This is a genomic window from Psychrobacillus mangrovi, from assembly GCF_037104765.1.
Taxonomy (GTDB): Bacteria; Bacillota; Bacilli; order Bacillales_A; family Planococcaceae; genus Psychrobacillus; species Psychrobacillus mangrovi.
This window is the reverse complement of record NZ_JBAWSY010000002.1, coordinates 422,310-537,652: the sequence shown is the minus strand read 5'-3', so window position 1 is coordinate 537,652 and position 115,343 is coordinate 422,310. Positions and strand designations below refer to the sequence as shown.

The 115,343-nt window shown below is 35.8% G+C and carries 109 protein-coding genes, 2 pseudogenes, 1 riboswitch and 1 other annotated feature (1 of these 113 only partly in view); of the genes and pseudogenes, 70 read left to right on the top strand and 41 right to left on the bottom strand.

Translation table 11 applies throughout. From position 1 onward, the window contains the following. Window positions 1-14 precede the first annotated feature (14 nt). The 6 genes from WAX74_RS05650 to WAX74_RS05625 all read left to right on the top strand — a co-directional run bounded on the left by WAX74_RS05650 (window position 15) and on the right by WAX74_RS05625 (window position 5,174). Complete coding sequence (locus tag WAX74_RS05650) at window positions 15-1,172, top strand: ABC transporter substrate-binding protein (RefSeq protein ID WP_336496684.1); 1,158 nt, start codon at window positions 15-17, stop codon at window positions 1,170-1,172. Window positions 1,173-1,300: 128 nt separating this feature from the next. After that, window positions 1,301-2,185, top strand: a complete 885-nt coding sequence (locus WAX74_RS05645; RefSeq protein ID WP_336496683.1) for a branched-chain amino acid ABC transporter permease — start codon at window positions 1,301-1,303, stop codon at window positions 2,183-2,185. 9 nt (window positions 2,186-2,194) lie between these two features. Next, window positions 2,195-3,175 (top strand): branched-chain amino acid ABC transporter permease, encoded by a 981-nt coding sequence (locus WAX74_RS05640; protein ID WP_336496682.1) that lies wholly within the window; start codon window positions 2,195-2,197, stop codon window positions 3,173-3,175. Further along, window positions 3,147-3,920: an ABC transporter ATP-binding protein gene (locus WAX74_RS05635; protein ID WP_336496681.1), complete on the top strand. Its 774-nt coding sequence runs from the start codon at window positions 3,147-3,149 to the stop codon at window positions 3,918-3,920. Before WAX74_RS05640 ends, WAX74_RS05635 begins: the two co-directional genes overlap by 29 nt. Further along, complete coding sequence (locus WAX74_RS05630) at window positions 3,913-4,623, top strand: ABC transporter ATP-binding protein (protein ID WP_336496680.1); 711 nt, start codon at window positions 3,913-3,915, stop codon at window positions 4,621-4,623. The genes WAX74_RS05635 and WAX74_RS05630 overlap by 8 nt, the downstream gene beginning before the upstream one ends. Before the next feature lie 368 nt (window positions 4,624-4,991). Beyond that, on the top strand, window positions 4,992-5,174 hold the full coding sequence (locus WAX74_RS05625; RefSeq protein WP_336496679.1) for a hypothetical protein: 183 nt from the start codon (window positions 4,992-4,994) through the stop codon (window positions 5,172-5,174). Window positions 5,175-5,212: 38 nt separating this feature from the next. On the opposite strand, the gene WAX74_RS05620 is transcribed toward WAX74_RS05625, so the two are convergent. Beyond that, a complete protein-coding gene (locus WAX74_RS05620) occupies window positions 5,213-6,475 on the bottom strand; it encodes an Nramp family divalent metal transporter (RefSeq protein WP_336496678.1) in 1,263 nt (420 codons plus the stop codon). A 285-nt stretch (window positions 6,476-6,760) separates the two neighbouring features. Between WAX74_RS05620 and WAX74_RS05615 the strand changes: the two genes are divergently transcribed. From WAX74_RS05615 to WAX74_RS05605, 3 genes are all read left to right on the top strand, one after another. Then, on the top strand, window positions 6,761-7,633 hold the full coding sequence (locus WAX74_RS05615) for a patatin-like phospholipase family protein (protein ID WP_336496744.1): 873 nt from the start codon (window positions 6,761-6,763) through the stop codon (window positions 7,631-7,633). An 81-nt stretch (window positions 7,634-7,714) separates the two neighbouring features. After that, window positions 7,715-8,128, top strand: a complete 414-nt coding sequence (locus WAX74_RS05610) for a pyridoxamine 5'-phosphate oxidase family protein (RefSeq protein ID WP_336496677.1) — start codon at window positions 7,715-7,717, stop codon at window positions 8,126-8,128. 292 nt (window positions 8,129-8,420) lie between these two features. Next, complete coding sequence (locus WAX74_RS05605) at window positions 8,421-9,029, top strand: protein kinase family protein (RefSeq protein WP_336496676.1); 609 nt, start codon at window positions 8,421-8,423, stop codon at window positions 9,027-9,029. Between the two features lie 24 nt (window positions 9,030-9,053). Here the strand turns inward: WAX74_RS05605 and WAX74_RS05600 are convergent, their stop codons facing one another. After that, a complete protein-coding gene (locus tag WAX74_RS05600) occupies window positions 9,054-9,857 on the bottom strand; it encodes an EcsC family protein (protein WP_336496675.1) in 804 nt (267 codons plus the stop codon). A gap of 99 nt (window positions 9,858-9,956) precedes the next feature. Here WAX74_RS05600 and WAX74_RS05595 point away from each other — a divergent pair, with 99 nt between their 5' ends. The 4 genes from WAX74_RS05595 to ptsP all read left to right on the top strand — a co-directional run bounded on the left by WAX74_RS05595 (window position 9,957) and on the right by ptsP (window position 15,585). After that, a complete protein-coding gene (locus WAX74_RS05595) occupies window positions 9,957-11,462 on the top strand; it encodes a spore germination protein (RefSeq protein ID WP_336496674.1) in 1,506 nt (501 codons plus the stop codon). A 25-nt stretch (window positions 11,463-11,487) separates the two neighbouring features. Further along, window positions 11,488-12,567 (top strand): GerAB/ArcD/ProY family transporter, encoded by a 1,080-nt coding sequence (locus WAX74_RS05590; protein ID WP_336496673.1) that lies wholly within the window; start codon window positions 11,488-11,490, stop codon window positions 12,565-12,567. Next, the gene (locus WAX74_RS05585; protein ID WP_336496672.1) at window positions 12,564-13,664 is read left to right on the top strand and encodes a Ger(x)C family spore germination protein; all 1,101 of its coding nucleotides are present in this window, start codon (window positions 12,564-12,566) and stop codon (window positions 13,662-13,664) included. Before WAX74_RS05590 ends, WAX74_RS05585 begins: the two co-directional genes overlap by 4 nt. Before the next feature lie 196 nt (window positions 13,665-13,860). After that, on the top strand, window positions 13,861-15,585 hold the full coding sequence (gene ptsP, locus WAX74_RS05580) for a phosphoenolpyruvate--protein phosphotransferase (protein WP_336496671.1): 1,725 nt from the start codon (window positions 13,861-13,863) through the stop codon (window positions 15,583-15,585). Between the two features lie 25 nt (window positions 15,586-15,610). Here ptsP and WAX74_RS05575 read toward each other — a convergent pair whose 3' ends face one another. The 8 genes from WAX74_RS05575 to WAX74_RS05540 all read right to left on the bottom strand — a co-directional run bounded on the left by WAX74_RS05575 (window position 15,611) and on the right by WAX74_RS05540 (window position 24,005). Then, window positions 15,611-15,775 (bottom strand): YfhD family protein, encoded by a 165-nt coding sequence (locus WAX74_RS05575; RefSeq protein ID WP_336496670.1) that lies wholly within the window; start codon window positions 15,773-15,775, stop codon window positions 15,611-15,613. Between the two features lie 373 nt (window positions 15,776-16,148). Then, window positions 16,149-17,441, bottom strand: coding sequence for a HAMP domain-containing sensor histidine kinase (locus WAX74_RS05570; RefSeq protein WP_336496669.1), 1,293 nt, complete (start codon window positions 17,439-17,441; stop codon window positions 16,149-16,151). Between the two features lie 45 nt (window positions 17,442-17,486). Further along, on the bottom strand, window positions 17,487-18,704 hold the full coding sequence (locus WAX74_RS05565) for a HAMP domain-containing sensor histidine kinase (protein ID WP_336496668.1): 1,218 nt from the start codon (window positions 18,702-18,704) through the stop codon (window positions 17,487-17,489). Window positions 18,705-18,897: 193 nt separating this feature from the next. Next, a complete protein-coding gene (locus WAX74_RS05560) occupies window positions 18,898-19,326 on the bottom strand; it encodes a hypothetical protein (protein WP_336496667.1) in 429 nt (142 codons plus the stop codon). A 209-nt stretch (window positions 19,327-19,535) separates the two neighbouring features. Continuing rightward, a complete protein-coding gene (locus WAX74_RS05555) occupies window positions 19,536-20,906 on the bottom strand; it encodes a DL-endopeptidase inhibitor IseA family protein (RefSeq protein WP_336496666.1) in 1,371 nt (456 codons plus the stop codon). A 725-nt stretch (window positions 20,907-21,631) separates the two neighbouring features. Then, the gene (locus WAX74_RS05550; protein ID WP_336496665.1) at window positions 21,632-22,729 is read right to left on the bottom strand and encodes a hypothetical protein; all 1,098 of its coding nucleotides are present in this window, start codon (window positions 22,727-22,729) and stop codon (window positions 21,632-21,634) included. Between the two features lie 121 nt (window positions 22,730-22,850). Beyond that, the gene (locus WAX74_RS05545) at window positions 22,851-23,153 is read right to left on the bottom strand and encodes a nucleotide pyrophosphohydrolase (RefSeq protein WP_336496664.1); all 303 of its coding nucleotides are present in this window, start codon (window positions 23,151-23,153) and stop codon (window positions 22,851-22,853) included. A 9-nt stretch (window positions 23,154-23,162) separates the two neighbouring features. After that, window positions 23,163-24,005: a class I SAM-dependent methyltransferase gene (locus WAX74_RS05540; RefSeq protein WP_336496663.1), complete on the bottom strand. Its 843-nt coding sequence runs from the start codon at window positions 24,003-24,005 to the stop codon at window positions 23,163-23,165. A gap of 242 nt (window positions 24,006-24,247) precedes the next feature. On the opposite strand from WAX74_RS05540, the gene WAX74_RS05535 reads away from it, so the two are divergent. Beyond that, window positions 24,248-25,243 (top strand): YecA family protein, encoded by a 996-nt coding sequence (locus WAX74_RS05535; protein WP_336496662.1) that lies wholly within the window; start codon window positions 24,248-24,250, stop codon window positions 25,241-25,243. 57 nt (window positions 25,244-25,300) lie between these two features. Here WAX74_RS05535 and WAX74_RS05530 read toward each other — a convergent pair whose 3' ends face one another. Further along, a complete protein-coding gene (locus WAX74_RS05530; protein WP_336496743.1) occupies window positions 25,301-29,011 on the bottom strand; it encodes a S8 family serine peptidase in 3,711 nt (1,236 codons plus the stop codon). A 249-nt stretch (window positions 29,012-29,260) separates the two neighbouring features. Further along, window positions 29,261-29,446, bottom strand: coding sequence for a hypothetical protein (locus WAX74_RS05525; RefSeq protein WP_336496661.1), 186 nt, complete (start codon window positions 29,444-29,446; stop codon window positions 29,261-29,263). Between the two features lie 145 nt (window positions 29,447-29,591). Here WAX74_RS05525 and WAX74_RS05520 point away from each other — a divergent pair, with 145 nt between their 5' ends. From WAX74_RS05520 to WAX74_RS05435, 18 genes are all read left to right on the top strand, one after another. Further along, the gene (locus WAX74_RS05520) at window positions 29,592-29,813 is read left to right on the top strand and encodes a hypothetical protein (RefSeq protein ID WP_336496660.1); all 222 of its coding nucleotides are present in this window, start codon (window positions 29,592-29,594) and stop codon (window positions 29,811-29,813) included. 73 nt (window positions 29,814-29,886) lie between these two features. Then, on the top strand, window positions 29,887-30,321 hold the full coding sequence (locus tag WAX74_RS05515; protein ID WP_336496659.1) for a YusW family protein: 435 nt from the start codon (window positions 29,887-29,889) through the stop codon (window positions 30,319-30,321). Window positions 30,322-30,782: 461 nt separating this feature from the next. Then, on the top strand, window positions 30,783-31,130 hold the full coding sequence (locus tag WAX74_RS05510; RefSeq protein WP_336496658.1) for a PadR family transcriptional regulator: 348 nt from the start codon (window positions 30,783-30,785) through the stop codon (window positions 31,128-31,130). Beyond that, window positions 31,117-32,112, top strand: a complete 996-nt coding sequence (locus WAX74_RS05505) for an HAAS signaling domain-containing protein (protein WP_336496657.1) — start codon at window positions 31,117-31,119, stop codon at window positions 32,110-32,112. The genes WAX74_RS05510 and WAX74_RS05505 overlap by 14 nt, the downstream gene beginning before the upstream one ends. A gap of 448 nt (window positions 32,113-32,560) precedes the next feature. Further along, window positions 32,561-33,394 carry a general stress protein gene (locus WAX74_RS05500; protein ID WP_336496656.1) on the top strand — a complete coding sequence of 278 codons (834 nt, stop codon included), beginning with the start codon at window positions 32,561-32,563 and terminating at the stop codon, window positions 33,392-33,394. Window positions 33,395-33,495: 101 nt separating this feature from the next. Continuing rightward, on the top strand, window positions 33,496-34,407 hold the full coding sequence (locus WAX74_RS05495) for an exonuclease domain-containing protein (RefSeq protein WP_336496655.1): 912 nt from the start codon (window positions 33,496-33,498) through the stop codon (window positions 34,405-34,407). A 185-nt stretch (window positions 34,408-34,592) separates the two neighbouring features. Then, window positions 34,593-35,498: a LysR family transcriptional regulator gene (locus WAX74_RS05490; RefSeq protein ID WP_336496654.1), complete on the top strand. Its 906-nt coding sequence runs from the start codon at window positions 34,593-34,595 to the stop codon at window positions 35,496-35,498. Window positions 35,499-35,635: 137 nt separating this feature from the next. After that, entirely contained in the window at window positions 35,636-36,964 is a 1,329-nt protein-coding gene (locus tag WAX74_RS05485) for an LLM class flavin-dependent oxidoreductase (protein WP_336496653.1), read from the top strand. Between the two features lie 68 nt (window positions 36,965-37,032). Beyond that, window positions 37,033-37,785, top strand: a complete 753-nt coding sequence (locus WAX74_RS05480; protein ID WP_336496652.1) for an amino acid ABC transporter ATP-binding protein — start codon at window positions 37,033-37,035, stop codon at window positions 37,783-37,785. A gap of 28 nt (window positions 37,786-37,813) precedes the next feature. Continuing rightward, on the top strand, window positions 37,814-38,821 hold the full coding sequence (locus tag WAX74_RS05475) for an LLM class flavin-dependent oxidoreductase (RefSeq protein ID WP_336496651.1): 1,008 nt from the start codon (window positions 37,814-37,816) through the stop codon (window positions 38,819-38,821). Window positions 38,822-38,838: 17 nt separating this feature from the next. After that, window positions 38,839-39,102: a glutaredoxin family protein gene (locus tag WAX74_RS05470; RefSeq protein ID WP_336496650.1), complete on the top strand. Its 264-nt coding sequence runs from the start codon at window positions 38,839-38,841 to the stop codon at window positions 39,100-39,102. Between the two features lie 62 nt (window positions 39,103-39,164). Further along, window positions 39,165-39,980 carry a transporter substrate-binding domain-containing protein gene (locus WAX74_RS05465; protein WP_336496649.1) on the top strand — a complete coding sequence of 272 codons (816 nt, stop codon included), beginning with the start codon at window positions 39,165-39,167 and terminating at the stop codon, window positions 39,978-39,980. Between the two features lie 33 nt (window positions 39,981-40,013). Beyond that, window positions 40,014-40,718: an amino acid ABC transporter permease gene (locus WAX74_RS05460; protein WP_336496648.1), complete on the top strand. Its 705-nt coding sequence runs from the start codon at window positions 40,014-40,016 to the stop codon at window positions 40,716-40,718. 21 nt (window positions 40,719-40,739) lie between these two features. Then, on the top strand, window positions 40,740-41,450 hold the full coding sequence (locus WAX74_RS05455) for an amino acid ABC transporter permease (RefSeq protein ID WP_336496647.1): 711 nt from the start codon (window positions 40,740-40,742) through the stop codon (window positions 41,448-41,450). A 23-nt stretch (window positions 41,451-41,473) separates the two neighbouring features. Further along, window positions 41,474-41,995 (top strand): GNAT family N-acetyltransferase, encoded by a 522-nt coding sequence (locus WAX74_RS05450; protein ID WP_336496646.1) that lies wholly within the window; start codon window positions 41,474-41,476, stop codon window positions 41,993-41,995. Window positions 41,996-41,997: 2 nt separating this feature from the next. Continuing rightward, complete coding sequence (locus WAX74_RS05445; protein ID WP_336496645.1) at window positions 41,998-43,053, top strand: LLM class flavin-dependent oxidoreductase; 1,056 nt, start codon at window positions 41,998-42,000, stop codon at window positions 43,051-43,053. Window positions 43,054-43,159: 106 nt separating this feature from the next. Continuing rightward, complete coding sequence (locus WAX74_RS05440; RefSeq protein ID WP_336496644.1) at window positions 43,160-43,759, top strand: nitroreductase family protein; 600 nt, start codon at window positions 43,160-43,162, stop codon at window positions 43,757-43,759. 57 nt (window positions 43,760-43,816) lie between these two features. Then, window positions 43,817-44,305: a flavin reductase family protein gene (locus tag WAX74_RS05435; RefSeq protein WP_413788929.1), complete on the top strand. Its 489-nt coding sequence runs from the start codon at window positions 43,817-43,819 to the stop codon at window positions 44,303-44,305. A 110-nt stretch (window positions 44,306-44,415) separates the two neighbouring features. On the opposite strand, the gene WAX74_RS05430 is transcribed toward WAX74_RS05435, so the two are convergent. Continuing rightward, complete coding sequence (locus tag WAX74_RS05430; RefSeq protein ID WP_336496643.1) at window positions 44,416-46,179, bottom strand: collagen-like protein; 1,764 nt, start codon at window positions 46,177-46,179, stop codon at window positions 44,416-44,418. 93 nt (window positions 46,180-46,272) lie between these two features. Next, entirely contained in the window at window positions 46,273-47,937 is a 1,665-nt protein-coding gene (argS, locus tag WAX74_RS05425; protein ID WP_336496642.1) for an arginine--tRNA ligase, read from the bottom strand. A 42-nt stretch (window positions 47,938-47,979) separates the two neighbouring features. Then, window positions 47,980-48,199, bottom strand: a binding site (T-box leader). A 130-nt stretch (window positions 48,200-48,329) separates the two neighbouring features. Here argS and WAX74_RS05420 point away from each other — a divergent pair. The 5 genes and pseudogenes from WAX74_RS05420 (at window position 48,330) to WAX74_RS05405 (ending at window position 52,739) form a co-directional block, all read left to right on the top strand. Continuing rightward, window positions 48,330-49,175, top strand: a complete 846-nt coding sequence (locus WAX74_RS05420) for an MBL fold metallo-hydrolase (RefSeq protein ID WP_413788928.1) — start codon at window positions 48,330-48,332, stop codon at window positions 49,173-49,175. Between the two features lie 110 nt (window positions 49,176-49,285). Then, window positions 49,286-50,128: a DUF1028 domain-containing protein gene (locus WAX74_RS05415; RefSeq protein WP_336496741.1), complete on the top strand. Its 843-nt coding sequence runs from the start codon at window positions 49,286-49,288 to the stop codon at window positions 50,126-50,128. 35 nt (window positions 50,129-50,163) lie between these two features. Further along, window positions 50,164-50,268, top strand: a pseudogene (locus WAX74_RS20980) (GNAT family N-acetyltransferase); the annotation flags it as partial. Between the two features lie 93 nt (window positions 50,269-50,361). Beyond that, complete coding sequence (locus WAX74_RS05410; protein ID WP_336496640.1) at window positions 50,362-50,712, top strand: VOC family protein; 351 nt, start codon at window positions 50,362-50,364, stop codon at window positions 50,710-50,712. Window positions 50,713-51,236: 524 nt separating this feature from the next. Next, window positions 51,237-52,739 carry a malate:quinone oxidoreductase gene (locus WAX74_RS05405; protein WP_336496639.1) on the top strand — a complete coding sequence of 501 codons (1,503 nt, stop codon included), beginning with the start codon at window positions 51,237-51,239 and terminating at the stop codon, window positions 52,737-52,739. Between the two features lie 220 nt (window positions 52,740-52,959). Here the strand turns inward: WAX74_RS05405 and WAX74_RS05400 are convergent, their stop codons facing one another. The 3 genes from WAX74_RS05400 to WAX74_RS05390 all read right to left on the bottom strand — a co-directional run bounded on the left by WAX74_RS05400 (window position 52,960) and on the right by WAX74_RS05390 (window position 58,724). Next, window positions 52,960-53,277, bottom strand: a complete 318-nt coding sequence (locus WAX74_RS05400) for a hypothetical protein (RefSeq protein WP_336496638.1) — start codon at window positions 53,275-53,277, stop codon at window positions 52,960-52,962. Window positions 53,278-53,698: 421 nt separating this feature from the next. Beyond that, the gene (locus WAX74_RS05395; protein WP_336496637.1) at window positions 53,699-57,427 is read right to left on the bottom strand and encodes a DUF6359 domain-containing protein; all 3,729 of its coding nucleotides are present in this window, start codon (window positions 57,425-57,427) and stop codon (window positions 53,699-53,701) included. 856 nt (window positions 57,428-58,283) lie between these two features. Continuing rightward, window positions 58,284-58,724: a hypothetical protein gene (locus WAX74_RS05390; protein WP_336496636.1), complete on the bottom strand. Its 441-nt coding sequence runs from the start codon at window positions 58,722-58,724 to the stop codon at window positions 58,284-58,286. Window positions 58,725-59,000: 276 nt separating this feature from the next. On the opposite strand from WAX74_RS05390, the gene WAX74_RS05385 reads away from it, so the two are divergent. The 11 genes from WAX74_RS05385 to WAX74_RS05335 all read left to right on the top strand — a co-directional run bounded on the left by WAX74_RS05385 (window position 59,001) and on the right by WAX74_RS05335 (window position 69,618). Beyond that, window positions 59,001-59,198, top strand: coding sequence for a metallophosphoesterase (locus tag WAX74_RS05385; RefSeq protein WP_336496635.1), 198 nt, complete (start codon window positions 59,001-59,003; stop codon window positions 59,196-59,198). A gap of 243 nt (window positions 59,199-59,441) precedes the next feature. Next, entirely contained in the window at window positions 59,442-60,452 is a 1,011-nt protein-coding gene (locus WAX74_RS05380) for an asparaginase (protein WP_336496633.1), read from the top strand. A 40-nt stretch (window positions 60,453-60,492) separates the two neighbouring features. Then, window positions 60,493-62,085, top strand: a complete 1,593-nt coding sequence (locus WAX74_RS05375) for a glutathione ABC transporter substrate-binding protein (RefSeq protein ID WP_336496632.1) — start codon at window positions 60,493-60,495, stop codon at window positions 62,083-62,085. Between the two features lie 67 nt (window positions 62,086-62,152). Then, on the top strand, window positions 62,153-63,073 hold the full coding sequence (gene gsiC, locus WAX74_RS05370) for a glutathione ABC transporter permease GsiC (protein ID WP_336496631.1): 921 nt from the start codon (window positions 62,153-62,155) through the stop codon (window positions 63,071-63,073). A gap of 11 nt (window positions 63,074-63,084) precedes the next feature. Next, window positions 63,085-63,990 (top strand): ABC transporter permease subunit, encoded by a 906-nt coding sequence (locus WAX74_RS05365; protein ID WP_336496630.1) that lies wholly within the window; start codon window positions 63,085-63,087, stop codon window positions 63,988-63,990. A gap of 23 nt (window positions 63,991-64,013) precedes the next feature. Continuing rightward, window positions 64,014-65,027 carry an ABC transporter ATP-binding protein gene (locus tag WAX74_RS05360; RefSeq protein ID WP_336496629.1) on the top strand — a complete coding sequence of 338 codons (1,014 nt, stop codon included), beginning with the start codon at window positions 64,014-64,016 and terminating at the stop codon, window positions 65,025-65,027. Then, entirely contained in the window at window positions 64,993-65,982 is a 990-nt protein-coding gene (locus tag WAX74_RS05355; RefSeq protein WP_336496628.1) for an ABC transporter ATP-binding protein, read from the top strand. Before WAX74_RS05360 ends, WAX74_RS05355 begins: the two co-directional genes overlap by 35 nt. Continuing rightward, window positions 65,975-67,009, top strand: a complete 1,035-nt coding sequence (locus tag WAX74_RS05350; RefSeq protein WP_336496627.1) for a winged-helix domain-containing protein — start codon at window positions 65,975-65,977, stop codon at window positions 67,007-67,009. Before WAX74_RS05355 ends, WAX74_RS05350 begins: the two co-directional genes overlap by 8 nt. A gap of 30 nt (window positions 67,010-67,039) precedes the next feature. Then, complete coding sequence (locus WAX74_RS05345) at window positions 67,040-67,858, top strand: M55 family metallopeptidase (RefSeq protein ID WP_336496626.1); 819 nt, start codon at window positions 67,040-67,042, stop codon at window positions 67,856-67,858. Between the two features lie 42 nt (window positions 67,859-67,900). Further along, on the top strand, window positions 67,901-68,962 hold the full coding sequence (locus tag WAX74_RS05340) for a P1 family peptidase (protein WP_336496625.1): 1,062 nt from the start codon (window positions 67,901-67,903) through the stop codon (window positions 68,960-68,962). Window positions 68,963-69,213: 251 nt separating this feature from the next. After that, a complete protein-coding gene (locus WAX74_RS05335) occupies window positions 69,214-69,618 on the top strand; it encodes a GNAT family N-acetyltransferase (RefSeq protein ID WP_336496624.1) in 405 nt (134 codons plus the stop codon). Between the two features lie 1,010 nt (window positions 69,619-70,628). Here WAX74_RS05335 and WAX74_RS05330 read toward each other — a convergent pair. Both WAX74_RS05330 and WAX74_RS05325 read right to left on the bottom strand, forming a co-directional pair. Beyond that, window positions 70,629-72,791: a type IA DNA topoisomerase gene (locus WAX74_RS05330; RefSeq protein ID WP_336496623.1), complete on the bottom strand. Its 2,163-nt coding sequence runs from the start codon at window positions 72,789-72,791 to the stop codon at window positions 70,629-70,631. Window positions 72,792-72,904: 113 nt separating this feature from the next. Further along, entirely contained in the window at window positions 72,905-73,225 is a 321-nt protein-coding gene (locus WAX74_RS05325; protein ID WP_336496622.1) for a YflT domain-containing protein, read from the bottom strand. Between the two features lie 149 nt (window positions 73,226-73,374). Between WAX74_RS05325 and WAX74_RS05320 the strand changes: the two genes are divergently transcribed. Continuing rightward, window positions 73,375-73,872, top strand: a complete 498-nt coding sequence (locus tag WAX74_RS05320; protein WP_336496621.1) for a flavin reductase family protein — start codon at window positions 73,375-73,377, stop codon at window positions 73,870-73,872. Window positions 73,873-74,062: 190 nt separating this feature from the next. On the opposite strand, the gene WAX74_RS05315 is transcribed toward WAX74_RS05320, so the two are convergent. From WAX74_RS05315 to WAX74_RS05290, 6 genes are all read right to left on the bottom strand, one after another. After that, the gene (locus WAX74_RS05315; RefSeq protein ID WP_336496620.1) at window positions 74,063-75,100 is read right to left on the bottom strand and encodes a PTS transporter subunit IIC; all 1,038 of its coding nucleotides are present in this window, start codon (window positions 75,098-75,100) and stop codon (window positions 74,063-74,065) included. Between the two features lie 208 nt (window positions 75,101-75,308). After that, window positions 75,309-75,959: a hypothetical protein gene (locus WAX74_RS05310; RefSeq protein WP_336496619.1), complete on the bottom strand. Its 651-nt coding sequence runs from the start codon at window positions 75,957-75,959 to the stop codon at window positions 75,309-75,311. Window positions 75,960-76,051: 92 nt separating this feature from the next. Beyond that, window positions 76,052-76,672 (bottom strand): metallophosphoesterase family protein, encoded by a 621-nt coding sequence (locus WAX74_RS05305; RefSeq protein ID WP_336496618.1) that lies wholly within the window; start codon window positions 76,670-76,672, stop codon window positions 76,052-76,054. Next, window positions 76,623-76,787, bottom strand: a complete 165-nt coding sequence (locus WAX74_RS05300) for a metallophosphoesterase family protein (RefSeq protein WP_336496617.1) — start codon at window positions 76,785-76,787, stop codon at window positions 76,623-76,625. Before WAX74_RS05300 ends, WAX74_RS05305 begins: the two co-directional genes overlap by 50 nt. 223 nt (window positions 76,788-77,010) lie before the next feature. Next, window positions 77,011-77,757 (bottom strand): SDR family NAD(P)-dependent oxidoreductase, encoded by a 747-nt coding sequence (locus WAX74_RS05295; RefSeq protein ID WP_336496616.1) that lies wholly within the window; start codon window positions 77,755-77,757, stop codon window positions 77,011-77,013. A gap of 120 nt (window positions 77,758-77,877) precedes the next feature. Then, complete coding sequence (locus tag WAX74_RS05290) at window positions 77,878-78,570, bottom strand: TVP38/TMEM64 family protein (RefSeq protein WP_336496615.1); 693 nt, start codon at window positions 78,568-78,570, stop codon at window positions 77,878-77,880. 127 nt (window positions 78,571-78,697) lie between these two features. On the opposite strand from WAX74_RS05290, the gene WAX74_RS05285 reads away from it, so the two are divergent. Together WAX74_RS05285 and WAX74_RS05280 are read left to right on the top strand one after the other, a co-directional pair. Beyond that, on the top strand, window positions 78,698-79,375 hold the full coding sequence (locus WAX74_RS05285; RefSeq protein WP_336496614.1) for a YdeI/OmpD-associated family protein: 678 nt from the start codon (window positions 78,698-78,700) through the stop codon (window positions 79,373-79,375). Further along, window positions 79,375-80,106 (top strand): class I SAM-dependent DNA methyltransferase, encoded by a 732-nt coding sequence (locus WAX74_RS05280; protein ID WP_336496613.1) that lies wholly within the window; start codon window positions 79,375-79,377, stop codon window positions 80,104-80,106. Before WAX74_RS05285 ends, WAX74_RS05280 begins: the two co-directional genes overlap by 1 nt. Before the next feature lie 42 nt (window positions 80,107-80,148). On the opposite strand, the gene WAX74_RS05275 is transcribed toward WAX74_RS05280, so the two are convergent. Further along, window positions 80,149-80,634 (bottom strand): hypothetical protein, encoded by a 486-nt coding sequence (locus WAX74_RS05275; RefSeq protein WP_336496612.1) that lies wholly within the window; start codon window positions 80,632-80,634, stop codon window positions 80,149-80,151. A 130-nt stretch (window positions 80,635-80,764) separates the two neighbouring features. Here WAX74_RS05275 and WAX74_RS05270 point away from each other — a divergent pair, with 130 nt between their 5' ends. Beyond that, complete coding sequence (locus WAX74_RS05270) at window positions 80,765-82,018, top strand: erythromycin esterase family protein (RefSeq protein ID WP_336496611.1); 1,254 nt, start codon at window positions 80,765-80,767, stop codon at window positions 82,016-82,018. 38 nt (window positions 82,019-82,056) lie between these two features. Here WAX74_RS05270 and WAX74_RS05265 read toward each other — a convergent pair whose 3' ends face one another. Both WAX74_RS05265 and WAX74_RS05260 read right to left on the bottom strand, forming a co-directional pair. Continuing rightward, on the bottom strand, window positions 82,057-82,722 hold the full coding sequence (locus WAX74_RS05265; RefSeq protein WP_336496610.1) for a DUF1129 family protein: 666 nt from the start codon (window positions 82,720-82,722) through the stop codon (window positions 82,057-82,059). Beyond that, window positions 82,709-83,053, bottom strand: coding sequence for a PadR family transcriptional regulator (locus tag WAX74_RS05260; RefSeq protein ID WP_336496609.1), 345 nt, complete (start codon window positions 83,051-83,053; stop codon window positions 82,709-82,711). Before WAX74_RS05260 ends, WAX74_RS05265 begins: the two co-directional genes overlap by 14 nt. Window positions 83,054-83,367: 314 nt before the next feature. On the opposite strand from WAX74_RS05260, the gene dacB reads away from it, so the two are divergent. The 3 genes from dacB (at window position 83,368) to WAX74_RS05245 (ending at window position 87,769) form a co-directional block, all read left to right on the top strand. After that, entirely contained in the window at window positions 83,368-84,855 is a 1,488-nt protein-coding gene (gene dacB, locus WAX74_RS05255) for a D-alanyl-D-alanine carboxypeptidase/D-alanyl-D-alanine endopeptidase (RefSeq protein ID WP_336496608.1), read from the top strand. 140 nt (window positions 84,856-84,995) lie between these two features. Continuing rightward, window positions 84,996-85,571, top strand: a complete 576-nt coding sequence (locus tag WAX74_RS05250) for a TetR/AcrR family transcriptional regulator (RefSeq protein WP_336496607.1) — start codon at window positions 84,996-84,998, stop codon at window positions 85,569-85,571. 101 nt (window positions 85,572-85,672) lie between these two features. Further along, the gene (locus tag WAX74_RS05245) at window positions 85,673-87,769 is read left to right on the top strand and encodes an MMPL family transporter (RefSeq protein ID WP_336496606.1); all 2,097 of its coding nucleotides are present in this window, start codon (window positions 85,673-85,675) and stop codon (window positions 87,767-87,769) included. Between the two features lie 135 nt (window positions 87,770-87,904). On the opposite strand, the gene WAX74_RS05240 is transcribed toward WAX74_RS05245, so the two are convergent. The 5 genes from WAX74_RS05240 to WAX74_RS05220 form a co-directional block, all read right to left on the bottom strand. Further along, entirely contained in the window at window positions 87,905-88,474 is a 570-nt protein-coding gene (locus WAX74_RS05240; protein ID WP_053590660.1) for a manganese catalase family protein, read from the bottom strand. Between the two features lie 15 nt (window positions 88,475-88,489). Further along, window positions 88,490-88,756 carry a spore coat protein CotJB gene (locus WAX74_RS05235; protein WP_336496605.1) on the bottom strand — a complete coding sequence of 89 codons (267 nt, stop codon included), beginning with the start codon at window positions 88,754-88,756 and terminating at the stop codon, window positions 88,490-88,492. After that, window positions 88,753-88,959 (bottom strand): spore coat associated protein CotJA, encoded by a 207-nt coding sequence (locus WAX74_RS05230; RefSeq protein WP_336496740.1) that lies wholly within the window; start codon window positions 88,957-88,959, stop codon window positions 88,753-88,755. Before WAX74_RS05230 ends, WAX74_RS05235 begins: the two co-directional genes overlap by 4 nt. 92 nt (window positions 88,960-89,051) lie before the next feature. Next, complete coding sequence (locus WAX74_RS05225; RefSeq protein ID WP_336496604.1) at window positions 89,052-89,936, bottom strand: DMT family transporter; 885 nt, start codon at window positions 89,934-89,936, stop codon at window positions 89,052-89,054. 29 nt (window positions 89,937-89,965) lie between these two features. After that, window positions 89,966-90,871, bottom strand: coding sequence for an AEC family transporter (locus WAX74_RS05220; RefSeq protein WP_336496603.1), 906 nt, complete (start codon window positions 90,869-90,871; stop codon window positions 89,966-89,968). Window positions 90,872-90,987: 116 nt separating this feature from the next. Between WAX74_RS05220 and WAX74_RS05215 the strand changes: the two genes are divergently transcribed. The 8 genes from WAX74_RS05215 to WAX74_RS05180 all read left to right on the top strand — a co-directional run bounded on the left by WAX74_RS05215 (window position 90,988) and on the right by WAX74_RS05180 (window position 98,237). Further along, a complete protein-coding gene (locus tag WAX74_RS05215; protein WP_336496739.1) occupies window positions 90,988-91,749 on the top strand; it encodes a DUF2935 domain-containing protein in 762 nt (253 codons plus the stop codon). A 327-nt stretch (window positions 91,750-92,076) separates the two neighbouring features. Then, window positions 92,077-92,643, top strand: coding sequence for an NADPH-dependent FMN reductase (locus WAX74_RS05210; RefSeq protein ID WP_336496602.1), 567 nt, complete (start codon window positions 92,077-92,079; stop codon window positions 92,641-92,643). 313 nt (window positions 92,644-92,956) lie between these two features. After that, window positions 92,957-93,727: an SDR family NAD(P)-dependent oxidoreductase gene (locus tag WAX74_RS05205; RefSeq protein WP_336496601.1), complete on the top strand. Its 771-nt coding sequence runs from the start codon at window positions 92,957-92,959 to the stop codon at window positions 93,725-93,727. Window positions 93,728-93,774: 47 nt separating this feature from the next. Continuing rightward, entirely contained in the window at window positions 93,775-94,926 is a 1,152-nt protein-coding gene (locus WAX74_RS05200) for a thiolase family protein (protein WP_336496600.1), read from the top strand. A 12-nt stretch (window positions 94,927-94,938) separates the two neighbouring features. After that, window positions 94,939-96,087: an acyl-CoA dehydrogenase family protein gene (locus WAX74_RS05195; RefSeq protein WP_336496599.1), complete on the top strand. Its 1,149-nt coding sequence runs from the start codon at window positions 94,939-94,941 to the stop codon at window positions 96,085-96,087. A gap of 138 nt (window positions 96,088-96,225) precedes the next feature. Further along, window positions 96,226-96,657: a MarR family winged helix-turn-helix transcriptional regulator gene (locus WAX74_RS05190; protein WP_336496598.1), complete on the top strand. Its 432-nt coding sequence runs from the start codon at window positions 96,226-96,228 to the stop codon at window positions 96,655-96,657. Window positions 96,658-96,678: 21 nt separating this feature from the next. Further along, window positions 96,679-97,617 (top strand): ring-cleaving dioxygenase, encoded by a 939-nt coding sequence (locus WAX74_RS05185; RefSeq protein ID WP_336496597.1) that lies wholly within the window; start codon window positions 96,679-96,681, stop codon window positions 97,615-97,617. Window positions 97,618-97,628: 11 nt separating this feature from the next. Beyond that, a complete protein-coding gene (locus WAX74_RS05180; RefSeq protein WP_336496596.1) occupies window positions 97,629-98,237 on the top strand; it encodes a flavin reductase family protein in 609 nt (202 codons plus the stop codon). Window positions 98,238-98,328: 91 nt separating this feature from the next. Here the strand turns inward: WAX74_RS05180 and WAX74_RS05175 are convergent, their stop codons facing one another. Continuing rightward, entirely contained in the window at window positions 98,329-98,634 is a 306-nt protein-coding gene (locus tag WAX74_RS05175; RefSeq protein ID WP_336496595.1) for a hypothetical protein, read from the bottom strand. A 188-nt stretch (window positions 98,635-98,822) separates the two neighbouring features. On the opposite strand from WAX74_RS05175, the gene WAX74_RS05170 reads away from it, so the two are divergent. From WAX74_RS05170 to WAX74_RS05160, 3 genes are read left to right on the top strand one after another with little or no spacing between them, the layout of a single operon-like run. After that, the gene (locus WAX74_RS05170; protein WP_336496594.1) at window positions 98,823-99,860 is read left to right on the top strand and encodes a hypothetical protein; all 1,038 of its coding nucleotides are present in this window, start codon (window positions 98,823-98,825) and stop codon (window positions 99,858-99,860) included. A gap of 34 nt (window positions 99,861-99,894) precedes the next feature. Next, window positions 99,895-101,772 carry a hypothetical protein gene (locus tag WAX74_RS05165; RefSeq protein ID WP_336496593.1) on the top strand — a complete coding sequence of 626 codons (1,878 nt, stop codon included), beginning with the start codon at window positions 99,895-99,897 and terminating at the stop codon, window positions 101,770-101,772. A 16-nt stretch (window positions 101,773-101,788) separates the two neighbouring features. Next, window positions 101,789-102,394: a class D sortase gene (locus WAX74_RS05160; RefSeq protein WP_336496592.1), complete on the top strand. Its 606-nt coding sequence runs from the start codon at window positions 101,789-101,791 to the stop codon at window positions 102,392-102,394. Window positions 102,395-102,495: 101 nt separating this feature from the next. Here WAX74_RS05160 and WAX74_RS05155 read toward each other — a convergent pair whose 3' ends face one another. From WAX74_RS05155 to WAX74_RS05145, 3 genes are read right to left on the bottom strand one after another with little or no spacing between them, the layout of a single operon-like run. Then, window positions 102,496-103,602, bottom strand: a complete 1,107-nt coding sequence (locus WAX74_RS05155) for a 5-methyltetrahydropteroyltriglutamate--homocysteine S-methyltransferase (protein ID WP_336496591.1) — start codon at window positions 103,600-103,602, stop codon at window positions 102,496-102,498. A gap of 1 nt (window position 103,603) precedes the next feature. Further along, window positions 103,604-104,791 (bottom strand): cystathionine beta-lyase, encoded by a 1,188-nt coding sequence (gene metC / locus WAX74_RS05150; RefSeq protein ID WP_336496590.1) that lies wholly within the window; start codon window positions 104,789-104,791, stop codon window positions 103,604-103,606. After that, window positions 104,788-105,909 (bottom strand): methionine biosynthesis PLP-dependent protein, encoded by a 1,122-nt coding sequence (locus tag WAX74_RS05145; protein WP_336496738.1) that lies wholly within the window; start codon window positions 105,907-105,909, stop codon window positions 104,788-104,790. The genes metC and WAX74_RS05145 overlap by 4 nt, the downstream gene beginning before the upstream one ends. 82 nt (window positions 105,910-105,991) lie before the next feature. Then, a riboswitch (SAM riboswitch) is annotated at window positions 105,992-106,098 on the bottom strand. Between the two features lie 403 nt (window positions 106,099-106,501). Here WAX74_RS05145 and WAX74_RS05140 point away from each other — a divergent pair. Further along, window positions 106,502-106,639 (top strand): annotated as a pseudogene (locus WAX74_RS05140) (IS3 family transposase); the annotation flags it as partial. A 97-nt stretch (window positions 106,640-106,736) separates the two neighbouring features. Here the strand turns inward: WAX74_RS05140 and WAX74_RS05135 are convergent. The 3 genes from WAX74_RS05135 to WAX74_RS05125 form a co-directional block, all read right to left on the bottom strand. Further along, on the bottom strand, window positions 106,737-108,452 hold the full coding sequence (locus WAX74_RS05135) for a GMC family oxidoreductase (protein WP_336496589.1): 1,716 nt from the start codon (window positions 108,450-108,452) through the stop codon (window positions 106,737-106,739). A gap of 46 nt (window positions 108,453-108,498) precedes the next feature. Continuing rightward, a complete protein-coding gene (locus WAX74_RS05130) occupies window positions 108,499-109,260 on the bottom strand; it encodes a gluconate 2-dehydrogenase subunit 3 family protein (protein WP_336496588.1) in 762 nt (253 codons plus the stop codon). Between the two features lie 74 nt (window positions 109,261-109,334). Then, the gene (locus WAX74_RS05125; RefSeq protein WP_336496587.1) at window positions 109,335-109,592 is read right to left on the bottom strand and encodes a hypothetical protein; all 258 of its coding nucleotides are present in this window, start codon (window positions 109,590-109,592) and stop codon (window positions 109,335-109,337) included. Between the two features lie 401 nt (window positions 109,593-109,993). Between WAX74_RS05125 and tatA the strand changes: the two genes are divergently transcribed. Beyond that, window positions 109,994-110,197, top strand: a complete 204-nt coding sequence (gene tatA / locus WAX74_RS05120) for a twin-arginine translocase TatA/TatE family subunit (protein ID WP_336496586.1) — start codon at window positions 109,994-109,996, stop codon at window positions 110,195-110,197. Between the two features lie 422 nt (window positions 110,198-110,619). Here the strand turns inward: tatA and WAX74_RS05115 are convergent, their stop codons facing one another. Further along, window positions 110,620-112,362 carry an ABC transporter ATP-binding protein gene (locus WAX74_RS05115; RefSeq protein WP_336496585.1) on the bottom strand — a complete coding sequence of 581 codons (1,743 nt, stop codon included), beginning with the start codon at window positions 112,360-112,362 and terminating at the stop codon, window positions 110,620-110,622. A 121-nt stretch (window positions 112,363-112,483) separates the two neighbouring features. Between WAX74_RS05115 and WAX74_RS05110 the strand changes: the two genes are divergently transcribed. Continuing rightward, window positions 112,484-113,929 carry an ABC transporter permease gene (locus tag WAX74_RS05110; protein WP_336496584.1) on the top strand — a complete coding sequence of 482 codons (1,446 nt, stop codon included), beginning with the start codon at window positions 112,484-112,486 and terminating at the stop codon, window positions 113,927-113,929. An 18-nt stretch (window positions 113,930-113,947) separates the two neighbouring features. Then, window positions 113,948-115,343, top strand: the 5' portion of a protein-coding gene (locus WAX74_RS05105; protein ID WP_336496583.1) for an ABC transporter permease. The gene runs 95 nt beyond the window's last position; only the first 1,396 of its 1,491 coding nucleotides appear in the window; its start codon is at window positions 113,948-113,950; its stop codon lies off the right edge, out of view.

Sequence of the window (115,343 nt, the reverse complement as noted above, 5' to 3'; positions counted from 1 at the left end):
TCGGGGGAAAAGAAATGAGAGCGATTACTAAAACTACTTATCTACTATTTTCTGTATTTTTGTTGTTTTTATTAGCAGCATGTAGTGGTGAAGACACCGATGCTACAAGTGGTGAATCAGGAAGTGATACAGGAACTTTATCAGCAAAAATTGGGGTTATCTCGTATTTATCTGGACCTGGAGCTGCTTATGGTGAAGCTATAACGAATGGTTTAAATTTAGCTTTAGATGAAATTAATGAAAAAGGCGATGTGAAAATCGAACTTGTAGTGGAAGACTCTGCAGGAAAGCAAGATCAAGCATTAACAGTTGGTCAAAAGCTAATGAGTTCTGATGACATTGTAGCTATTATTGGACCAACTTTAAGTACAGAAATGAATGTCGTAGGTCCTGAGGCAGACATCAATGGAATTCCAATTATAGGTACTTCTACTACCGCTGCTGGTATTCCTCAAATCGGAGATTATGTTTTTAGAAACTCAATTCCAGAATCTCTAGCAATACCAGCTGCTTTGGAAAAAGCGGTAGATAAGTATGGAGTGAAAAAGGTTGCTATTCTTTATGGAAATGATGATCTATTTACTCAATCTGGATTCGACACAATGAAAAAAGTTGCAGAAGAGATGAAACTTGAGATAGTCACTATCGAAACTTTCCAAAAAGGTCAGTCTGACTATAATGCACAACTGACAAAGATTAAAGATCTTAACCCAGATTTAATTTTAGCTTCTGCTTTATATAATGAAGGCGCAGTAATCATGGATCAGGCAAGAAAAATGGGAATCGATGTGCCTTTTGTAGGTGGAAACGGATTTAATTCACCAGAGGTTATCAATATTGCAGGTAAAGCTTCAGAAGGTTTGATTGTTGCTACTCCATGGTTTGGTGATAAGCCAGATCAAAAGGTTCAGGACTTTGTTAAAAAATATGAAGAAAAATACAGTAAAAAGCCAGATCAATTTGCAGCACAAGCTTATGATGTATTGTACATCTTAGAAGAGGCATTAAAAAATGCTGGAGAATCAGATAGAGATGCGCTAAGAGATGCACTAGCTGAGATAAAAGATTTAGATGGTATCTTAGGTAGATTCTCATTCGATAAAGATGGAGATGTTCTCATGGAGCCTACAGTATTAATTATAAAAGACGGTAAGTTCCAACTATTTGAGTAACATTAAAAGAGTGGCAAAAGTAATTTTCTTTTGCCACTTATCTAATGGAAAGTTAATCTCTTAAAATAAATCGAGAGTTTTGATTTTCCTAAGTAGTGATAAAATTTCATATCAAAGGGTGAGATACATTGCTATTAGAGCAACTTATTAATGGAATTACATTAGGAAGCATTTATGCCATCGTTGCCCTTGGGTTTACTCTTGTTTTTGGTGTACTTGGAATTATTAATATGGCACATGGTGAAATTTTTATGGTCGGGGCTTTTGTTGGAGTAATGGTTACGAGTGTACTAGGTTTACCCCTGTGGGTTGCATTTATTGCAGCTATTGGAGTTACAGCTATTCTAGGGTACTTACTTGAAAGAGTTGCTTTAAGACCACTACGGGGAAAACAAGGTGTTTCCCATCTTGCTCCTTTAATAAGTACGATAGGAATATCTATTTTTCTAGAAAATCTTTCCCATCATATTTTTGGTGCAGGAAATAAGCCTTTCCGTAATAGTTTTGCAGAAATTCAATTCCAACTTGGTTCAATTACTATTTACCTCGTTCAAATAGTTATATTTATTATATCTATTGCTTTAATGGTTGCACTTTCATATTGGTTGTCAAAAACTAAGGCAGGTAAAGCGTTACGTGCTACAGCTGAAAATATTGAAACAGCAAGTATTTTGGGAGTAAACACAAAAAGAACGATTACAACTACAGTTATTATTGCTTCAGCAATGGGAGGAATCGCAGGAATTTTAGTTGGGATGGCATTTAACTCTGTAAACCCACAAATGGGATTGTCTATGGGTTTGAAAGGGTTAGCTATTATCATTTTAGGCGGTATGGGGAATGTAAAAGGGGCCATGGCAGGTGGATTAATCCTTGGTATAGCCGAGACAATAATGGTTGCTTACGGGGATTCAGGATATCGAGACGCAGTTGCTTTTATCATTATCATATTCATCCTTTTATTAAGACCTCAGGGGATCTTCGGTAAAAAGACAGCAGAGGCAGGAAGGTGATGTGACTCTATGATAGGCGAAATATTAAATCCATATTATTTACAAGTTGCTTCCTTTGTGATGATCAATATTATTTTAGGGATAAGCATATACATAACTCTTTCCTCTGGTCAGTTATCTTTAGGAAATGCTGGCTTTATGGGGATTGGGGCGTATACTTCTGCATTACTGACTATTCATTTGGGTGCACCAATTATAGTGGGAATTATAGCGGGTGCACTGGTTGCCGGTATTCTTGGTATATTGATTGGAATTCCTGCACTTAGATTATCAGGAGTTTATTTGGCTATTGCGACACTTGGTTTTGGTGAAGTTATTCGCGTTATCTTTGTTAACTGGGAATCTGTTACTAAAGGTTCAATAGGATTAGCTGGAGTTCCCCATCTAGGTAGGGAGTTATTTAATGCGATTTCTGGCATGGGATTTGATCCGGATATGCTTGGGTTAAAAAATAATCAAGTTATTTATCTACTTGTACTTCTCTTGTTACTCGTTATTAATATTTTTCTAATTTGGTTCTTCATTAGACAAAATAAGTCTCGGGTGGGGCGTGCGTTTGCAGCTATAAAAATGGACGAAAAGGCAGCAGAGTCAATGGGAATTAACATTACGTATTATAAAGTGCTGTCTTTTACACAAGGAGCCATTTTAGCAGGTTTTGCAGGAGCTATATATGCTCATGTAATGGGATATGTTAGTCCTGCAGATTTTGCTTACCACCGTGCAATTGAAATACTAATTTTCTCTGTGTTTGGCGGTAGTGAAGTAATCTGGGGGGCAATCTTTGGAGCTACTTTCATGACGATTTTACCTGAAGCTTTACGCTTTATGAGTGAATATCGTTATATGATTTATGGTACTATACTTGTCTTGATGATGGCATTCCGTCCTCAAGGAATAATAGATTTTTCAGTACTTCAATGGTTTAAAAAAGGCAGAAAGTCAAAAAGGGGGACCGACAATGGTACTGGAATTGAAAAAAATCAGTAAAAACTTTGGCGGAATCTCCGCTCTTACCGATGTCTCTTTTACGATAAACGAAGGAGAGATTTTTGGCCTAATAGGTCCTAATGGGGCTGGGAAAACAACCATGTTTAACGTTATTACAAATATGTTTCCTTTGACATCAGGAGAAATAAGCTTTTTGGGAGAAAATATATCCGGGATAAAGCCTCATAAAATTACGGACAAAGGAATTTGCCGAACCTATCAGAATATACGTTTATTCTCCCAGATGACAGTATTGGAAAATGTATTAGTTGGCGGCCATTCTAGAAGTAAATCAGGTGTTTTTAGCAGTGTTTTTCGTACGAAATTTCAACGAAAAGAAGAGAGCGTAATGCTAGAAAATGCAAAAGAACTATTAGAACTGGTTGGACTATCGGGATTTGAAGATGTAGTAGCGGAAAATTTGGCATACGGCCAACAGAGAAGATTGGAAATAGCTAGAGCCTTATCTAGTAGTCCAAAGCTATTATTATTAGATGAGCCTGCAGCGGGAATGAACGAAACAGAAACGGATGACCTGTTTACATTAATAAAAAAAGTACAAAAAAGAGGGATTACAGTTTTATTAATAGAGCATGATATGCCTTTTGTCATGAAACTTTGTGACAGAATCACTGTTTTGAATTTTGGTAAGAAACTTGCAGAAGGTACACCGGATGAAATTCAAAATAATCAAGAAGTTATTGAAGCATACCTCGGAACTGAGGAGGATGATCAAATTGCTTAAAGTGACGGGAATAGATACTTTTTATGGAAAGATTCAAGCACTTAAAGGGGTAAGCCTAGAAGTGAAACAAGGACAGGTAGTTACCATTCTTGGTGCCAATGGAGCGGGTAAAACAACTACGATGAAATCTATTTCAGGTTTATTAAAACCTAAAAAGGGGTCTCTAGAGTTTTTAGGAGAAGATATCACTGGGCTAAGGCCAGACCAACTACTTAGAAAAGGGATTGCTCTTGTTCCAGAAGGTAGAGCTATCTTGTCGAGTATGACTGTTATGGAAAACTTAGAAATGGGAGCCTACCATCGAAATGACAAAGATATTAAAAATGATATTGAAGAGGTAATGGCCCAATTCCCGATTTTAAAGGAACGAAGAGAACAGCTTGGTGGAACTCTTTCAGGAGGACAGCAACAGATGCTTGCTATTGCGAGGGCATTACTTTCAAAGCCTAAGCTATTATTGTTAGATGAACCTTCAATGGGATTGGCACCCTTAATAGTTGCCGATATTTTTAAAATGATACGAGAGATAAAAGAAAATGGAACAACAGTCCTATTGGTGGAGCAAAATGCAAGACAGGCTTTAAAAGTTGCTGACTATGGATATGTAATGGAAACAGGGAAAGTAATTATTAATGGAGAGGCAAAAGATCTTTTAGAAGATTCTAGAATTGTTGAAGCCTATCTTGGAAAAAAATCAAGTTAGTTAAAAGTTGGAAAACTCCTGTGTGAATAGGAGTTTTTATTTTTGGGGATTTTTACATTAAAGTTGTCTATTTAAATGACCAATAGATGGATTAATGTGAGTGATTGCTTGTTTGTAAGGTAGCATTCAGACAAATGCAGATCTGATATGACAAGTAATTATTGCGATTGTAGAATTATTGAAGAAAGATGTCAAATTGTTTATTGTAAGAGGAAGCTGTATTTTTTCAAAAGTAGTACAAAATGGCTCAGCAAATTGCCTTGCGTATATGGTGCGATTAAAAAAAGTAATTCAAATTATTGATGTAAAGTTAACTAGAATAAAAGCAATTCATTTGCACAAATTATACTTCATGGAGGTGAAAATTCATGTCAGGCAATAATAATAAAAATAAAATTAAGAAAAGTAATACATTAGACCGTGAAGAATACGGATATGGGTATGATCTTAGTCCGGATGATTTAGATGTGAGAGGCCTAAATGACGAGGCTGAGACAATTGCAGACAACGAAAATAAAGTAAAACCTACGAATAATAATCGACATAAATAAAATGAAAACCCGTTTATAAACAATAAACGGGTTTTCATTCACATAAATCTAGAGAAAATCTTAACTAACTCTTGTATTCCAAGATAACCAAACATTATTAAACAACCAGTTAATACAGCGTTTGGTACCCATTTGTTTCTAGACTCTATTGCTATTGTTTTTGAATTTAGTAGGAGCAGTAAAGAAAGTGCTAAAAATGGCATGAATATAGCGCCAAGTGCTCCATAAAGGATGATCAACTCAACTGGCTTGCCAAAGTAGAATAAAATCATTGGTGGGAAAGTAAGCCAGAATAGATAAAAGCGATATGCTGGGTCTTTCACAGATACTTCTTGTTTATTCTTACGGATTGTTTTGATGAAATCTGCAAATAGATAAGGAACGCCATTCCATACCCCAAGCAGAGACGAATATGCAGCGGACCAGAAAGCTACTAAGAACATCCATCTCATAGGTGTACCAAACTCTGCTCCTAGCATTTCAGAAAGTTTTATTAATCCTTCGTCATCTCGAATACTTACACCCGTTCCAGCTAAAAATTGTGCACCAATAATAAGACCCGCAAGAGTAAATAATCCAGTTAGTAGATAGGCGATTTTTGCATCTGTACGCATTGCAGCGATCCACTGTTTACCGTTCCAACCTTTTTCACGTAACCAATATCCATAAGAAGCCATCGTGATGGTTCCACCTACACCACCAATCAATCCAAGCATTAGAATGAAAGAACCTTGTGGAACACGTGGAACGAAGCCAAATGCAAAGTCACCGAAGCTTGGTAAAAATAAAGCTGCTGTACCAATAATCGTGATAAACATAACAGCGATTAATGCAGTCATAACTTTTTCAAAAAGAAGATATTTTCCTACCCAAATTAAAATAAATCCTACAATTGCATGAATGATAGACCAGGCCCAAACTGGCATAATAGGGAACATTGCGTGCATAGCCATGCCTGAAGTGGATGCTGCAGCAGCACCATAGACAAATCCCCAAATGATAGAGTAGACACCGAAATATCCTGTCGCCCACTTACCTAGTTGTTGCCAGCCATCTAACATTGTCTGACCTGTTGCTAAATACCATCTTCCTACGCCTTCATTTAGAAAGTATTTTAAGACAGATCCAACAATAATAGCCCATACAAATGTCATACCAAATTGAGTGCCAAGTACAAGAGAAGTGACTAAATCTGCTGTTCCGGCTCCTGTAGCGGCAACTACAATTCCGGGTCCGATATTTTTTAATTTTTCACCAAAAGTTCTTGGTGGAATAAGTTGTTGATTAATCTCCAAAGTCATATGTTTTCCCCCTTTATTCATGTAACCCCTTACATTTCCCCTAATGACAGATGACTGTGCATAAAGTAATAGATTAATAATTTGTACGCATAATGTACAAAAGTACGCTTTTCGGCAATGAATTTATTATAACCTAAGCTAATTAATAATATCAATAAAAATATTTAAATTAGTTAGATTTATCTAAAAACAAAATAGTGATGCAGAAGTTTCAACAATTAAGTTCTATTACTCCTATTTTTCTCTTACAGTGTAACAACACCAAGAAAAAAGGGGGATAATAATATCTTAATAGATGGGGTGTTTTCTGGAGGTGGATTAAAGGGTTTTGCGTTAGTCGGTGCTTATCAAATATTAGAAGAGAAAGGCTACCGATTCAAACGTGTTGCTGGCACAAGTGCAGGAGCAATTCTTGCTGCCTTTATTGCTGCAGGCTTCTCAAGTAAGGAAATAGAACAATTATTGGATGAGTTGGATACAGCTACTCTGCTTGATCCTCGGAAGACACTTCTTCCTATTCCATTTATGAAATGGCTAAATTTGTATTGGCGGATGGGCTTGTATCAAGGAAAGGCTTTGGAAAACTGGTTTCTCGAAAAACTAGCAATAAAAGGTGTTTATACATTTTCGGATTTACCACTTGGATCACTGAAATTAGTTGCCTCTGACTTGACGAATGGAAGAATGATTGTTATTCCTGATGATCTAGGAAGGTATGGAATATCTGCAGATAGTTTTCCTATTGCACGTGGCTTACGAATGAGCTGTGGCATTCCATTCTTCTTTGAGCCGGTCAAATTAAAGACAGGAACTGGAGATACAATTGTAGTGGATGGTGGAGTGCTAAGTAATTTTCCTATGTGGATTTTTGATAATGGTAATAAGGAACGACCAGTTCTTGGTTTAAAGTTAAGTGGAAGCTCTGAAGAAGCTCCTGGACATACAATAAACAATGGTCTTCAGTTGTTCGAAGCGTTATTTTCAACAATGAAAAATGCACATGATGAAAGATACATTTCAAGAAAAATTGAAAAGAACATTATCTTTATTCCCGTGGAGGATTATAGTGCTACCCAATTTGATATGACGGAAGAAATGAAAAAGGATTTATTGGAAAAGGGACGTCAACGGGCTATTCAATTTCTGAAAATATGGTAACATTTCATTCTAAAATCAATGTTTAATTAAGAGTATTAAAGGAATAATAAAAAGGAGATGAGTGGAAGGAGACGATTTATTATGGCAAAAGAATTAGCACTTAAAATCTTAAACGATAGCAAAATTGGTACAATGGCAACTATACAGCAAAATAAACCACACTCACGCTTTATGACTTTTTTTAACGATGAATTTATCCTCTACACAGCGACTAGTAAGAAGACACACAAAGTGGAAGATGTTCAAAAAAATCCGAACACGCATATTCTAATCGGGTACGAAGGTAAGGGACTAGGAGATTCTTTTTTAGAAATTGAAGGTACTGTAGAGGAATCAGATGAAGAAAATTTAAAAGAAAAAGTGTGGAATGATGACTTAAAAGGTTGGTTTACTGGTCCTGAGGATCCAGATCTGACTATATTAAAAATTACCCCTACACAAATTAGGGTAATGAACACAAAAGGAGAAGAGCCACTGGTAGTTGATTTGAATTGATTGACTCTCCATTTTGAAACGCATATACTAAGCCTACAAAATAATAAAATATCTTCCGTTAAGGGGAGTAGCTATACAGCAAAGTCGTCAATACAGGAATATGTTCCTCGGCTTTGTTGGCAACGAAAGTTGTTTGCGAGACCTTACCAATTATTTGGTTAAGGTTTATGTAAGAGACGACATAACCAAATATTGGTTATGTCGTCTTTTTTTACGGAATTAGATACTACTTTTCCAGGTAGGGCCAGATATAGGCGCTATGCCTTTCTTAAAATTTATTGGAGGTCACAGTTTGAATAATTATCATGCATATGCAAATTCAGTCATTATAAATGACCAAAATCAACTCATTTCCTTTGATAGTTCCCTAATGCTTGTAGGGGGAGGAAGAAGTGCATTTGTTTTTAGAATAAAATCAACACAAAGAGTAATTAAAGTGTATTTTCCGAATTTGAAATATATTGCACAAGAAGAGGCAGAAATTTATCAGATGCTTCAAGGAATTGACTATTATCCTACTCTATATGATTCAGGGGTTAATTATATAGTAATTGATTTCATTGAGGGTAAAACATTATTTGAAAATGTTACCCTTGGTAATGAAATAACTGCTCCCCAAGTGAAAGAAATTGATCTAGCATTATCGTTAGCTTCAAACAAAGGATTAAATCCCTCTGATATTCACTTACGCAACATTATTATTACACCAAACGGGGACATTAAGATTATTGACGTTGCTCGTTATAGACAATCAAAAGAATGTATGCGATGGAACCACATTAAAAAATTCCATAGACAGTTTTATAGAAAATGTTATTTTCCAAAGAAAGTATCTGCTAGAGTACTAGATGGTATTGGCAATTTATATAAAAAAGGACTTATACCATTTTATAGAGATTAAATGGCATAAGTCTTTAACTAGTTCTTATAAGTGATCGTTATTGTTTAGCTTCTCGCAGATTCTTCTTTTACGGTAAAGCATAATCCCCGCTTCTGCAATATCATTCACAGCCGAACGGTTGATAAAGGCACCAAAGACCAGACCAGCTATTGGAATCATTTGAAATAACTTTTTCCATCCGAATTGATCTCTATAAGCAAAAACTACCTCACGCCAACCTTGCATCTCTGAAACAACCTCTCTTTTGACTGTCTCATCCTGATGATCAAACTTTGATAATTGAGAAATAATAGTTTGCTTACCAACAATATCAGCCGACACAAATTGTAAGCATTTTATGATAAATAATCGTTCTTTTTTGTCATTTGGATTGTAACCATAGCTAATGGCTATGTCTTGTAAGGTTTTTAACTGTAAACCTAAAAGGAGCGGTATATCCAGTGTAAGTGTAAAGATACCACCAATGCCGGTTCCTGCACCCTGAAAGGTTGCAATGTTTTTTCTGTTTTTCCTAAGACTAGCTACTGATTTGTCCATTTTAGAAACAGGCAGTTTTTGCACATCTTCTAAAGTTTCCACGCCTGAATCAGGATAATAAGATGGGATTTTGGATAAGGAGCTTAAATAACTTCCACCTGTTTGAACGTATTGACCAAGCTCGTCCAATAGTATTCCAATTTTGTTTTGAATAAATTTAGGTGTCCATTTATCAATCATTTTAAAGGGGAGACGCCCAAGTTTTTCCCAGAACCATAAATCACTTTGATCCTTTTCCCAAGACTCTACCTTTAATAGTTCTTCTGTTAACCATTCTTTCGAATCCTTCACTTAACCACTCGCCTCTTTATTTTCTTAATTACATGAACGAAATTCATATTAAAAAGTTCTCACTTCACTTGTAGATACAATGGAATACTATTATTTAAAATGGATAAACTAGTCAGTAAGCTTGTAGAAGGATGTGTGGTACTAATGAAAAATCGTAAGTTGGTACGTACCACAATAGGTCGGCCATCTCAAAAAAGAGAACAAAATAAAATGAAAGACCAACCGGAACAACCAATTGAAATTATTAAGAAACATACCAGTCAAATTAATGATGTTATATATAAAAAAGTACTCACTGATGATGGGTTGGTTACAGTTATTTATAGCAACTCACTGGTAGAGAAAATGACTTTACAAATAATGGTTCTAATGCCGCTCGCCAATCATTTAAATCAAATTCATCAAGTATCTGAAATAATGGATTTATCTAAGTTAGAGGAGATTTACTTTAAACTCATTTCAGGTTATACACTTTTGTATTTTCATCAAACGAATTTATTAGTGGGATTAGATACTTATAGCGCTCCTTCTCGAACGATTACAAATACAGAAACAGAGTCAACAGTTATTGGGCCCCAAGATTCGTTTACGGAATCATTGGAAACAAATATTTCATTAGTAAAAAGGCGTATTCGTAATCCAATGTTAAAAAATGAAAATCGAATAATTGGATCTGAAACAAATACAAATATTTCTATTTTGTATATTGATGATATCGTAAATAAAGAAAATCTAGAAACGGTAAGAAGCAGAATTGATAAAATAAATTATCCTGCTTTCAACGATATTTCTATATTAAAACAGCTTATGGAGGATAATCCCTACTCACCTTTTCCGCAGTTCTATTTGACGGTTAGGCCAGATAGCATATCACATTATCTGATTGATGGAAGAATTGCGATACTCATGGATAGTAGTCAATCGGCAATCATTTGTCCTACATCCTTTTTAGAAATGTTTGTGTCCATTGAAGATTACTATAATCGTTGGACAACGGCATCTTTACTTCGCTTCCTTCGATTTTTTGGTTTTTTCTTAACTATTATGATAACTCCCATGTACGTCTCGACATTAACATTCCATCCGGAAATTCTTCCCTATGAGCTATTATTGAATCTGCAGGAGTCCAGGGCAAAGGTCCCTTTTCCTCCACTTTTTGAAGTGTTGTTTATCGAACTAATTATTGAAGTATTAAGGGAAGCCGGATCCCGAATGCCTGCAAAAGTAGGACAAACGATTGGTATCGTAGGAGGTATTGTAATTGGTACAGCAGCAGTTGAGGCTGGTCTCATTAGTAATATTCTAATTGTCCTTGTTGCAACCTCCGCATTACTATCATTTCTTCCTCCTATTTTTTTAATGAGTAATACAAGTAGATTTGTTCGTTATATCTTTATTTTATCCGCAGGGATGTTTGGGCTAATGGGACAAATGCTTGCGTTTGCTTGGTTAATTGCTCATTTACTTAGGTTAAATTCCTTGGGGACACCTTTTATGTCACCGATTATTCCAAGAAAAGCAGGGGACTTAAAGGACGGTATTTTTAGGTTTCCAATAACTTTCCTTAGAAATAAAACAGGAATATCAAGGTCACAGAAAAAGTAAATTCAGTTTGGAGAGGTAGGTTAGGTTGAGTACAAACAAACGAAAGCTTTTAAACAGTTATCATGTAGTTTTTTTGGCGCAAAGTTCTATGTTTGGTACTGGAATCCTTACACTTCCTCAACGATTAAGCTCTTTAGGTTATAGTGAAGCATTTTTTCCATTATTGCTTGGTATAATCGCTAGTCTAACATTATGGCCAATGATTTGGATTATGTCTAAATATCCAAACGAAAATTTGTTTCGTATAAACGAGCTTTTGTTAGGTAAATGGATAGGAAAAAGTATGAATATGCTTTTTATTTTTCAATTTACTTTGTTTCTAGCTGCAATAATTAGTAACTATATGCAGCTTATTCAAACTACTGCCTTGCCGGAACAAAGTACTACTATCCCCGTGCTTTTGCTAATATTACTTCTAATTTACATTGTTAATGGTGGTATAAAATCTGTTGCACGATTTTGTATGATGGCATTTTTTTTAACCATACCTTTACTATATTTTTTGCGTTGGGCAATTGAAAAAGGGGATGTCAGTCACATTTTCCCGCTATTTAATTACAATTTAAAAGAAATGGTTGAAGCTATAAGAAAAGGATATTTATCTATTCTTGGTTATGAATTAATCCTGTTTTATTATCCTTATATTTTGAATCAAAAAAAGGCATTTAAACATGCATTACTAGGAGTTTGGATAAGTATAATTCTCTGTCTCATTACAACATTTGTAAGTGTAATGTATTACTCAGAATGGCAATTAAAGAATGTCGAATTCACTGTGTTGCAATTGTTTAAAGCAGGTGAGCTTACTTTTATAGAAAGAATAGATATTATTGGAATGACGATGTGGGTATTTTTAGTTTTATCGACAATGGCAGCATATCTTTGGAGTGCAAAGAAAGGATTGGATTCTATTCGATCTAAAAAAAATAAACTTCATATATATATAATTGCAGCTGTTGTTTTTTTGATAATTATATTGCCTTATTCTCATGAAATTAGAGAGAAATTATTTGAGGTGAGCTACTATGCAGGTTATCTGCTGATAGTTTGGCCTATATTTTTGAGTATTGTACATTTACTTAGAAAAAAGAAGGTGCAACAATGAAAGTAAAATTCATTCCAATAGTATTTACTTTTTGTTTAACAATGTTAGCCGGTTGTACAGCTAAAGAATTAAAAATACCTCTTGAAGATATTGGTATGGTCGGGGTTATGGCATTTGACTATTTAGATGAAGAACAATCACAGATAACGGTAGCTATCCCGCAATATGATCCACAAGCGAAGGAGCATACACAAATTTTCAGCGTTTCCTCTGATTTAATTTCAAAAGGAATCGTGGAAATAGAAACACTTTCAGATAAAAAGATAGTGCTAAATCAATTACGGGTTGTTCTTGTTAATGAGCAGTTCGCTCTTCACGGGGATGTTCAAAATGCAATTAAACAGCTATATAGAAACGCTGAAGTTGGCAATAAAGTACTGATTGCAGTAGTTAAAGAAAGCGCAGGAGATATGTTAAAAGGAGAGTATCCAGATAAGCCAAGCGTTATTTTTTATTTAAACGATTTATTACAACCTAGTATTAATACAGCATTTAATCCGAATACAAATATTCATGATTTTATGTATACACAAACCAATCCTGTTTTTGACTCTATTGTTCCATTTCTAGAAACAAAAGACGGGAAAATAGAGATAGACGGTATTGCATTATTTAAAGGAGAAGTGATGCACAAAAGATTATCTACAAATGAGGGGCTTATCATACAAGCGTTACAAGGAAGAAAAAAACTTGCTCCACTAAATATTGAACTTAAAAAAGAAAAACTATTGATCGATTTGATCGATAGTAAAGTAAAAATTAAAAGTAATAAAAATCTAGAAGAACCTAAATTAAACATTGAACTAAAAATGTCAGGTACACTGATTGAATTTAGAGGTGAGCGGGAAAATAATTTAAAAAGCGTGGATGAAATCGCGGAACTAGAAAAAGATGTAAATGAAAAAGTTAAACAAGACATTAGTAAGTTTTTGGAAGAACTAAAAAAAATAGAAGTTGATCCAATTGGATTAACTGAAAACTTTCGAATGCACTACAAAGGAAATTGGGATAAAGCATTAACAAATGAAACCATTAGTAAGTTAGAGTGGGATATTCAAGTCGATACATCTATTCTAAGTACCGGAATATTAAGATGAATTGTAAGCGAAGTACTAAACATCAATAAGAGCCGAAGACCGGGTAAAGCACTCGGTCTTTACTTAATTTAATCTACTTTACATTTTTGAAGAATAAGAAATCTCTTGCTTTACTATGATGGTGGTAGAAATTCATAGGAGGAAGGGGACTATCTATGTTTAGACAATTCAATATATTAATTCCTAGTGCTACTTAATGACGCACTATTTAAAAGGAATAGCCGCATCTAGTGGAATAGCAATTGGTAAGGCTTTTCTGCTAGTAGAACCTGATCTTACTGTCATTAAAAAATCCATTACTAGTAGTGAGGAAGAGATTACTCGTTTTCACACCGCTAAACATGAAGCTAATAGAGAGTTGCAAAAAATCAGAGATCACGCTGCAGATGATTTAGGGGATGAACATGCAGCAATATTTGATGCTCATCTGCTTGTTTTAAGTGATCCAGAGCTATTAGGGACAATTGAGAGTAAAGTAAAAGTAGATAATGTAAATGTAGAACTTGCATTGCAAGAAACTGCGAATTCATTAATCGAGATGTTTGAACAACTGGATAACGAATATATGCGAGAGCGTGCTGCAGATGTTCGAGATGTAACAAAACGACTATTAGTAAAGCTTTTAAAGTTAGAAATCCCTAACATAGCGTTGATTGATGAAGAGGTGATAATAGTTGCAAAAGATTTAGCCCCATCTGACACCGCACAATTAAATAAGGAATATGCTAAGGGATTCATAACTGACATGGGGGGACATACATCTCATTCTGCTATAATGGCACGCTCTTTGGAGATTCCCTCAGTTGTAGGTACATCAATTGCAACTTCTACTATAAAAAATGGGGACTTAATAATTGTTGATGGAAATAATGGGGAAGTTTATATAAATCCATCTAAAGAAAAGATGGATTTATATATAGAGAAACGAAACCAGATAGATATTCAAAAGAAAACATTAACATTACTTAAAAATAAACCAACTATCACGTTAGATGGTAAACAAGTTGAAGTTGTTGCTAATATTGGTTCACCTCGGGACGTTGAGAGCGTTATTGCACATGGAGGGGAAGGGGTTGGCCTTTATAGAACTGAATTTCTCTATATGGAAAGAGATACACTTCCTTCAGAGGAAGAACAATTTCAAGCATATAAACAAGTTCTAGAAAAGATGGAAGATAAGCCGGTCGTCGTTAGAACATTGGATATTGGTGGTGACAAAAAGCTTCCTTATTTAAACTTACCAAAGGAATTAAATCCTTTTCTAGGTTTCCGAGCTATTCGATTCTGTTTAGAGAATCAAGAACTATTTAGAGTTCAACTACGTGCATTATTACGGGCAAGTAATTTCGGAAATCTTAAAATTATGTTCCCGATGATTGCCACTCTAGAGGAATTTCGAGAAGCAAAGAAACTTGTACTAGAAGTAAAAGATTCACTTAAGGAAAAAGGATTTGCGGTAGCGGATCATATCGAAATTGGAATAATGGTAGAAATTCCTTCTACAGCCATTTTGGCTGATCAATTTGCACAAGAAGTTGATTTTTTTAGTATAGGAACGAATGATTTAATCCAATATACAATGGCAGCTGATAGAATGAACGAACGTGTGTCTTATTTGTACCAACCATATCATCCTGCAATCTTACGTTTGGTCAAAATGGTCACTGACGCTGCACATGCAAAAGGAAAGTGGGTAGGGATGTGTGGAGAAATGGCGGGAGATACCATTGCTATCCCATTATTGCTAGGGCTGGGGTTAGATGAGTTTTCAATGAGCGCATCATCCATGTTAAAAGCCAGAAATCAAATCAATCAGTTGAAAGAAATTGACATGAAGGAACTTGTTGATAAAGCCTTATTTATGCATACCTCTGAACAAGTGATGCAATATGTAATAGATAAGATAAATCCCACTAGCTGAAACTCTAGTGGGATTGTTTTTAGAATTATTTCTTCTTATTACTTATTTTATTTGTTCCTTTTTCTCCGAGTTCAGCAAATTCACTAGAAAATTCTTCTTGTATTTCATTTGGCTTTATTTTTTGATTTTTAGGTGTTTGAGGAAGCGAATCTTTATTTTTACTTTTCCCTTGTTTATTGTCTCTTCCCAAGTAAAATTCTCCTTTCTCCTTCTACGTTCTTTATTAATATGGCTTATTAAACTTAATTTAATCATAGGATTTGTTAAACGATACATTATCCATAAGTACAGGTTCATTGCTATACCTATAGACTTGCGCGCTGACCGCACGAATCTACTAGTAAAAGTTCGTTCAAAGTTTCAAACATGATTCTATACTCCAGGCTGTGATGAAATGAACGACTCATCCTGCGGTGGCTCATGCGTAGCATGCGGCAAGCGCAAGTCCGATTGGTTGGCATCATACTAGATGAACAGATTATATCTTTGAAAAACAACATCGAAGGTTAACAATGCTTAATCATAAAAAAAACACTGAGATATTAAGCTCAGTGAGTGTGATTTCAACTTAAAACATATTTATTCTCATTTTCTAGAATTTCTATTTGTTCTAAATGGTCAGGTATGGAAGGGAATGTAAACTTAAATGTAGTACCTGAATTTAATTCACTATCGACGTGAACCGTTCCGTTCATAGACCTAATAATGCTATAGACAACCATCAGACCGAGGCCTGTCCCTTTTTTTCCTTTTGTGGAGTAATAGGGCTCTCCTAAACGATTCAATTGTTCGGGTGTCATCCCTATGCCCGTATCTTTAATTAGTATACTAACCATGGATGAGGTGGTTTCTGTTTCGATGGTCAATGTTCCACCTTTAGGCATAGCTTCCATTCCATTTTTTATAATATTAATTAAGCATTGATGAAACTTTTGCTTATCACCAATTATCGCTAAATCATTTGAGAAGTGCGTTATAATTTCTATTGATTTTTTCTTTGCAGTTAGTTGCAGTGATTGAATAGCTTGCTTTATTTCATCATGAACATAGATAGTTTCTGTTAGAAAGTCTTCCGTTTTAGAAAAAGTTAGATAATCTTGAATAACCCTTTCTGCAGACTTTAGTTCTTTCTTTATAATAGAGAGGTACTGAGAACGACTTTCCATAGAAATATTTTCACTCTGCAAAAGTTGAACAAACCCAGTCGCTGCTGTCAATGGATTACGAATTTCATGAGAAATAGAAGCGCCCATTTGTTCGACTGCTTCCAGTCTTTTTGTATTAAGGAGATGCTTCCGCAAAAGAATAGATTTAGTTATTTCTTCAATAAAATATGCAATCATTCCAACCCCTAAAGGTTGTATAAATAGGACAGCGAAATATAAATCGTATTTAGGGTATGGTAGATGAATAAATTCCAAGACAGTTTGTATTAAACTGAAGAGAAAAGTTAGTCCCATTGAAAACAATATACGCTGATTAGGCGATAGCTTTATAAATAAGGGATATAGTCTCCAAAGTGTGATAGAGATTACACCATAAAGTGTAAATGTCACCCAAAAGGAACTGTTAATTCCATAAAACGCTTTAATGCAAATAGTTAGCACCCCTAAAAAAGGTCCTAATCCCATATAGAGGCCGCTGATCATTATAGGAATATTTTTTAAATCAAACAGAAAGCCATCATGTATTGGATAGCTAAATACAATACAGAGGAAGAAGCTAACAACAAAATATAAAATAGCAACATTTTGAATAAATTTTAAATTATTTGATCGTTCAGCCCATAATACACAAAAAAACATTAATACGATCAATAAAGATAAATTGAAAAAAAAATGTTCAGTTAGATCCAAGGAAATACCTCCCTTCAAGAACGTTTTAGGTAGAGAATTCTATAGTTAATGTTTTATTGATTTAAAGGAAAATCTAAAAACTGAATCATTTCCATTTTGACTCCTAATATCTATTGTTCCTTTCATATCACGTATAATATTGAAGGCTGCAGCCATTCCTCTATTCAAAATAGGTTGTTGTTTTCCATTTAACATTACGTTGTTAGTTATGGAAATTAAAATACTAGTTTTGGTATCAGTGGTTTCTATTAATAACGTACCACCGTGTGGCATACAGTCAATATAATTTTTTATAATATGGATAAACGATTGTTGAAATTTTGAACGATCGCCTTCAATAAATTGAGAAGAAGAGAAATTAGTAATTATTTTCACAGAATGAAGATTTGCTAAAGGCTTAAGCAACTTTATAATATGAGTAAGTTCCGTATCGATATGCAGTTTTTCATATGATTCAATTATAGGTTTAGAAAAGGTTAGGTAATCTTGTATTATTCTTTCTGCTGAATCCAATTCTTCTTTTAATATAGAAAGATATTCAACTCTCTTATCATCCTTTAGAGAGTTATTGGAAAGTAGTTCTACAAAACCAATAGCAGTTGTTAAAGGATTTCGTATTTCATGAGAGATTGCGGCTCCCATTTGTTCAACTGCTTCTAATTTCTCTGCTTTTATTATTTGTTGTTGCAATTGAATATTTTTTTCTGTCGCTTCAATAATATATGCAATCATAGCAACGCCGAGTGGTGGGACAATAACATAGGCAAATATCAAATCCCATGTATGACCATGACCAGAATCTGCATCATTAAAAACTAAAATTAATATACCTACACTAATTAATAAAGTTATACCCATCATTAATAGAATCCGATATTTAGAAGATAGCTTCAAAAACCATGGGGAAATAAACCATAAGATAGGGCTAAGAATGGCATAAACTACCAGTCCCAAATAGTACCCAAAATCTATTCCGTATAAACCACGGCCGACTATGATTACTATAAAAAGTATGTGACTCATTCTCAAATAAAGAGATCCTATTAAAAAAGGAACAATCCTCAAATCTAAAACAGCTTCATCGCCTAATTCATAGGAAAAAAGGAAACAGAGCATTAAAGAAACTATACAATAAAGTAAACCAGTTCTTTTGAAGACAAAAATACTTTTACTACTCATTGTACGAATTACGGTAAAACTAATGAAAAGCAAAAGGACTAATAAAGAAAGATTAAACAGAAAATGCATGGTTATATTTTCCAATGTTATACCTCTTCTAATCTACTTTTATAAATTAATAGTAACTAGTACGAAAGAAATATACAATGGTTTTAATAAAAATATTTTGAACATTCTTTTAATATAATAATTTTTAGAAAAATGTTTCATCTCAATGAAAAAAGCACTTAAATCTCTAACCGGTTGGTAGATGATTTAGGTGCTTTTTACCTTTTTTTTATTTATTGAAAAATGAAATTAATTGTTTAGTGGAAGGGGCTTGAATTTTATACGCCAACGTTCGATCTTCACTATTTACAATTTTAGGGTTAATAGATTCAATCACATTGAACTTCCAAAAAGAAGGCTTGCTTTTGGTGCTTTTTTCAGTTTCCTCAGTCATCATTTTTCTTTGAAAAGAATGAAGTTTTGCCATAAGGAACTTATCTTTAATACGAATGAGCAAGTATCCTTCATCTTTTTCAGGATTATATTTTTTCATTAGCGAGTCACCTAGTTCAAATGAGTTTGATTTGTTTTGAACAGAGGGCGAAATGACAAAAAAATGATCTTTTTGAAATATGGAAGTATTGGATACTTGACGAAAACCTAAATCATTTATTAGAAAATCCAGATTTACTTGTGAAGCGGCACTAGCGACTGACATAAACATACCTCCTATACGTAATAAAACATCACATATTTTAAGTATACCCTAATTCTTCTAAAACCTCTTCAAAATTAGGAATATTTTCTTAACTCATGTTTGTAGAAGTTATAAAAGCCATCGCCAATTCGTTAAAAACAAAAGGAAATATCGTTAACCTAAGCTTTTAAAACTTTATCAGTTTCTATGTTAGAACCTAGTTTTACTAACTAATACATGTTTACAATCCCGATCTTATCAATTTTGTATTCCATATAACCAGATGGTTGAACAGTAAACAACATTTTATTTATTCCATTCGTTAAAGGTCCTTTGTAATTATGTTCAACTTCCACGTTTATCGTAACTAGAAATTCTACTTGTGAATTATTTCTTTCTGTTTCAGTCAGCTTAATGAACTCTACTTTTTTAATACCTTTTTTAAATTCCGTTACATTAAAAGTAGAATGAGGCAGGAACTGATTTTGTGAAACCTTTGAGTCAATGAGCAAGTAATTAAATAGGATAGAAATAGGATTTACATTTCCTGGGATATCTAATTCCCAATAAGGATTTTTGCTAACTCGCCAACCAACATTCTCTACATATTGATATTCTACTATATATATTTGTTTTTCATTCGTATTTTCGATTGGAACAATCACTCTATAAAACGTGGTATTTTTATCTTTTTTAATGAATTCCGCAGTTGCTTTATTCCATTGGGCTAAAGAACCACCATCTGCTTCAACTTGTGCGAGTTTTCCTTTGTACTCAACGATTCCGAAATCTTTTATAAACTGCTCGGCAGTAGCTTGTGTCATTGACTGCATTAAGTAGCTCATTAATTCAGCTTTTGTATCAATTTTGCCTGAAAGGTAACGATAGGTAGATCCGTTATGAAGAAATGTTTTGTATTCTCCTGGAGTATATTCTCCGCCAGCCTGCACATAGAGAGTAGCCTGGGCAAATTTAGCTGCTTGCTCAACTGCTACTTTGTCCGTAATAGCTGTACTTTTTTCTTGAATTGGTTCTTTGCTAATTTTCCATCCAATTTTGTTGTTCACAAATTGATATTCAATGAGATAGTTTTGTTTTTCATTTGTATTCCAGACAGGTACAGTTAGACGGTACTGAAGATTGTTTTTATCTTTTTTCACAAACTGAGCAGTTGCCTTTTCCCATTGTAATAAGGAACCACCATCTGCTTCCACTTGCGCTAATTTTCCTTTATATTCAATGATTCCTCTGTTTTTTATAAACTGCTCTGTTTCTGCTGGTACTAAAACCTTTTCTAAGTAAGCTTTTAGCTCTTTTTTAGTATCGATAGAACTGGATAAATAACGATAGGTTTTTTTGTCATAAGTAAAGGTTTTATATTCTTCATTTTTATAATCCCCGCCTTGTTGAATATAACTAGCTATCCTGTTAAATTCATTTGCTAATTCAATTACTTTTTTTGTTGACAGTTCATTTTGTTTTGCTTTTTGTTCAACTTTTGTTTGTTCTTTTGCTAGGACGTTAGAGTTTTGTGAAAATGGCACACTTAATAATCCGATGATTAAGCCTGTGATTAGTAGCTTTTTTGCACTTCTGTTCATTTCATAACCCCCAAGAAATGTTTTATTTACTAACATCTGATTAGACGTCACAGAGTATCAAGCTGTTACATCTAAAAAATGCTCCATCTTATTTATAGTAGAAGTCGATTGTATTTATTCATAAAACCTTCTTAAACTTCATTGTTCATGTGTAGATCGTATGGCAAAAGCCCCCTTATCTAGCAACAATACAAAAATAATTCCTCCATATGAGAGAATAGAAAGTTCTAAGGTATGAACTACCAACAGTCATAAATACAATTACTTCTCAGGTTAAAATAGAAGTGTTTGAAGGAATGTATTCAGGATGGGCCCACGTAAGGAGGACAGGGAGGGATGAAGGAGCGACTCATTCTGGGCAGGCTAATGCGTAGCGTGCGGCAAGGCGCGAATGCGTGTGTATACTATTGAGAAGAAATCTACGTAGATTCAATTATTGTTATAATCCTGAAAAGAGGAAGTAAGTTTACAGCTTTCATTGAATAGTATCCATTTCATAGGATGTGCGCCTTACAGGCTGCAAGAGCGCGAAGAATGAGATCCCCGTAAAGGATGTGGGAGCGACAAAGGAGCGACTCATCCTGCGGAGGCTCATGCGAAGCGTGCGGCAAGCTCACATCCGATTCTATTCTAAGTAGTGAAACACACATCAGTAATAACAGAGGCATTCATAAAAAAACTGCAGCACTCGTATTTCAACAAGTATCGCTGCAGTAGTTAATATATTATTCTACTTCTTCAAAATCAGATTCATCAAATGAATCGAGGTATTTCCAGTTACCAGCTTCATCTTTTTCTAAAATGTAATAAGCAGTATATTCAAATGAATCATTTTCATCCATAATTACTTTTTGATCATGAATAACGAATGCAGTACCTTCTAGAATATATTGAACTTCCAAACCTAATGTCTCGTATTTTATGTCATAGTCTTGGAAGGTAGATCCAATTAATTCACTTAGAGTTTCATAGCCAGGGTATTCTTCACTATATAAACTAAGTGTTGCTTCAAGGTTTTCTTCATTTGCGTATTCATCGGATTTTTTGAAGAACTCAATAATCTCGCTCTCTTGCGCTAGAAAGCTGGAATCATTTCTTATCACTTCATAATAAGTTTCATAAAGTTCGTTTATGATAGCTTCTTCTTCAATTGCATCGAGTAAGTCAAAGAACCCAATAACTTGTGTTTCAACTGTTTGTTGATCAGCATTTTCAGCAATCATTCTATCTAATGCATCCAAATGCATTTTTGTAGTAATAACATATTTAGATGACTGAAGTGCCTTTTCGCCTGGAGTTTTGTATTTAACTAATATTGCATCTCTTGTTGACTTTCCATAAACACGGTAAAGTAAAATCGCTTGTTTGCGTATCTCACTAGATAATTCATGGTAGCTTTTTTCAGTTGCATCAGCTGTTGGGTTTGCTGCAAATAGGGTGTTAAATTTATTTGTTTTATCCACTATTTTCTTACCAGAAGTAATTGCATCAATATATCCCATTGCACGGGTATAGTGAATGCCAACGTTACTTTCTAAACGCTTCTTTAAATCCTCTTTCTTTTGACCACTTAATTGATCTAGTTCCTTCTTAGCGTTTAAATAAGCATTTTTTGTGTCGTTAAAGATTTTCATATCAGGATTTTTAATTTCTTTCGTTAGCTCATAAGAAATTTGCCATTTTAAAGCTCCAGCATGTTGTTCTGCAATTTTCACTAATGATTCAGCTTTTGACAGTGAAGCGGCTTCGGCAGAAGTGAGTGGAGCAACAAAATATGCAACCACTAATAAGGCAGTTAATAAAATAGATAATAATTTCTTCATAGGTATTCTCCTAAATTTATTAGTCTTACAAAATTTTGGTCAAGTAAGCCATATATAGGATATTTCATTGTAAATGTTTATTCTAGTGAATAACGATGGTAACAGAACCATATAAAGTAAATTACAAGTTTGTTGGGATAGGATATTTTACTGCATTTTTCTTTAATTTTTGTTGGACTGCTTCTTTAAGGTCAATGTCTAACACATTCGCCAGTTGTAAGAGGTAAATAAAAACGTCTGCTGCCTCTTCAACTATTGCTTGTTTGTCTTTTTGAATAGCTTCTTCAGAGGAAATCCATTGAAAATGCTCTAATAATTCACTTGCTTCTAAGGAAACAGAGATTGCTAGGCTACGGGCATCATGATTTCCACCCCAACCCCGATCCTCATTAAATTTTAGTATCTCTTCGGTAAGTTCTTTCATTTTACTTCCTCACTTTGCTATAAAGGTATATGTAAACAATGAATTTACATCGTCTTGATTGCTTACAGCTTCTAATAAATTCACTTCGGATTGAATCAGAGACTTTAACTTTGCAGGTAAATCAACAGATTGTATTTCTTTTTTATAATCAGATAAGACAAATTCCATTTCCCATTTGCCATCTTGAAGTTGTGAAGAGTCAATAATTGCATCTCCTATTACTTCCCAGCCAGCTCTTTCTGCGATGTCTTGCATATCTTTTGGCGTGAACAGTGTACGAATATTTGATAAGCTACTCTCTTTAAAACATTCATATTGAGCTTGAATCAACACCGATAGGAAGTGGGGGAGCTGTTCATTTTTCTGAATTCTTGTGTCCCATTCTGCGAAGCATAATGTTTTTCCCCATTTTTTAATTTTCTTCAAAATATTAAACAGCTCTTCTGGTGATTTCAAATACCAGGAGCAGTGAGAAAAAACTATATAATCAAAATAACCTTCCGGAAAATTCACGTCGTTTGATAAGACATCTGTTTCAAAGTCTACCTTAATTCGATTGCCTATAGAAGATTTCATTATAAAATTAATAGAATCGCCTAAAGTAACTGGACTTCCGTAATGAGGGGAGGCGATATCTATTGCGTGTACAAGACCCTCATCCCCTACGAGATATGCTATTACTGAGGTTGTATCCCCCTGACCACAGCCAATTTCAAGTACTTTGCTACCGCTTTTAATATTCCAAAACTGTGCAAGCTTAAGCCGATGTTCTGTCTGTATTCTTTGAATAGTAGAATCAAATTCGTTAGCAGGCATGCACTTTAAGATGTCTTCTATTATTTGAGTATCCATTTTTCATCCCCTTTTAGAAATATATTATACCTATAAGTAGATTTTGGAAAATGGTTTGTAAAAAAGAAGTATGTTTGCTCTGTCTCCTGAATAAGTAAGGGGAGTAAGTCCGCCTGATGCATATTTCAAATAGTTAATATATTTTTATTGTGTGATATATGCACCAAGTCGTTCGTTCCTTATGTTTTTATTAGTATTATGATAGACTGAAACGATGTAAATTAGTAAAAGGACGTGTTTTAATGGTAGGACGAAATGAACCCTGTCCATGTGGTAGTGGAAAGAAGTATAAAAAATGTTGTGAATCCAAAGAGACGACTACAATAGAAGAAGTTCAATCAGAAGAATTGGAACGCATATTACAGACGTTTTATGAGGAATACCCTGAAAGAAAAGACTTACCTGAATACTTAGAGCTTGTAAAAACATGGAGTGATCCTTTAAAAAAATATTTGGAACGTGAAATGATCGAAGCGATTGTACTAGATGAATTCTTTTTCCAACACAGACCAGACATTTGGAGAGACTATTTAGAAAAGCAGCAGAAGAAAGTTGTGCGACCTTCGACCTTAGAAGTCTTAAAGATGTGGGACGGACCTCGAGTGTATATAGGTGAAGTAGAAGAAGTGGAAGAAAGTTATTTAACTGTAAAAAACATTTTTACCAAAGAAATCATCCAACTGAGACGTGAAAGTGAAAAACCTGTACCAGTCGGAATGCATGTATATTGTTTTGTATTACCCGATGGAACGACGGAAAACCACTTTTTAGCTATTTCCAGCTTAATCTTCTTCCCAACAGATCATAAGAGTGTGTTTGAATCATTAGTGAAACAATACGAGGAGCAACAAGAGCTATCACCACAAGATTTTCTAAAAGAAAATGGCCAAACGATTTGGCGTTTACTTGGTGAAAATGGTTACGAGGGTGGGGAATATACGCATTTTGAAGCAGGGGTACTACAGGTCGCTATCGATTTCTTAAAGGAAAATAATCGGGCGTATGAAGACTTATTAGAAATTGTGGAAGATTATTTATTTGAACAGCAACCGAATGCTCGTAAAGAAGTAGCTATTGCGGCAGGTGCTATCCGATTTGGGCAAGAAAATGGACTTTTTGAACCTTTAAATTTGACGGTGAAAGAAATCGCTGAGAATTTTCAAGTATCGACTTCATCTTTAAATAAGTACTATCATGAGTTAAACGGTTATTATGAATCTATGAAAGTATCGAAATAAGTGATGAATAAATGAAAAAGGGTTGTCCAAATTGTTATTGGACAACCCTTTTCTTATTTAATTTTTATCTTTTCCTTTTGGTGGTTTTGTTTCTTTTACTTCTTGCTTCGTAACAGTAATATTTTGTACTGATTCGTTACCGGCTAAGTCCACCACTTTTAGTTGAAAATTATTCTTACCTGGTTCTAATGGAAGTTCTACATCTACCGTATGATTGTAGCCTTTCATAGCATATGGTTCAGAAAGTGGATTATAGAATACTTCACTTCCATTCAAGTACAGACGAACCTCATCAAAGTTATCACCAACTTGAACTTGTATTGTTGGATTAGGATCTTCTGCTTTAACATTATTAGGTAATGATTTTTTCGCTGCTTGTACAGTTGGTTTTTGTGTGTCTACAATAATTTTTCTAGAAATAGCCATTTTATTATCAAATGCATCAATTGCTTCTACATTTACATCGTGTACACCACTTTTGAATGTTAATGTGTGTGAGAAAGCTTTACCATCAAATGATTTTGCAGCTACTCCATTTACTTTTAGAGATTTAATAGCAGAATCATCTTCTACTGTACCTTCTACAACTATCGTAGAAGTATTATATGTTCCCAGCGTCTCTGGTGATTGAATATAAATTACAGGAGCTTTTGTTTCTGTTGCATTTGCGATTGAAGCCTCTTTCGTAGTCACATTACCTGCGATATCCCAAACTTTAACTGACAATTTATCCCCAGGCTTAGCTTGTTCCACTACATAAGAATCAAGAGTTGCTGCTTCTGTTACTTCCTGATCATTTACATAAACTTCTACTCGATCAATACCAACGCCGATATCGCTTGCATTAGCAATCGCTAACGTTTTTGTAGCTGGATCGAATGTTACATCAACAGAAGGAGCTTTTGTATCAACGATGATTGGGTATTCAATCGATTGCCATTGTGCACCTTCGAAATCAATAAGCCCTCTAAGTTGAATTTTGTATTGTCCATCAGCAGCTTTTTTACCGTTGATTAAACCATCCCATCCATAGACTGGATTAAATGTGTATGGTGCTCTAGTAGCTGAGTCAATATAATGCTTCGTCAAGTATTTTTCCGTACGGATCGTACGAAGCTTCTTTCCATTTGCATCTAGAATATTGACTTCAAAGTTTTTAGCATTACGTAGTAATGAATAAACAGGAATAGCTTTATCTAAAGTTCCATCTCCATTTGGTGAAAATGCAAATTTAGTAGGGTCAAAATCATTGCTTAGGGACGAACCATTAATAAAGTTGCCTTGTTCATCAGCTAGAGCTTGGTAACCCCAGTAAGTTAAATCTTCCCATGCAAACTGATCGAAGACTGGTGCATCATCCCATGAACCATTAAACCCAAAGAAAGGTACTGTTAATGGTACATTTCCTGAAGTTTCTTCGTTAGGGTCAACTAGCTTAACAAATCCATCGATGAAATAACCATTTGTGAAATACTCACGTAACCATTCAGAGCCGGAAGCGTCTACAGCTACATTAATTGTTGACTCCCCGTTAGCTGGAATCGTCACAGTTGCAGGTACAGAAATTGTTGCATCTGTTTCGTCCAACACATATGATCCATAAGCAGCATTATTTGGAATTGTAACGAAATTAGCGCCAGCATTTACTGGGCGGTCCACTTGCAACTGAACATTCACATCATATGTTTTTTGTTCATTACTAAAGTTTTTAGCCTTTAATGAAAAGTTAAATTGGCCACCATTTATTTCTTTTAAAGCAACTTTTGCTTCACCAGTTGAAGCATTTGTTACCATTACATCCGTTTCCAGTGCATTAGCAAGCTGCATAATCCCAGCACCTTGACGACGTGGAGATACATATTCACCTGCTTTAAGTTCTACTGGTTTTGCAGTGTTCATCATTAAGTTTTTAGCAAATTGAACACGAGCAGCTCCAGTAAGACCGAATTCTTCATTAACTCTTTCTAGCACTAGTGCAGTTCCGCCCGCTACGTGTGGAGCAGCCATGGATGTACCACTCATTAATCCATATTCATTGTCATTCAATGTAGAGAAAATATTTCCACCAGGTGCAGTAATTTCTGGTTTGAAATCTAAGTTTGGAGTTGGACCCCATGATGTAAAGGAACTCATTTTACCTTTTTCAGGATTTGGCGTATTAATATATTTTCCATCAAACGCAACCGTTACTTTTTTTCCAGCATCTAAACCGGCTTTCATAGCAAGACCATCTGCTTGAAGTGTAGACATATATGGAATTTTGATAGAAGGATCTGATGCCATATTAATCGTACCTGCCGCATTATTGTAAACAATTACACCTGAGGCACCTGCTGCTTGAGCATTTAAACCTTTTTCAACAAATGAGATACTGCCACGAGAGACTAAAGCAAATTTCCCTTTTAAATCTTTACCTGTAAAGTCTTGAGGTGTTCCTAATCCAGCAAATACAACTTCATAGGAATCTTGTGGAAGTTCGCTAGGATCTTGATCGTTAGCTAATAAAAATAAGGAACGACCAGATTCAGTACCATCGAAAGAATATTTAAAGCTTGATGCTGTAATAGAATCATTCTCAAAGGAAGCAACTCCAAAAGAATCTTCAGAAACAGAAGGGGAGCCAGTTAATCCATAGTCTTGGTTATCTGCGTAAGGATACCAAGTACCTGAGCCAAACATATCTGAGTTACCAGCAGAAATCGCTACTAACAAACCATTTTCTTGTGCACGAGTCACAGCCTGTTGCTCTGGACTGCTATTATCTACATAGCCAGCTGTAGAACCAAGAGACATATTTAATACGTCCGCTCCTAGCTTGATCGCATCATCCATTGCTTTTACGTATATATCCCCATAAGTAGAAGGGAACAATGGGTCATTTCCGAATACCTTTAAAGCAAGCAATTGTGCTTCGGGAGCCACACCCTTAATTCCACCGTTTTCTTCGTCACCATTTGCTCCTACAGTACCTGAAACGTGCATGCCATGCATAGAAGCATCTGGGCCAATATCACGAATCTCTGTGTTCCCATCCATATAGTTATAGCCAAAAGGAACTTTTGATGTGAAATATTGTCCTGGTTCAATAGAACCTTCTGTTAATAGTGTACTAACCTCCGAGGATGTAATATCTCCTGAGGAATTGTCGGATAAAATCATATCGCGGTGACTTGGATCAATCCCAGTATCGATAACTCCCACAACCATACCTTCACCCTTGAAAGAGTATTTTTCCCATGCTAATTGGGCTTGTACTAATTCTTTTGAATGAATCATTTGTGGTTCAATACTAGGTCGCTCGTATTCTGTTGTTTCATAGACAGCTTTGACGCCTTCCAATAAACCGATGGCAGCGACATCTCTTGCTTCTACTTCAGCAGAGAATCCATTAAACACTGCTGTAAATTCTTCTTTAAATTGTATATTGGTAGAAATCTTTTTTACTTTTTCTTTAACATTCTTTTGATTAGTTTCAATCGCTGATTCTACTGATTTCCTTTGGGATTTTGGTAGGTCCTTGTAAAGCACCCCTTTGTTCGTTGCAGTTTCAATCGCAGGCGCTTGTTCCAATTCGACAATAACTCGAACCTTTTCTTTTGGATTTTCAGGAGCTAATAGATGTTGTGGTACTTTCGGTGTTGATTTTTGTACTTGAATAGAAGTGAGCTGTTTTTCTAGCTGTTTTGCTGCTACTGGAGCGGGTGCACCAAATGACGCGGTGCTAAGTGCCAATGTAGTAGCTAGAGCAATAATTGTCCCTTTTCTCATTTTCCCCAATGTTGTATCCTCCCCAAATGTGGTTCATTAAATAGACTAAGTTCCTACTTAGAAACTCGTTCTATTACTATGACAATAGAAATTTAACATATATTCAGAAGATTTAAAATCCTACTTAGGGCTGACAAAAAATAGAATTAGAGGGAAAATAGACATATAATAATGATGAATTAGGAGCTAAAATACAATTTTTCTGCATAAAAAGACACTGATACCTTTTCAGATACCAGTGCTTTTAAATTACTGACCTAATATACTATTAAACAATCCCTTTTTGGAAGCTGTATTAGAGTTACTTGTACCTCTAATTGGGGTGTTGGTAAAACTATTAAATTGTTTCGTCAGTTTATCGCGCGATTCTTTATTCCTCATTAAAAATGCTGCTCCCAAACCAAGTGCCGTCAATGCCATCGTATTCTTTTTCATATTAATTGCTCCTTTCATAATTATTTTGTTAATAAATACGTTCCCCAAATTTAAATTAGTAAACTTTAATTCATGTTCCATAATGTTTAGTAGAGGTAAAAAAGGTTATACAATTAATAACAAATTTATAAAGGGAGCGAGATATATGACGAAAAAATCATCTGAGGATCGTGAGCGCAAAGAGGGTCGTAGATTGGATAACCCGGATTTAGTAGACACAGATAAAGAAAGTATTTTCGATAGAGATGAAGATATGCAAAATGTTGATCCAATACCTGTAGAAGAGTTAAATGAAAAGGTAAAAGATGAAAAAGATCATCGTGCAACAAAATCTACCTCTTCTAGTGAAAAGCGTTATCCTGATTAAACGTTTATCCTTTTATCCTTCTGGATAACCTAAATTGAGAACGTAATTTAGGAATAGGGGAGGAGATTTAATCATGAAGAAAAAGTATGTACTCTTTGGAAGTTCGATACTATCGATGGCACTGTTACTAGGAGCTTGTGGGGAGAACGAAGAAATGGAAAATGCACCAGATGCAGATACTGCCCAGAGTGAATTTGGATTCCAAGCTTTTGATTTAGATATTGATACTGCCGAACACAAAGATGCCATTGATGCCTCGTTTGATATTGATGTTTCGGAAACGGAAGCTGAATATGAAAATAAATTGGAATCAAAAAAATTGGCTGGCGATGAGGCATACGAGGCGTTGAAACCAATATTTAAAGACCTTGCGTTGACAAAAGATATGAATAAAGAAGAGACTATTGAAAAAGTATCAAAAGCATTTGGAGTAGAGGACTATACAGAATTTGAATTAGAAATCGAATTTTCAGATGGAGACACACAAGAATTTTCAGATAGTAAATAAGAATAAAGAATGCCAATTCATAATTTACTTGAATTGGTCAGACTGTAGACAAGCTCGAATTTATTCTTAAATAGGGTAGGTTTTCCGAAGCTTACTGCTCGCTTTCCGCGGGCGAGCGCCGAGCCTCCTCGTCGTTACTCTCCTGGGGGGTCTCGTCTGTCTCGCTTTCCCGCAGGAGTCGAGCGGACGCTTCTCCAAACCAATAAAATGCTTTCTAATTATTATTTCTAATACTCAGGAAGAATAATCTTGAGGGAATAGAAAATGATCACAAAAAATCAACATAATGAACAAGACCAATTAGATAACGCCTTTTGTCACAAATCTGGCCAATTCATAATTAACTTTATGAATTGGTTTTTTTATTGTAAAAAAAGCATTGTTGCGTGTATCACAATAGTGTACGATGCATAGTATAAGTATATAGTGTACAACACACAGTATAAGAGGTGGAAATAAGGATGAGCAATTTACTGAATTCTTTCATTACAGAATTAAGAAGAGGAACACTGACTTTAGCTGTACTAAGTCAACTACGTGTTCCTCAGTATGGATACTCACTTGTCCAAATATTGGAGAAGTCAAACATTGTGATAGATCAAAGTACTCTATATCCATTACTTCGTCGCTTGGAAAAACAAGATTTAGTAGTCAGTAGCTGGGACACTACTGAAAGTAGACCTCGTAAGTATTACGTATTGAGTGAATATGGTAAGGAAATTTTAGAACAGTTAATGAAAGAATGGGAAAAAACATCAAGGGAGCTTTATATATTATTGAAGGGAGAAGAAGGGGATGCACCTAATTGATATTTATATTCAGGAAGTAACGCGCAGACTTCCTGAAAAGAACCAGGATATTGCACTTGAGCTACGTTCGACAATTGAGGATATGTTACCTGAAAACTATACAGAGCTAGATGTAAAGGAAATCTTAACAAAGCTAGGTAATCCAGTTACTCTTGCTAGTGGTTATTTAGATAGACCTATGCATTTGATAGGTCCGATATATTTTGATGCATATGTAACTTTATTGAAAATGATTTTGCCGATTATGACTGTTATTGTTCTTGTAATAGTGAGTATTGAAAATATTTTATCCTTTAAGGGGAATGAAGCGATAATTGATATACTTCTCGATATTATGGGAGAGGGAATTTGGGGAGTTATTAATGCGGCAATTCAAACTTTCTTTTGGATAACATTAGTATTTGCGGTATTAGAGAGAACTGATATATCAAAAGAGAGCGTATCGCTAAACACAGGGTTTAAGAAATGGACCCCAGATGACTTAAAAGAAATTCCTGTCATTTCAAAGAAAAGGAAAATTTCCAATGTAGAGATATTTGGAAGTATCGTTATGATCGCAATTTTTACGGTTGTTTATTTCAATGCGGTTCATTTAGTTGGGGTGTATGAAAATGTTCAGGGTGAGCTGCAATTTGTAACGCCTTTCTTTAATCAAGAGGTCTTGCAATCTTATTGGTTCATTGTAGTTTTGGCAATTGTAGTAGAAATGTTTTTAGTATTTTACAAGTTTATGGGTGGTCAATGGACTAAAAAGGTAGCAATCCTAAATTTAATAAGGAATATAGTATCTACCATTGTTTGTATTATTATCTTCACGAACTCGCATTTGATAAATGAAAATTTCATCACCTATTTTGAGGAATTGTTTAATATTACAATGGATATCAAAGGACCTTTCATGGTAGGAATTATTCTGTTGTTTGTCGTCTTTGCAGTAATTGATGTTATCCAAGGATTTCGAAAAGCTTATACTAAGGGCTAAGGAGAAAGAGGGTCTATTCAAAAAAATAGTAGGCAATTTCTTAATTGAGTAGAAGGAAAGCGACCGAAATTGCATCTTCGGGAGCTTAAAAATGTATAGGACAGTATCTTTTTCTCCATTACCCACAAAAATATTAATCAGTTTCCAAAAGTTGCAGGAGGGCGTCGGAAAGACGAACTCCACAAGATTACCGAAAAAAGAAGGGATGGTCGTGACGGTAGTCACGACCATCCCTTCAAAAATAATCCACGGTAACGATGTAGCCAAAGTCTGTCCTAAGCGCTTCGGAAACGATTGAAAACAGATTCTGCTTTTTACTCAATTAATTGATGCAATAAGCATTTTTTCTTATTTCATATATTACAGGTCGATTAAATTTTCTATAAAAAGGTTTTTTTCAATGATGAGGGGGTAGAGGATACTTAAGACAACAAAAGGAGGAAACACAATGAACATTGAATCAAATCGACGAATTGAAATAGCTCGTTCAGAAGAAGAGATGTATGAAAAGTTGGAACTCCTACAAGAACAAGGATACGCAGAAAGTGACATTCATGTAATTTCAAGAGAAAGTACACACCTTAGCACACTAAATCGTCATTCAGAGGTCTCTACTCATGAAGCGGGCACATTTGTGGATAAATTTAAATCATGGTTCACTGGTGAAGATGCCGTGACAGAAGGACTACGCAAATTGGATTTAAATGAACATGAAACAGATCGCTATGCAAAAGAAGTGGCGGGTGGAAGCATCGTGCTCTATACGGACGTCTTAACGCATGCGGATGATGTAAATTTCGAAAATAGACAAGATGATACTGAATATACAGATACAGTTGGAACAAGTGTTGTTCAATCTCGCTTTACAGAAACAGAAGAACCGATTAGTGATTATTCGAAAGAACAAGGCTTCACAGCATCTACCAATAAATTTGTAAATGAAACAGATGGACGTTTTGATGAACCTCAAGATCGATTTGTTCGAGGAGAATCATTTGCAACCGATCCTTATTTAACAAAAGATGAAGATCATATTGGACATTCGATGCAAGAGGATAGAATCGTACGTGATAAACGGCCCGACTTTAATGGAAGTCTGACAAATGCAGAAAAAAATTATGGAAACCAATCGCCAGGTGCGGATCCAAATTTAGGTCCTGCTGCGTTTGGAGATGAATTAGTAGAGGAAGAAGAAAATCGTCACACGCCAGAACAATACGAGGAAAAATTGGAGAGAGAAAGACGACTCGATGAAATGCCTCCAATGAATCGATTATATTAAAATAAAAAGAGTGCCCCTTGCCACAATTGCAAGGGGTTTTAAGTGTGTAGTAGATTATGAGATAATACTAAGTAAGTAAAGCGTTAAAAAGGAGGGAAAGCATGGACTTCGTAGCAATTGATTTTGAAACAGCAAATAGTTTTCGTACAAGCGTTTGTTCTATTGGAATTGTGCAAGTGAAAAATGGAGAAATTAAAGAAGAAATACATACTCTTATTAATCCATTAAGTGAGTTTAATTATTACAATACAAAAATACATGGAATTACAGAAGATATGGTCATTAGTGCACCAACATTTGAAGAATATTGGCCGAGTTTTAAAGAATTCGTAGATAATCAAATGATTATAGCGCACAATGCTAGTTTTGACATTAGTGTTTTGCGTGCTTCTTTAAATAACTTTCATGAATCATATCCTAACTTCCAATATGGTTGTTCCTACCAAATCGCCAAAAAAGTTTGGCCGAATTTATATAATCATAAATTATCTACAGTTTCGAATTATTTAGGTATTAGCCTAAGGCATCATGATGCCTTAGAAGATGCACGAGCAGCGGCACTAATAACGCTTGAGGCTCTTCAGAAAACACAGACAAACTCTATTCAAGATCTTTCAAAGTTACATAAATTAAAAATAGGTACCCCTATGCCTACGAATAAACCAGTATCTCGTCCAAAAAAACATAATGGGGATACCTTGATTCAATCCCTTGTAACTGAAATCAGTCCTAGTAGAAAGCACCCACTTTATGGAGCAAATGTTGTATTTACAGGTAGAATGATTTCGATGACAAGAGTTCAAGCCGCTCAACTAGCAGTTAACTGTGGCGCCAACTGCAAGGGTAGTGTAGATAACAATACAAATGTTTTGGTCGTTGGAGACAACGATTTAGTAAAGTATGTGCAAGGTGTTAAAAGCACGAAAATGAAAAAGGCTGAAGAGATGATCCGTCAAGGTCTGCCAATAGAAATTGTTGGAGAACAAGATTTTTTAAGATTAGTAAAAGTATAATTTCTTAATGGTCCAGTCAGGTGTAATTATGACTGGGCTATTATTTTTTTTAAAATAATACTTTACCAGTAGGAATACTTATAATAGTATATATAGAAAGATTTATTAAACAATTTCTTAAAAGCTTCTGTTCGCTTGAATGTGTTCAGAGGTTTTTTGCATAAAGCGGAAAAGAGGGATAGTGGATGAATATTGACAATTTGGAAGCATTTATGTATGTAGTGCAATTAAAAAGTATTCATAAAGCTGCGAACGCATTGTTTTTGTCCCAACCAACTGTAACAGCAAGGATTAAAACGTTAGAAAGAGAGTTAAATACAGAATTATTTTCACGTCAAGGTAGAGGAATAACGCTCACAGAACAAGGAAGAGCATTCATTCCTTATGCGGAACAAATTATCCAAACGTATAAAGAAGGTAAAAAGCTAATGAAGGACAGTAATGAGCAGGAGGAAATTGCGATTGGTGCTAACGTAATTACCTCGCAGTACTTTATACCTTTTGCTTTGCCAATGTGGAAAAAAGAAAACCTTGATGTTCGATTCAAATTCGTTTCCGGAACAAATGATATGTTATTAGAAAAACTTCTACAGGGACAAATAGACTTAGCTTTTATTAGAGATTTATCGCATGATAATTTGCAAAGACGTGAGGTACTAGATAATACGGTAAAACTTGTCGTTTACCCGGGACATCCCTTGCTACAGGAAAACGAAATAACAGCGAAACGATTGGCTGAAGAACCAATGGTGTTTTTTGAATGTGGGGCTTTTGATTGGAATCGTGTACATAAGCTGTTTGAGGTAGAAAAAGTTGAGCCTAACATTGAATTTCAAGTAGATCATTTAGAAGTAGCTAAGTCCATTATAAAAAGTCAATGTGCAATAGGATTCCTACCATATTTGTGTATTAAAAATGAGTTGTTCGATGGGGAGTTAATGGAAGTAGATGTTTCGCATTTAATTCAAATTAAACAACATATCTTTCTTGCATATACCAAGCAAGAAGCATTAAATCAAATTTGGAGTGTTATTGAGTCTTCTTTAACAACATTTAAACAGATTGATAAAAATTTTCTATCTATACAATAAATTTTTCTATCAAGGGAAGTATTGCTTTTAGGTAATTAAAGGTGTTAGGATAAGACTCATTACAAATGACAGATTATTCATATTAGTTAACTAGGTATAATTTTTTGAAAAATAATCTTGGAATGGGAGGAATAAAAATGACGAATGGTCGAAAGATCAAGTTTGGTGCAATTATTCATGGAGTTGGCGGAAACATTTCTGGTTGGAGACATCCCGAAGTTCAAACAAATGCCAGCGTTTCTTTTGATTTTTATAAACAACAAGCACAAAAGGCGGAGGAAGGTAAGTTTGACTTAGTATTTATTGCGGATGGATTATTTATAAATGAAAAATCAATTCCTCATTTTTTAAATCGTTTTGAACCTTTGACCATACTATCTGCCTTGGCAGCCGTAACCTCTCATATCGGTCTTGTTGGTACTGTTTCTACTTCATACAGTGAGCCATTTACAATCGCTCGCCAATTTGCTTCCCTTGATCAAATTAGCGGTGGTCGTGCTGGATGGAATTTGGTTACTACTCCCTTAGAAAGCACTGCTCTAAACTACAATAAAACAATTGAACAGCATCCCGATCATGCAACTCGATACAAAATTGCGGAAGAGTATTTAGATGTAACAAGAGGTCTTTGGGACTCTTGGGAAGATGATGCGTTCATAGGTGATAAAGAAAATGATATATTCTTTGATCCATCTAAATTACATCAATTAAACCACAAAGGTGAATATTTTTCTGTACAAGGTCCTTTAAATGTAGGTCGCTCTAAACAGGGGCAACCGGTTGTATTCCAAGCAGGATCTTCAGGGCCAGGAAAAACAATAGCAGCTAAAGGGGCAGATGCCATATTTACGGCTCATAACTCACTTGAATCGGCGCAAGACTTTTACCAAGATGTCAAAAACCAAGCTGCAGGTTTTGGACGTAATCCCAACCAATTGAATATTTTTCCGGGTATTTCGCCGATTATTGGTGATACAGAAGAAGAAGCAGAAAGAAAATATGAAGAAGTAGCTAATTTAGTATCGATTGATAAAGCTTTGGCATATTTAGGTCGATACTTTGAACACCATGATTTCTCCCAATATTCAGTTGACGAGTTATTTCCGGACTTAGGTGATTTGGGTAAGAATAGCTTCCAAAGTCATACAGACCGTATTAAACGGGAGGCAAAAGAACAAAACCTAACACTTCGCCAAGTTGCCTTAAGAGAAGCTACACCTCGATCAGAGTTTATCGGTACACCAGAAAAGATTGCAGATTTGGTACAGAAATGGTTTGAAGAACGCGGCGCAGATGGTTTTATTGTAGCAGTGCAAGCTCCACATACATTAGAAGATTTTGTTGATAAAGTTGTCCCGATTTTACAGAAACGTGGTCTATACCGCGAGGAATATGAAGCAGATACTCTTAGAGGTAATTTAGGACTTCCTTTTTTAGAAAGTCGTTATTCCAAACAAATGGTTTAATTTTTTAATGATAAAACCTAGTAAAACAATTTGTTTTCTTTTTATATTGCCAACGAGAGAGGGATAAGATGATTAAGATAGCAAACCTTCATAAAAAGTTTGGAAGAAATGAAGTATTAAAAGGAATAAACATACAGATTGATAAAGGCGATATTATCTCTATATTAGGACCAAGTGGTTCTGGAAAGACAACATTATTACGTTGTTTAAATTTCTTAGAACGTCCAGATGAGGGGATTATTTTGATTGATGATGTGAGTATTGATTCGAAAAAAGTGCATAAAAAGGATATTTATAATTTAAGAAAAAAATCAGCGATGGTGTTTCAAAACTATAATCTCTTTCAACATAAAACTGTATTACAAAATGTGATGGAAGGTTTAGTTATTGTACAAAAGAAGAGTATAAAAGAGGCACGTGTGACAGCAATGGAAACGTTAAGAAAAGTAGGTTTAGAGCAAAAGGCAGATGCGTATCCTCTGCAATTATCAGGAGGTCAGCAACAGCGTGTAGGTATCGCTCGAGCATTAGCGTTAAATCCAGAAGTTATATTATTTGATGAACCAACTTCTGCGCTAGACCCAGAGCTTGTTGGAGAAGTATTAGATGTTATTCGAAAAATTTCTCGCGAAGGTATTACGATGATTATCGTTACACATGAAATGAACTTTGCTAGAGAAGTTTCTAAAAGAGTAATCTTTATGGATGGTGGGGTAGTTGTAGAGGAAGGGAATCCACGTGATATATTTTCTTCTCCTAAAGAAGAAAGAACGAAAAGATTCTTGAAAAGAATGACTCCAGAATTAGAATATTCTATTTAGAAAGAGTGAGATAGAAGGAGGAAAGTTAATGAGCTACAAATTAGGAATTTTAGATCAAAGCCCAGTTGTAGAAGGAGCATCAAATTATGATACTTTACAAAAATCAGTAAACTTAGCACAAAAAGCCGAAGAATGGGGATACGAGCGATTTTGGGTTTCCGAACATCATAACTCCGATTTAGTAGCTGGGTCATCTCCAGAAGTGTTAGTTTCTTATTTATTAGCGAAAACAAAAACTATTCGTATCGGATCAGGTGGGGTCATGTTACAACATTATAGTCCCTATAAAGTTGCAGAAAACTTTCATGTCCTATCCACACTAGAACCAGGTAGAGTAGATTTAGGAGTTGGGAAAGCTCCTGGAGGATTACCACTTTCCACAAAAGCGTTACAATACGGAACAGTAAATACAGGAAGTGATTTTGAGGAACGATTAATATTGCTACAGCAGCTAATTAATAATAATTTACCAGATACACATGATTTAGCTGGAGTCATGGCTACTCCAATTCCATCTGAAAAACCAGAAACGTATTTATTAGGTGCTAGTCCAAATAGTGCAAAGCTGGCAGCAAATCTTGAGATATCTTTTGCATTTGCTAGGTTTATTAATAGTGATAACGAAGTGCTAAAGGAATCGGCAAAAATATATCGAGAACTTTTTCCAAATGGAACATTCATTGTTTCTGTGGGAGTGATTGCTGCTCCAACAGAAGAAGAAGCAAAAGAACTTGCAGGCAGTCAAAAGATTGTAAAAGTGCATTTAGCAAGTGGACGTACATTAACATTACAGACTATAGAACAAGCAGAAAAGTTTGGAAAAGAGTCTGGCGAAGAGTATGAAGTAAAGGAATATGATGCAGATATCATTAAAGGGACACCGGAGCAAGTGAAGGGAATTCTAGATGAGTTACATGGATTATATGGAGTAGATGAATTTATTTTGCATACCCCTATTCCAAATTCAGAACAACGTATTCGTTCATTTATATTATTAAGTCCAAACTATATTAATAAAGTAGCAGTTCATTCATAAAATTGGAGGAATATAAGATGGCAAATGAAGTATCGGTTGTTGTATGGTCAAAAGAAGGTTGCAGTTATTGCAACGAAGTAAAGGAATATTTAATGGAGCAAAATATTGCGTATAAAACAGTAGATGTAAAGGATCATGATGAATTTCGAGACATTTTAGATACTAAATACGGCGTTCGTCATGTGCCGGTAGTTGAAATTGGTGAAGGTGGAGTATACAAGGGTGTAACAGAGGTTGGGTTAGAACATTTAAAAGCCGCATTACAAGGTGTGCCTGTATAAAAAATTTTAGTTTTAATTCCAACTAAAACACTAAGTTTACTTGAGTGAAGAGGAGAGAATATATGAAAAAAATATTAATACTTGTATTAGTCTTAGTTGTTGCCTTATTAGGAGCTTGTTCTTCTAATGAAGCACAGTCTAAATCAGAAGAAGGAAGTTCGGATAAAAGTGGAGTAAAGAAAATTATCGTTGGTACTGGTACCCAGTTTCCAAATGTTTGTTTTATAGACGAAAATGGTAAGTTGACTGGTTATGACGTTGAGCTAGTACGTGCAATTGATGAAAAGTTAGAGGATTATGAATTTGAATTTAAAACAATGGATTTTGCTAACTTATTATTAAGCTTAGAAACAAATAAAATAGATTTTATCGCTCACCAGATGGAAGTAAATGAAGAGCGTGAAGAGAAATTTTTATTTAACAAAGAGCCCTATAATATTTTCCCGTTAAAAGTAGCGATTCATAAAGATAATAATGAAATCAACTCAATTGATGATTTAGCTGGTAAAAATATTGCTACTACTGCTACAAGTAACTCTGCTGTATTCATCGAAAAATATAACAAAGAGAATAATCTTGGAGCAGAGATTGTTTATAGTAATAGTACTAATGATATTAACAATCAAATCCGTACTGGTCGTGTGGATGCAACAATATCAACACCATTTGCAGTAGATTTAATGAATGAATTAGCAGATGCACAACAAAAAGTTGTAGGAGACGCACTACTAAATTCAAAAGTCTATTTCTTACTTCAAAAAGATAATACAACTCTTTCAGATCAAATCGATGAGGCATTAGTTGAATTAAAAGAAGAAGGAGTAGTTAGTGAATTAAGTAAAAAATGGCTTGGAGCGGACTATTCAGTAGGATTCTAATTTATTTTTTGTAAAAAAGGAGGAAGCGTAATTATGGGAAAAGTATTTGATCCTTCTTTAATCATTGAATTTATTCCGACGTTATTAAAATATCTTGGTGTAACGATTGAAATTTTAGTTGCATCAATTCTATTTGGAACAATCATCGGTATAGTAGCAGCTATACCGAGATTATTTCATATTCCAGTCTTAAAACAGTTAGTTACACTCTATATTTCCTTTATAAGAGGAACTCCTATTATTATTCAGTTGTTCTTAGTGTATTACGGTCTACCTGCAGCTCTAACCCTGATTAATATAGATATTTCTAGAATGGATGCCCTTTTCTTTGTTATTATTACCTACTCTCTGAGTAATGGCGCTATATTCGCAGAAATTTTCCGTGGAGCAATCACTTCAGTAGAATTTGGTCAAACGGAGGCAGCCTATACTATCGGAATGACTCCTTATCAGAACTTTACTAGAATTATATTTCCGCAAGCCATTCGAGTTGCGTTTCCGAACATTGCTAATACAGTAATAGGATCATTAAAAGACACATCATTAGCTTTTACGATTGGAATAATGGATATGATGGGTAGAGGGGAAACATTAATTTCAGCTACTGCACATGCTTTAGAGGTATACATTGCTTTATCAATCATTTATTACATAATCGTATTAATACTAGAAAAAGGTTTTAAAGTGTTTGAAAAATATACAAATCGTTACCAAGGAACAGATGCTTCTGTTGCTTGATAATGAAAGGAGCATGCAAACATGGTGATTGATTTTCCGTTTATTTGGGTGGCGTTTAAAGAGATTGCAAAAGCTATCCCATTAACGTTAATGTTGGCTATTGTTCCAATAGTATTTGGATTCTTTATAGGATTAGCAGTTGCATTGATACGAGAGTACAAAGTGAAGGGTTTATATTCCGTAGCAAACGGATATGTATCATTTTTTCGAGGAACTCCTGCAATAATGCATATTATGTTGATATATTATGGTGTTCCTTTAGTGTTAGATGGAATAGTTAATTCTTTAAACTTGTCCTTTCAAACAAATTCCATTCCAATTGTCCTTTACGTTTTACTGGCTTTATCACTAACAGCAGGAGCATATTTATCAGAGATTATTCGTTCTGGTATATCAAGTGTAGCAAAAGGACAAATGGAAGCGGCGTATTCAATTGGAATGAACACTTTTCAAGCAATGGGAAGAATATTATTTCCACAAGCCTTAGTTAAATCGATTCCAAATTTCACGAATATTTCTATCGGTTTTTTACACTTGACCTCTATTGCTTTTCTTGTTTCGCAAAAAGAATTAACAGGAACTGCAAATATCGTAGCATCTTCGAAATTAAAATTTTTAGAGGCATTTATAGCAGCAGGGTTAATTTATTGGGGCTTATCTATTATCTTTGAAGGAATCTCATATGTAATTGAAAGAAAAGCAAAGCAGTATAGTAAAGGCGGAGTAGCATAGTTTCAGCTGGGAGGATTTAAGGAATGGAAAGTGTTATTACCATTGATACATTGAAAGAACATGAAAAAGATATAGTGCGTCAATTGCTAGTAGAAAGTTATTCGCAATTTAAAAGTTCATATATGAATGTACAAGATTGGTTGGATTATGCTAAGGATTTGAAAGAATCTGTGGATAATCCTGCTGTTGATAAAATATTAGTAGCCAGGGACGGAGAAACGCTTCTGGGAACGTTACAGTTATTTACGAATTCAAATGCTGCGTATGGTAGACCGGAGCTAGAAATTCATTCACCAATTATTCGCATGCTTGCGGTTAGCCCAAACGCAAGAGGGAAAGGCATTGCTCAAGCCTTATTGAAGGAAAGCATCCATTATGCTCGTGAAAAAAATTCAAAACATGTTTATTTACACACGAGTGACAAAATGACGAGTGCTATTCGCTTATATGAATGGCTTGGATTTAAACGTGATACGTCAAAGGAGTTTAAGAAATTAAATTTTATAGTAAAGTGCTATCGTTACGATTTACTGGGGGACAATTAGAGATGCAGTTCATAATAGGGAATCTACTTAGCAATTTGCGAAATGTAAAGACTGGTGAAAGCATACGTTCAGAAGAAGCTTTTGAAAACTTGATTCAGCAAGCTGTTTTTGCAGAAAATCTTGGCTTTGATGGGTACGGAATAGGAGAACGACATGGTGCCCCTTTTCTTTCCTCCTCTCCTACTGTCCTCCTCGGTGCTATAGCAGCAAAAACCACGAAGATTCGTTTATTGACAACGATAACTGTACTTAGTGTATTAGACCCTGTTCGAGTGGCGGAAGATTACGCAACGATTGATCATTTATCAAAGGGACGACTAAATATTATTATTGGCAAAGGAAATGATCCACGTCACTTTCCATTGTTCGGAGTAAAAAATGAGGATCAGTATGAATCTCTAGAGGAACGATACTTGTTACTAAAAAGGTTATGGAGCGAAGAAAATGTCAATTGGGAAGGTAAATACCGTTCTCCATTAGAAAATATCACGACACAGCCACGTCCTTACCAATCCTCTATTCCGATTTGGCATGGAAGTGCATCTAGCAAAGTTTCTACAGAGCTAGCTGCAAAAAATGGAGATCCTATTTTCTCATCGAATACCTTTCACGACCAAGCCAAGTACAAAGAGTTGATTGATCATTACCGTGAACGATTAAAGTTTTATGGGCACGATTCATCAAAAGCTATTGTTGGTGCAGGTGCTATGGGATTGTATATCGGGGATACAAATGAAGAAGCAATTAAACGTTTTCGTCCTTATTATGATGCACAAATGAATTCTGATGCTTCTAAGCATAATGATGCTCCTTTTAAAGATTTAGAAGATCATATTGCCCGTGGTTCTGCATTAATAGGAAGCCCAGACAAAATAATAGAAAAACTTTTAGACTACCATAATGCTTTTGGTCACCAAGTACAAATGATTAGTGTGGAAGGGTTGGAGGTTGCCGAGCAACAAGAACAATTGGAACGATTTGCAAAGGAAATCATTCCAGTATTAAAACGGGAAATCCCCGCAACTGTTTGGAAAGAGGAACAACCATCTTTAGTTTAGAACTTTATTTCCAAATTTTATGATCGAGTACATGTGAAATGCTTTCACTTATAGTGTAACTATTGAATGATGGAGTGTTTTCATGATGGAAAGGAGAATAATAATTATGACAAAAAGCTTTTATTCTGCAGTACAAAGTAGACGTTCTATTTATGGAATTAGTAGTGAAGTGGTAATATCCGATGAAAGAATAAATGAGGTTATTAATTTAGCGGTTAAGCATACACCTACTGCTTTTAATTCGCAAACTGGACGAATTGTTGTTTTGTTAGGGGAACAAAACAAAAAATATTGGAAGATAACTTTTGAAACGCTGAAAAAAGGTCTTCCAGAAGAGAAAATAGCCTCAACAGAAGAAAGAATAGAAGGATTTGCAAGAGGTTATGGTACTGTTTTATTTTTTGAGGATTATTCGATTGTAGAATCGTTTCAATATAAGTTTGCTAGTTTAGAAGATCATTTTCCTCTCTGGTCCCATCAGGCTTCTGGTATCTTACAATATCTAGTTTGGACATCTCTAGAGCAAGAAGGCTTTGGAGCTAGTCTACAACATTTTGCACCGGAAATTGATGAAAAGTTAAGAATAGCTTGGGGAATTCAAAAGGAGTGGCAGCTTATTGCACAGTTGCCATTTGGTAAACCCGTTTCCCCACCAAAAGAAAAAATTATTGAGCCGGTAGAAGACAGAGTGGTAATAGTGAAATAAAAAATAAAAAGAATGGAAGTGGATCGTATGACAAATGTAGCGGAAGAAAATTCTTCTTTGATAGACCAATCACTAGAATTTAAGAAAGCACTAGGTAATTATCCTACAGGTGTAACTGTTGTAACCACTTTTGATCATGAAAATAAACCTATTGGATTAACTGTTAATTCGTTTGCATCTGTGTCTTTGGAGCCGTTGCTTATTTTGTGGTCAATTGATAAAAAATCGAGTTCATACGATACCTTTTTGAAAGTAGATAAATTTGCAGTTAATATTTTGGCAGAAGACCAAGCTGATATTTGTAAATTATTTGCATCTAAAGTAGAAGATCGATTTAGTCAATGCGACTGGGGAAAATCAGAGATAGGGTTACCTATTTTGAAGGGGGCACTCGCTCAAATTGAATGTAAAACTTTTCAGCAAATAGATGCAGGAGATCATATTATATTCATTGGCGAAGTAGTTCAGATTAAGAATACTGAGAAAAATCCTTTGTTATATCATAAAAGAATATTTGGACCTATACCTGAAGACTTTTATAAATAATTTGATGATGGAGAGTTGCTCGTTAAAGAGTAGCTCTTTTCTTTCTTCTTAATCAAAATGAAAAGAAGCTGAACCCTTGTTCTTTTTCATTAGGGTCAGCTTTAACAGAGTTACGTAGATATTTTTTTAATGATAATAGCCGCATTTATACCGATTTGTGAACCACCAGCATCGAATCGTAGGTCAAAATGACTTGGTAGGGAGGTATGATTACGAAGAGTCAAATCAGTATTATCTTTTAAACGAAGAATTTGAATACCAACGTTTTGGTTATTTCCATTTTCAGCACCAAAGGATGTGCCTTTTATTTCTTTACCATTTGCAAATAGAGTGACCTGATTTGGCTGTCTACCTGTTAAGTGATAGAAAATTTCGTAAACACCACCATTTTTAATGTGAATAATTGCTTCTCCTTCTGTATGGGTAATTCCCGCTGTCATAATACCATTAGTATTAAAGGAGATATCTTCTTCTTGATAAGTCCTTTGCTTATCCGTATTAAAAATATAAGCATATTCTGCAATCCCAGCAGCTGGTCCAGGTGGTCCAGCCACTCCTGCGGGACCTTGAGCTCCAGTTGGCCCAGTTGGCCCCGCTTTCCCGGGAGGACCTTTCTCCCCAGGATCACCCTGCGGACCTTTTTCACCTTTAGGCCCAGGGATACCAGGAGGACCTGACAATCCAGGAGGCCCTTGATACCCACGAAGACCCTGTGGACCGCTTTCACCTTTAGGTCCAGGAATACCCGGAGGCCCGGGCATCCCAGGAAGACCTTGTTCTCCAGGAATACCTTTCGCGCCAGTTTCACCTTTAGACCCACGAATACCAGGAGATCCTTGTTCCCCAGGATCACCCTGCGGACCTTTTTCACCTTTAGGCCCAGGGATACCAGGAGGACCTGCCACTCCACGAGGTCCTTGTTCCCCAGGTACACCCTGCAGACCATTTTCGCCTTTAGGCCCCGGAATACCACGAGGTCCTCGTTCCCCAGGAACACCCTGCAGACCATTTTCACCTTTAGGTCCAGGAATACCAGGAGGACCTGCCACTCCACGAGGTCCTTGTTCACCCGAAACACCTCGAGGACCAGTTTCGCCTTTAGGCCCAGGAACACCTTGCAGGCCATTTTCACCTTTAGGCCCCGGAATACCAGGAGGCCCAGCCAATCCAGGAGGTCCTTGATATCCACGTAGACCCTGGGGACCATTTTCACCTTTAGGCCCCGGAATACCCTGAGGCCCAGCCACCCCAGGAGGGCCTTGTTCCCCAGGAATACCTTGCGAACCATTTTCACCTTTAGGTCCAGGTATACCCTGAGGACCAGGTACCCCGGGAGAACCTTGTTCCCCAGGAACACCTCGAGGGCCAGTTTCGCCTTTAGGCCCAGGAACACCTTGCGGACCAGCTTCGCCTATAGGCCCGCAAACACCTTGTGGACCAGTTTCGCCTTTTGACCCTGGAATACCTTGAGGCCCAGGAACCCCAGTAGGTCCTTGTTTACCAGGATCACCCTGAGGGCCAGTTTCGCCTTTTGGTCCTGGAATACCTTGAGGCCCAGGTACCCCAGGTGCACCTTGCGAACCATTTTTACCTTTAGGTCCAGGAATACCAGGAGGTCCTTGTTCCCCAGGAATACCTTGCGGACCAGTTTCACCTATTGGACCAGGAAACCCTTCATAACCCATTAATCCTCGAGGTCCTCTTTCCCCTCGTGGACCAGGTGGACCTGGAACTCCAGGGGGGCCTTGCTCACCAGAAGGTCCCTCCAAACCTCTTGGCCCTCGCCTACCCCTAGAGCTATGAATTTTTCCGCATTTGCTGCATGGTTTTCTTTTCTCCACTAGTTCACTTCCTCTCTTTAATAGCGTATTCATATAGGAAGAGGGGGGTTGGACTTTAGTCAGTGGTGTTTCTGTTTTTGTAAACAATAAAGCTAGGTTTGAGAAAGTTGAAAAATATAACCTCTTTTACATTTCAATAGGCGCTTTCATTCCTAGCAATCTTAAGGATTCTCCTAACAAGGTTATAACTGATTGAACAATTGCTAAGCGATATGGTAATTGAGGAGGATCTTTTATTATTGGCACGTTTCCATAAAATGAATTGAAAACTTGGGACAAATCTAATGCATATTTTGCTACTAATGATGGGTCATACTCAATTGCTGCCCGTTGAATAATGTCTGGAAATTTCTCAAGTGATTTGATAACTTCCCATTCATAATCATTTACTTCAGTGACTTGGAAAATATCATTATTCTGAACTTTTCTTAAAACAGAGCAGGCACGTGCGTACGTATACTGGATATAGGGACCTGTTTCTCCCTCAGTTTGAAGCATTTTCTTTATATCAAATTCGATGTCATGCTTTCGGTGTTGTTTTAGATCACTAAAGATGATTGCTCCTACACCTACTTCTTTTGCTACTTCTTTTTTATTCACTAACAAAGGATTTTTTTCTTCAATCGTTTCCTCCGCTAATTGAATAGCTTCATTTAATACTTCTTCTAATAATATAATTTTTCCTTTACGAGTCGACAACTTTTTTCCGTCTTTCAAGATTAATCCAAAAGGAATATGTTGAATTGCTTCAGACCACTCATATCCCATTTTATTTAATACCGCCTTTAACTGTGCGAAGTGTAAGCTTTGTTCATTTCCAACAACATATAAAGATTTTATGAAATGATAGTTCTCTTTTCGATGGATGGCTGCTGTAATATCTCTTGTCGCATATAGAGTTGCACCATCTGATTTTTTAATTAGACAAGGAGGTAAGTTTTCTCCAACATTTACAACAAGTGCACCATCAGATGCAATTAATAATTTCTTTTGTTGTAAGTCATCCACTATCGGGTCCATTTTGTCGTTGTAATACGCCTCTCCTTTATAAGAGTCAAACGTAACGCCAAGTAAGTTATAAATCTTTTGAAACTCATTTAATGATTCTGTACGAAACCATTCCCATAATGCTAATGCTTCATGATCACCATCTTCTAAAGATTTAAAGGCAGCTCTGCCCTTATCATTCAATGACTCATCCGTTTCCGCCTCCTCATGAAAATGAATATATAGAGCTAATAATGTTTGAATAGGCGCTTCCTGAACTTTCTTTTCGTCTCCCCATAATCGATAAGCTACTAGCAATTTCCCAAACTGGGTACCCCAATCACCGAGATGGTTTATCTTAATTGGTTTGTATCCATTTTTTTCTAGAATTAAAGCAATTGAATTTCCTATAACGGTTGATCGTAAATGACCCATGGAAAATGGTTTTGCAATGTTTGGGGAGGACATATCAATTGTAACTACACCTCCAGCACCTAAATTAGAAGAACCAAATAGTTTTTCTTGCTCGTGAATAATAGTCAAAACGGAATTAGTGAATGTTGTTCGTTTCATGAATATATTCACATAACCATTTACAGCTTCAACTTTTTCAATGTGTATATCCTGAATACGATTAGCGAGTTCTTGTGCAATTACATTAGGCGATTTCTTTTGCTTTTTGGCAAATGAAAAACAGGGTAGAGCATAGTCTCCTAAATGTGAATACACAGGTTCCTCGATCATATGCTCCTCTAATAACTCAGTCGTGAAATTTTGAAGAATGTCTACAACTAACTGTTTCATTTAAACTCCTCCTAATTAAAAAAAGCCCTCGTCTCATCATAAAAATGAGACGAAAGCTCGAACTTCCGCGGTACCACTCAATTTGCCTATTTTAGGCCACTTTCTCCTAACGGTGAGTCTCCGGCTTTAAAGAAAAAGGGCACTTGTTCTTTTCTTTTAAGCATCTCCAAAGTGCGGTTCACAACTCATTATAACTAGGCTTTCACCATCCCTAGCTCGCTTGGTAATCCGACGTTGTTACTCTCTTTATCGTAGATATTAAAATTGAATTTACCAAATAAAAGTGAAGAAGTCAACTTGTTTAGTGAAGTAAATAGCGTGGTATAAATTTATGTGAGCAGTGAAAAACTAAATGTAAGAAAGATGAAAAGAGGGATATTGTGGATCAGACTATTTCGTATGGTGACGATTATAAATTTATACCTGCAACATCAGTTGGAAGTGGAGTAGGATTTGACGTTCTCCCAGATATTTATTGTCATACGATACAAATTGTTAATATATGTTTAGTAGGGCATCCTCAGTCTGATGATTTTGTTCTAGTGGATGCTGGTATGCCTCATTCTTCTAAGGAGATTATCTCTGTCATAGAAGAACGGTTTGGTGAAAATAAAAAACCTAATGCCATTATTTTAACTCACGGGCACTTTGATCATGTAGGTGCAATTATTGAATTAGTGGAGAAATGGGATATACCAGTTTATGCACATAGTCTGGAATTGCCTTTTTTAACAGGAAAGGAAAGTTATCAAAATCCAGATCCAACAGTAGAAGGCGGTATGATAGCCAAAATGTCAGCTATGTTTCCAAAGGATCCAATCAATTTAGGAGACCTTGTGAAGGAATTACCTTCAGATGGAACAATTCCTCATATGCCAGGTTTTAGATGGATTCATACTCCGGGACACACGCCAGGTCATGTATCACTGTTTAGGGATGAAGATAAAGTTTTAATAGTTGGAGATGCATTTGTTACTGTAAAACAAGAATATTTATATAAAGTAATCACTCAGGAGCAGGAAATTAGTGGCCCTCCAAGATATTTTACAACAGATTGGGAGGCAGCAAGGGATTCAGTGGAAAGGTTAGCTGAATTAAAACCAAAAGTCGCTGTTACAGGGCATGGTTTACCGATGACTGGTGAACTATTGGCGAGCAACTTACATCTATTAGTAAAAGATTTTGAACAAATCGCGAAGCCTGGATATGGTAAGTATGTTAATGAAAAAAATAATTAACTTTGGATTTGAACCCACCCTATTAAAAAGGGGATGGGTTCTTTTAATTGACAGAATATAAAGTTAAAATAGAAATAAGTAAGGATGTGGAAAATGAGAGGGGTATAATGATGACATTTTCAATTGTTGGCTATGATCCGCAAACGAGAGAGTTAGGTGTAGCAGTAGCGTCCAAATTTTTAAGCGTCGGAGCAGTTGTTCCTTTTGCAAAAGCGGGTGTAGGGGCTATTGCTACCCAATCTTGGGCAAATTTAGATTATGGTAAATACGGTTTGGAGTTGCTGGAAAAAGGAGTGGCACCCGAGGAAGTTTTAAAAAATCTCGTTGAAAACGATGAAAAGTCTGCATCTAGGCAAGTAGGAATTGTAGATGCAAAGGGAAAAAGTATTACCTTTACAGGCGAGGATTGTTTTGATTGGGCAGGTGGTTATGCAGGAGAAAATTTTGCTGTACAAGGAAATATTTTAGTTGATCATAACACAGTAGAAGCAATGCGAGCATCATTTGTAAAATCAGAGGGTTCCTTAGCGGAGCGTTTACTAGATGCATTGTGTGCAGGAGAACTTGCAGGTGGTGACAGCCGTGGAAAACAGTCTGCAGCATTGTTAATTGTAAAAGAAAATGGTAGCTATGGAGGATTTAATGATCGCTATATTGATCTCCGAGTCGATGATCATGAAGAGCCTGTTAAAGAGATAGCACGGTTATTGAAATTACATCGGCTCTATTTTGAGGCAACCCTACCAGAAGAGGTTATAACAATAGAAGGTGAACTGCAAGATGAGATACAAAATTTACTCTATGAAAATGGTCATTTGGATCGAGATCTTGAAGATCGTGAGGATTTATTAGATGCGGTGCAATCCTACCATCTCTTTGAAAACTTTGATGAGCGAGTTCAAGCGAGGGGATATATCGATCAAAAAGTCTTGGATTATATGCGGATTAAATAAATGAAGTAAGTATATAAAATATAGGTTGCTCCTTTTCCCCTTATAGTATCTATGGGGTCGTCTACAAGAATAAATTAGTTTCATTTCATAGACTTACCGTTCACTCTGCAATGAAACGGTTACAAGAGCTAAAGGGTTAGGTAAGTGAAATTTTATAATATTGAAGAAAAAGAGTTGGGTGTACTATATGAACAAAAATACAAAACATGATTATCTAATTGGAGGTCATAACTATGAAAGTTAAAGGTTTTGGTGGAATTTTTTTGAGGTCAAATGATGTTGATTCATTGAAAGATTGGTATAAAGATACATTAGGAATTTCTATGGGAGATTGGAATGGCGCTTTCATCAAACACGATGCTGATAACGAAACAATTTTCTCTTTCTTTAATGCGGATAGTGATTATTTTCCAAAAGAACAATCTGTGATGCTAAATTTTCAAGTAGAAAAAATTGAAACTTGGATAGAGCATTTCGACAAAATTGGCGTGCCACTTCTAAAAGAACCTGAAAAAAGCGAGTTTGGAACATTTATTTGGATTTCTGATCCAGAAGGTAGATGGATTGAAATTTGGGAGAAATAATCACTGAAATACATCAATAATAATATTTTTGATATTCAAGATGGATGAAAGATATAATTTGTAGAGTTGTTCAATTATCATTTCAGGATGCTTGTTTTGAGAACGCAAAGAAAGCGTTTGCAAAACTCTGAACAATTACAAATAAATAATTTAGATTTATACTAGATTCATCAACCCAATGATGATGTATATTTCATGGCGTTAGATGGTAAGTAAAGGTGAAAATTAGAGGTTGGCAGTTCATCCATAATGGCAAACCGAAGCTTAAGCCTTGCAAGAAGTTGCGTTGAGCTTTGGTTTTTGTGTGCTCCTAGACCTAGTGGACAGACTTCTGACCTTTTATCAGCTTTTAGCTAACTTATTATTATGTGTTATAATAGTAGATATTTTAATTTATAAATAAATGTAATACGCTACGATATTGATTTTAAGTGAGAACAGAAAAGGTGTGTGAATAGGTAGTGCCTTAACTTGGTATGTCGCCTACATCTTTTCTGCAAATTTTAGGGAAAAGGTTGGTATAAATGAGCAACATAGAAACTAAAACAGACGTCATTTTAATTGGTGCCGGAATCATGAGTGCAACATTAGGAACAATCTTAAAAGAATTAGTACCCGAATGGAAAATTACAGTGTTTGAGAAGCTAACCAAAGCAGGAGAGGAAAGCTCAAACGAATGGAATAATGCGGGAACGGGGCATGCGGCACTTTGCGAACTAAACTACACGAGTGAAAAACCGGATGGATCTATAGATATTAGAAAAGCTATAAAAATTAATGAACAGTTCCAGCTTTCCATGCAGTTTTGGTCTTATTTAGTAAACAATAAACTGATAAATAATCCTAAGGACTTTATCATGCCCTTGCCTCATATGAGTATGGTACAAGGGGAAGAAAATGTCTCGTTTTTAAAGAAACGTTTTGAAGCGATGTCAAAAAACCCTCTGTTCCAAGGAATGGAATTTTCCGATGATCAAGCAAAACTAAAGGAATGGATTCCGCTTATTATGAAAGACCGTCTAGCGAATGAAGCGATTGCAGCAACAAAGATTGATACTGGAACGGATGTCAACTTTGGCGCTTTAACGCGTCTATTGCTTGACCACTTAAAAAATAAAAACGTTGATATTAATTACGAACATAGTGTTGAAAATCTTACACGTACGAGCGATGGTAAGTGGGAAGTAAAAGTTAAGAATGATGCTGAAGGTAAAATTGAATACCATACAGCAAAATTCGTCTTTGTTGGAGGCGGAGGAGGAAGTCTACATTTACTACAAAAATCCGGTATTCCTGAAGGAAAACATATTGGAGGATTCCCAGTAAGTGGACTATTTTTAGTATGTAACAATCCGGAAGTTGTGGAGCAACATCATGCAAAAGTATACGGGAAAGCTAAAGTTGGTGCTCCCCCAATGTCTGTTCCGCATCTTGACACTAGATTTATCGACAATAAAAAATCGTTACTATTCGGACCTTTTGCTGGTTTCTCACCAAAGTTTTTAAAAACTGGTTCCATGTTTGATTTAGTAACTTCTATAAAACCAGATAATGTCGTAACTATGTTGGCAGCAGGCGCAAAAGAGATGTCATTAACAAAATACTTGATCCAGCAAGTCATGTTATCTAAAGAGAAGCGCATTGAAGAACTACAGGAGTTTATCCCGGACGCTAAACTCGAGGATTGGGATACAGTAGTGGCAGGTCAACGTGTGCAAGTTATTAAAGATACGGAGGCCGGTGGTAAAGGAACGCTACAATTTGGTACGGAGATTGTTAGTGCGGCTGATGGTTCAATCGCAGCATTACTGGGTGCTTCTCCAGGTGCTTCTACCGCAGTCCACGCTATGCTTGAAATACTTAATAAATGCTTCCCACAACATATGCAAGAATGGGAACCAAAAATTAAAGAGATGATTCCTTCTTATGGCGTGTCACTAATGGAAAATCCAGAGCTACTGCAAGAAATTCATATTTCAACAGCGCAGGCTCTCGGTTTAAGCGAAAAAGAGCCGGTCAATACTTAATTCTTTGAATGTAGAAAGCAAGTTATTTGAATGAAAAAATTTAATTAACATTTTTATTAGTGGACAATCGTTTCTATAACGAAGCGATTTAACGATTAAGCGGTCTTAACCCTATAAAATATGGGGCTAAGACCGCTTAAATTTATTTCGACTGTCTACTCTTGACTGGGGCAGTAGTTCCCCATGCCACCCATTTTATCACTCCTATTTAAGTAATTTATTAATCCTCATTGGACTTTCGAAATAACTTAACATGCTGCTTCTTCGAATTAATAGTAAGTTCAACGTTCCAACCAGCTATCTTTTTAACTTTAAAAATATCTTCTTTAAAGTAAAATGCACACACCGTATCAAAATCTTCATCAACAATTAAATAATTTGGGTCATGATTCCAAAATGTAAACTCTGCATTCGTGAACAATTTCCAACCATTTGTTAAGTTGTGTTGTTTCATGTGGGGTAGTTTATTTAGTTTTTCCATTTTTTTATTCCATAGCTCCCTTTTTGAATTAGGTTCTTCGTTTAATTCCTCCGACATAATCTCTCACCTTTTCGTCATTATTATATTTATTATAAAGTCTTATTATAGACTCTTATCCTTATTAAGTAACTATATCTTTTCCTCTTAAACCAAAAGGGAAGATTGGTGCAAAAAACAAAGTAGAATTGATCCCGATAAGTGCTACTCCTATGGGTAAGTCAGTATGTGTTCCACCTTGGTCGTCGGAGTCAGATTAAAGAATAGGCTCTAAGGCACCATAGTCTGTGATGTAGCGCTTTTTGCTGCATGGGTGGAGGGTACTGAAAAACTTACGTTATAAAAAGATGGAATTGTTTTTTGAACAGAAAGTGCCTTATTTCTTTGTCATTTTGTAATTGTTTAGATCTCAGAATCTTTATCTAGCAAAACAAATTAAAAAGATCTAACCAGTTTATTCTGGCTAGATCTTTTTTCATTATTATAATTTCTTAAATTTCCAACTTTTAGACTTAGTATCGTAGTAGGCACCTTCTACGGTTTGTTTTTTACCATCTCCAGTAACAATTACGAAATCGTCTTTAAAACCTGTAGTGATTTGTTTATTGTTACCGTCTAGGATAGCAATATTTTTCAGTTTCAAGTTATCTTTAATTTTGTGTAGGTTCATTTCTTTTAACAGACCAGGTGGTACGTGATAGTTTAGGTGTAAGGTAAACTCACCACTAGCAGAAAGGGTATCAACGTTTTCGGCAGTTATTGTGAAAGTACCATTAACTAGATTAATCACTACGTCTTTATTGGCACCATCAATTTTGTTTAATGCGCCTTCAGTGAAGCGAATATAAATGTTTCCTGCATCATGTAGTACTGAGCCATCAACAGTGATTTTAGCTTTTGACGTATCTACCTCATCTGGAGTAATGATTGCTTCTCCATTTTTGGGAGCTTGTACAGTTACTTCGATTAAAACTTTATTATCACCGTAAGTTGCTGTGATGACTGTCTTTCCAGATGATTTTGCAGTGATTAATCCTTTATCTACGGAAATCACATTCGGGTCAAAGCCACTATATGTAGCTTCTGCTGTCACATCTTTCGTAGACTTGGAACCATCATGTTTTGTAGTTGTTTCAGTTAGTACCATTTTTCCAGTTTTACCTTTTTCTAATTCAAAAGCTGTTTGATTAGCTGAAAGGGTATAAGTGTCTGGTTGGTTGAATTCTACTTGAACTAGAACCGGATCATGGTCAGATGCACGGCCATGAATGTCCATATAGTTTGCATTAATATGAATCATGTCTACAGCTGTTTTGTCTACCAAATTATTTGTTACTAGAATATGGTCTAATACTTGGTTGTTTCCTTGGTAGTAATAAGAGAAACGTTCTCCAGCTGGAACTTTTTCAACCATATTTGTTAAGATGCCGCCTTTTAGAGCAGCTAGTGTTGGTGTGAATTCGAAGTCGTTCATATCCCCAGCAACGATTACATTTAGATCAGGGTCTTTTGCTTGGCCCGCTTTAATAAAGTTATTGATCATCGTTGCAAGCTCAATACGTTCTGCTTCAGAGCCTAAGAATGGTGGTTGGTTCTTACCGAATAAAGGCTGGTCTCCACCTTTCGAATTTAAATGTGCTCCAATAACAACGACTTTTTCTCCTTGGAAATCAAACTGAGCAGCAAGTGGTTTACGAGTGTTTTCTTGTGGTAAATCAAGAATTCGACCAGGATTTAATGTTAAGTTTCCATTTTCATCCCATGCCACTTTATCAGTAGAACCACCTTTTGTTCCTTCAGATAGTGTTACGCGTTCAGGGTTGTATAAGTAACCAACTCGGATATTCCCTCCAGGTGCTCCGCCATCCTTATTATATTCAGGTGCAATGTCTGTCCATTCATATGCAGGACCACCTGCTGCTGAGATAGCTGAGATTAAACGTTCATAGCTTCTAGAAGCATCTGTGTTTCCAGAAGCTGTTGGTCCGTCATTATCTTGTACTTCTACTAATGTGATAATGTCAGGAGATTTCATGTTCTCTACAAATGACTTTGCAATCTTCACAACCTTTTCGTCAGGTGTTTCGGATGTATTTGTGGAGAAATTCTCTACATTATATGCAGCAACGGTCAGCTTATCTTCTTGTGGCTCAATATAAGTCGCTTCAACTGGTTTTTCAACTCGTGTGATTGGTGGTAGAGACGCTTCTTCTGACCATAATTTAAAGTTTCCGAAACCAAAGCCCATTACTCCGACGATATTACCAGTATAGTAGTCGCCTGATTTTGCATCGTACTTTTCGTTATCAATATCTACTAAAATTCTTTCAGGGTTATAGTCATTTGCAGAAATATTAATTCCGCCTAATGCATTAAAGGTTGTATTAGTAGAATTGCCAGCAACTACGACAACCTCGCCGTATTCTTGAGGCCCAACTACTTTTGCATTTGGCACTGCAAGACGCATTAATTCAACAGATTCCCAGAAATCGATTCCATCTTCTTGTGGATCAAACGTGGTTAACCCATCATTATCAATGTTTTCAGTTGGCGGAATAATATCTTCACCAACTACTAATGGAGCAGGTAATTCAGCCGTTCCAGATTTTAAAGCAGTTGTTGCACGAATTCGTGTAATTGGTAAGTCATTTGCTTTCATATCTGAATAACCTTCGTAATACCATTCTTCTACCGTTCCAGCTACAGTAACTAGGTCACCAACTTTAAGTCCATTGGAAGCCTTATTGACGATGATTGCTTCAGAAGTTGAGTGATCATCATCTGGATTGATATCTTGGATAACAAAGTTTGCTGAGTTATATAGATGAGTTACAACTCCAGTAATATTCTGTACAGTCACTCCTTCGTAATCGGAGAAATGACCTTGTCCTTGGATATCACGGATTACAAGATTTTCTGATTTTAGTACGTTATAAGTAAATGAGAATACTTCAGAAGTAGTATCACTAACTGCGATTGCTTTAATAGTCGTATCTTTTGTTAGTTTAATTGGTGCTGAGTATTCTGTGCTATTTGAAGTTGGTGTAGAACCATCTAATGTGTAATATATTGTCGCACCTTCAATTGGTGAGATTAATTGAATAGCTGTTCCTTCTGCAACAGATCCTGGCAAAATGTCTGTGTAAACAGCAGGCTTGTTCACTAATTCAAAGCTTTCTAAACCAAGTGTCTTCACTTGATAGGTTGTATTAAATTTAGAAGCAATTCCAGCTACATGAACTAAATCACCAACTTTATATTGCTTCAAAAATGTGTCATAATCTAATCCGTTTCGATTGTCGTTACGAATAACGACAGATTCTCCATTTTCATGTGTAGCTGTAAATTCAAATGTTCCAAAGTCGTTTGACTTTACTAGATTTGTAATAGTTACATTGTTTAATTGAATTCTTTCGCCTTGAGTTTCTTCGTTTACTCCAGCTGGTGTAATGTCTTGCGCTGGTGGAAGTTCATTTCCAGAAGAAATTTTAGTAATCTTGGTCGGTTGAATCTGAAGCTCACCGCTATAAGGGCTAACTTTTCCTTCCAATTCTACGATATCCCCAGGACTTACATCTGATGTAGAAGTAAATGCATAAATTCCTGCAGTTTCATCTTGGATGTAAAACGCTTTTCCACCCCAGAAACCAGTGCCTGTTGTGACAGTTCCGGTTACCTTAATTAATTTGTTTGGGTCCGTTACTGCACGAGCAGCAGCGATATTTTCCATGACTTCCGCTTCAGGTGAAGGAGGGGGAGTTTCACCTTCGGAAATCATAGTATATGCGGTTGCACTTCTTAAGCCCGGTACAGAGAAATAGGCTGAAAGAGTGCCAGTGATTGTTACTTCACCTTTAAATAGGTTAGGATTATCAACTAAATTTAATCCAGCTCGTACCGCTCCGGTTGGTAACTGAACTGGTAAAATTTTTGACGGATCTGTTTCATTAGGAGAGTCGGCTAGACCCACGTTGGTCGCTACTGTAAACGGTGGTTCTTGATCGTAAGAAGTACCTGAACTTGCGGTACCAACGAGGAATCCTTTTACCGTTGCCGTTCCAGTGTTGTTCGCAATAGCCTCTGTTACAGTAATAGGCTCAGCTGCTTGTACATTTGGAACAGTGATGAATGGTAAAAATAATGATAGAACTAATAAGAGAGATAGGGCTACCTTACTGAAAGCATTATTCCAAAAGCTTTCCTTTGACATCTACAATCCACTCCTCATAATTTGTTTGGCATTGCCCATCGATTATAGCAAAAGAAAATTATCGTTTTAATAAGATTTTGTAAAATTTTCAATGTTTAAATAAAAACAGGTAAGAAGTAATTTAGAGTCTATTTTCTAATATGAGAATATGATTATAGTGTAGAAATATAAAGTTGTGAAAATGTGGTAAATAACGGTAAAGGATATAGAGCATGAATAGAAGGAAACTTCAAAATAAATATCCATCCATTAAAAAATGGCTGAGTATAATTTTGGAGTTTCTTTTATATTGCTATGTTTCTAATCATTTCTATTAAGTGCTGTGTATTTATTTGTTTGCTAAACATTCTATGGAATAGTTTAAAAAATATTAATATATGAGACCCAACAGTTTCAAAACATATATAAATTTTACTGATTTTTAATTAAGATGATGATCCGCAACTTGAACAATTAAATATGAGGGACTAGTCTAAAAAACTAATTCATGAGTGGTCAGATTTATTCAATAATTATAAAGCTTAGAGCCCCAATGATTGAAGATAAACATAACTTTTTAGTTATTTTTGAATCGGAGATTTAATGATTATTCTAGAAAGCGTTGTAGAATGAGATAAAATTGAAATAGAAGCCAATTTATATACATTAGGGAGCCCTATATATAAAAATACAGTTGTCATTAGCTATTTGAAAAATACACCATTGTCACCTGCTGCAAATGTATTTTTACAGATGACAAAAGAAGTATATAACCAATTTTAAGTATATATAGGTATTCGTGTTGTCATTATAAAAATCAAATTTAAAAAGAGGCAACCCACTTTTTGGGGCAGCCTCTAAGAAAAGAAGTATATTTTTAAATCGTTGATGCTGGAATTATATCAACAAATTTTGGGTATGTTTTATTCGTGTCTTCTTGAATAACCCAGTTAATGGATAAAAGTTGCTTTAAGGAAGATAGCTGTTGCTCATCGATTTCTAAGTGTTTTATTCCGTTTTCGAGCAGCTCGAAATCTCGTTCATCAATTTTTTGATACTTTAGTTTTAATAAGTTTTTAAGACCGTTTCTTGTAACGAACTTAACGGTGTAACCTTCCTGTAAAATCGACTCAAATTTATTTTTATCTTCCTCAAATAATGAAAATAAAGAATGAAAATTATTATTTGGATAATCGGTTTCCCAAGACTGAATATCTTTTCGTTCTAACTGTTGAAGTATCTCATTATTGGAGACGCCATTACTACGCAGTATTTCAATTAAAATAGCATCCATCATTGAAACTTTATTATTCTTCACTTATAATCCCCCAAATACTCTTTTGACTATTATAACAAGATTCTAAAAATTGAAGAAGAGGATAGAAATATTTGTTTAAAGACCAATGGCAAATGTCACCCAACTAATATACGGGAGCATGAGTTCCTCGAAGTACCCAATGAAAGATATAATTATTCAAATTAATTTCAACAAGATATTTATTAATATTTTTCACTAAATTGAATGAGAGAAACGATTTCAATGAATTATCAGAATATGGTAGAATATTCAAAGACATTTAAATCGGAGGAACCTATGAAATTAAAAATTTTACATACAAATGATATTCACAGCAATTTTGACAATTTCGCTAAAGTTGCTACCCTAATCAGTCATCTTAAAGATGAAAATACACTACTATTAGATGCAGGAGACTTTGCAGATTTTAAAAGTATCGAGTTACAAGGCATAAGAGGATTAGCTAGCTCTAGCTGGTGCAGAAATTATAAATAAAAATGTACGATTAAAACAAGTAACCATTAATAGATGAAAAAGTTATAAGTAATTAAATAGAAAAGGTTAACCTCTCAAAGGGTTAACCTTTTTCACATTAACAGAATACAACCTATAAAACCAAAATAAAGCACTATTAAGTAACTGAATATTTTAATATTTTTTAATTTTTAATAAATAAGTTGTAAAAGGTTGGAATGTGAGATATATTATTAGAAAATACAGATAATTAGAGGTGCAATTATGGTTGCAAAACATTTAGTTGATGTAATAAGAGGCGGCATTGTTGAAAGTGAACATTGGGGACATATTGCAGTTGTTAATAGTGAAGGTAAGCTCATTTACTCTAATGGAAATCCGAACAGAGTGACATTTGCTCGTTCATCTATGAAGCCACTGCAAGCGATTCCTATTGTTGAAACGGGAGCAGCTGATTTTTACCAATTTAGTCAGGCGGATTTATCGTTAACTTGTGCTTCCCATAATGGAGAAGATCAGCATACTAATCGAGTAAGAATGATTTTGAAGAACTTAGATGAATCAATCGACAGCTTGAAATGTGGAACACATCCACCAAGATGGCAAGAAAAATATGAGGAATTAATGATATCCGGAAAAGAAGTTACTGCTGAATATAATAATTGTTCTGGGAAACATTGCGGAATGTTATCTACAGCTAAATTTATGGGAGAGAGTTTAGAAGATTACTATAAGATTAATCATCCTGTACAAAGAAGAATAGTTGAAGTAATCAGTGATCTTTGTGAAATACCATTAGATGAAATAGAGATTGGTATTGATGGTTGTGGTGTACCAGTACACGGTATTCCATTGAAAAAATTGGCATTGGGTTTTGCTAAATTAGCTAATCCCGCATCACTTCCTGCAAAACGAAAACAAGCAATAGAGCGAATTACTTCTGCAATGATGGAGGAACCTGAAATGGTCGGGGGTACAAATCGTTTTTGCACTGACTTTATGAAGATTGAAAAAGGAAGGATGTTCGGAAAAGCCGGGGCAGAGGGAGTCTACTGTATTGGAGATATTGAAACGGGAATTGGTATTGCTATAAAAATTGAAGATGGTAATGGTCGAGCTACTTCTTCAGTCGCAGTCGAAGTTCTAAAACAACTTAATTTAATCACTGAAGAGCAAAGTAAACTTCTAAAGGAGTATCACTATCCAGAATTAAAGAATGCAAGGCAAGAAGTAATTGGGCAGTTACGTCCATCTTTTTCGTTGGAAAATGCATAATGCATTTATCATAAAAATATGTACAAGGGGGAAAAAGCGGATGAAAAATGCTTATCGTTTATTATCTTTACTAGCTTTAATGATGGTTTTAGTATTAGCGGGCTGTTCGAATAATTCAGGTGTAAAAGATGATGGTGAAGAGAAAGTTGCAGAAAAAGCTGCTAAAGAGGGAAAGGATATTGTTATAGCAGTTGCGGATAATTTTACAGGAATGGATCCACACGATACAAATGACACTTTATCAGGATCAGCTCAAAAGACAATGCTTGAAGGGTTAGTTGGTTTTGATAAAGACATGAAAGTTATACCGATATTAGCAGAAGAATATTTATCAAATGAGGAAGCAACTGAATTCACATTTAAGTTGCGCCAAAATGTTAAGTTTCATGATGGTACACCATTTAATGCTGAGGCAGTAAAAGTAAACTTTGATCGGCTTGCAGATCCCAATAGTGGTCTAAAAAGACATAGCCTTTATAGTTTAATCGAAAAAACTGAGGTTATAGGTGAATATGAAGTTAAGTTCACCTTATCAGAGCCATTTGGTGCCATGATTAACACATTTGCTCATCCTGCGGGGCTAATTCATAGTCCAAAAGCATTAGAGGAATTTGGAGCGGAAGTTGCTAGAAATCCAGTTGGTACTGGTCCATTTAAATTCGTTGAATGGAAACCAAGTGAAGGTCTAGAAGTTATAAAAAATGAAGACTATTGGAAAGAAGGGTTGCCAAAAGTAGACTCTATTACTTTTAGACCTGTATCTGAAAATGGTTCTAGAATTGCAATGCTACAAACGGGGGAAGCAGACTTTATTTTTCCAGTCCCTACTGAACAGGCAGATAGTATTAATGGAAAGAATGGAATTGAAATAGAAAGTAAACCTTCTATTATTGTTCGATACATGTCTATGAATACACTGAAAGCACCGTATGATGATCTTAAGGTAAGAGAAGCATTAAATTATGCGATTAACAAAGAAGCATTTATTAAAGTAGTTATGAATGGTCATGGGAATATATTAGATTCAATTATAGCTCCTGATGTACAGTACTATGAAAAGCAAGATCCATATAATTTTGATATAGAAAAAGCGAAAAGCCTACTTAAAGAAGCTGGTTTAGAGAACGGTTTTAAAGCGAAATTATGGGGTGGAAATAGCTCAAGCGCTATAAAAGCAATGGAATTCATTCAACAACAATTAGCACAAGTGAATGTGGAAGTAGAAGTTGTCCCTATGGAAGCTGGTACTATATCTGATAAAATTTGGTCAGTACAAAATGCAGATGATGCAGAAATTGAATTGTACTACGGTGGTTGGTCGCCATCAACTGGTGATGCAGATTGGGGAATTCGTCCACTTCTAGGTGGAACTGAAGCATATCCACCAAATTCTTATAATGTCTCTTACTATAATAATTCAGATGTAAACAGTCAGATTCAATCTGCACTAAAAACTGCGGATTCGGATAAGCGAGCACAAGCATATAAAGAAGCACAAGAGAAAACTTGGAAAGATGCTCCTTGGGTTTTCTTATCAACAGATAATACGATGGCAGGTAAGAAGAATTATTTAAAAGGAATTTATCTTTTACCGGATGGTTCATTAAGTGTTACAGATATCGAAATTGAGTAAGAATTTTCAAAAAGAGCGCTATATATTTAAATATAGCGCTCTATTTTTCACAAAGGAGTGAATAAATTTGTTTCATTTTCTTATAAAAAGACTTCTCGAAATTATACCGATATTGTTTCTGGTATCTATTTTCATTTTTCTTTTTGTACATATGATACCAGGGGATCCCGCACGACTTGTTGCTGGTGCAGATGCAACCATTGAAGATGTAGAGACAGTTAAAAAAGAATTAGGTTTAGATAAACCCATTTTAGAACAATACGTATCTTATATAACAAATTTATTTCAAGGAGATTTGGGGACATCATTAAAGACTAAAAGACCAGTAATTGAAGAAATTAGTGACCGATTTATGCCTACTTTTTGGTTAACTTTTTGGAGTATGGTCTGGGCTGTTGCTGTTGGGTTATTAATTGGAGTAATATCCGCAACTAAAAGAAATAAATGGCAAGACTATTTAGGTATGTTTGGTGCGGTTTCCGGATTATCTTTACCTTCATTTTGGCTAGGTCTGATGCTTATTCAATTATTTGCAGTTACATTAGGTTGGTTTCCCACTGGTGGAATTGAATCCTGGAAAAGCTATATCTTACCTGCCTTTACTTTGGGAACAGGAGTTGCAGCGGTCGTTGCTCGGTTTACAAGGTCCTCCCTTATGGATGTTTTAAAAGAGGATTATATAAGAACGGGTAGGTCTAAAGGATTGAGTGAGCATAAAGTTACTTGGGGTCATGGGCTACGAAATGCAATGATCCCGGTTGTTACGATGACTGGTTTGCAATTTGGGTTTCTACTAGGTGGATCTGTTGTTATTGAAACTGTTTTTAGTTGGCCAGGTCTTGGAAAACTACTAATTGATTCAGTCGCATATCGGGATTATCCGGTTATACAAGCTGAAATGCTTATATTTGCTTTAGAATTCATATTAATAAATTTAATTGTTGATTTGTTATACGGTGTATTAAATCCGCAAATCCGATATGAGTAGGGGGGAGCAGAATGGTAGAACTAAAACTGTCAAAAAAAGAAGAATATTTGCAAAGAACATTAGATAAAAGTACTGCTAGAACTCCAGTTTCAGAGTTTTGGAGAAAGTTTAAAAAACAGAAGCTTGCGTTCATATCATTCTTTTTTGTTATCTTTCTGATTTTACTTGCTCTTATCGGACCGTTCATTGTCCCATACGATATTGCAGAACCTGATTATGAAAATGTACTCTCAGGACCGTCCACAACACATTGGGCTGGAACGGATCCATATGGGAGGGACATATTTAGCCGTATTGTAGCGGGTACACAGATATCTTTATACGTTGGGCTGACTTCAGTATTATTGGGAGCTATTGGAGGTACATTTTTAGGAATAATAGCAGGATATTATGGTAAATGGATTGATCGAATAATCATGAGAATTTGTGATGTATTGTTTGCTTTCCCTGGAATATTACTGGCAATTGGTATTATAGCAATATTAGGTCCTGGGCTTGGTAATGTAATTATTGCGGTAGCTATTTTCAGTGTACCAGTATTCGCTCGAATTGTAAGAAGCTCTACACTCTCAGTGAAGTCAACATTATATGTGGAAGCTACAAAATCGATTGGTGCAAAACCAAGACGCATTATTTGGAAACATATTTTTCCCGGTACACTGTCTAGCGTTATCGTTTATTTTACAATGAGAATTGGCTCAGCAATATTAACTGCAGCAAGTTTAAGTTTTCTTGGATTAGGAGCGCAACCGCCTTCACCAGAATGGGGAGCCATGTTAAGTGGAGGAAGAGACTATTTAAATATCGCCCCACACGTAACCATTTTCCCAGGATTAGCGATTTTCGTTACGGTACTTGCATTTAATTTACTAGGGGATGGATTGCGAGATGCTCTCGATCCAAAGATAAAAGATTAACTGTATGGAGAGGAATGGGGATAATGGATAACACAATACTTAAAGTGAACAACTTGCAAACACACTTTACAAGTGATTCTGGTGTAGTTAAAGCAGTAGATGGAGTTTCATTTAAGGTTGCTAAAGGGGAAACACTGGGAATCGTTGGCGAGTCTGGAAGTGGTAAAAGTGTAACGTCTTTATCTATTATGGGATTACTAAAAGATACTTCTGGGAAAATTGCTGGTGGAGAAATTTTCTATGAAGGCAAAGATCTTACAAAAGCCAATGAAAACCAAATGCGAAAAATTCGAGGTAATGATATTGCGATGATATTTCAAGAACCAATGACATCTTTAAATCCAGTATATAAAATTGGACGTCAATTGGAAGAAGCAATTATTTTACATTTGAAGTTTTCAAAAAAACAGGCAAGAAAACGCGCAATTGAAATGTTGACAGCGGTGGGTATATCAAGACCTGAAAAAATTGTTCATGAATATCCGCATCAACTTTCAGGTGGTATGAGGCAAAGGGTAATGATTTCTATGGCAATGGCTTGTGGTCCTAAAGTCTTAATAGCAGATGAACCTACAACTGCCTTAGATGTGACGATTCAAGCACAAATCTTAGACTTGATGAGAAATCTAACTAAGCTATCAAACACTGCAATTCTACTAATAACGCACGATTTGGGAGTAGTGGCAGAAATGTGTGATCGAGTGGTTGTAATGTATGCAGGTCGTGCAGTTGAAGAAAGTGATGTTCATTCAATATTTAAAAATCCTAAACATCCATACACACAAGGGTTATTGGAATCTATTCCGAAGATTGGTGTAAGGGTAGAACGTTTACAGTCAATTCCTGGAAACGTTCCTATTCCATCAAACATGCCTGAAGGCTGCAAGTTTGCACCTCGGTGTAAGTTTGCAATGGATATATGTTGGGAAGAAGAGCCAGAGTTTAAAGAAGTTTCGTTCCAGCATTTTTCCAAATGTTGGCTTAATGAGGAGGTGTCTCAAAATGCAAAAAAATTTGTTGGAAGTACACAATGTTAAGAAATACTTTCCACTGAAGAAAAACATATTTAATAGGAATCAAGAGTTTGTCAAAGCTGTTGATGGAATATCATTCTTTGTTAAAGAAGGAGAAACCCTTAGCATTGTTGGAGAAAGTGGTTGCGGAAAATCTACGACTGGAAGAGTACTAATGAAGTTATTAGAACCTACTGAAGGTAGAATTATTTTTGAAGGGCAAGATATTACTGATTTAAATGATGATCAGATTCGACCTTTTCGAAAAGAGTTTCAGATGATATTTCAGGACCCGTATGCTTCACTTAATCCTCGCTTAACAATAAAAGAAATCATTGAAGAGCCACTAATCGTACATAACTTTAGTAAAGAAAAGCGAGCTGAGAGAATTGAAGGATTACTGGAAGTAGTAGGGTTAAATAAATACCATTCAGATCGTTATCCGCATGAGTTTAGTGGAGGTCAACGTCAGCGGATAGGGATTGCCAGGGCCCTTGCTGTGCATCCAAAACTAATTATTGCGGATGAACCGGTTTCGGCGCTGGATGTTTCTATTCAATCACAAATACTTAACTTATTAAAAGATTTACAGGAACAATACAAATTAACCTATGTGTTTATTGCCCATGATTTAAGTGTAGTTGAACATATTTCTGATAGAGTAGGTGTCATGTATTTAGGTAGATTTGTAGAGTTGGCGAGTAGGGATAAATTATTTGAAAATCCCCTGCATCCTTATACAAAGGCATTATTAAGTGCAGTCCCAATCCCTGATCCTTCTCTAAAGAGAGAGAGAATCATTTTAAAAGGAGATATTCCAAGTCCAGCCAATCCTCCTTTGGGATGCACATTCCACACTCGATGCCCATTTGCACAACAAGTATGTAAAGAGCGCGTTCCTGAGTTTAGAGAAATAGAGGAAGGACGTTTTGTAGCATGTCATTTTGCAGAAGAATTGGATGGTAGTTTAGATGATTAAATTGAAAAGAAAAGTTCATGTTATCTCTAGACAAGAGAGTTATTTAAATATTATTGCATATCAATTATTGGAGATTCTTGGCGATAAAATAGAATTATCTGCCTTAACTATACAACAACTAACGATGAATATTATTACGGAACAGGATATTGTTGTTTTATCAAAAGAAACCCTAAAAGGCATTACTCGACCTTTTATTCCAGACTCATGTCCAGTTATAGTAGCGAATAGAGAAGTAAATATTATAGGTACAAAAGAGTTACTTAAACTTCCGAAAGGACGCCAAATTCTAGTTATTAACGACACTGTTGAACGTGCGGAAGAAACGGCCATTTCACTCGAGAATATTTACTTTGAACATGAATATATTGCATACGACTTAATGCAATCAATTCCATCTGATATGGATGTTATTGTTACTCCCGGAGAAATGGGGCTAGTTCCTAAACAATTTGAAAATGTGATTGATATCGGTCCAAGGACTTTAGACTTTAAAACAATTTTAAAAATAGCTAATCTCTTAAACGAGGGTTCTGATAGGTATGCATTAATGAATAGATTTATTAAATCCCAACTATCTTTAGCGGAAGGATTATATGCAAAGCAAAACTTTCATTATGAAAAATCATTAATGAAACAAGATAGTGAGCAATTATCAGAAAATACTCGAACAGATTCTGAAATGACTTTATCTGAGAAAGAAATAATATTAATTATTAATAAAATAGAAGAACATGGTTTCCTAGAAGAAAGTATGGAGATATTAGAAATTTATAAAGAAGGTAAGAAAAACTTTGAATCCTTTGGTAGGACGAAAGTAAAATTGAAATTACGCGAAAATGGCATTCATTTGACTGATCAGCAACTAAGACTCCGTATGGAGGTATTGCAATATTTAGGTTTAATAAATGCACGTCAAGGAAGAGGAGGAGCGAAGATATCAGATAAAGGGGAGGATTTCTTAAAGTACCATAAAGATTTTGCTATAAAAAATTTATCAGGGTTGTATCGAGAAATAAATTATTAACATTAAAATAATTTATCTTAAGGAGAAAAAATGAATATCTTTATTTCTGCAGATATTGAAGGTGTTTCTGGGGTAGTACATAATGAGCATACATCACGAGATGGAAAAGAACATGATTACGCAAGAATGTTAATGACTGAAGAAGTTAATGCTTGTATTATCGGGGCATTGGAAGTAGGGGCAAAAAGAATAGTTGTGAATGATTCTCACGGAACTATGCGAAATATTTATCATGAAAAATTACATCTTAATTCCGAACTTATTCTAGGCTCTCCAAAAAAGTTAGCAATGATGGAGGGAATTAGTTCAGAATTTGACGCTGCCTTTTTTATTGGTTATCACACTAAAATGGGACAAAATGGGATTCTGAATCACACTTTTAATGGAAAAGTAATAAAATCGATCGAAATAAATGGAATGGAGTTTGGAGAATTTGGTTTGAATGCACTTGTTGCAGGTTACTTCAATGTCCCGGTAATATTTATTTCAGGCTGTAATTTAACTGTAAAAGAGGCAGAAGAATGTATTCCTAATATTTATCAATCAATTGTTAAAGAAACGATTAATCGCACCACAGCTTTAAATTTACATCCGATGAAAGCAAGAGAGTTAATAAAAGAAGGTACTAAAAAAGCAATTTTACATTATGGGCAAATTAAACCTTTTACAATAGATCCACCATATACAATAAAAATAGAATTTTTAAATACAGGTTTCACAGATGCAGTTGAGATATTGCCGTTTGTGAAAAGAATTGAACCACTCGCTATTTCTTTTGAGAACGACAATTTACTAGAGTGTTATCGATTGATAAGAAGTTCAATTATGATTGCAAGTTCAACTAGTTAAATGTCTTACATTTGATTATGCTTTTATTGGGAGGAAGGACCTGTGAATGAATTTGAACCAAAAAAAATTAGAAAAAGAGGAGTCGTGATAGGTCGTCTTCCAGTGGGAGAAAAGAATTGTATTACAGATGTTGAAGGTATAAAAGTGGGCCATGTAACACTAGATATTCCTTTAGGTGAAGGGGAGTATGCATGCACTGGAGTGACAGCAATATTGCCGCATGGAGATAATTTATTCAAACAAAAAGTAGTTGGAGCTAGTTATGTATTAAATGGGTTTGGAAAAACAACAGGTCTTGTTCAAGTAGATGAATTAGGACTTATTGAATCGCCGATTATGTTAACTAACACTTTTGCTGTACCAGCAGTAACCCAAGGGACATTGGAATATATGCTGGAGAGTAATCCGGAAATAGGGGACACTACTGGCACGATTAATATCGTTGTGGGAGAGTGTAATGATAGTAGATTAAACTCCATTCGTAAATTACCAATTCAGCCGAAGCATGCAATAGAGTGTATTGAAAAAGCTTCACCAGATGCCTCTCAAGAAGGTGCGGTAGGAGCAGGAAAAGGCATGATATGCTTTGGCTATAAAGGTGGAATAGGTTCTTCTTCTCGACTTGTTAAAGAAGAAAATAGCAACTTAACCTATACACTTGGTTGTATCGTTCTAAGTAATTTTGGGAGTAAGGATGATTTTCAAAGTAACAATTATAAAGTAGCCGAACAGAAAGAAATCACTAACTTTCTAAAACCGGCCGATGGATCGATTATTATTGTTCTGGCTACAGATGCTCCACTAAGTAGTAGACAGTTAAAGCGATTAGCTAAAAGATGTGGTATTGGCCTTGGTAGAACAGGAAGTCATTTTAGTAATGGAAGCGGGGATATTGTCATTGCTTTTTCCACCGCACAGAAGATTTCTCATTTTTCAAAGGAAATTGTGGAAACAAGAGAGCAACTGAGAGATGATCAACCCCTAATGAATAATCTTTTTCAAGCAGCAGCAGAAGTTACAGAAGAAGCAATATTAAATTCTTTGTCACAGGCTGAAACGACAGCTGGGCGTATGGGGAATACCGCATATGCTTTTCCTTTTTAAGTCCTGTAGTGGAAAGTGATTTAAAGGAGTGACTGTATGAAGGGTGTTTCAGGTTGTGAGCCTCTCAGGCGTATGGGCGACTCATCATGCTGCAAACACACATCCATGTTTTGCTTTTCAGTTTGCTGAAAAACATTTTTGATATTATCTTACAATATTACTTAAAAGCTTGGAGGTAAAACTCTTGTTACTTTACTTTTGATATATGTCATCTACCTATAAATTTAATACAAATTAGGAGCTGATATATAATGATTTACAAGAATTCGCTCGAGGGTATTTCTTCTGAAATGTTAAAGGGTTTTTTTGTAGATTGGCTTAATCCGCCAAATCTACAAACTCACTTAAATCTGTTAAAGAAAAGTAGTAAGGTGATTATTGCTATTGATGATAATACAAAGCAAATAGTTGGATTCGTTACAGCAATAAGCGATGGGGTTCTTTCTGCCTATATTCCTTTTCTAGAAGTTTTACCAGAGTACAAGAATAAAGGCATTGGTAAGGAATTAGTAAAACAGATGTTAATAGAGCTAGAAGACATATATATGATTGATTTATGCTGTGACGATGACTTAGTTCCTTATTATGAAAAGTTTGGGATGAGGAAGTCAAATGGTATGATTTTTAGGAACTATAAAATGCAATCTGGAAGATAAAATAATTAAATAATAGAAAAAGTGCTTGGATATTTGTCTAGGTGGTCAGACTGTAGACAAAATTACGTCGAACGAGAGTGGGGGCGCTTAAAAACTTACATTTTTTATAGCGTATTGGTTTTCACAAAAAAGAAGGCACTTTCTGTTCGACTATTAACAGAAAGTGTCTTCTTGCTTTATCTATTAGCTTCCTTATTCGCTTTAGATACAATGCAAAAGTAGCTCCATGCTTAAATAGTCCCCGCAGACGATTACCTCAACAAGATGATTTTTTAGATAGAATATTTTTTCTCTAGCCACATACTAGTTGATTGTAGTGTAAGGCGGCGACTCCGACGGGATCAGTGAGACAGATGAACCATCACAACGTACCCGTAGGGGCGGTGATGGTTCATCGTTCACCCCGCGGAACGCGCCCGCCTGGAACGTAAATCAACGATTCCCATCGAAAGAACGAGTAAGTGAACAATAAATTGTTCACTTACTAAAGATACCTTTTGGGGACTTTTTCTGTGCCTTTAAGTGAGATAGTCATTTGTATACAGTGTTAGTTGAGTTTTCCAAATAACGATATGTCCTTTGAAATAAAGCTTAGATATGACACCAGTAGATGACCTCAAGCGGAGGATTTTTTAGTTAGAATATTTTTTTCTAGCCATATACTAGTTGATTGTAGTGGAAGGCGGCGACTCCGACGGGATCAGTGAGACAGATGAACCATCACAACGTACCCGTAGGGGCGGTGATGGTTCATCGTTCACCCCGCGGAACGCGCCCGCCTGGAACGTAAATCAACGTTTCCCATCTAAAAAAGCTAGTAAGTGAACAATAAATTGCTCACTTACTAGCTATAAAGATTTTTTCACTGTCCTCAACGAGCATGACGAGAAAGCTGAAGCCAAGCATACGTAGAAGCGAAGTGTAATTCTTGCATACATTTGGAAACAATCTGGAGCTAGAATATTTGTCGAAGCGTTCTAATAAATTGTATTGTTGGCTTCCCTTAACATTTATTCCTTAAAATCTAGTTTTAACTTGCCTTCGACGAGTGCAAGGCTAGCATTAAAGGTTTTCCCATTTTCTGCAACAAATCCTTTAATCATATTTGTTTTTCCTTTTGTACAAAGCAGCTTAACCTGGCTTGGTGTAATCTTCTTTTTTAAAAAGAATCCATTAAAGGTTTGTGTACAACCTTGTTTATAATTGGTACAGCCATAAAATCCTTTTCGTGCAACGATAGATCCTTCTTTACATTTTGGACATAGCACAATTGGCTCTTGTTTATATTTAGTATATTTAGAGCTTGATGTAGTAGGCGGAATGAGTTTGATATCAATATTTTTCGATTTTAATTGGGTAGGGACTTCTTGTAATAAACTGTTTATGAACTTCCCAATACTATGAAGGAAACGTTCCTGAGAACCTTCGCCATTGCCAATCTTTCGTAAATACGTTTCCCACTTTGCTGTCATAGATGGGCTTGCTAGAAGGTTACCTTCAATAGCTTGGCAAAGAACTCGTCCTTTATTTGTTATAGAGACAATATTTTTTATTACATCAATATAGCCGTGTTTCTTAATTGTTTCAATGATTCCACTTCGGGTTGCTTCTGTTCCAAGACCTTCTACTTCTTTTAATATTTCAGTTTCCCCTTTATCTTCTACCAATTTCCCACAGGTTTTCATCATTGCAATGAGTTGACCTTCTGTGTAAGGTTTGGGAGGCATTGTTTTTCCCTCTTTAATACCGATATCGCTTTCTACTTTTTCTTGGTCATATAGAGGAGGGAGTGATGGTTCCTCTTTTTCGCTCTCTTTAGCAGAACGAATAAATAATGCCTTCCAACCTTTTTCTCTTTCCGTTTTTCCAGTTGTGAAAAAGGGAAGCCCATTTACATCAGTTGTCACTTTCGTTTCTGTATACAAATAATCATTATGAAACATTGCAAGCGTTGTACGGACAATTTCTTCATATAAATTTCTTTCCATACTCGACATGCCGGCAAGTACAGACTGCGAAGGTATTTTCTTCGTCGGTATAATTGCATAGTGCTCCTGTACTTTTGAACTGTCCACATATCGCTTTTTTGGAGCGAGTGAAGTAACAGGGAAGGGGTGTCCGATCAGCTGTTGATAATCGGATACTTTGGATGATAGATAAGAAAATTCACTTGGTGTAATATAACGCGAATCCGTACGAGGGTAGGTAACAAGCTTTTTCTCATACAATCCCTGCATTGTCTTTAATACATTAGCTGGACTCATTTTCCATAATCGATTGGCTGTTGCTTGTAACGTCGATAATGAATGGAGTTGAGGCGGAGGTGTGCGTTTTTCCTGCTTTTCGACAGAAGTTATTACCCCAGGTGAATTTGGTTGAATAGCATGTTTAGCAAGAAGCTCCTGAATGATTTCTCGTTTTGGCTCTTTCGCTTTTGCTTTCCCTTTATAGGTACCATTTGTAGCAGTAAATATTGCTTCCACTTCAAAAAATGGTTCAGATACAAAGTTCTCAATTTCCAATTGACGTTGATAAATTAAGTAAATAGTTGGTGATTGAACACGACCAATGGGGAAAACTTCTCGAATGCCTTGTGATTGTAATAAAAGAGAATAAAGCCTAGATCCGTTCATTCCAACAAGCCAATCACTAATTTGGCGAGCCTTTGCCTCATCATATAAAAGTAAATCTTTTCGATTATCCTGTAGATTGGAAAAGCCTTTTCGTACTTCTTCGATTTCGAGGGAATTAATCCACAATCGTTTAATTGTTTTACCTCTAGCTCCTGTATGATTATAAATGCTATAGAAGATATTTGATCCTTCACGGTCAACATCACATGCATTTATAATTGTATCCGTTGTTTTCATAAGTTTTTTCACAATGGTAAACTGCTTATATTTCCCCTTTGCGACTTGGAATTCATAATTATCTGGTAAAATGGGAAGACTGTTCAATGACCATTTATCCCATTTTGGATCATATGCTTTTGGTTCCTTTAATTCGACAAGATGGCCTACACCCCAGGTTATATAGGCACCTTCAGGGAAAATAGGGCATGGGTTGATTTCTAAGTAGCCCTCATGTCTTTTGACTGAAAAAGCATCAGCATATGCTTTTGCCTGGCTAGGTTTTTCAGCTAGTATAACTGGTTTCAAATAATTCCACCCCATTGTTGTAAAAAAATAAAACATTCGTTCTTATAATTGTGCATCAAATTAATAAAAAATACAAATAAAAATCCCATTCGCCCAATGAAGGGGAATGGGATTTACATATACATGAATCAATTATGAGCAACAATAACTAACTTACCTTGATCAAGCTCTTTTTCAGCAGCTGCAGCTTCTTCTTTTGATAAGCCAGTTGCTTCCATTTTATTTCGTAACTCATCGCCACGGGAAGTAAATAGGTTCTTCATCGACTCTAAAATACCTTGTTCTTTTATTCCGACATCACTAGTATCTAAAGCGTCGTTGATATTATCTGCTCTTTCTTTAAAATGAGCGAAAATATGAATATTATCTCGTGAGTATCCTTGTGTTTCAAATTTTTCAATTTCTTGTTTGGCTTGAACGGCATTTTCTACAGATACTTTAACTGTCATTTTAAATTCCTCCATTATTGTTTATTTGCTATAACTAACTTTACCCTGTTTTATGCTTATTTAAACAAAGAGTGGTGGAGAATCTAAATGTGTGAAAGAGTAGTATGATTTTGATATGCTAAAAAGAAAAGAGAATGGAAGTTGCGTAAATGGAAAATAAATTGGAACAAATAGCAAGTTTTAAAGCCGCTATGGGAAATTACCCGACAGGTGTCACAGTTGTAACAGCATTTAATCAAGAAGGTAAGCCAATGGGGTTGACGGTTAATTCATTTGCATCAGTTTCTTTAGAGCCCTTGCTAATTTTATGGTCAATTGATAAGAGAGTGAACTCTTATAATGACTTTTTAAAGGCAGACAAATTTACAGTAAATATTTTAGCGGAAAATCAAGGTGATCTATGTAATTTATTTTCAAGTAAGGTAGAGGATCGATTTGGTCAATGTGACTGGAAGGAGTCAGATATTAATTTACCAGTACTTACCGATGCGCTCGCAGTTTTACAATGCAAAGTATTTAAACAAGTCGAAGCGGGCGATCATACAATTATGATTGGAGAAGTAATCGATATTAAAAACTATAATAAAGAACCACTTTTATATCATCGAAGAACAATTGGACCTATTCCAAATGATTTTTATAAATAAGAAAAAGGATATCCTTTCAGATTAAAGACTAAAGGCAGTGGAATGAGCTCATTCCACTGCCTTTAATATTTTTCTTAATTTTGTTTAATACACCAAGAAGGTTAACAAATCCAAATAAAAGGACTATAGATAACTTTTTTTCGATTTTGTTCACGTCTGAAAGGAATATATGTGGATATCCTTTTCTCGTTTATTCAAAATCTAATTTATAGTCATTGGCTTTAATCATTTTTAGTTTACGTGAGAATACATAGATGAGTCCGATATTTAAAACAATCGGAAGAACTAAGAAAGTACTTAACATAATGGTGATATTCTCAATAGTCCATCCACCATCTGCCAAGTTTATGTAATTTAATGGACCAACTAATCCTGATAGTCCGAATCCAGCGCTATAAGGTGTTCCTTGAATATTTAGAACCCCTGCTAATCCACCAAGGATTGCAGCAGTAATTATCATAGGAAAAGCAATTTGTGGCTTCATAAAAAAGTTCTTCATTTGAATTTTAGGTGAACCTAATACGTGTGCAAGAGCAGTGCCGAGGCTATTTGCTTTATAGCTCGCAATTGCTAGACCAACTCCCGTAGCAACTATACCTAAATTTGCTGCACCTGATCCGATGCCAGATAGCATAATAACAGTAGCGACCCCAACTGTAGAAATTGGTGAAAGTATGATGAGACAAAAAACCACGGCTATAACTGCTCCCATCACAACAGGTTGTAATGTAGTTAAATGTGCAACCACTTGTCCTAGCAATCCAGTACTTTTTTTCATAAATGGTAATAGTAAATACCCAAGCATTCCAGGAATCAATATACTTAGTGCTGGAATAAGAAGAATTGAATATTCTTTTAATCGATCTCCAACTAATTGAACGAATAAAACTGCAAGTGCCGCAGTAACACCAGTGTTTATGACAATTCCAATCCCTTGAAGGGCAAACAATCCATCAGCCGTTTTTTGAACAGCACCACTTCCTACCATTGAAGCAATTCCGATACTTGCAGTTTGAATAGGTGTAAGTTTAAAAGTAATTCCAACCATTACACCAATCATTACTGGTAACAAACTCATGACAAAAACAGTAATATCAAATAAATGCTGTAAAACAGGATAATGTGGAATCAATAACTTTAATATTTCTCCCAATAATGCATTTGGAATTAATGCTACAACAATTCCGATACTCATTCCAGTTAATAACTTGCTGAAAAAATCTTTCACCTTTCAAGACTCCTATCCTAATATAATGTTTCTTAGTATAGAAAATATTCTGAAATTAGTCAATGCGCTTTAATGATTTAAAGCATCAAATTAACAAAGATAATCAAATAAATATCATTTTAGATATTTATTTGATAATTAATAAAATATCCCTCCACTTGGGAGGGAATAAATATAATTTTATTAAAATAAATTAAGAACTCATTATTTAGTCTGGCATTCTATACCCGTACGGCCAATTTGAATGACCTTGTTGATTTTGTTGATCTTGCATCCGAGGATATCCTTGCTGATCGTATTGTTCTTGCCCCGCAGGATATCCTTGCTGATCGTATTGGCCTTGCCCCGCAGGATATCCTTGCTGATCGTATTGGCCTTGCATCGGATATCCTTGCTGACCATACTGGCTTTGCATCCCAGGATATCCTTGCTGATCGTATTGGTCTTGCATCCCAGGATATCCTTGCTGATCGTATTGGTCTTGCATCCCAGGATATCCTTGCTGACCATACTGGCTTTGTATCCCAGGATATCCTTGCTGATCGTATTGGTCTTGCATCCCAGGGTATCCTTGCTGACCATACTGGCTTTGCATCCCAGGATATCCTTGCTGATCGTACTGGCCTTGCATCCCAGGATATCCTTGCTGACCGTATTGGCCTTGCATCCCAGGATATCCTTGCTGATCGTATTGGCCTTGCATCCCAGGATATCCTTGCTGACCATATGGGCCTTGCATCCCAGGATATCCTTGCTGACCATATGGGCTTTGCATCCCAGGAAACCCTTGCTGACCATATGGGCTTTGTCCCCAAGGATAATCTTGCTGCCATTGTCTTTTTCGAAACTTCCCAAACACTCAATTTTCCTCCTTTTTATCCTTCAAAATAGCATATGTAGAAATAAAAAGAGGGGTTGGGAACTACTAAAATGTCAAAAGTTATGATTGGGTTAGTTTTTTAAGTAAAAAAGCTTTAACATTATTTCTCTTTGAGGAACTTGGAGCGTGTTGAACTTTTGGATGAAAGCTTCTTTATCATAGGTAGCGTGTTTAATTTGAACAGTAGGTTTACTTTTTGTGAAATCAATTATTCCATAAGGAGCAGTATTTCCTTTTGAAACCCCAAGAGCACCAGGGTTTAAATAGACCTGCTGCTCATTATGAAAAAAATGCTCGGGATGATTGTGCCCAAAACAAATAATATCAGCTGGATAATCTTTGTACATTTTTTCCATATTTTCTAAAGTTGGCTCTAATATACTGTAAAAAGGTTTATCTTTAATATGTGCATTGCGCTTACTTAATTCAATATGATAATGAATACCGATAATCTTGAAGCCATTTACTTCTTTTTCTATTATTCGAGGAAGTTGCTTAAGCTTTACTATATGGTCTAAAGATAATTGATCTGCAATCCAGACGTGATGTTCACGTGTATGTTTATAACTTTCGGGGTGTCCTTCGCCAGCCAATAAGGACAAAATGGCTTCATCATGGTTACCTGTAATCATACGAATATCGCTACGAGCAAAGAGTAAATAGTACTTCGTTTGTTTCTGGTCCCATTGCAATCATATCTCCGAGGCACCAAATTTCTTCTATATCCCCATGCTGATCAATTTCTTGAAGAACTGCTTCTAGCGCCATTTCATTGCCATGTATGTCAGTAATGATTGCAAGTTTCATATGTATTCGCTCCTATTTTTTATTGTTAATAATGTACCAAAAAAGTTCTATTACATCCATAAAAAAAGTTGTCCCCAAGCAGGGGACAACAAGTTAAAATAAGCTATTCTTGCACTTTTTCCTTGAGAAATTAAAGGAAGAGATGGATAACGATCAGTAATAGGAATCTAAAAAATTGGAAGGGAGTGAACGATATACTCCCTCCATCTCAAATTTGGACTATCTATTTAAAGCTTAAGAATCCATCGTCTACAGGTACTGTTTGACCGTTAATAGCACTTGCTGCATCTGAGAATAAGAAGGCAACAACTTCTGCTACTTGTTGTGGTTGAATTAATCGATTGTGCATATGTTGCGCAGCTAAATAGTCTTTCATTTCTTTATCTTCACCAAGGATAGGAGTATCAATGAATCCTGGTGCAACACCGTTTACTCGGATACCATGTTCAGCCAATTCCAAAGCTGCTGATTTGGACATCATCACCACTGCAGCTTTTGCGGCGTTATAATTGAAGCTACCTTTAGCAGCCATTGTACCGTAAATAGATGCAGTGTTAACGAATACTCCTTTGGCACCGATTTCCACCATTTTTTTCGCTGCATAGTACATACCATAATATACGCTATGTTGATCGACATCGATTACTTTATGATAAGATGCAGGATCCATTTCTAAGAAAGGTTTAACTAAACCGATACCGGCATTGTTGAAAATTCCATTTAATGTACCGTATGTCTCAACTGTGAAATTGATTAATGCCTCAACTTCTTCTGCTTTTGAAACATCTAATTTATAAGAGGTTGCTTTACCTCCACTTTTTTCAATTTGAGCGACTGTTTCCTTTGCACCAGCTTCATTAAAATCAGCAATTACAATTGTGTTACCTTGCTCTGCTAGTTTGTACGCTGATTCTCGTCCAATTCCACTACCGCCACCTGTAACAATAATTACTTTGTTTTCTGTTGCCATAATAAGTTCCTCCTCAAATAAAATTTTGTCACTTTTTGTACATATTTAGTATAAAACTTAAATGCCTTGAATTCAAAGTATATGCTTTAGTAATAAAACACAGTAGTAATATGTTCGGATTTAATCCATGTTATCCTTATCTAAAGTAACTGCTTTTCTTTTTTTATTTCTCGCAAGTTTAATTAAATAATATAGGGCAACGGCAGCTATAATGATTACCCAAATCATATATTCATCCCATTCTGCAGACAAAATCCCTGCTGGTATTAAAGCTAGAACAAAGAAATAAAGAAGGTTACCTATTGAGGTTGCTAACAAATACGGGAATAATCGTATAGTACTCAGCCCTGCTAAAATATTTATGATACTCGTTGGTACAAAGGGGAAAATTCTTGCTTGGAATACATAGGTGAAACCATTTTCGTCAATTTTTTTAATTAACTTCGGATTGAATTTTTCCATGATAAATTCTTGGAAAATATAACGAACAGAGTAATAGACAATTACAGAGGCAACGACACTTGTTAACCAACTCCATAAAAACCCATTTATAAATCCAAACAAAGTAATATTAATTGTAATGACAAGGATGAGGGGAAACACAGTAAATGAGTTTTGGATGAGCATAACAATAAATAGGAAGAATAATGCAAATTCCATGTTTTTATTTAGGTAGCTTCTGATACCTTCGACATCCCCATCTAATAGCATGGAGATTAAATCTTTATTTAATAAAAGAAATAGAATTAGAAGTAATAGTCCGCTCCATATAATCCATTGTTTTTTTAGGAGTATATTTATTAACGTCTTCATAGGTCACCTGTTCTTTCGATATAGGTCATTAATTTTATCCTACCATGCTTTTGCTTTTGTCAAAACTTTTGGGCGTTATTATTCTATAATGAGTGTAAGACTTTCTTTGTGAAAGGAGAAAATGAAAATGCCTACAAAAACAATTACTGAAAAATTAAACCTAGAAAAATATTTGAAAAAGTTGATACTTCACGTGCCATCAGATATTAGTGATTTCGATGAAATGAAATATGATACTGACATTAAAGAAAGTAAATATGATCTTGCTTATATATTTGTTTATAATCTGGAGGATTATACGAATTATTTAAAGGTAATGATCGAAAAGCAATTAATAGAGAAAAACGGTTATCTATTCTTTGCTTATCCTAAAAAGAATAATCCAACTTATAAGGAATATATTGATCGAGACGATATGATCAATACGATTTCGCCAGATGAGGAAGGATACGTGACTGGTAGTGATTTGAAATTTTCTAGAATGGTTAGTATGAATGATATTTTTACTGTAGTAGGCTTAAAGTCAGTGCCAAAGAAAAAGAAAAAAAGTACAACAACTCCGAACAGTCAAAGTGTAGATGATTATATTGACAATGTGGGGGATATTATAAAATACTTGGAGCGGAATGAGAAATTACTCGATTTTTATAATCAATTAACACCTGGTTATCAAAAGGATTGGGCACGTTATGTATATAGTGCAAAACGTAAAGAAACCCAAGAAAAAAGACTGCTTGAAATGGAGAAAATCCTTGGAGAAGGTTATAAAACGAAGGATTTATATAGAAGAAAAGAGGGTAATTAATGGACTACCGAGGCTCTAGTGCTTACGACCAATCGGAATTCTTTTCAAGCTATTTGAAAAGAACAGGAAGAAAGGACAGTCCCAATAATGCTATCGAAGGACCAATTATATATGAATTGGTTGGAGATATTACTAATAAAACAATTCTTGACTTAGGCTGTGGGGATGCTCGATTTGGAAAAGAACTACTGGAAAAAAGAGCAAAGTATTACACCGGTATAGAAGGTTCTAAACAAATGGCAGCTTCTGCTATTCAACAAATTTCTGGCATGAGTGGGGCAATCCATTTGGAATCAATGGAGTCATTTCGTTATTCCCAAAATGAGTATGATCTAGTAACCTCTAGATTTGCACTACATTACGTAGAGGATATTCAAAAATTGTTCAACAACGTGCATAATACATTAAAAGAAAATGGAAAGTTTGTGTTTAGCGTTCAACATCCACTTACTACTTCATCCTTTGAGAGTAAGAAGGCTGGAGATAGACGGGAGAGCTGGATCGTAGATGATTACTTCATCGCTGGGGAACGAAAAGAACCATGGATAGATGAAGTCGTTATTAAATATCACCGAACAATTGAGCAATACTTTCAAGCGTTAGTTAGAGCTGGGTTCCAAATAGTCGACTTACGAGAAGGTGAGCCAAAGCTTGAACATTTTAGTAGCGAAGATGAATTCAAAAGAAGACAAAGAATTCCTGTTGTCTTGGCTTTTTCTTGCGTGAAATAAGGAAAGGGGAATGATGTTTAATGAGATCATTCCCCTAGCTAACTATTGATCGGTCAGTGTAACATTATGTTCTTTAGCCAAATCTTCTATTTCATTTAGAGTTTGGCGCATTAATTCTCTACCTTCATTAAGTATTTGATTGGCTTCGTTGATTTTATCATAATCTTGAGCATCAATTGCTGCTAAAACGGTTACTATACCATTAAACTGCATGTTGCTAGCTTCTATATAAAGTTCATGTATCTCTCTCACTTCTTTTGTTTCGGGTCTAATTTCCTCTAATTTTTCTATAAGCTTTCTATATTTCGGTATGACAACATCTTGTATATGGATGTATGTTGTTTCGTCATCCACATAATTTTCTCCAATAACACTATCGTATTCCGTCACTGCTTCATTTTCTAGTTCTTCTAATGCCTTTACTTCATTGTTTATATAGTTAAGTAAATCATCTTGCACAGGGTCACCACAAGCACTTAAAGCAAACACTAGACTAAAACCTAAAATGAAAATTAATCGCTTTATCATAGTCCCTCCTAAGAAAAAGATGGATTCAAGCACTAAAATCAGCATATGCAGCTCAGTAACAATACGGTACTGATTATAATGAATGAAATTAGATGAATTGACTCAAGCTTTAATGAAAGGAGTGGTTTCGTTGGTTTCTCTTGAAGAATCTATTAAAAAATATGCCTTGCCTTTTGAAACAAAAAAGGACTTAACGCCTGTAATTGATACAATTGGTGATGCGAAAATTGTACTTCTAGGAGAAGCTAGTCACGGTACATCAGAGTTTTACACCGTCCGAGCTGAATTGACTAAACGTTTAATAGAAGAAAAAGGTTTTTCGATAATTGCAATTGAAGGGAATTGGCCATCAACACAGCATATTAATAGGTTTGTTAAGGGCTATACGACAGAACCAAGTGATGTAATGGAAGTTCTTCAGGAATTTGAACGTTGGCCAACTTGGATGTGGGCTAACGAAGAAACTGCTGAATTTGTTAGTTGGCTAAAAATGTACAACGAGCAAAAAAGGGAGAAAGTCGGCTTTTATGGAATTGATATATATAGTTTGTGGGAGTCCTTAGATGAAGTGGTTACATATCTAAGTAAAACAAATCCGGAAGGGACGGATTTAGCTTTTGCAAAAAAGGCACTCGCTTGTTTTCAACCTTTTAATCGCCATCCGGAAACCTATGCATTTTCTTCACTGGATATTTCAGATGCCTGTATAGACGAGGTTTCTAAATTAGTGTCTTCCATACGTGCTCACGAGGACAATTATAAGGACGAAAAAGAATCTGACCTAAATTTAAAAATAAATGCAATGGTTGCCAAAAATGCGGAGGAATATTACCGGGCAATGGTTCGCAGTGACGAATTGTCATGGAATGTTCGTGATGAACATATGGTGGAGGCAATCAATGAAATAATGGACTATCATGGGAAAGATGCAAAAATTATAGTCTGGGAGCATAACACACATATCGGGGACGCATCTGCTACGGATATGAAAGAATCTGGTATGATCAATGTCGGGCAGATTCTTCGCCAGGAAAATAGAAAGGAAAATGTATTTGCAGTTGGCTTTGGTACGCATAGAGGAACAGTTATTGCAGCGGATGAATGGGGATATCCTTATAAAATAATGGACGTTCCGCCTGCACGTAAAGAATCTTGGGAAGATGCATTGCATAACGCAGGAGCATTTGATAAATTATTGATTTTTAATGAAGAAAACAGGTCTTTATTTAATGACTGGATAGGGCACCGAGCAATAGGGGTGGAATACAATCCGGATTATGAGGCATATGCCAATTACGTACCATCTAAAATAGGAAGACGATATGATGCTTTTATTTACATCGATCAAACTAGAGCGCTTTCTCCTTTAGATGGAGGGCGATAAACAAAGGCTGCTCAAAGATTTTGAGCAGCTTCATTTTATTAATTAGTTGCTTTTTTCATTAACCAGGAAATTAGTAATAAAATTGCACCCATTCCAAGTGAAACCTTCCATGGAAGTACAAAGGAAGGACCGAAATCCTTGAGGAAATAGCTAGCTACCATCACAACTAAGAAGCTCCCTCCTCCAAATAAGCCCGCTTGCGCCATCATTTTCTTATCACTTGAATTTTGGTCGAAAGCTGTTTTATGAATTAAACCAAAAATTACTTTTACTCCAATAACAATTAATATTGCAATCAATAGGAAAATAAGAAGAGAAGGGATGATATAGACTATAGAAGCTCTCTCTTGTCCTATTAAGAGAGTAGCAAAGCTCCGTATTACCAAAAACCATCCAAGTAAGTTAACTGCTATTTGGCTGAGAAATTTAGTCATGCTTCTTCTTTCTTCTTTTGGTAGATGGTTAATTATTTCGTCTGCATAACCTCTTGGGTCATTTCCAAATATATCTTTCGCTGTTTTGCCATCTTGTTGACCTTCTATTAAATGATCTAACATTTCCATTAATACTTCTTCTGACTGTTGTTCAGACAGACTTAGTTTAGTACGTATATAAAGCAGCAACCCAGAATAATATTTTTCATTTTCTTCTGTTAGCAATTCTCTTTTTTGATTGTTTTGCTCAATTAATTCACTTGCTTTCATTCGTATTTCCTCCTTTTGATAATAAGGTGTTAATCGGTACTGATAATAAATTCCATTCCTCTGAAATGATTTCAAGAGCTTCTTTACCTGCTGCTGATAAAGAATAATACTTTCGATTTGGACCAAAATCGGAAGGTCTCATTTCTCCGATAATGAGTTTGTTTTTCTGAAGTCTTAATAAAACAGGGTAAATTGTGCCCTCGCTAACATCCGATAAACCAATTTCTTGCAGTTTTTCGGATAGTTCATATCCATAAACAGCTTCCTTTTCTATTACAGCAAGCACGCATCCGTCTAAAATTCCTTTTAAGAGTTGACTTCTGATTGACATAAGTGAGCCTCCACGACAGCTATCTTGTAAAACATAATAGCTAGCTAAAAATTGACTACCTTGCTTTGCAAAGTAGTTAATTAGATTATATACAAGGGAGGAGAAATTGTCTACTAGGAAAATATGCCGTATTTTGTCTTTTTTGAAAAAAATACGGTATTATCTGATAATTTGGTGTTAGAATAGTAATATCATTTTAACCTTATTCAGTGGGTGGAAGAAACACAACTGAATAGCGAATTGAGTTGGACAAATTCTAATTCAAAGTTATAGTGCAACGTGTGAATAACATAATAAAACTTGGGAGGTAAAAGGTGAAAATTTGGCGAAAATTCTTAGTTAGTGCCGTTGCTGCTTTTATGATTTGTGGATCAGTAATTATTCCTGTAACCGATAATTCTAGCGTTGAAGCTGCTACTACTTATTCAAATTTAAAAAGTACGCTTAATAATATTATGTTAGATAGTAGGATGAAAAATGCAAATACAAGCGTGACTGTTAGAAAGGCGTCTACTGGAGAAGTGATTTATCATTATAATCCGGACAAAGGAATAACTCCAGCCTCATCGCTGAAATTGTTAACCGGTGCAGCTGCCTTGGATACACTAGGTGAAAATTATCGTTTTTCTACAGCTGTTTTAACAGATGGTAATGTGAAAAAGGGAACGTTAAATGGCAACTTGTATTTACGTGGTCAAGGAGATCCGACTTTATTAATATCACATCTCGACAAATTTGCGGATGGATTAGCGAAACAAGGGATTAAACAAATTTCGGGTAATTTAATTGGTGATGATACTTGGTTTGATTCTGTACGATTATCCGCAGGAATTTTAGCAGAGGACGAGCCATATTATTACGCAGCGCCAATTTCAGCGCTTACTCTTTCGCCAAATGGAGACTTTGATGCTGGGTCTGTAATAGTGGAAGCGAAGCCTGGGGTGAATGGTAGAGCTACGAAAGTATCATTAACTCCTGTAACAAGTGTATTGCAGGTGGTCAATCAATCTAAAACTGTACCAAAAGGTTATAAAAACACCTTAAAAATAACGCGGCAAGTTGGTACAAATAAGGTATTGATTACTGGGAACTCTCCGATTGGTACATCAGGAACTAAAGAATGGATTTCAGTGACAAATCCAACCTTGTATACACTGGATGTTTTTAAAAGTTCATTAAAAGCAAAAGGTATTACATTTATCCCTTCGTCCAAAGTTATCCAAGGAAAGGCTCCAAAACAAGCTAAAGCGCTAGTTTCGAGAAAATCAATGCCATTAAAAGAATTAATCATCCCATTTATGAAGTTAAGTAATAATACACATGCAGAAATGTTAGCCAAAGAGATGGGGAAAGTAAAATATGGGGAAGGTAGTTGGGATGCAGGGTTGAGCGTAATGCGTGAATATGCAACATCCGTTGGTCTAGAAAGTAAGCAGTGGAAATTTGAAGATGCATCAGGAATGTCTTACTCCAATAAAATTACTTCCGAACAATTATCTCAATTACTTTATGTTGTACGTCACGAACCTTGGTATAATACTTATTATAAGAGCCTTCCAGTAGCGGGCGAATCGGATCGATTTATTGGAGGAACACTGCGGAATCGATTGAAAGGATTCCCTGCAAAAGGTAATATAATGGCAAAAACGGGTAGCTTAGAAAATATAAAATCACTTGCTGGCTATGCGAAGACCAAAAATGGTGAAACGTTGATTTTTACAATACTAACCGAAGACACAAAAACGAGTACAATTCCAGTAATTGATCAATTCGCAACAGCCATCACAAACTTCAAACAATAATAAAAAAACTCAGAAGATATTGTTACAGTAGTGTTACTGGTGCCAGGCACCAGTAATACCACTGTAATTTTTATTTGGATGGATTAGTTTTCGGTTTTGCCTTGGTATACTATACTTGAGTTATGAACGAGGTGAGTACTTTGGGTAGAGAACGTAAGTTTACAGATGAGGAATTATTTAATGCTACAAAATCAATGATTATCCATGATGGATACGATGCATTTACATTTAGTCGATTGGCGGCGGTCTTAAATGTTTCGAGAGGTAGTATATATAAGTATTACGAAAATAAAGATGAACTTATATCGGAATTTCTGATGTACGAAATGAATCGCTTTCTACGCGAGTTTAATACGTTGGATAAAACGGGTGATTTCCAAAGTCAATTTGAATTATTAATTGATTTCATATTTGAACATAATAATATCCATCAAGTGTTGGAAATTATCCATCAAATACCTTCTAACACAACAAAAAGGGTAGAGGATAACAAATCTAAATTAAGTGAATATCATGTGGATATGTATGCGCAATTCCAAGGCTTTATAGAGTTAGGCCGAAAAGAAAATGAGATAAAAAGTCATATCCCTACATCGGTTATGTTGGGAATGATCTTTCAAACGATTGCAATTCCAAATCATTTTGGCATACCACAAGATGAATGGATTGCGTCTATAAAAGAGATATTAAGTCATGGAATGTTCAGCAGAGATTAATTGACACATCTGTCACTTATAAAGTATTGTAAGAGACAGATATGTTTTTTATTCAAAGTGACACAAGTGTCACTAATTATATATTATTGGAGAGTGAGTAAATGAAGAACATTTTACGCCACATAACAGATTTTGTAGCTACCAAAAAAGGAATGTGGATTACTCTTGGAAGTTGGCTAGTTATTACCGTTTTGCTTGCTGTGTTAGCTCCGAGTGCGAGTGAGTATAAAGTGTCTAGTGTTGCCTCTTTGCCGGAGGATGCCAAATCCGTCATTGCGCAAAAAAATATTGATGAGCATTTTAAAGATGCAGAAAGTCTTCCTGCAATTTTAGTTTTGCAATCAGAAGAGGCTGAACTAAATATAGATGCAATAGGAGTTGCTTTAAATAAGGTAAGTGCTTCTGATATTAACGGGCTGAAGGAAGTCATTCCTTTTAGTAGCTTGCCTCCTCAAGCACTCGCTGGATTTTTCTCAGAGGATAAAGAAACAGCTGTCATTCCACTTAGTTTCATAACTTCTTTACAAACCTCAGATTTAGAAAATAGTTTAGAAGAAGTAAAAACGATTGTAGCAGATGAAACTGGTTCAACTGTTTACATGACAGGACCAGCAGGTATTGCGGTGGATACGACCAAATTATTTGAACGTGCAGATATTGTATTGCTGCTGGCTACAGTAGGAATTATATTAATTCTACTAATCATTATATATCGTTCCCCTTTGCTAGCTTTCATTCCATTACTAGCAGCAGCATTTGTCTATGAAGTAGTAAATCAAATCCTAGGTTTGTTTGGAAAAGCAGGATTAGATCTTGCTAGCCAATCAACTTCAATTATGTCTATTTTATTGTTTGCGGCGACAATCGATTACTCATTATTCGTGTTCTCAAGATACCGCGAAGAATTAAAAAACTATGAAAGTAAGTTCGATGCGATGAAATGGGCGATGCGTGAAACTGGTATTCCGGTATCCTTCGCTGGAGGAACTGTTCTTGCCGCAATGCTTGTTTTGTTCTTTGCAGAATTTGGAGATTACAAAAACTTTGCACCGATATTTGGGACTACGATGTTCGTCATTATGATTGCATCTGTTACATTAATACCTGCACTTTTCACGCTTTTTGGAAGAAAGTCCTTCTGGCCAAAGATTCCAAAGTTTGGGGAGGAAGAGGTAAAAGCAAACTCTTTATGGAATAAAATCGGTACATTTGTTGTAAATAAGCCAGTCGTGGCTGCACTTTCCATTCTAGCTATTTTAGTAATTTCTTCATTAAACTTGTTTAATTTAAAATATGAGTTTGATACGATGAAGTCTTTCCCAAGTGATATGGCTTCACGTGAAGGGTATGAAATTATTGAAGAACAATTTGAAAAAGGAGATCTCGCACCAACGACAGTACTCTTTGAATCTGAAAATGACATTACAGAAGACGTGCAAGCTAGTTTAATAAAACAACTTTCTAAGCAAAATTTAGTAAGTAGTGTCCGTGCATCAGGAATTTCTGAAGATGGCCTAGCAGCCCAATTTCAATTAACCTTTAAAGAAAATCCATATTCTTCGGAATCAATGGATGCATTGGAACAGATGATAGAAGACGCAGAAAGCATTGTGAGTGATAGCAACGTTCAAGGTGATATTTATTTTGCAGGTGAAACAGCATCCCAAGTGGATGACCGCTCGATCAACAATAGAGATTTAATCGTCATCGTATTATTAGAAACACTATTGATATTTATCTTATTAATTGTGTTAACAAAATCCATTAAAATGCCTGTATACATGATGGGAACTATCTTATTATCCTTCTTAGCAGCGCTTGGTCTAGGTATGTTCCTGACAAACCTTTTCTTCGACATTGATACAATTAGTAATCGCGTTCCGCTTTATTCGTTTGTATTCCTTGTAGCATTAGGAATCGATTATAATATCATTCTTATATCTAGATTCATGGAAGAAAGGGAAAAGCACTCAGTAAAAGAAGCGGTACAAATAGCGGTTTCTCATACAGGGGGAGTTATTTCTTCTGCAGGGATCCTACTAGCAGCAACTTTCGCCGTATTGATGACACAACCTATACAATTACTATTTGTATTTGGTTTTATAGTAGCAGTTGGGATTATACTCGATACATTCTTAATAAGAGGAATACTGCTTCCATCATTAATTGTATTATTTGAAAAAGATAAGAAATTATAATAAGAAAACGCTTGGTATAGGGAAACCCTAGATCCAAGCGTTTTTTTTATTTATATCAATAAGTTTTTACGTTGTGACAAGAATGTTACTGGTGCCAGGCACCAGTAACATTCTTGTCATATTTGGGCTGGGGGTTTAGAACACTTTTTTGCGATCTCTTTCGTCTTTTATCATCTCGACTGCTTCTCGGAAGCGGAGAGAGTGAATATTTTCTCTTTCTCTTAGAAATCTTAAAGCATCACTAACGCCAGGGTCATCGGAGATATCAATCAACCATTGATAGGTTGCACGTGCCTTTTCTTCCGCTGCAATGTCTTCATATAAATCAGCAATTGGATCTCCTTTTGCTTGAATATACTCCGTTCTAAATGGCACACCTCCCGCATTTTCATAGAATAGTGCATGGCCATGATTGACAAAGTGGGCGCCAAGACCAGCTTTTTCTAATTGCTCTGGTGTTGCGTCTTTCGTTAATTTATAGATCATCGTTGCAAGCATTTCTAGATGAGAAAATTCTTCCGTCGAAATATCCGTAAGAAGGCCAATTACTTTATCTGGAACCGTGTACCGCTGATTCATATATCGTAAAGCTGCAGCAAGTTCGCCATCAGCTCCACCATATTGCTCCATTAAATACCTAGCAAGCATAGGATTACAGGTAGTTACTTCCACAGGATAAAGCAGTTTTTTTTCATAAACCCACATGGCGTTTCCCCTTTCTCATCGTTGCCATGGCCATGGAGTTGAATTCCATTGCCACCCGACTTCTATTGCTTGTTTGGAAGGGACTGATAATAATGAAAGTGGTCCGTATTTACTCTCATAGTGTTTACGAACTCTAGCAGCTTCTTTTATTGCTTCTCTCCACTGATTTCGTGCGTCCTCATCATCAGGATGTGTATCGGTATACAAGGTTAGCTCCACTACTACAAAATCCAGTTGCTGCATTTTTTTCATTAAGTTCCACTCATCGTCATACACATTCATGAAATTCCCTCCTCCCGAAAAAATCCATCTACAAATGCTGGCCAGAGGGACCCGTGCAAAAGTGCCTCCTCGGGAGAAAATTGAGGAAGACCGGGTTGTTGGAAGTTCGTGAAAATTTGTGGAGGTAAAACAAAAGTCTTTACTAAAATAGGTGGACAGGGGTCTCTTGGCGATACATAAGGCTTAAAACTTCCTCGGAACATTGAACGGTCCAAATGACATCACTCCTTCCGTTTATCCTATGCAAGGAAAGGCTCGTCTGATTCGAGAGTGGCCAACGTAAAAAAAAAGGGAATTATCCCTTCCTACTAGTTAGATAAACACCCAATATGGTGAAAATTCCTCCAATAACTTGGAATAATTGAATGGATTCTCCAATAAATAAAACTGCAAAAACTGTAGCAAAAACAGGTATTAAATTCAAATAAATGCCGGCTTTGTTCGCTCCTATTTTGACTACTCCTGTATTCCAAGAGAGGAAGGCGACGATGGAGGCAAAAATTCCAGTATAAAAAATTGCAGAAATGGATTTAGCAGTCCAGATTACATTAATAGTTGGATTCCATGTTTCGTATAGGAAAAAAGGAAATAGAATAATGATTCCCATTAAAATAGTTACTTGAAAGGTAGAGTGAACGGGAAGTCTTTGTGAATATTGCTTCACTAAGATGGAATAAATACTCCAACAAATAACGGCGGTAACTACTAACAAGTCTCCTCTGTTAAAGGACAATTCAAGGAAACTTTGAAAAGAACCTTTGGAGATGATAAATAACAGACCAATCAAAGAAATAAAGGTACCAAATAATTGATTTTTATTTAGTCTCTCCTTTAAAAAAACAAAAGATATGATATAGATAAGGATTGGCGTAGATGTATTTACTAAAGAAGCATTGATAGACGTCGTATAATGCAAAGCTAAATATAAAAATGCGGTAAACCCAACAATTCCTGTAAAAGACATCGCCAATACAATTTGCCAATATCTCTTTATTTGCTTCCATTCCTTTTTTAAGGGCATCCAAACAATTGGTAAAAAGATGATAAATGCTACGCACCATCGAATAAAAGCAAATGTAAATGGAGGTATTTGATCGGCAACAGTTCTACCATATACAAAATTACCTCCCCAGAGTAAAGTAGCAATTATTAGTAATGCAACAGGTGGAACATTATTCATAAGAAATCCCTTCTCTCAAAGTATGTAATTTATACCCCTAGAAAAAATAGAACTAGTGGAATGCTGATTATACTTATTAATGTCGTGACAAAGGTAGTAAAAGAAACCAAATCTGGTTCAGTTCCAAATTGAAGTGCGAGAAGTGTTGTATTTGCTGCAGTTGGCATTGCTGCTTGTATGATAAACACTGTTTTAATCAAATCATTAAGTGGCATGAAATAGACAATTACAGCAGCAAGTATAGGTGATACAACCATTCGTATAATAGTTACGGCTGATACAAACCGATAAGCTACTCTTTTGCGTGAAATAACTGCTAGTTGCATCCCGAGTACGAGCATGACGGTTGGGATAGACGCATCTGCCACAAGACCGATTCCTTCCATAAATACTGTAGGAACTGTAACTTTCATTAATTGAAAAATAATACCTGCGACGGCTGCATAAATAAGTGGCATACGTATTACCTTATGTAAAGATTGTTCCCAAGTAGCTTTTTCTTCCCCTCCAAGAGAGGCAAAAAATATTCCAAATGTATTAATGATTAGGCCATGTAAAACCATAATAACAACGGCATAATCAAAACCGACAGCACCTAAAGCAAAAAGTACGACTGGTGCCCCATAGTTACCACTATTCGGAAACACAGACCCGAGTATAATTGCTGCATATTGAGGTCGAGTAGTCTTCATTAGGCGTGCAACTAGCCAGGTAATAAATAAAAGTATAAATGTAAGCGATAAACAAGCCAGCACAATATAGAAATAATCTACGGTCAATTCATTCGTATAAAATGTACGAAAAGCTAAGAATGGAGACATTAAATATAGAGCAGCACTGGAAATCGATTTAATATCAAAGCCAATTAACCTTTGTCCCAAGAATCCAATAAAAAAAATTAAAAACACCGGTAAAATAATCAAAATTAATTCCAAAAAAACTCACCTCTATTAATATATTACATTTATATATTAGGTAATGGCAATAACTTCTAGTAATTTATACTTGGCATTTGCATATATAGTAAGAGTTTAAAAAAGGAGGATTTTTGCTGGGAAAAACATTCGAAGAGTCAGCGCTGTATGAGTTTCATTTCTGGTTAAAGGTTTTGGAGGACCACGGAAGATTTATTCACGATTCATTGGCCCCAAGTGAGAAAGAAAAAATTGAGGCTGCAAGCTCATTTATTAAAAGATTTAGCCAGTTATTTACTATTTCCAAACAATCCTTGTCTAAAGAGGAATTAATATCTTTGGCCGCTAAGGCGAAAATATCAAGTGAAAAAATACGTGCATTTAAATTATATTTATTAAAAGAACACTTAGTTGGTAATATAAAAATTGCATTGCCACCAACCTTCATCAATCATATGGTCAATGAAGTAGAAGAAGCGATACGTGTGTTTTCATACTTAGAGAAGGGTGAGAAAGTTCCTGCTGTACATCCACTTCACCACGATTTACTATGGCTATTAGATGCTGCCGGTCATGCAGGTGCAATTGATTCAAATTTGGACAGTGTAGAGAAAAAACTAAAAGAAAAAGGTCAACAATTTATGAAGGAATGGGAAGATTTCTATTTGAAAGCAGTTGAATTTGCCGGTTATTTACGTGCCAATATCGAAAAGTTTCCGGCCTTAGAGAAATTCCACGATGACGTAGAATTAGAAATGAAAATATTTAAGATGTTTCTAAAGGAATTAGAAGAATTGAGAATAAAAAAAGAAGCGCTTGGAACTTTTACGCCACTCATGGCTGATCATATGGCGAGAGAAGAAACCTATTATTTAACAAAACTAGCGCAGACTACCTAAAACCCTCACTATTAGTGAAGGTTTTTTTATTTGCAACTATTCCATGAGCATTTATAGAGATACCTGGAGGGTTTCTGAGAAACTCATAGAATTCTTGAGATTCTTCACTATTGTTGATTACCTGCTCGAAGTAGAACGATTAACAGGTGTCTTGGAAAGATAATTTTATAGTAGGCAGAAGGATTGACACTTTCAAAATTATAATTTATAGTTAGTTTGAATTCAAAATATATCAAAACGAGATGTATTAATTCAGAGTAGAGGTAGTGGTAGGTAATGGGTTTTTTAGACAAATTATTTGGTAAAACCAAAGAGGAGGAAATAGTAATGACAGCAGAAAAATTAAGAATCGGTATCGTTGTAGGAAGTGTACGCCAAGGACGTAATGCGGAATCAGTTTCTAAATGGGTGTATGACTTTGCAACAAAACGTAACGATGCAGAATATGAATTAGTAGATCTTGCAAATTACAAATTACCATTCCTAGGGGAAGAACTTCCTGCAGATAGACAAGATGCAGCTAATACAGCGATTAAATCTTGGTCAGACAAAATGGCTTCATTTGATGGCTATATTTTTGTAGCACCAGAATACAACCATGCAATTGGTGGAGCGCTTAAAAATGCACTTGATTATCTTAAACCGGAAGTTGCAAACAAAGTAGCTGGTATGGTAGGTTACGGTAGCTTAGGTGGTACTCGTGCACATGAAAATCTTCGTTTAATTCTTGGAGAGCTTTCTGTAGCAGACGTTCGTACAGCTGTGACATTCTCACTTATGAGTGATTTTGAAAACATGAGCGTTTTCAAACCTGCTGAATATCATGCAGGAAATGCTAACCAAATGCTTGACGAAGTTCTTGCATGGGGCGGCGCTTTAAAAACAATCCGCTAATATAGAAAAAATATAAAAATGCCAAGTTGAGTTTATAATTCAACTTGGCATTTTTTTTATACCTTAAACTCTATAGATAGAGGAGTTGAAGAGAACCGGAGGGCACATCCTGGAAATAGCAGATGATACAATACGTTTTAAAAAAAGAATGAATGACACTTTTTTTTGTATCCTCCATAAAACATCCCCGTTTATTAAATTTATCTCCATTAAATTATTAGAATAATTAGAAATATAATAGAAAAAGAGTTATAGTTTATGTAAACGCTTTTATTTTGAACTTCTTAAAAAATTTTTTTCTGGGGTGATGAATGTGAATATAAAAGGTAAAGTGGCGGTCGTAACTGGTGGAGCATCTGGTTTAGGTTTAGCAACAGCTACGAGTTTAGTAGAGCAAGGAGCAAAGGTTGTACTATTTGATTTAAATGAGATCAATGCAAAAAAAGCTTGTGATGAACTTGGCCAAAGCGTGACTTATTTCATTGTAAACGTGTCCGATTCAGAATTTGTGCAGACTGCGATTCAGCAAACAATCGAGCGGCACGGAGCTATTCATATTTGTATTAATTGCGCTGGAGTTGGGACTCCACAGAAAACAATTGGGCGCTCAGGTGTCATGCCTCTAGAAAATTTTAAACAAGTAATTGATATTAACTTAGTAGGTACCTTTAACGTTTTAAGGCTAGCTGCAGCAGAAATGACTAAAAATGAGCCTTTACCGGAGTCGGGAGAACGAGGGATTATTATTAATACTGCATCTGTTGCAGCCTTTGACGGTCAAATGGGGCAAGCAGCTTATGGGGCAAGTAAAGCAGGAGTAGCAGGAATGACATTACCAATTGCACGGGATTTGTCTGCTTATGGGATAAGAATAAATACGATCGCTCCAGGATTATTCCGTACACCTATGGCAGCCTCTTTATCAGATAAAGTAGTTGAAAAATTAGAGTCGATGGTCGAGTTTCCAAAACGTTTAGGACGACCACAAGAATATGCCTCTCTAGTAAAATTCATCATCGAAAATGAGTATATTAACGGTGAAGTGATACGGCTAGATGGTGGTATTAGAATGTCACCACGATAAGTATTAGTTAAAAATGATTTTAAGTTACAAAGAAGGGTGGATATAAAATGAGAGAAGTTGTGATAGTAGATGGAGTTCGAACTGCGGTAGGGCGTAGAAAAGGGACGTTTACTAATTATAGACCGGACGAACTTGCAGCAGTTGTTCTAGAAGAACTTGTAAAGCGTACAGGTGTGGATAAGGCGGAAGTGGAGGATGTGATTTTAGGCTGTGTCACACAATCAGGAGAACAGTGTGGTAATATTGCGCGAACTGCTGCTTTGATTGCAGGATTTCCAATTCACGTTCCGGGAGTAACAATCGATCGACAATGTGGCTCCAGTCAACAAGCGGTTCATTTTGCTTCCCAAGCAATCGCATCTGGAGATATGGATATTGTGATTGCTGGAGGAGTAGAAAGTATGACGCGTGAGCCCATGTTTTCGAATATAGGAGATGCTAAACCGAGTTCTAAACTAACAGAAAAATATGAAATTATCAATCAAGGATTATCTTCTGAAAGAATGGTAAAGAAGTGGAATTTAACACGTAAAGAACTTGATCAATATTCTTCGGATAGTCATAAAAAAGCATTGGAAGCAATCAAGAATGGTCACTTTAAAAAAGAAATCATACCAGTAGCAATACATCAAGAAGATGGTAGCGTTAAAATTTTTGAAACAGATGAAGGCCCAAGAAATGGTTCAACGCCAGAAGTATTAAGTCAATTAAAAACAGTATTTGATGAAGCTGGTGTAATTACTGCAGGGAATGCTAGTCAAATGAGTGATGGTGCCTCTGCTGTTATGCTTATGTCTCAAGAAAAAGCCAACCAACTTGGCTTACGGCCAAAAGCTAGAATTGTTGCTCGTAGTGTAACCGGATCGGATCCTACACTTATGTTGACTGGGCCAATTGAAGCAACTAGAAAAGTACTTTTAAAAGCAGGTCTAACTATAGGCGATATTGACACATATGAAGTAAATGAGGCGTTTGCGCAGGTTCCACTTGTTTGGTTAAAAGAGACTGGGGCGGATCCAAAAAAATTAAACCCTGATGGAGGAGCAATAGCGCTAGGACATCCACTGGGAGCAACTGGAACAAAATTATTAGTTACATTGTTAAATAGACTAGAACGAACAGGCTCTCGTTATGGGCTTCTTGCCATTTGTGAAGGAATGGGTATGGCCAATGCAACTATTATTGAACGGATAGACTAAGGGGGAAATAAATTGGCAAGGTATCGATTTGAAACGGAAGATCATGAAATATTTCGTCAATCGCTTCGTAAATTTCTTCAAAAAGAGGCTGTTCCCCTCTATGATACTTGGGAGAAAGAAAAAGCAATACCTATTTCATTTTGGAAGAGATTAGGAGATATGGGATATCTTTGCCCTCAAGTGGAAGAAGAATTTGGGGGACTAGGTTTAGATTTTAGCTTTAGCGTAATCATTTCTGAGGAATTAGAAAGAGTGGGAACTAGCTTAGTAGGAGTTGGCCTACATAATGATATCGTCGTGCCTTATATTGAAACTTTTGGTTCAATGAAACAAAAGCAGCGTTGGTTACCAAATTGTGTAACCGGTGAAACAATAACTGCCATAGCAATGACCGAGCCAGGCACAGGATCGGACTTAGCTAATGTTCAAACTACAGCAGTTATGGATGGTGATCATTATGTGCTGAATGGTCAAAAGACGTTTATCACTAATGGCATTAATGGAAATTTATTTTTGGTAGTAGTGAAGACAAATCCACAAGCAGAACCGAAACATAAAGGTATAAGTTTGATCATCGTAGAAGAAGGAACTCCTGGTTTTACAAAAGGTAGAAAACTCGATAAAGTAGGACTTCATGCACAAGACACTGCAGAACTATATTTCGAAGACTGTCGAGTACCTATTGGCAATTTAATTGGTGAAGAAGGTCGTGGTTTTAGCTATCTAATGGAAAAACTCCAGCAAGAAAGGTTAGTGGTTGCTATAGCAGCACAAATAGCTTCCGAGGATATGTTGGAAATGACTTTGGATTATGTAAAGTCTCGTAAAGCATTTGGTAAACCAGTGTCCTCCTTTCAAAATACACAATTCAAAATAGCGGAGATGGCAACCAAGATTGAGATAGGGAAATCATTCCTTGAGTCATTAATTGAAGATCATATTGCTGGGAAAGACGTTGTGACGAAGGTGTCTATGGCTAAGTATTGGTTGACTGAAACAGCTCGTGAAATTTCCGTCGAGTGTATGCAATTGCATGGGGGCTATGGCTATATGGAAGAATACAAAATAGCTAGAAGGTATCGGGATATTCCAGTCGCCTCTATTTACGCTGGGACTAATGAAATCATGAAAGTGATCATAGCAAAGAATTTAGGGTTATAAAAGTAAAAGTGAGACCTCCCTTCCTAGTCTGTATAAAGGAGGTCTCGAAATGTTTGACATAAAAATAGAAAAGGCATATAATATCTTTAATTCAAGATAATCAAATTCAAAATAAAAAAGTGGAAGGAGAATTATTATATGAGTGAAAATTTATCATTAAAATCTTTTGTTGTGTTGATGAAAGCCTCTAAATCAGTACAAGATGAGTCGAAAAAGGACATTCGTAGTTATGAAATGCATACATCTGAATTTACAGTGTTAGAAGCTTTATATAATAAAGGAAAGCAAACGGTAAGACAAATTTCAGATGCAGTACTTATCAATTCTGGGTCAATTACTTATGTAATCGATAAATTAGAGACAAAGGGTTTATTGGAACGATTAAATTGTAAAGAAGACCGGCGTGTCGTATATATTCAAATTACGGAAGCTGGAAAACAATTTATGGATGAAATATTTCCAAAGCATGTACAAGTAATTGAAGATATTTTTTCAGGAATAACGGATGAAGAAAAAGTGGTATTGATTGATTTATTAAAAAGAGTTGGAAAGACTACTAATAATCATTAAATGTAGAGAGGAAATAATACATTGAAAAAAACAGCAGGAATACATCATATTACGGCGATTGTAGGACATCCTCAGGAAAATGTAGATTTTTATGCAGGTGTTTTAGGTTTAAGACTAGTGAAGAAAACAATTAATTTCGATGATCCAGGGACGTATCATTTATACTTCGGAAATGGTAGCGGAAAACCAGGAACTATTATTACATTTTTTCCTTGGGTTGGCGCATATCAAGGGAAAATTGGGGATGGACAAGTTGGGGTGACAACCTATGCCATACCAATTGGTGCAATGTCTTTTTGGGAGACTAGACTTGAGAAATTAGGAATTTCATTTAATAAAGAATCACGTTTTGGAGAAACATATATTACTTTAGAAGACCCCCATGGCCTGCGCTTAGAGCTAGTGGAAAGAGCAGGGGGAGAGGCAAACAATTGGACGTTTGGTAATATTACGCCTGAAGTAGCTATTAAAGGATTTGGTGGTGCGATATTACTTTCTTCTCAACCAGAAAAAACTGCAAAGGCATTAGAAGAAGTGATGGGACTTGAAAAAATTGCAGAAGAAGGTGATTTAGTTCGTTTTAAATCATTCGGTGAAATAGGGAATATAATAGATTTAAAAACAACGACTAGTGGTCTAGGACAAATGGGTGTAGGTACAGTTCATCATATAGCATGGAGAGCAGAAGATAACGAGGATCAACTAGATTGGCAACAGCATGTAGGTAATCTTGGATATGGTGTAACGGAAGTAAAAGACAGAAATTACTTTAATGCAATCTACTTCAGAGAACATGGGAAGATTCTATTTGAAATTGCAACGGATCCACCAGGATTTGCTCATGATGAATCAATCGAAACAATGGGTGAAAATTTAATGTTGCCAATTCAATATGAGCAATTTCGTGATCAGTTAAATGATTCTTTAATTCCAATCAAGATAAGAAACTTTGATGAATAAGGAGGTTCACATTGATTTCATTAAATCCTAAAGATAATACGGAACGAGAAAATTATAAACTATTAATTGGAAGTATTGTGCCTAGACCAATCGCATTTGTTACTAGTGTAGCGGAAGACGGAACGATTAATGGCGCACCATTTAGTTATTTCAATATCGTATCATCAAACCCGCCAATGGTTTCTCTTGCAATTCAGCGGAAAAATGGAGTAAGAAAAGACACTGCACGAAATATTTTTGAAAAAAATGAGTTTGTTATCCACATTGTAGATGAAGAAAATGTGGAAATGATTAATATAACTGCAGCATCACTGCCACCGAATGAAAGTGAGATTCAAAAAGCGGGATTATCCTTGGTTCCTAGCGAAATAATCGATACACCTGGAATTAAGGAAGCGAAAGTACGGTATGAATGCACTTTAGAGAAAATAGTTGAACTAGGTGACAGTGATTCAATTGGAACGGATCTCATTATAGGGAAAGTAGTTCATTTTCATATGGATGAATCTATTTATGAGGATGGTCGAATAAATCATCAAACACTTGGAGCGGTGAGCCGTTTAGCAGGTTCTAACTACGCTAAGATTGGTGAAGTGTTTTCAATTGAAAGACCAAAATAATAACTGGTAGATATAAGAAGTGCAGACCCAAAAAGACAGGGACTGCACTTCTTTTTTATTTTAAAATTTGAAATTAATAATTGTCATTTTTTCAATTTCCTGCGTGTTTCCATTTTGTTGGAGATCCAGACTTAGGGCAAGTCGGAAACGTAGCTCCTGCCTCTAACTCCAATTCATCACCATCTTCATCTATATAATTACCAGACTCAGTTACCTCATCTCCGGAATTATGGTGATGACTTTCTGCATGCTTCCATAAAGTCGAAATTTCCGATTCTGGACACGAAGGAAATTTATCACCTTTATATAATGTTTTCGTTATACCAGCTTCGCAAGTATATTCTCCAGTTTCTTTTATGATGTCGTCAGTTGAATGTTCATAAAGATGATTTGTCATTTAATTTTCCTCCTTTAACTTATTGTGTATATCTCTTCTTTACCCGAGAAAGAGAAAACCAAACTCTAACATATAATAGTCCTTATTTTTACTAAATTTTGTATTCTATTTAGGTTTGATTAATCTATAATAAGGAAATATAAAAAATAGTCAGAATTATTAAATATAAAAGGTGAGGAGGTGAAAAGGTGAAAAATAGATTACTAGCCTTATTGTTAGGTTGCTGTTTGTTTTTACTGTTTCCCGTTCAAGTATTCGGAGAGGAGAAGAGTGGATTACTTGAAACAAATGTATATCATCTTGTTGGGACGACAGGGGAGGTTGTTAATTCAGTCCAATCTATTGGTAGCGAGCCCCTTTCAGAAGAAAGTCTTTCAGATCAAAAACATGATACTGATGGTAGAACTGAAGCACAGGAAAGAACAATTCCGGTTATCGAGGAGATAGTAGCAGAAGTTACAAGCAATACCGACTCGATTACTACAGTTGTAATAGATGATGATGACGAAACAATCGAAGCTAACCCTGAAATACAAGTTGTGACTCCTGTACTTCGAGAAACACAAGAGACCATAAAGAGGTTAAACACTGAGATAAAGAAAACAGTCGTATCTGGTAATGAAGAAGTTAATGATTTAGTAGAAAAGGGACTAAATACAATTCCCCAAAAAAGTCCTAAGAAAGATACCTTGTCGAATCAATGGCGCACAAAAATTCCGATTACGCCAATTAAGATAATGGAAGTTGAAACTAATCAGACGCTCGAAATTGATGATACTACTGAGAAAGTAGTAATTTCGACTAACTCACTTGATAAAGTAGAAATCTTTGAAAACCAGGTGATGAAAAGTGATAAGGGAATAATGGATGGAGAGATTTTCTTAAAGATTGAAAACACTTCAGCTTTAAAAGAGGACAATACTTCCCTTAAGAAAGCAAAGAATCAGAAAGATCCTGAAGCCCCAGTTCTTCCATTTATCCCATTAGCACAAGAGCTCATATTTATTCAAACTACGAATCCAATAGGAAATGGAAATTCAAAAGTAGCATCAACTAGTTTTACATTTTTTACTGGGAGTGACATAGTAGTTGGAGCATTGCCATCTGAAAAACTAATGAAAGAATTGAGACGAAAGAAATGGTATCACAAAAATAGCTATGCGATTATCCAATGGATTCATACACCTTTGAGGAAACCACCCGAATCAATCCTTTTTTATACATGATAATAAATCATATTTAAAAAAGGAGAGAAAATGAATGAAAAAGTATTGTTGGAAGCTTTCTTGGATTCTTCTCGGGATCTTTGCATTGGTATTATTGGTACCATCTATTGTCGTTGCGGAGGAAAATGATTCACAATCCTTTCAGTTGGAGGTAAATATATTAAATAACGACACTGAATATGCAGAAATTGTGGATGTAGAAGTAACAGATTTACAAGGTGTCAATGAAATAAATGTAGAGATTCCTAATTCCGATGAAGAAGGTAAAAATGTGGAAGCAGTTGCTAATGTAACTGCGACAGAAGAATTAGTGGCTGTTGAAGCGAATGTGATTGCTCAATCTAATTCAACAACAACTAGTGAACAAGAAGTGATTGATATCGCATCAGATGAAGTCGATGTAGAGGCTCTAAATCAGAAGGAATCTTCAAGTTTTACAGCTGTATCCAGTGAACAAGCAGTTGTCGACGTAAGAATTGAAGAGTTAATCCAAACGGATGATGTAGATGTGGAAGTACTGAAAGAGGAAGAATCGTCAACTGCAGCATCTAAATCTAGTGAAGAAGCAGTTGTCGACATAGGGATTGAAGATATAATCTTGACGGATGATGTAGATGTGGAAGTACTTAAAGAGGAAGAATCATCAACTGCAGCATCTAAATCTAGTGAAGAAGTGCTTGTCGACATAGGGATTGAAGATAAAATCTTGACGGATGATGTAGATGTGGAAGTACTAAAAGAGGAAGAATCATCAACTACTACAGTTAAATCTACTAAAGAGGCAGGAGTTCATTTGGGAATAATAGATTTACCTCTTCTCGATACTTTACATGTTGGAGTGCTTGAAGATCATCAATTTTCACAAACTAATAGAGAAATTTATTCGAACTCGAAACTATTAACAGTGGGGCTAAATGATGGAAGCCCATCTGCTTCTGATAAAACAATTTTAGATGATTTGGAATTGAATGTTTTAGAGGATAGTAATAAGGAAAACGATTCTATTAAAATGGACAAGTCATCAGTTGTAGGTATTGAATTAGTGAATCGTCAGCTAGGGGACTTAGCTGCATTTGTTATATTGGATGAATCAGTACAAAATGAGAAGGTTACTTCTAATGATAGAGGTGTCATTGAAATAGCTAGTAATGAGTTACCTTTAGCTAATGGCATTCATTTAGGAGTGCTTGATCAACACGACACTAGCAACGATGGAAGCAACTCTTTTTCAGAAGGTGTTTTACAATTAGATGTATTATCTGATGTATTAGATGAAATCAGTGTAGATGTATTAACAAGTGAAGGTCAAACAACAAGTAATGATGGCACTATTCAAAAAGACAATGCAGCCTCTTTGAGATTCAATAATAGATTGTTGGATAACGCAGTTAGCATACTTCCAAGAGTAAGTTCTGCGTCTGCGCCATCTGTTAATAATCCAACTAATCCTAGCGATAATTTAGTGGAAGATCCTGAAACAATTATTGGGGATGTACCTGGTATAAATGACGAAGATGGATCAGTTAGTGAGGCCGAAAATGAAGGAACAAATAACGAAAACAGCAAAGGAACAAATGGAGATTCTTCTGAAGAAACGACAAAAGGTACAACGGAAGAATCAAGTGAAGATTTAAATGAGAATCTTGGCTCCGACAGTGATGGGTCAACAGATGAAAATGAAAATCTTTACGGTAGCGGAGTAGGAAGTGAGGAGGAAGAAAATAATCAAAGTGTTGCAGTTGGTTCAGGTTCGGATTTCAATGGTGGAAATGGGAATAGTGCTTTGAGCGATAGTAACTATTTCTCGGGTTCTTCATTACCGAAAACAGGTGGATTTTTCACTGGCATTATGCTGTTAGTTATAGCTATAAGTTTATTTGGCGGCGGATTGACTATACGTAAATTCGCTTAAGGAGGCCAAGCTAATTATGAAAAAGTCCTTAGGCAATATAATGATTGGTTTGGGTCTCGTCATTCTTATACTAGTTGGCTATGGAATGATGGAACATAAGCGACAACAAAATGAATTGATTCAATCCTTTACGGCAATAAAAACAGAAGCAGCAACGAATGACTCGATTGATAAAACAATAGGACAAGCAATGAATTCTCCGAAACAAGAAACAAGAGAAAATGATGTAGTAGGGATATTGAAAATTCCAGAAATTGAGTTGGAGGCACCGGTTTTAAAAGGAGCAACGACAGATAATTTGAATAAGGCACTTGGGATGATTAATGGTCTTGATGATCCGGGCACTTTAAATGGAAGTACAGCGATTGCTGGTCATCAGTCCCATGTGTTTGGACAGTTTTTTAATCGTTTGAATGAACTAAAAATAGGTGATCGATTTGAACTGGAGACAAGTACAGATACATTGAATTTTAAAGTATTTAATATTCAAGTCGTTAAACCGGAAAATGTAGAAATTTTGATGAGACAAGAAGGTATATCTTTGCTATCGCTTGTCACTTGCTACCCTGAAAGATCTAATCAGTTTCGACTAGTTGTACAAGCAAAGAAGGTGGAGGATTAATCTCTAAAAAAGTGTGCGATCTCTTAAAGAATCGCACACTTTTTTAGTTTAGCTATTTTAATGAGAAAAGGTTGCTCTTATCTAAACTTCACCACGATGCTTTATTTCCAAACGTCATCTGCAATTTGCACGACATGGCCAATTTTATCCCATTGTTCTTCTTCTGTAAGAATGTTTCCTTCCTCCGTAGAAGAGAAGCCACATTGGGGGCTCAAGCATAACTGGTCTATAGGTACATATTTCGTAGCTTCTGCAATTCTTGCTTTTACTAGTTCTGCATCTTCTAAAGCACCGTGTTTGGAAGTAATTAAACCTAGTACGATATATAAATCAGGACGATTAACATGACGAAGCGGTTCAAAGCTGCCAGATCGCTCATCGTCAAATTCTAAGAAAAGACCGTCTACATTTAATCGACCAAAGATTGTTTCAGAAACCAACTCATAGCTTCCACTCGTAATATAAGTGGAACGGAAATTACCACGGCAAATATGCATCGTTACAAGCATATCATTAGGTCTTTTTGCAATAGATTCATTGATCGCGCGAGCAGAAAGTTGAAGCGCATCCTCCAAATCTAAACCTCGTTCTTTTAGAGAAGTAATACCTTCCTCAGAGAAAGAAGTTGCCCAAGAAGTATCATCTATTTGAAGGTAGCGGCACCCTTCATCATACAGCGCTTGAATAAATCCTTGATAAGCAGTGATTAAATCTTGAAACAATTCTTCGTCACTGCTGTAAATACCTTCTTCAATCGTTGCTCGATAGTAGAGCATATTTGGACTAGGGATAGTAAACTTCACAACAGAGTCGCCAGCAACACTTTGTAAAAACTTGAAGTGTTCAATCATGTAATGTGAGCTAAAACCGATTTTACCTGTTACTTTAATGCCATGTGCTCTAGTCTGTACTCCTTTAAAGGAGAGTCCTTTGTCTGTTTCGTAAAACTCTACTCCATCCAGGCCTCCTAGAAAGTCAAAGTGCCACCATTTACGACGGAATTCACCATCAGTAATGGACTTCAGACCAGCGTTTATTTGCTTTTCAACAAGCTTTGTAATTTCTTCATCTTCAATTTGTTTTAATTGTTGTGCAGAAATTTCTTCGTTTTCATATTGTAAACGTGCTTGCTTTAAACGTTCTGGACGTAAAAAACTTCCTACGTGATCTGCTTTAAAAGGTGCGTTAAGTACTAATTGATTTGTCATATTAAATTCCAACTTTCTCTTTTTGTTTTGCAGCTACTTGAAGCGCTTGATCGAAGTCTGCTATTAAATCATTTACATTTTCTATTCCGACCGAGAATCGAAGCAATCCATCTGTAATTCCTCGTTTTTCCCGTTCATCTATCGGCATTGCGGCATGAGACATCTGTGCAGGGTGGGATAGAATGGATTCCACTCCGCCAAGGCTTACAGCAAAAACAGGAATTTGAAGGCTTTCCACGAATGCTTTTGCAATTGCCTTAGTAGGTAAACGGAACGAGAGGACAGCCCCAGGACTTGTTGCTTGCTGTGCATGAATTTCAAATCCAGGATGCGTTGATAGACCTGGATAATACACTTCTTCTACTAATGAATGATTCGTTAAATAGTTTGCAATTTGTTGAGCAGAATCTGCTGATTTTTCAAATCGGACACTCAATGTTTTAATTCCTTGAATAAGTGAAAATGAATCCTGGGCACCTAAAATCGCACCAAACGAATTTTGTAGGAATGCTAATCGTTTTCCTAGTTCCTCATCTTTTGTAACAGCAAGACCTGCAATTATATCACTGTGTCCTGATAAAAATTTAGTAGCGCTATGTAATACTACATCTATACCAAGGTCAAGTGGACGTTGGTATAGTGGTGTCATAAATGTATTGTCTAAAAAGGTTAGGCAATTGTTGTCTTTAGCTAGCTCCACGATACCAGCAATATCAGTAATTCCTAAACATGGATTGGAAGGTGTTTCGATATAAATCAATTTTGTATTTGATCTAATTGCAGAAGCTACGGCTTCTAAATTAGTGAAATCGACAAATGTATGCTCAATTCCAAGACGAGGCAAAACCTCGGTTACAAAACGAAATGTCCCTCCATACACATCTTCAGTAATAACAATATGATCGCCTGCGGATAGGAGCATGAATGCGGAAGAGATTGCAGCGATTCCAGAGGCGAAGGCCAATCCTCGAGTGCCACCTTCTAGTTCTGCAATCGTTTTTTCTAAAGCATCTCTCGTTGGGTTTCCAGAACGGCTATAATCGTAGGGCCCAAATTCATCAAAGCTTTCTTGATGGAAGGTAGAGGAAAGGTAAATCGGTACATTGACAACACCAGTTTTTCGCTCGGAATACTCACGAGTTGATGCCACGACAATACTTGTTTCTAACGACTCTTTATAGACACTCATTTTACGGACACCTCACTTTCCAATACTGCAAAAACTTGTTTTAAGTCGTCAATTATATCCTCTGCTTCTTCAATACCAACAGAGAAGCGCAATAGGCTATTATCGACACCGCGTGCTGTACGTTCTTCTTCTGGAATTTCCGCGTGTGTTTGAGTAGCTGGATAGGTGATAAAACTTTCAACTCCTCCAAGGCTTTCTGCAAAAACGATTAATTGAAGATTTTGAAGAAATGGATTAACCCATTCACTTTTTTGTAAGCGAAAAGAAAGCATTCCGCCTTTCCCAGAATATAAAACATCCTTTACTGCCGATTCCTCTTGTAAGAATTTCACAATCTTTTTTGCATTTGCATCATGCTGTTTCATTCGTAAGTGAAGTGTTTTTAACCCTCTTATTAATAACCATGAATCAAATGGAGAAAGAACTGCACCTGCTGCATTATGATTTATTAATAATTTTTCGCTTATTTTGGTGCCCTTAGAAACAACAAGACCAGCAAGGACATCGTTATGGCCACCGATATATTTCGTTGCACTATGAAGAACTATATCCGCACCAAGTTCTATTGGTCGTTCTAAGTAGGGGGTTAAGAATGTGTTATCCACGATTAATAGTAGTTGATGTTCTTTTGCTAATATCGCATATTGCTGAATGTCAATTTCTTGCATTAATGGATTAGTAGGTGTTTCGATAAAGATTGCCTTTGTGTTTGTAGTAATGAGGTTCTCTACTTGTTCAACCGATTCAAACTTTGAATAGGATGTGCGGATATTATAGGAATCTGCGTATTGGTTAAATAAGCGATAAGTTCCACCGTAAAGATCCTCTGAGGCAATCAGTTCATCTCCCGATTTAAATAAAGATAATACTAATTGAATTGCTGCCATTCCGGAACTACAGGCAAAGCCTGCATCACCAGCCTCTAGTTTTGCAATACCTTCTTCCAATATAGCTCTTGTAGGGTTTTTTGTACGTGTGTAGTCATAACCTGTTGATTGACCAAGTCCTGCATGCTTGTATGCGGTAGATAAATAGATTGGTGGATTTACAGCTCCTGTCCTTGGATCACTTTGGTTTCCTAATTGTACTAGCTTAGTTTCTATACTCGTTTTAGACATCATTATTCATCCTTTGCTATTAAAATAAAAAAGAGGATTCTCTAATAAGAAGAGAATCCTCAATAAAATACTGAAGTTAGTCTTCTTATCTTCAAGACGATCAACGTCTATTGGAATTAGCACCACACCTTCATTCGGCTGGTTGCTGAGACATCTTCGGGCCAATCCCTCCGTCTCTCTTGATAAGAAATAAAATATAAAATTTTCAAAAAATTGATTTAAGTTAGTTTATCATGCGATGTATATTAATACAAGGTCTTTTTAAAATAGAATCCCTAAATAGTACATAAGGAGGTACATAATTTTTCGGTATAGAAACCTAATGCCCTTTGGAGACTTCTACTAATTTTGATTGCGCCTATTGATACCTATCTTTTTTCCAATTTTCCTCCATTAATGACCTTTTTTCATTGCTTCAATTTTAGGAATTGGAATTGCTGGTAGTAGTGATTTTGTTTATTGGTGAAATCATTGCTCATACTGTGATGAAACGTCCATAAGTTAGTGGGCAAGATGTGAGATGTTAGAACAAGAGATTGACGTCGTAAACAATGTGACAATATTAAAAAACATTAGAACAGCACCAGGTCAAAAGAGTATGTCACGTAAGGATAACTGTTTAAACAATGCAGTCATTGAGAATTATAAGACTATCTATTGCAATCACAAACGAATGAAGGCAAAGTTAAAAGACCTAAGTCCAGTAGAGTACCGAACTCAGGTCCTTTAAAGGAGCCTAAAATATTTGTCTAACTTTATTGGGTTAGATATATAAAGAAGCGAGTAGCTTTTTGTTGTTGTCTAATTCTATGAAATGTAATGATTAATTAAATAAGTGATCCGCCTTTTTCCATATACTTAAGAATACCTTCAGCTGCACGGTAAGATAATGCACCTACTGTACCAGTTGGATTGTATCCAGCGTTTTGTGGGAAAGAAGATGCCCCTACTACAAATAGATTTTCTACATCCCACATTTGAGAGTAATTGTTGACTGCAGAAGTTTCAGGATCTGCACCCATTATTACACCACCAGTATTATGGGTAGATTGGTATTCAGCCACATTGTATGGTCCAAGATCTCTACTAGTATCGATGTGATCTGCACCCATTTCTTTGAGGATTCCTTCACACTTATCAGCCAAGTATTTCGTCAATTGACGGTCTTGTTCTTCGAAGTCAAAAGTAATTCGAACTAATGGATCCCCAAATGCATCTTTATAAATAGGATCCAGATCAAGGAAATGTTGTTTATAAGCCATAGAAGCGCCTTCACCTTTGACAGTTAAGGATGCGTTTGTATATTTTATAGAAGCATCCTTAAATTCTTTACCCCAAGACTTAGTGCCTGATGGGACTTGATTATTTGCGATAGGTCTTTGCCCAGTTTGTCCAAGGATAATCATGCCTCCGTGGATAAAATCTAAATCGGAGTGGTCGAAATTATCTCCATTATAATCATCGATTATCATTCCTAAACCGCCGGAACCAAGAAAGTTGTTGAATTTATGCTCATCGAAGTATCCTGTTGAACTACCTTTACGAATTTGGTAAGCATAGTTTTTCCCAATGACTCCAGTACCTGTGTTTGGATCATATGGTCTTCCAATACCAGATAATAGAAGAAGACGAACGTTTGTAAATACATATCCTGATAATACGACAACATCCGCAGATTGCTCGAATTCTTCACCGGTAATTAAATCTGTGTAAAGAACTCCAGTAGCTTTTCCGTTTGAATATAAGATACGACGTACTTCAGAATGTGGACGAATTTCAAAGTTACCCGTAGCTTTTGCAACTGGCAGTACAGTTACACCAGGTTCTGCTTTTGCTCCGTATTCACAGCCGAAACGCTCACAGAATCCGCAATACTGACAAGCTGCTCGAGAAATTCCATCTGGGTTTGTATAGTTTTCTGATAGATTGGCAGACGGTTGTACGTAAGGGTGATAACCCATTCGTTTTGTTGCTTCATCAAACAAGCGCATCGCTTCTGTTTTTTTCATCGCTGGAGTAGGGAATGGGTTAGAACGTTTACCACCTAGTGGATTGTCCTCACCAGAAATCCCCGCCATTTTTTCGTATTGATCATAATAAGGCTCAATCTCATCATACGTAATACCCCAGTCTTGAATAGTCATGTCAGCAGGTATTTTATCCGCACCATATTTTTCAATCGTTTTAGAGCGTAATTCAAAATCGTATGGTAGAAAACGGAAGTTTTGACCGTTCCAGTGTGCACCGGAACCACCAACACCAACTCCAAGTAAGAACGAACCATATGATCGCATCGGAAGAGAACGCATTTTGTCGTTGTTACGGAAAGTAATCGTTTCTTTTGAAAGATCTTGCATCATTTCATGGCGAACTGCATATCTAAGTTCGTCATGCGCCATATAATAATCTTCTGTTTTTCTATCTTTGCCTCGCTCTAATCCAACAACTTTTTTACCTTGTTTTGTTAGCTCAGCTGCGATGATACCAGCAGACCAGCCAACACCTATTGTGACAACATCTACTTTAGGTAATTTTGTTACCATTATTATTTCCTCCTCAATCGTTAAGCTCTATGTGGTTACGATATTATTAATGTTTGTGTTGAGAATTTAATGCCATTGGTTCAATTTTAGTAAATTCTTTTTCAACGATATCTAAATAGCTCATTTGATGACCTGGGAAGTTTTTCATCTTCCATCCTTCCATATTTGCATTACCACCATATAATGGGTCAGCATAAGCTCCTTCAATTGTTGCAGTACGTAAAACTCCAAAGAAGTGAGCAGAAGATACTCCTTTAAGTTCCACTTTTCCATCAGCAAATTCTGTTAATATTGCATCTTGTTCTTCTTCTGATAGCTCAACGAAAGATTTGTCATATGTTTTTAAACTTTCATCTTCTATCCCTTTCAAGCCAATTTCAAAAATTTGTTGTCTATTCTGACGACCTTGATAGCCTTGGGTAGCTTCACCGGGGAAGAAAGGACCTGATGTATATTCTTTTGATCCCATACCCCAAGCACCTGATAGTTGATGGTCAATATAATAAGCAACTAATAATTCTTTCGCTCCAGGACCGTTTTCATCTGCAGGGAAAATTCTTTCTGCTGCTGCTTCCGTAATTCGATATTGATCCGGCGTAAAGTACATTAAAGCAACGTTTGCATTTGAAGCAGTACCTGTCGAGTGATCTTGCGTTTCGTTAGTTGTCGTTTTTTCTTCTTTCGTTAAAAGACTACCAAGTGCACCACCTAGAACAACCCCACCAACTGTTAATCCCGAATTTTTAATGAACGTACGTCTAGAAGAACGTTTATCTAAAAGGGGAGCATTTTTTTCCTGTTCTGACATAATATAACCTCCAGTATGAATTAGTAGAAAATCGAGTTTATTTATTTAATTAGGTAAATAACAAGCAAAAGAAATTAATGAACAATGGTATGCCAGTTGTAAACTAATGAGAATAAGATAGTACAAACCAATAAAGAAGCGATAAAGTACAGATGTTTTGTGCCAGTCCAGCAAAGAACTATAATAGCTAGACCAATACCTGCACCTAATAATGCAAACCAGGGAAATGCATTATTTTTTAAAAAAAGAAGTAGTGCAAAATCTGCGACGATAAATAACGCAAAAAGAACTTGGTTTAAGATTTTAAGTTCTTCTAAATTGTATTGAGACAAATGGAATCTCCTCTCCTGTTTTTCTAGTTAATAAAAAGTATTAACTATAATTATTATTTAAAAATATAGATTCAAAACAACCATACTTATTCTACTATAATTTTTCATACTTTGGTCACATTTTGTCGAAGTTTTTTAATTCTGAAAATTGGATAGTGAGGTTTATATGCAAAAAGTCGGGCTTTGTATCAAAAATACTATTCAAGTACAAATCAATTCCTTCTAAAGGGTCTAATTTAAATATTTTATCGCCTAGAGATTTTCCGCATCTATTTATTTACAAATTGAAACGAAGGAGTATAATGTGTAATTGATACAAGACAACCAATATTTTTTAAGAAAAACAACTATTGAGTAAAGCCACATGATTAATATATAGACAGTTATGAGGAGGAAACACCATGCCAAATATCGGTGTACCAGGTTTAATCATTATTTTAATAATTGCTTTAATCGTGTTCGGTCCAAAAAAGTTACCTCAATTAGGTAGAGCAGTTGGACAAACGTTAAAAGAATTCAAAAACTCAACGAAAGATATCGTGGACGATGTAGCAGATGAATTTAAATTAGACGATAAAGAAACTGAAGCTAAAAAGAAAATCTAATATAAACAGCCAACTATTTTAGAAATGATCTGCCCCGTAAATGTTAGACATCAGTCCAACATTTACGGGGGTTTTTTAATGGCTCATATTTACAATAGAGGAAAGAATATAAAAGACCTAAGTCCGGTAGAGTACCGAACTCAGGTCTTAAAGCAACCTAAAATATTTGTCTAAATTTTATTGGGTCCACTTCATCTTTGCGCTAGCGTTAAGGTAGGAAGGCTAAGAGCGCCAAATCGTGTGGCAACGCCTTCATGATCACCATCCTGTTGGCCTAAGGCTTAGCGACTGCTCGCTGAAAGCGACCGCCTGAAAAAATGGAAATCAACAGTATTATTAAACCGGGTGTAATAAAGGGCCAAATATTGAATAGATAACTAAAGACCGTGGAAACCCACGGTTTTTTTTGCCTGAAAATGTACTTAATTTCTTGGTATAGCAACCCAATGCCCTTTGGAGACTTCTACTAATTCTGATTGTGACAATTGGTACTTATCTTTTTCCCAATTTCCTTCCATTAATGACCGCTTTTTCTTTGCTTCAATTTTAGGATCAGGAATGGGAATTGCTTCTAGCAGAGATTTTGTGTATGGATGTAATGGGTTAGAATACAATTCTTCACTTTCTGCCAACTCGACAATTTTTCCAGCATACATGACTGCTACTCTATCACTAATATGCTTGACCATCGACAAATCATGGGCAATAAAGAGATAGGTAAGTCCTAAACGATGCTGAAGGTCTTCTAGTAACTCAACTATTTGTGCTTGGATAGAAACATCTAATGCAGACAATGGTTCATCACAAACGATAAAATCAGGTTCTACAGCAAGAGCACGAGCTATTCCAATTCTTTGTCGCTGCCCACCTGAAAACTCATGTGGATATCGCATTGCATGCTCCGGTTTTAATCCAACCATAATGAGCAATTCTTCTATTCTATTTTTTCTTTCCTCATTGTTTTTACTCAACCGATGGATATCAAGTGCTTGCCCTATAATATCAAGGACTTTAAAGCGTGGGTTTAATGATGAATAGGGATCTTGAAAAATCATTTGCATATGACGACGCATCGTTTTCAATTCATTTTTGTTTAATCTATTAATGGCTATACCCTGGTAGAGTACATCACCATCAGTAGGTTCGTGAAGCCGCAATATAGCTCGACCAGTTGTAGATTTTCCGGATCCCGATTCTCCTACTAAGCCTAATGTTTCGCCTGGTTTTATAAAAAAGCTGATATCATCGACTGCTTTTAATACATTGCCTTTTCCAGTATTAAAATGTTGTTTAAGAGATCTAACATCGAGCAATGGTTTTCCTTCTTCTATTCCAATGGTGCGAAGAGGGGGGCGTTTAGGTTTTTTCTTTTGATCCAGACGAGGAAGGGCATTAAGCAATCTCTTGGTATAAGCATGTTGAGGATTTTCAAAGATTTCCTCTGTTGTTCCAGTTTCAACAATTTCCCCATCTTTCATTACTGCGACCCGATCACACATACCTGCGACAACTCCTAAATCGTGGGTGATCAAAATAATGGATGTTCCAAAACGTGTCTGCATATCTTTCATCAAATTTAATATTTGTGCTTGAATCGTTACATCAAGCGCTGTAGTAGGTTCATCTGCAATTAGTAAATTAGGACGACAAGCAAGTGCAATAGCGATCATCACACGTTGACGCATACCCCCAGAAAATTCATGCGGATATTGATTAAAACGTTCTTCGCTATTTTTAATGCCTACAAGGTTAAGTAGTTCAATTGCTTGTTTGTATGCTTCTTTTTTAGATAACTTTTGATGTTTGATTAGGCTTTCAGCAATTTGCTTTCCAATTCGGATAGTAGGATTTAGAGAGGTCATAGGATCTTGGAAAATCATACTAATATCTCTTCCGCGAATACTTTCCATATCTTTTTCTGGCTTATTCACCAGGTTTTCACCGAGGAACTCAATTTCTCCATTTTTCAACAAGGAAGGGGGTGAGGGAAGAAGTCTCATGATGGATCGGGCTGTTACACTTTTTCCACTACCAGATTCCCCTACAATACCTAAAGTTTCCCCTTTATTCACTTCAAAACTGACACCTCGTACAGCTTCAAATTCTTTGTCGCTGGTTAGAAACGAGATATGTAGATCTTTTACTTTTAAGACCGTCTCCAACATAAACACCTACCTAATTCTATATATGTAATTAATTAAAAGCCATTGACTTAATAAAAGTTCGAATCTATACTATACTATACCACTAGGGTTTATACAATATCGGGAAGGAGGTAAATTTTCATTGGGTTTAATTAAAGAGCTATCGTTCAATCCAGGTATTTCTAATCATCTTTCATTCGTTTTTGGTAAATTGATGAAGAGAGTGCCGTTTAAATACTTGTTGATAATTTTAGGATTTCCGTTACATTTTATCACTTTTTTGTATTACCAATTGAAAAAGAAGAACGATACATATTCTATTATTTATGAAAAAATGAATGCTTCCTTGAAAAGTTCTGGTCTTAAAGAAGAGCTGAAAAGAGAATTTACAGACCAATATGTCCGCAAGTACGCTTTTTTTCGTGAAAAAGTAAATGAACAGGAAATGGAAAGAGAAGTAGAAAAGCTTACAGAGGAAAGATACTCAAAAATACTCTCTGAAAAGATAGAAGAGCAGTATGAACAAGATGGATTAAAAAAGCTAACCTATGTTTCCTATTTTCAAAGTTTACTCAATCAAAAGTCATTTTTAGTTGTTTCATTTATACCCGGAATACTTATGTATCTATTGCTAGTTTTGTATAGCAATCCGTTTGTTAAGTTTATCTTTGAACGACTAATTATGAGTATATTTGTTATAGCGGGTGTATCCATTCTAGTATTTACTATTCTGTACTTATCTCCTTTTGATCCTGCAGCAAATCTCCTTGGAGAAGCAGCGACAAAAGAGCAAATAGCCGCTTTCAATCGGATGCATGGATTGGATCAGACTTACTTGGCTCAATTATGGGACGCACTAAAAGGAATAGCTATGTTCGATTTAGGAGCTTCATTTACTGGAAATGAAGAAGTAGCCACTAGTATAGCTAATAAGTTTCCAATTACCTTAACAATTGCAATTTTTTCATTGTTAATGGCGATTGTTATTGCAATACCGGTAGGAATTATCTCAGCTACTAGACAAAATACGTTTTTAGATTATTCATTCATGTTTATTGCTTTAATAGGATTATCTATTCCTAACTTTTGGCAAGGTTTAGTATTTATTTTGAACTTCTCGATAAAATTGCAGTGGTTACCTGCTACTTATAATCCTCAAAATTTGTTGTCGATCATTATGCCGGTGATTGTTCTTGGGACTGGTCTGACGGCATCCGTTGCAAGGATGACACGATCCGCCATGCTAGAAATCATTAATGAGGATTATATTATTACAGCAAAAGCCAAGGGGCTAAACGAAAGACAGGTACTTTGGAAACATGCAGTTGGAAATGCGATGATTCCTATTATTACAGTAATCGGTTTACTGTTTGGAGGTATGCTCGGCGGGGCAGCAGTAACCGAGAAAGTGTTCAATATTAGTGGTTTAGGAAGTTATATTGTAGATAAACAATTCGTTCCGGATATACCAGCCATTATGGGTGGGGTAATTTATATTGCCATAACAATATCATTAGTAAATGTGCTCATCGATATTTTGTATGCGTTTTTTGACCCTCGCATTCGATCTAAGATGAAGCAACTGTAAAGAGAAGTAGGTGTAAAGGTGATTTCAAATCAAAAGCATGCGTTGAAGTTATCCCGAGATTATACACAAGCAAACTTTGCATGGATTCTTTCTCTTATCGTGACCCTTTTTTTATTAGTAAATAGTATTAACTTTAAAGAGGGAACCTTGAAGGGTGCTGTCTTTACTGTATTTCTTGCTTATTTTGTATTTACTGTTTTTCAACTTTTCCTTGCATGGAAAATGAAAAGGGATCTTTTGAAAACAGGTGAGATACAAAGCAAAACAAGAAAACTCGGCTATATTCAACTTCTTAGTATTTTAAGTGCAAATATATTTATTGCTTCATTTGCATTTAACATAATTAAAAAGAAAAAAACACCAGAGTACACATTTGCTGTGTATATGTTGTTTACACAAATATTTATTCTAGCTATTTCGTCTCTCAATTTGTTTAAACCATATGTAACAGACACCTTTTTACCGGCAATGGGTATTTTGATAGGAATAATGATATTCCAAGTCATAACACTGGTTCTAGTGTCGAAACATGTGCAGGATGACTCAGCACCATCTTGGATGATGACTATTGCCATACTACTGATAATTACTTCCCTAACGGGAAATATATTTAACTTATTATTAGGTATTAGTTTAATTATAAAAGTCCGTAGTCATGATCAATCTAGAATTATGAAGTGGAATACGATGTGGAACAAAATTACTCGCAATTCAACGGCAATATTAGGAATGTTTTTTATTATTCTTATGTTTTCATTATCGGTTTGCAGTAAATTCACGTTTGATTATGATATGGCTGTTGAAAACAATTATGGAGAATTGCTCCAAAAACCTAGCTTAGAGCATCCATTTGGTACAGATAACTTTGGACGAGATTTATTTTCTAGAATTGTCTTTGGTGCAAGAATATCACTTATTGTTGGATTTGCTTCGACAATAATTCCAGTGATTATTGGGGGTTTTCTAGGAGCTTTAGCAGGATATTACACGAAACGTGCAGATAATGTCATTATGCGTATTCTTGATATTTTGTACGCAATTCCTGGGATTCTGCTTGCAATTGCTATTATTGCTGCATTTGGGGCAAACACAATGAATTTAATTTTGGCATTAAGTGTCGGATCAATTCCGACCTATGCTCGAACGATGAGAGCTAACGTACTAATGGTTTCGAACTATGAATTTGTCGATTCTGCGCGTGCACTTGGATCGTCTGATTTGTCTATTATTTTTAAACAAATCGTGCCGAACTCGCTAGCCCCAATGATTGTGAAGGCAACCTTGACAATTGGAGGAGCCGTCATCGCTACTAGTAGTTTGAGTTTCCTTGGTCTTGGAGTGGAACCACATATTCCTGAGTGGGGAAATATTTTAAAAATAGGAAGTACCTATCTTGAGTCACATTCGTATCTTG

Excerpts from the sequence above, each read along its gene's own strand:
- WAX74_RS05260 (WP_336496609.1), bottom strand. The coding sequence starts at position 83,053 with ATGTCAATCAGAAGTCAACTCTTAAAAGGAATTTTAGACGGATGCGTG.
- WAX74_RS05625 (WP_336496679.1), top strand. The coding sequence starts at position 4,992 with ATGTCAGGCAATAATAATAAAAATAAAATTAAGAAAAGTAATACATTA.
- WAX74_RS05400 (WP_336496638.1), bottom strand. The coding sequence starts at position 53,277 with ATGTCGGAGGAATTAAACGAAGAACCTAATTCAAAAAGGGAGCTATGG.
- ptsP (WP_336496671.1), top strand. The coding sequence starts at position 13,861 with ATGACGCACTATTTAAAAGGAATAGCCGCATCTAGTGGAATAGCAATT.
- WAX74_RS05525 (WP_336496661.1), bottom strand. The coding sequence starts at position 29,446 with ATGAAAAAGAATACGATGGCATTGACGGCACTTGGTTTGGGAGCAGCA.
- WAX74_RS05155 (WP_336496591.1), bottom strand. The coding sequence starts at position 103,602 with ATGACAAATCAATTAGTACTTAACGCACCTTTTAAAGCAGATCACGTA.
- WAX74_RS05480 (WP_336496652.1), top strand. The coding sequence starts at position 37,033 with ATGATTAAGATAGCAAACCTTCATAAAAAGTTTGGAAGAAATGAAGTA.
- WAX74_RS05560 (WP_336496667.1), bottom strand. The coding sequence starts at position 19,326 with ATGTCAGTCGCTAGTGCCGCTTCACAAGTAAATCTGGATTTTCTAATA.
- metC (WP_336496590.1), bottom strand. The coding sequence starts at position 104,791 with ATGAGTGTCTATAAAGAGTCGTTAGAAACAAGTATTGTCGTGGCATCA.
- WAX74_RS05280 (WP_336496613.1), top strand. The coding sequence starts at position 79,375 with ATGGACTACCGAGGCTCTAGTGCTTACGACCAATCGGAATTCTTTTCA.
- WAX74_RS05165 (WP_336496593.1), top strand. The coding sequence starts at position 99,895 with ATGAAAAAGTATTGTTGGAAGCTTTCTTGGATTCTTCTCGGGATCTTT.
- WAX74_RS05365 (WP_336496630.1), top strand. The coding sequence starts at position 63,085 with ATGGTAGAACTAAAACTGTCAAAAAAAGAAGAATATTTGCAAAGAACA.
- WAX74_RS05335 (WP_336496624.1), top strand. The coding sequence starts at position 69,214 with ATGATTTACAAGAATTCGCTCGAGGGTATTTCTTCTGAAATGTTAAAG.
- WAX74_RS05175 (WP_336496595.1), bottom strand. The coding sequence starts at position 98,634 with ATGACAAATCATCTTTATGAACATTCAACTGACGACATCATAAAAGAA.
- WAX74_RS05550 (WP_336496665.1), bottom strand. The coding sequence starts at position 22,729 with ATGAAGAAATTATTATCTATTTTATTAACTGCCTTATTAGTGGTTGCA.
- WAX74_RS05540 (WP_336496663.1), bottom strand. The coding sequence starts at position 24,005 with ATGGATACTCAAATAATAGAAGACATCTTAAAGTGCATGCCTGCTAAC.
- WAX74_RS05130 (WP_336496588.1), bottom strand. The coding sequence starts at position 109,260 with ATGTCAGAACAGGAAAAAAATGCTCCCCTTTTAGATAAACGTTCTTCT.
- WAX74_RS05395 (WP_336496637.1), bottom strand. The coding sequence starts at position 57,427 with ATGTCAAAGGAAAGCTTTTGGAATAATGCTTTCAGTAAGGTAGCCCTA.
- WAX74_RS05455 (WP_336496647.1), top strand. The coding sequence starts at position 40,740 with ATGGTGATTGATTTTCCGTTTATTTGGGTGGCGTTTAAAGAGATTGCA.
- WAX74_RS05295 (WP_336496616.1), bottom strand. The coding sequence starts at position 77,757 with ATGGCAACAGAAAACAAAGTAATTATTGTTACAGGTGGCGGTAGTGGA.
- WAX74_RS05620 (WP_336496678.1), bottom strand. The coding sequence starts at position 6,475 with ATGACTTTGGAGATTAATCAACAACTTATTCCACCAAGAACTTTTGGT.
- WAX74_RS05300 (WP_336496617.1), bottom strand. The coding sequence starts at position 76,787 with ATGAAACTTGCAATCATTACTGACATACATGGCAATGAAATGGCGCTA.
- WAX74_RS05360 (WP_336496629.1), top strand. The coding sequence starts at position 64,014 with ATGGATAACACAATACTTAAAGTGAACAACTTGCAAACACACTTTACA.
- WAX74_RS05500 (WP_336496656.1), top strand. The coding sequence starts at position 32,561 with ATGAACATTGAATCAAATCGACGAATTGAAATAGCTCGTTCAGAAGAA.
- WAX74_RS05245 (WP_336496606.1), top strand. The coding sequence starts at position 85,673 with ATGAAGAACATTTTACGCCACATAACAGATTTTGTAGCTACCAAAAAA.
- WAX74_RS05325 (WP_336496622.1), bottom strand. The coding sequence starts at position 73,225 with ATGACAGTTAAAGTATCTGTAGAAAATGCCGTTCAAGCCAAACAAGAA.
- WAX74_RS05555 (WP_336496666.1), bottom strand. The coding sequence starts at position 20,906 with ATGAACAGAAGTGCAAAAAAGCTACTAATCACAGGCTTAATCATCGGA.
- WAX74_RS05475 (WP_336496651.1), top strand. The coding sequence starts at position 37,814 with ATGAGCTACAAATTAGGAATTTTAGATCAAAGCCCAGTTGTAGAAGGA.
- tatA (WP_336496586.1), top strand. The coding sequence starts at position 109,994 with ATGCCAAATATCGGTGTACCAGGTTTAATCATTATTTTAATAATTGCT.
- WAX74_RS05200 (WP_336496600.1), top strand. The coding sequence starts at position 93,775 with ATGAGAGAAGTTGTGATAGTAGATGGAGTTCGAACTGCGGTAGGGCGT.
- WAX74_RS05445 (WP_336496645.1), top strand. The coding sequence starts at position 41,998 with ATGCAGTTCATAATAGGGAATCTACTTAGCAATTTGCGAAATGTAAAG.
- WAX74_RS05290 (WP_336496615.1), bottom strand. The coding sequence starts at position 78,570 with ATGAAGACGTTAATAAATATACTCCTAAAAAAACAATGGATTATATGG.
- WAX74_RS05385 (WP_336496635.1), top strand. The coding sequence starts at position 59,001 with ATGAAATTAAAAATTTTACATACAAATGATATTCACAGCAATTTTGAC.
- WAX74_RS05470 (WP_336496650.1), top strand. The coding sequence starts at position 38,839 with ATGGCAAATGAAGTATCGGTTGTTGTATGGTCAAAAGAAGGTTGCAGT.
- WAX74_RS05190 (WP_336496598.1), top strand. The coding sequence starts at position 96,226 with ATGAGTGAAAATTTATCATTAAAATCTTTTGTTGTGTTGATGAAAGCC.
- WAX74_RS05585 (WP_336496672.1), top strand. The coding sequence starts at position 12,564 with ATGAAAGTAAAATTCATTCCAATAGTATTTACTTTTTGTTTAACAATG.
- WAX74_RS05530 (WP_336496743.1), bottom strand. The coding sequence starts at position 29,011 with ATGAGAAAAGGGACAATTATTGCTCTAGCTACTACATTGGCACTTAGC.
- WAX74_RS05460 (WP_336496648.1), top strand. The coding sequence starts at position 40,014 with ATGGGAAAAGTATTTGATCCTTCTTTAATCATTGAATTTATTCCGACG.
- WAX74_RS05495 (WP_336496655.1), top strand. The coding sequence starts at position 33,496 with ATGGACTTCGTAGCAATTGATTTTGAAACAGCAAATAGTTTTCGTACA.
- WAX74_RS05520 (WP_336496660.1), top strand. The coding sequence starts at position 29,592 with ATGACGAAAAAATCATCTGAGGATCGTGAGCGCAAAGAGGGTCGTAGA.
- WAX74_RS05410 (WP_336496640.1), top strand. The coding sequence starts at position 50,362 with ATGAAAGTTAAAGGTTTTGGTGGAATTTTTTTGAGGTCAAATGATGTT.
- WAX74_RS05375 (WP_336496632.1), top strand. The coding sequence starts at position 60,493 with ATGAAAAATGCTTATCGTTTATTATCTTTACTAGCTTTAATGATGGTT.
- WAX74_RS05430 (WP_336496643.1), bottom strand. The coding sequence starts at position 46,179 with ATGAATACGCTATTAAAGAGAGGAAGTGAACTAGTGGAGAAAAGAAAA.
- WAX74_RS05490 (WP_336496654.1), top strand. The coding sequence starts at position 34,593 with ATGAATATTGACAATTTGGAAGCATTTATGTATGTAGTGCAATTAAAA.
- WAX74_RS05485 (WP_336496653.1), top strand. The coding sequence starts at position 35,636 with ATGACGAATGGTCGAAAGATCAAGTTTGGTGCAATTATTCATGGAGTT.
- WAX74_RS05610 (WP_336496677.1), top strand. The coding sequence starts at position 7,715 with ATGGCAAAAGAATTAGCACTTAAAATCTTAAACGATAGCAAAATTGGT.
- WAX74_RS05350 (WP_336496627.1), top strand. The coding sequence starts at position 65,975 with ATGATTAAATTGAAAAGAAAAGTTCATGTTATCTCTAGACAAGAGAGT.
- WAX74_RS05145 (WP_336496738.1), bottom strand. The coding sequence starts at position 105,909 with ATGTCTAAAACGAGTATAGAAACTAAGCTAGTACAATTAGGAAACCAA.
- WAX74_RS05240 (WP_053590660.1), bottom strand. The coding sequence starts at position 88,474 with ATGTGGGTTTATGAAAAAAAACTGCTTTATCCTGTGGAAGTAACTACC.
- WAX74_RS05380 (WP_336496633.1), top strand. The coding sequence starts at position 59,442 with ATGGTTGCAAAACATTTAGTTGATGTAATAAGAGGCGGCATTGTTGAA.
- WAX74_RS05115 (WP_336496585.1), bottom strand. The coding sequence starts at position 112,362 with ATGTTGGAGACGGTCTTAAAAGTAAAAGATCTACATATCTCGTTTCTA.
- WAX74_RS05405 (WP_336496639.1), top strand. The coding sequence starts at position 51,237 with ATGAGCAACATAGAAACTAAAACAGACGTCATTTTAATTGGTGCCGGA.
- WAX74_RS05330 (WP_336496623.1), bottom strand. The coding sequence starts at position 72,791 with ATGGGGTGGAATTATTTGAAACCAGTTATACTAGCTGAAAAACCTAGC.
- WAX74_RS05595 (WP_336496674.1), top strand. The coding sequence starts at position 9,957 with ATGGATAAACTAGTCAGTAAGCTTGTAGAAGGATGTGTGGTACTAATG.
- argS (WP_336496642.1), bottom strand. The coding sequence starts at position 47,937 with ATGAAACAGTTAGTTGTAGACATTCTTCAAAATTTCACGACTGAGTTA.
- WAX74_RS05505 (WP_336496657.1), top strand. The coding sequence starts at position 31,117 with ATGCACCTAATTGATATTTATATTCAGGAAGTAACGCGCAGACTTCCT.
- WAX74_RS05355 (WP_336496628.1), top strand. The coding sequence starts at position 64,993 with ATGCAAAAAAATTTGTTGGAAGTACACAATGTTAAGAAATACTTTCCA.
- WAX74_RS05650 (WP_336496684.1), top strand. The coding sequence starts at position 15 with ATGAGAGCGATTACTAAAACTACTTATCTACTATTTTCTGTATTTTTG.
- WAX74_RS05230 (WP_336496740.1), bottom strand. The coding sequence starts at position 88,959 with ATGTTCCGAGGAAGTTTTAAGCCTTATGTATCGCCAAGAGACCCCTGT.
- WAX74_RS05265 (WP_336496610.1), bottom strand. The coding sequence starts at position 82,722 with ATGAAAGCAAGTGAATTAATTGAGCAAAACAATCAAAAAAGAGAATTG.
- WAX74_RS05635 (WP_336496681.1), top strand. The coding sequence starts at position 3,147 with ATGGTACTGGAATTGAAAAAAATCAGTAAAAACTTTGGCGGAATCTCC.
- WAX74_RS05450 (WP_336496646.1), top strand. The coding sequence starts at position 41,474 with ATGGAAAGTGTTATTACCATTGATACATTGAAAGAACATGAAAAAGAT.
- WAX74_RS05515 (WP_336496659.1), top strand. The coding sequence starts at position 29,887 with ATGAAGAAAAAGTATGTACTCTTTGGAAGTTCGATACTATCGATGGCA.
- WAX74_RS05440 (WP_336496644.1), top strand. The coding sequence starts at position 43,160 with ATGACAAAAAGCTTTTATTCTGCAGTACAAAGTAGACGTTCTATTTAT.
- WAX74_RS05160 (WP_336496592.1), top strand. The coding sequence starts at position 101,789 with ATGAAAAAGTCCTTAGGCAATATAATGATTGGTTTGGGTCTCGTCATT.
- WAX74_RS05210 (WP_336496602.1), top strand. The coding sequence starts at position 92,077 with ATGACAGCAGAAAAATTAAGAATCGGTATCGTTGTAGGAAGTGTACGC.
- WAX74_RS05285 (WP_336496614.1), top strand. The coding sequence starts at position 78,698 with ATGCCTACAAAAACAATTACTGAAAAATTAAACCTAGAAAAATATTTG.
- WAX74_RS05640 (WP_336496682.1), top strand. The coding sequence starts at position 2,195 with ATGATAGGCGAAATATTAAATCCATATTATTTACAAGTTGCTTCCTTT.
- WAX74_RS05275 (WP_336496612.1), bottom strand. The coding sequence starts at position 80,634 with ATGATAAAGCGATTAATTTTCATTTTAGGTTTTAGTCTAGTGTTTGCT.
- WAX74_RS05345 (WP_336496626.1), top strand. The coding sequence starts at position 67,040 with ATGAATATCTTTATTTCTGCAGATATTGAAGGTGTTTCTGGGGTAGTA.
- WAX74_RS05510 (WP_336496658.1), top strand. The coding sequence starts at position 30,783 with ATGAGCAATTTACTGAATTCTTTCATTACAGAATTAAGAAGAGGAACA.
- WAX74_RS05225 (WP_336496604.1), bottom strand. The coding sequence starts at position 89,936 with ATGAATAATGTTCCACCTGTTGCATTACTAATAATTGCTACTTTACTC.
- WAX74_RS05465 (WP_336496649.1), top strand. The coding sequence starts at position 39,165 with ATGAAAAAAATATTAATACTTGTATTAGTCTTAGTTGTTGCCTTATTA.
- WAX74_RS05320 (WP_336496621.1), top strand. The coding sequence starts at position 73,375 with ATGGAAAATAAATTGGAACAAATAGCAAGTTTTAAAGCCGCTATGGGA.
- WAX74_RS05135 (WP_336496589.1), bottom strand. The coding sequence starts at position 108,452 with ATGGTAACAAAATTACCTAAAGTAGATGTTGTCACAATAGGTGTTGGC.
- WAX74_RS05535 (WP_336496662.1), top strand. The coding sequence starts at position 24,248 with ATGGTAGGACGAAATGAACCCTGTCCATGTGGTAGTGGAAAGAAGTAT.
- WAX74_RS05235 (WP_336496605.1), bottom strand. The coding sequence starts at position 88,756 with ATGAATGTGTATGACGATGAGTGGAACTTAATGAAAAAAATGCAGCAA.
- WAX74_RS05545 (WP_336496664.1), bottom strand. The coding sequence starts at position 23,153 with ATGAAAGAACTTACCGAAGAGATACTAAAATTTAATGAGGATCGGGGT.
- WAX74_RS05415 (WP_336496741.1), top strand. The coding sequence starts at position 49,286 with ATGACATTTTCAATTGTTGGCTATGATCCGCAAACGAGAGAGTTAGGT.